Here is a 115343-nt window from a genome sequence, read left to right as displayed (position 1 = left end):
CTATAAAGCGGTCGCTGAAGCATGCGGCTCGCAGGCGGTTATCGTCCGTACCATGGACATTGGCGGCGACAAAGAGCTGCCGTACATGAACTTCCCGAAAGAAGAGAACCCGTTCCTGGGCTGGCGCGCCGTGCGTATTGCCATGGATCGCAAAGAGATCCTGCGTGACCAGGTTCGCGCGATTCTGCGTGCCTCCGCTTTCGGTAAATTGCGCATTATGTTCCCGATGATCATCTCTGTTGAAGAAGTTCGCGCGCTGCGCAAAGAGATTGAAATCTACAAACAGGAACTGCGTGACGAAGGTAAAGCATTTGACGAAAGCATTGAGATTGGCGTGATGGTGGAAACACCGGCTGCGGCGACAATTGCGCGTCATTTAGCCAAAGAAGTTGATTTCTTTAGTATCGGCACCAATGATTTAACGCAGTACACCCTGGCAGTTGACCGTGGTAATGATATGATTTCACACCTTTACCAGCCAATGTCACCGTCCGTACTGAACTTGATCAAGCAAGTTATTGATGCTTCTCATGCAGAAGGTAAATGGACTGGCATGTGTGGTGAGCTTGCAGGCGACGAACGTGCTACACTTCTGTTGCTGGGGATGGGTCTGGACGAATTCTCTATGAGCGCCATTTCTATCCCGCGCATTAAGAAGATTATCCGTAACACGAACTTCGAAGATGCGAAGGTGTTAGCAGAGCAGGCTCTTGCTCAACCGACAACGGACGAGTTAATGACGCTGGTTAACAAGTTCATTGAAGAAAAAACAATCTGCTAATCCACGAGATGCGGCCCAATTTACTGCTTAGGAGAAGATCATGGGTTTGTTCGATAAACTAAAATCTCTGGTTTCTGATGATAAGAAAGACACCGGAACTATTGAGATTGTTGCCCCGCTCTCTGGCGAGATCGTCAACATCGAAGACGTGCCGGATGTAGTTTTTGCTGAAAAAATCGTTGGTGATGGCATCGCTATCAAACCAACCGGTAACAAAATGGTCGCCCCTGTTGACGGTACCATCGGCAAAATCTTTGAAACCAACCATGCGTTCTCTATCGAATCCGATAGCGGCATTGAGCTGTTCGTTCACTTCGGTATCGACACCGTTGAGCTGAAAGGCGAAGGCTTCAAGCGTATTGCTGAAGAGGGTCAGCGCGTGAAAGTTGGCGATCCGGTCATCGAGTTCGATCTGCCGTTGCTGGAAGAAAAAGCCAAGTCTACCCTGACTCCGGTTGTTATCTCCAACATGGATGAAATCAAAGAACTGATCAAACTGTCCGGTAGCGTGACCGTGGGTGAAACTCCGGTTATCCGCATTAAGAAGTAATTCTTGCCGCAGTGAAGAATGGCGCCTTTGGGCGCCATTTTTTTTGCCTGTACTTGCGCCGCCATCCGGCGATGGTGCGGCGTACTGCCTGATGGCGCTACGCTTATCAGGCCTACAAGGTTGCGAACATTTCAGCGCCAATCCACGGGTTACAACTGCGAGGTCACCGGGCGAAAGCACTTCTCGCGCATCAGGATCTTCATCCCATCCGGGCCACTCTCCAGCATCCTGCGTTCGGAATCGGACACTTGCAACTCGCACTGATAGCCGCCAGTGATGCCAAACATCGCCCGCGCTACGCAAATATCTTCCAGCGCGTCCAGCCCGCTCGTTTCAAAATGCCCCACGATACGTCCCTGCTGGCGAACCACCAGCCGATAACTCTTCATCGCGCCTCCCCTGCCGGCGGCAGAATTAACTCATCACAGCCACACTGCTGTGTCCAGGTCATCACCTCCAGCACGCGCTGCGCCGCATCTTTTGCCGCGGTCGTCAGTTTTTTTCCCTGCACAATACCGCTGACCAGCTCGGCGCAGAAGAGATCTCCCGTCCCTTTTAACTCCGTCGCCACCCGCGGATGGGCAAAGACCTCCACGACCTGCGCGGTAACGACGGCAACCGTTATGGTCTCCAGAGATTCGCCCGGCGCGCTGGTGATAACCACCCATTTCAGCGTATCGGAAAGCAGCGATTGCGCCGCCGCCACCGCCTCTTCCAGCGTGCGACACGGTTTACCACTCAGCATCTCCAACTCAAATACGTTCGGCGTTAGCCCCTGCGCCTGCGGCAACAAATGTGTGCGATAAGCCTGCGGAATTTCCGCCTGCACATACATTCCACTGTCGGTATCGCCAATGACCGGATCAACAAGAATACACACCTCCGGATGCGAAGCCCGGATCGCCATTAGCCACTTCGAAAGCAAGACAATTTGGTCTGCGCTGCCCATGTAACCGGTGGTAATCGCTTTTAATTCACGTAGCGCATCGCGCTCATTCAACGCCGTAAGGTAGCCTGCAAACCACTCGGCGGGAATAATGCCGCCATAAAAGGTTTTATAGTGCGGCGTATTGCTGAACAGCACCGTCGGGACCGCCGTCACGCGTAGTCCCTGCGCTTTAATGGCCGGAACAGCGATACTGTTGCCTACGCTGCCGTACACGACCTGTGACTGGACGGCGACGATATCGGTCTGTAATGCCCGATGGTTGTCGTCGAAGAGCACTGACTGAATATCACTCTCTTGTCCCATAAAATTTTCCTCTCGCTGGACAGCGGGCTACCGCCTCATTATCATTGTCATATGCTAAAATTCATTTTGTCATAGGTCAATAATGATCGACGGAAAAACCGCTAACGAAATTTTTGACAGTATCCGTCAACACATTATCGCCGGCACGTTACGGGCGGAGGATTCGCTCCCGCCGGTACGGGAGCTGGCAAGCGAATTAAAGGTGAACCGCAATACCGTCGCAGCGGCGTATAAACGGCTGATAACGGCGGGGCTGGCGCAAAGTTTAGGCCGCAATGGGACGGTGATTAAAGGCAGTCCGTCTCCCGTAGCGCTGGAAGGCGGCGATCCACATACGCCTCTGCACGACCTTTCCGGCGGCAATCCCGATCCGCAGCGTCTGCCTGACCTTAGCCGTTATTTTGCTCGTCTCAGCCGCACGCCGCATCTCTACGGCGATGCGCCCGTTTCCCCTGAACTACACGCCTGGGCGGCGCGCTGGCTACGGGATGCCACCCCCGTCGCAGGCGAAATTGATATCACCAGCGGAGCTATCGACGCTATCGAAAGACTGCTTTGCGCGCATCTGCTGCCGGGCGACAGCGTCGCGGTGGAAGATCCCTGTTTTTTAAGCAGTATCAATATGCTGCGCTATGCCGGTTTTAGCGCCAGCCCGGTCAGCGTAGATAGCGAAGGAATGCAGCCTGAAAAGCTGGAGCAGGCGCTAAACCAGGGCGCGCGGGCAGTAATCTTAACGCCGCGCGCACACAACCCTACCGGCTGTAGCCTGAGCGCTCGCCGTGCCGCTGCGCTGCAAAATATACTGGCGCGTTACCCTCAGGTAGTGGTCATTATCGACGATCACTTCGCCCTGCTTTCTTCGTCGCCCTGGCAGCCGGTTATTGCGCAGACAACGCAACACTGGGCGGTGATACGCTCCGTTTCCAAAGCTCTCGGCCCCGATTTACGTCTTGCTATTGTCGCCAGCGACAGCGCGACCTCGGCAAAACTTCGGCTGCGGCTAAATGCCGGTAGTCAGTGGGTCAGCCATCTGTTACAGGATCTGGTCTACGCCTGCCTGACCGACCCTGAGTATCAGCACAAGCTGGCGCAAACGCGGCTGTTTTACGCCGCCCGGCAACAAAAACTGGCCCGCGCCCTACAGCAATATGGCATCGCCATTTCTCCCGGCGACGGCGTGAATGCCTGGCTCCCGCTGGACACCCATAGCCAGGCTACCGCGTTTACGCTGGCAAAATCCGGCTGGCTGGTACGTGAGGGAGAAGCCTTTGGCGTAAGCGCGCCGTCTCACGGTCTACGTATCACGCTGTCGACATTAAATGACAGCGAGATCAACACGCTGGCGGCTGATATCCATCAGGCGCTAAATCGCTAACAGGAGAAAATAACGTGCGAGTTCATTTTGTTGTCCATGAGTCGTTTGAATCCGCTGGCGCTTATCTGAAATGGGCTGAAGATCGCGGTTATACCATTTCATGGTCGCGCGTCTATGCCGGAGAAGCGCTACCGCCCAATGCCGATGAGTTCGATATGCTCGTGGTATTTGGCGGTCCGCAGTCGCCGCGCACCACCCGCGAAGAGTGCCCGTACTTTGACTCTCGCGCCGAACAGCACTTAATTAATCAGGCGATTACGGCCCGGCGAATGGTTATCGGCATTTGTCTTGGTTCGCAGCTCATTGGCGAGGCGCTGGGCGCCGCTGTGTGCCAAAGTCCGGAAAAAGAGATTGGCCACTACCCTATTACGCTCACTGAAGCCGGTCTGCGGCATCCGCTTATCGCCCACTTTGGCTCCCCGTTAACCGTCGGCCACTGGCACAACGATATGCCAGGACTCACCGATCAGGCGACCGTGCTGGCCGAAAGCGAAGGCTGTCCACGTCAGATAGTGCAGTACGGCAATTTTGTCTACGGCTTCCAGTGTCATATGGAATTTACCGTCGAGGCGGTTGAAGGATTAATCCAACATTCGCAGCAGGAGCTGGCCGACGCGCAAGGGAAGCGTTTTATCCGCTCGGTTGCCGAAATGCGCGCATGGGATTACCAGCAGATGAATGAAAAGCTGTGGCGTTTTCTGGATGAACTCACGCTGGCGCACTCACAGAAATAACCCCACCAGGAGTGCAACTTATTACCCGGCTAACGGTCTGAGGTGCAGTGATTCTCGCATGAAAAAGGATTTTACCATGAAGAAAATTGTCTGCGCCGTCGTTGCGCTCCTGCTGGCCCTACCCGCCTGGGCGAAGCTAAACGCCCACGAAGAAGCGCGCATTGACGCCATGCTTAATGCGCTGGCGCAGAAAAAGGATCTGACTTTCGTTCGTAACGGTGATGCGCATAACTGCGAGGAAGCCGTATCGCACCTGCGCTTAAAACTGGGTAACACGCGCAATCGTATCGACACCGCCGAACAGTTTATCGATAAAGTCGCGTCGTCGTCGTCCATCACCGGAAAACCCTATATCGTTAAAATTCCCGGTAAAGCGGATGAAAACGCGCAGCCTTATTTACATGCGCTTATTGCGGAAACGGATAAAACGCTATAACACACGGGTGCCATACGACGATGGCACCTCGTTTAAATCCCTGCCCCCTGGCTGAAATGCTCTTCACCAAACACGCCGGTCGAAAGGTAACGGTCGCCGCGATCGCAGATGATCGCCACCACTATCGCGCCGGGCGTGGCTCGTGCGACGCGTAACGCGCCCGCTACCGCGCCGCCGGAACTCACGCCGCAGAAAATGCCTTCACGAACGGCCAGTTCACGCATGGTGTTTTCGGCATCATTCTGGTGAATATCCAGCACCTCATCTACCAGCGAGGCGTTAAAAATGCCCGGCATATATTCCGCAGGCCAGCGGCGAATGCCCGGAATACTGCTGCCCTCTTCCGGCTGCAGGCCAACGATGGTGACCGGTTTTTCCTGCTCGCGCAGAAAACGCGACACGCCGGTAATGGTGCCGGTCGTGCCCATGCTGGAGACAAAATGCGTTACCCGCCCCTGCGTTTGCCGCCAGATTTCCGGGCCGGTGGTGGTGTAGTGAGCGTAGGGATTATCAGGATTATTAAACTGATCGAGCAGTTTGCCCTCGCCTCGTTCAGACATAGCGAGCGCTAAATCGCGCGCCCCTTCCATTCCCTGCTCTTTAGTGACCAGAATCAGTTCCGCGCCATAAGCCCGCATTGCCGCCCGACGCTCCTGGCTCATGTTGTCCGGCATCAACAGCTTCATGCGATAACCTTTTAGCGCGGCGATCATCGCCAGCGCAATGCCAGTGTTGCCGCTGGTCGCTTCAATCAGGACATCGCCCGGTTTAATTTCCCCGCGCTTTTCCGCCTCGACAATCATCGATAGCGCCGCGCGATCTTTCACCGATCCTGCCGGATTATTGCCTTCCAGCTTGACCCAGATTTCACTGCCGTTATCCGGCGCCAGACGTTGTAATTTGACCAGCGGCGTATTGCCGATGGTTTGTTCTAATGTATTCACGTTTTCAGCTCGTAAAAAAGCCCGGTATGCGTAGCGCCACCGGGCGATAACTATACAAATTAACCTATCAGGCCGATTGCGCCAGAGCAAGTTCCTCTTCACGCGTTTCAATACGCTGGTCGCCGTTATACAGACGCGCTTTTTGCAGTCCAACAAACAAACGCTCGCCGCGAACCGGAACATCCTCACCCGCCATCACCACCGTCAGCGGATCGTGATACCACCCCAGCGGCTGTACCACTAACTGTGTATAGTGACCTTTCGGGCTGGCCTCAATGACCTGTACTGGTAGCGGAGAATCCAGGCTGGTGCGGCGGCTAATATCCACCTCCCACGGACGCAGGAACAGATCGACCGGCCCCTGGTACGCGGGCGTATAACCCAGCGGCCAGCGATGCGCGCCAACGTGAAACTGCCCGCCGCGGATAGTGCCTGTCAGGCGGTTCACCTCGCCCATAAACTCCAGTACGAAGCGGGTTGCCGGTTCACGCCACACCCGATCCGGCGCATCAGCCTGTTCGATATTGCCCTGACTCATCACCACCACCCGATCCGCCACTTCCGTCGCTTCTTCCTGATCGTGGGTGACAAAGACGCTGGTGAATTTCAGTTCTTCATGTAGCTGGCGCAACCAGCGACGTAACTCTTTACGTACCTGGGCATCCAGCGCGCCAAACGGTTCATCCAGCAGTAGAATTTGCGGTTCTACGGCAAGCGCGCGCGCCAGCGCCACGCGCTGTTTTTGTCCGCCGGAAAGCTGGGCGGGGAAGCGATCCGCGAGGTGCGCCAGTTGCACCATCTCCAGCAATTGCGTCACTTTCGTTTTAATCGCCGCCGCAGTTGGGCGGTCGCGTCGCGGCAGCACCGTCAGACCAAAAGCAATGTTGTCAAACACCGTCATATGGCGAAACAGCGCATAGTGCTGAAACACAAAACCGACTTTACGCTCGCGCGCGTGCAGGCGGCTAACGTCCGTACCGTGGAAACGAATATGGCCGCTGGACTGATGTTCCAGCCCGGCAATAATGCGCAGCAGCGTCGTTTTGCCGGAACCTGACGGCCCCAACAAGGCAACCATCTGGCCGGAAGGAATATCCAGCGAGATATCATTCAGTACCTGAGTACGACCAAACGATTTCTTAATTCTGGCGATCTCAATGCTCATGATTTTCCTCCTGTTGCGCGCGTTTTTCCTGATTCTCCAGACGCCATTGCAACATGCTCTTCAAAAACAGGGTAATAATCGCCATTAGCGTCAACAATGCGGCGGCGGTAAAGGAGCCGACGGTGTTGTAGTCCTGCTCCAGTAATTCAATCTGTAACGGTAGCGATAACGTTTCGCCGCGAATCGAGCCGGACACCACCGACACCGCGCCAAACTCGCCAATCGCGCGGGCGTTGGTTAACACCACGCCGTAGAGTAGCGCCCAGCGAATATTCGGCAACGTCACGCGGCGAAACATTTGCCAGCCGGATGCGCCCAGTAAAATCGCCGCCTCATCTTCCTGACTGCCCTGGCTGAGCATCACTGGCACCAGTTCGCGCACCACAAACGGGCAGGTGACAAAAATAGTGACCAGTACCATCCCCGGCCAGGAGAACATCATTTGCAAATTATGCTCATCCAGCCAGCCGCCCAACGGGCCGTTGGAACCATAAAACAACAGATAAACCAGACCGGCCACCACCGGTGAGACGGCAAAGGGAATATCCAGCAGGGTCAGCAATAGCTGACGTCCGGGGAAGTTAAAGCGCGTCACCAGCCACGCCAGCAGAATACCGAACACCAGATTCACCGGCACTGCGATCAAGGCAATCAACACCGTCAGCCAGATAGCGTGCAGCATGTCCGGATCGGCCAGATTTTGCAGTACCGGCATTAACCCTTTGCTGAACGCCTGCACGAAGATGTAAATCATCGGCACCAGCAGGATAAACGCCGAAACCAGCATCCCGACGCCAATCAGAAACCATTTTCCCCAGTTAATGCGGGGGACGTCGTATCGCTTCAATTGAGTCACTTCCGCCATTAATGACCTACCACACGTCGACCAAAGCGACTTTGCAGAGTGTTAATTGAGAACAGCAGCAGCAGTGATGCCGCAAGGATCACCGAGGCAATGGCGCTGGCGGCGGGGTAATCAAACTCCTGCAAACGCACAAAAATCATCAGCGAGGTCACTTCTGTTTTCCAGGCAATATTTCCAGCGATAAAAATCACCGCGCCAAACTCACCCAGGCTACGGGTAAAAGAGAGCGCCACGCCGGCAATCAGCGCAGGCGACAGCTCAGGCAGCACGACTTTGCGAAAACTTTGCAGGCGGGTGGCCCCCAGCGTTTGTGCCGCTTCTTCATATTCCGGCCCCAGCTCTTCCAGTACCGGCTGGACGGTGCGCACCACAAATGGAATGCTGGTAAAGGCCATCGCCACCGCAATACCGAGCCAGGTATAGGTCACTTTGATATCAAACTGCGCAAGAAACTGACCGTAGAAACCGTTCACAGAGAACAGCGAGGCCAGCGTTAACCCCGCCACCGCCGTAGGCAGCGCAAACGGCAGATCCATCAGCGCATCCAGCAACGTGCGCCCTGGAAAACGGTAGCGGGTTAAAATCCACGCCATCAGCAGGCCAAACACGCCGTTAAAAATCGACGCCACAAATGCCGCCAGTAGCGTCACTTTATAGGCAGCCACCACCTGAGGGTTGGTCACGACATCCCAGTATTGCGACCAGCTCATCTGTGAGAGCTGCATCACCAGCGCGCTCAACGGCAACAGCAGGATCAGGCAGACAAACAGCAAACTGGTGCCGAGGCTTAACGTAAAGCCAGGCAGCACGCGTCGGGAAGAAACGGCAAGCATTACTTACGCCCCGCCGCCAACAGTTTGTCCAGCTCGCCGCCGCTGGCAAAGTGCGTTTTCATCACCTCAGGCCACGTGCCAAACTTGTCTTCCACGCGGAACAGTTCGGTCTGCGGGAATTTATCTGCTTGCTTGCCCATGATTTCCGGGTTATTCACGCGGTAGTAGTAATGGGTAATGATGGTCTGCGCCTGCGGGCTATACAGCCAGTTCAGGTAAGCTTTGGCGGCTTTTTCTGTGCCGTTGGCCTTCACGTTTTTATCCACCCAGGCAACCGGGAATTCAGCAAGAATGTTCGTTTTCGGGATCACCACTTCAAATCCCTGGGCTTCATATTGTTTGCGGATGTTGTTCACTTCCGATTCAAAACTAATCAGCACATCGCCCAGACCACGCTCGGCAAAGGTAGTCGTAGCGCCGCGACCGCCGGTATCAAACACTTCGACGTTTTTCAGGAACCGGGTCATAAACTGTTCGGTTTTGGCTTTATCGCCGCCGTCCGCGTTATCCGCTGCGCCCCATGCCGCCAGATACGTGTAACGGGCGTTGCCGGAGGTTTTCGGGTTAGGGAAAATCAGCTTCACGTCGGAACGTACAAGATCGCTCCAGTCGTGAATATTTTTCGGGTTCCCCTTGCGCACCAGGAAGCCCATCGTGGAATAGAATGGCGAACTGTTGTTCGGCAGACGGCTTTGCCAGTCGGCAGGGAGCAGTTTACCTTTATCATGGAGAATCTGTACGTCGGTCACCTGATTGTAGGTCACGACGTCTGCCTTCAGTCCCTGCAAAATCGCCAGCGCCTGTTTTGATGACCCGGCATGAGACTGCTTAATCGTCAGCTTATCGCCGCCGTTATCCTTCGCCCATTGTTGCTCAAACGGCGGGTTAAGGGCGGCAAACAGCTCGCGGGAGACATCGTATGAGCTGTTCAGCAGCTCCGTTGCCTGCGCCTGCCCTGCCAGTAACAGCATTGCTGCCAGCGTCAGGGGTCTCTTTTTCAGTAAGTTAACGGCCATTGCGCACCCTTATAAATTTAATGACTTTCTTATGGTCATCATATTTATAACCAGCGCTAAAGGAGTAACGGTTTTATATACCGTTTGATGATTTGAAAGTTGAAAAGGGAATAAGAGAATCCCTCCCCACGCGGCGCGGGGAGGAGACCGGCATCAATCAGACGCCTACGCTTACGCTTTCAGGCAGGGTACTGCCGCCATCAATGACGTTTTGCGTTCCGGTAAGATAGCTGGACTCATCGGAAGCCAGAAATGCCGCCAGTTCCCCTACTTCCAGCGGATCGGCAAGGCGGCGTAGCGGAATAGCTTTTGCCATTTCCGTTAATACCGATTCCGGATCGTCAGGGTTAGACTGACGGGCAATGCTTTCCGCCATCGGCGTTCTTACATAACCGGGGCAAATGGCATTCACGCGAATACCGGACTGCGCATACTCTACCGCCAGCGATTTGGTTAAACCGACAATGGCGGCTTTTGACAGCGCATAGGCCGTTTCACCCGGGTCCGCCACCATATCTCCCGTGACGGAAGACATCATCACAATGCGGCCATCTTTACGTTTAATCATCTCCGGCAGGACGGCTTTGGTGACGTTCCAGACACCTTTAATATTAATATCAATGTGGAAATCGCGATCTTCTTCACTCATATCGAGGAAGTTGCCCAGACGGCACACGCCAGCGTTATTCACCAAAATATCAATTCTACCTTCAGTCTCTTTGGCGCGCGCAACCGCCGCCTGCACCGAAGCAAAATCTCTGACGTCAGCCTTAACGGCAGTACAGCGATGCCCGCGCCCGCCCAGCTCATCCGCCAGCTTTTCAATCTCATCGGAGATATCCAGCAAGATTAAGTTCGCGCCGTGGCGTGCGAATACGCGAGCGATCCCTTCGCCAATCCCCTGCGATGCGCCCGTAATCAATGCTGTCTTGCCCGTGAGTTTACCCATTTTCAATGTCTCCTTTTGAATATGGAGTCTTACACTCCATTAACACTGAAAATACAGTAATAACAAATAAGTGCTGAGGAATAGCTCACTAATTCAGGTAAATATTAGGTAAAAAAATCCCCGCGGAGGCGGGGATGGGCATTTTTATGCTGTTCTGCCTGATGGCGCTGCGCTTATCAGGCCTACCAATCGTAGGTCGAATAAAGCGTTTGCGCTGCCATCCGACAGGGTTTTACCTTATAGCGCTAACAGGCGATCCAGCGACGGCGCAAAATAGTAGCCGCCAGTCACCGGCTTGGTGAAGCGCAGCATCGCGTCGCGTTTACCGTCGGTATCGCCGAACATACTCAGAAGCTGCTGTTCGATATTGTGCAGACGTGCGCAGTAAGCGCAGAAATAGAGACCATGAGTACCGCTGGCGGTACCGTATGGCAGGCTCTGGCGCACAATCTTCAGCCCTTTGCCATCTTCTTTGAGATCCACGCGGCTCAGGTGAGACGTTGCCGGACGCGCATCGCCGTCAATCTCTTCATTGGCTTCTTTGGTACGCCCGATCATCATCTCCTGATCGTGGATACTCATCCGGTTAAGTTGCTTGAGATTGTGTTCCCAACGTTGCACGAACACATAACTGCCGCCGGCATCCACGCCATCTTTGATCACCGCCACTTCACGACGCGTCTCTTCGCCTGCCGGGTTCTCTGTCCCGTCGACAAAGCCGCTCAGATCGCGTTCTTCCACCCAACGGAAGCCGTGAACTTCTTCTTTCACGTCGATACAGTCGCCGAAGGCTTCCATCGCCGCCTGGGCAACAGAAAAATTCACATCGTGGCGCAGGGAAAGGATATGGATCAGCACGTCATACTGCGTGGCCGGCGCCAGTCCTTTACCATAAGGAATAAAATCTTTCAGTTCTTCCGCCCCGACGCCGCCGCTCAGGGCGCGCCAGGTGTTGTTGCCAAACGCCACAACGGCCCCAAGATGGGCGTCCGGAAATTTGACTTCGAAGGTCGCCAGTTTATCGGCAAATGTTCTGCTGGCCGCGCGCAGGGCGTCCTGGTCGCCTTTCACATTGGCTTCAATCCAAATTGCCGCACGGCAATGTTCCGGCAAAATGCCACTTTGAACCTGAGACATGATTCCTCCTGAAAATGAGAATGCCACGCAGTCGTGGCATTAATGGAGGTTATTTTACCTTGTTTTTAAGCGAAGCGGTTTGTTCAGGCGCAAATTAACGACGCCAGATAATTTTGCGCACGTCCCAGTTTTTTAAGACGTCATCAGGAGGCATTAAGCCTTCCGGTCCGCTCCACTCGCCGGAGAAAACATAGCTAATATGCTGACTTCCCTCGGCTTTACATTCGACGCTGGTATGGCTATCGCTGGAAACCGGCTCGCAGTGACCAAACGCTTTGCTGTAAAGGTCGCTAAACGGCGTACCAATTTTGCCCCCCGCGGCGGTTGGGATATCGCTGTCCAGCACATCAATACGGCTCACGGTGCCCTGCTCGCCGTTGATCACCATCGCGACGTTGTCGCCCTTCATCGCTTCGAAAAAGCGCACCACGTTGCCGTTATCGGTTTTCATACCGCTACGCAGGCGATAATCGCCATCTAATGCCTCTGCAATCGCCGGCTCTTCCAGCGGCGTGGCGGCGGTCAGCGCTCCCACGCCTTGCTCAGTGACTTCTGTCGAGGAACCAAACCAGTTCCATGGATTTGCGGCAGACCAGTTGACCGAGGAGAGCGTCGAGCAGCCGGTCAGCGCCAGCGGCAGTGCGAGTAAAGTCAAACGCAGCGATTTCATCTCACTTCCTTTCTTTTATTAATTAACGTTGGTTGGAGTGCGGGTTCGCCAAAAAGTGCCGTTATTCTTTCTCAAAGGAAAAACAGGCACGCAAACGTTGATTGGTTAACAGCCAGATCAGCGCGACGATGTCCGCCAGCAGCAGCGCCAGCCCGACGCCGTTGACCGGGTCGCCACCCAGCCACATCACCGGCAGCCAGCACAACGACACCAGTTGAGCAAGGATCAGGAGTCCGCGCAGCCAGCGCCACACACCAGGAACCGCTTCACGCCGCCCGCTGAGTAAAAACGCCACTACCGCCGGAACGCCGGGCAACAGCCCCAGCCAAAAATTATCATGGTCGGGATAAAAAAAGTTTAACAAAGTATTACCCTGTCCACGGGATGAACCGGCAATGACAAAGAGTACCCAGGCGCGCGCCTGAAGTAGCAGTACGCACCAGAACAGAAACGGCAGGCGTAAACGTCCGTGTACATCATAATCGGCTGGATGAAACTCAGTACTCTTCATCTTCAATCAGGCGTTTACCCAAACTTAGGGCGTCAGAATGCTCATACCCCAGACGTTCATACATGCCCAGCACAACGTCGTTATCATCGCGCACCATAATTTGGATTTTCGGACACCCGCGAGCGATGAGTTTTTTTTCCAGCCGGTTAAGCAACGCATTCGCAATGCCGCGCCCGCGGAACTCCGGGTGAACGCCCAGGTAATACGCCGAGCCACGATGCCCGTCATAACCGCCCATTACCGTACCGACGACTTCGCCGCTAACTTCCGCAACGAGGAACAAGCTGACATCGTGATTCACCTTGCGTTCAATATCCATTTCAGGATCGTTCCATGGACGCAGCAGGTCGCAACGCTCCCAGAGGGTAATCACCTCTTCGAAATCTTCCTGGCGAAAAACGCGTATTTCCATGGTATTCGTTGCCTTTTCGGGTGGAAAAACCAAGATTATGGCGCAAACATCTGATTCAGCCAATATCTGACGCGATGTAGCGGAAAAAATGGCATAATGGCGATGTGTCACGTATTGAAATGAAAAGTAAAACAATTCTCATCACCAACCGTCGTAACGGATTACGCGATACGATATAACATCTTGAACTTAATTTTCACAACTCAGGCCGTATGAGCACTTTTAAACTCCTAAAAACTCTCACTTCGCGCCGCCAGGTACTCAAAACAGGTCTGGCGGCCCTGACGCTGTCAGGTATGTCGCACGCAATAGCCAAAGAAGAAACGCTAAAAACCAGTAATGGTCACAGCAAACCCAAAACCAAAAAAACCGGCAGTAAACGGCTGGTGATGCTCGACCCCGGACACGGCGGCATCGATACCGGCGCGATTGGCCGCAACGGTTCTCAGGAAAAACACGTCGTACTGGCAATTGCCAAAAACGTACGCGCTATTTTGCGAAATCACGGAATCGATGCGCGTTTAACCCGGACAGGGGATACCTTTATTCCGCTGTACGATCGGGTGGAAATCGCCCATAAGCACGGCGCGGATCTGTTTATGTCCATTCATGCCGATGGTTTTACCAACCCGAAAGCGGCGGGCGCTTCCGTTTTTGCGCTTTCCAACCGCGGGGCCAGTAGCGCCATGGCGAAGTATCTCTCCGAGCGTGAAAACCGCGCGGACGAAGTGGCGGGTAAAAAAGCCACTGACCGGGATCATCTATTACAACAAGTTTTGTTTGATCTGGTGCAAACCGATACGATTAAAAACAGTCTGACGCTGGGTTCGCATATTCTCAAGAAAATCAAACCCATACATAAATTACACAGCCGCACTACCGAACAAGCGGCTTTCGTGGTGCTAAAATCACCGTCAATTCCGTCGGTACTGGTCGAAACCTCGTTTATTACCAATCCGGAAGAAGAACGCCTGCTGGGCACGACGGCGTTTCGCCAGAAAATCGCTACGGCGATCGCCAACGGCATCATCAGTTATTTTCACTGGTTTGATAACCAGAAAGCGCACACGAAGAAACGGTAATCATGAAACCCGATGCACATCACGTAAAACAGTTTCTGCTACGCCTGCAGGATGATATTTGCCAAACGTTATCCGCTGTGGATGGCGCAAACTTTGTCGAAGATAGCTGGCGACGCGAAGCGGGCGGCGGCGGACGCAGCCGGGTATTACGCAACGGCGGAATTTTCGAACAGGCGGGCGTTAATTTCTCTCACGTTCACGGCGATGCAATGCCCGCGTCCGCCACCGCGCATCGGCCAGAACTGGCTGGGCGTAGCTTTGAAGCGATGGGCGTATCGCTGGTGGTGCATCCGCACAATCCGTATATTCCCACCAGCCATGCTAACGTGCGCTTTTTTATTGCCGAAAAACCGGGCGCCGATCCGGTGTGGTGGTTTGGCGGCGGGTTCGATTTAACGCCCTACTACGGCTTTGAAGAGGATGCCGTTCACTGGCACCGCACCGCCCGCGACCTGTGCCAGCCGTTTGGCGACGATGTGTATCCGCGCTATAAAAAGTGGTGCGATGACTACTTTTTCCTCAAGCATCGTAACGAGCAGCGCGGTATCGGCGGCCTGTTTTTTGACGATTTGAATACGCCGGATTTCGACCACTGTTTTGCTTTTATGCAGGCGGTCGGTAACGGCTACACCGAGGCGTATTTACCGATTGTCGAACGACGCAAAGCGATGGTCTGGGGAGAGCGGGAGCGTAATTTTCAACTTTATCGCCGCGGGCGCTACGTGGAGTTCAATCTGGTATGGGACAGAGGCACCCTGTTTGGTCTGCAAACCGGCGGGCGCACTGAATCTATCCTGATGTCGATGCCGCCGCTGGTGCGCTGGGAGTACGACTGGCAGCCAGAAGCGGGTAGCCCGGAAGCGGCGCTGAGCGAGTTTATTCAGGTACGCGACTGGATTTAACTTATTTATAAAGTAAAACAATGCAAACAAATACACGGAAAGTAGTAACCAGTGACGCCAAATGGCATCCCCATCTGGATATAAGTTTTATTGGCTGCCTGCTTGCCATTACGCTAGAAATATATTTTGAAGAAAGAATATTCATCCCTCATAGCGGAGGGGTGAGCTTCGGTCTGATCGTGCTTCTGGTTATCAATATGGTGACCATCCCTGTGGTCATGGCCCTGATAGCATTACTCTGCTTTATTATTCATATTCCGCGTAAAAGCGTTAACTGTATCTTGCTATGCCTACTGGCATGTATTTTGACGATAGCCGGTTTGTTTATCGCCTATCCGGTTGGCCGTTGAATAAAAGCAGGCTCGTAGAAATAAACGAGTTCATTGTAGATAAAGAATTCGGTAATTCGCATTCTGACCTGGTAGTGTTGTACGGCATATAACACCGTTTTCGCCACGGCCGTTCCTAATTCACCCACGACCGTCTCACAGCTCGGCGGCCACCCGGCCTGGGTTCAGGATGCGGAATACCCAACGTGCCCAACGTGCGCGCAAACGATAATGTTCCTCGCACAAATAAGTTATGAAGATATTGAGAAATATGCCAATGGGATGCTTTACGGGCTTATCAGCGGAGGCAAAATTGCGCGCGGTTCCCCGGAGGCGGCGCTGGCGCGCCTTGTCCGGGCTACCAACCACAGACAGCAGCGAATCCGTAGGCCCGGTAAGGCGCCAGCCGCCACCGGGCAATTCCCGACACGCGCACGTTATCAGCAACCGGAGAGCCTACCCATCAATATCAAGCCCATTGCCGCATCCGTTGATGCAGCGTCAACGACGGTTTTTCGGCAAATAATTGCTGATAATCGGTGGCAAATTGCCCCAGATGCCAGAATCCCCACTGCATCGCGGCATCTTTGACCGTGGTGCTCTGCGACCACGGGCTAATCAACTCCCGGCGTACCGCGTTTAAGCGAATACGTTTCAGCCACGCATTGGGGCCAATGCCCAAAATGGCGTGAAACGCATTTTGCAGCGTGCGGCGGCTAACGTGTAGCTGGTTACATAAGTCGAGCACTGTCAGCGGCTCCGACATATTTTCCAGCACATATTCCCGCGCCCGCGACAGTAGCCTACGATATCCCTGATGGCTGATGCTCTCGGCGCTATGAATCGGCTTCGCCTCTTCCAGCATCGTGCCCATCGCCAGCAACAAATTATCACTCAAGACCTTACGCACCGCAGGTTGATGCAGGGTTTCAGGACTCTCGCTAAAGGTGGCCAGCGCCTGCTGCACAAAGCCCCACAGCGCCGCTTTATGCTGCTCTTTTACCTCCAGCGCTAACTGGTTACGCAGCATATGCAGCACCCTTTCCGGGTTATGCAAAAACGTGGCCTGACGGGAAATAACATCTTCCGAGATAACGACGCCCAGAATGGTGTAATCATCCGGCGTGCTCAGTTCAAACTCGGTGCCTCCCGGTCGGGTGGCAATCTCGGCGCTGCCGAGCCCCTGCGCGCCGATAAATCCCTGTTCGCCGCGCGTCGCCGGAATACCAAACCAGAAAGAGTTTGGCCAAACCAGACACGACTGACGCAGCGCCAGGCCGGTGTATTCACGGAACACCTGAATCTCATCAAGCAGGATTTCCGTGAACTCGCCATGAAATTTACCCGGGTGTAACTGATCGTAGATCTGCTGCCAGGCGGTGATAGTCAGAGCATGTTCATAGACATCCGTCGTCCGTCGCTGATGAACATTGTCCACCTCGACTCTGGGCGTAAGTTTAACGTCTTCGGGTAACGCTTCATGATAAAGATGGTGCAAATTCGCTGTACGGGTCTTTTTCATGATCTTCTATGCCGGACGCCCGCCAGGACGCCCGGCCCTCCGACAGATTAATTTTTGATGCGATAGCGACTACTGCGTTTACGCAACGCTCCGTCAGAAAAGAGTTGTTCCAGCACGTTTCTGGCCTGCTCCAGCGGCCAGCCAAAATGCGCGGCCACCTCTCCCGCCGTCATTCCCTGGCGTACTGATGCCAGCAGCGCCAGTAACGCTTCGGCGAACTCAGGCGTTGCGGGTACCTGGGGCGCTTTCTCAGTCGGCGTTGTCGCACGCGCAAACCCGCCAATCAGCCACTGGGTGTCCTCTTCCGGACGACCAATTTCTTTGCGACTAATCACACGGCCTGTGCGCTGCGCGGCGGCGCTTCCGGCATCCAGCGCCGCACGACACGCCGCCAGATCGCCCTCCACCACCAGCGTTAACCTGCCAGGGTCGAGCACTTGATGACTAAGCAAACGCACGTTGGCCGCTTTCAGCATGGCATCCGCCGCATCGACGGCGGCGACCATTCCGTCCACTTCCAGTAATCCCAGGGCATTGATCATTGGCAGCCTCCGTTACGCACGCTGGACAGGGTTACGGGCGATATCCAGCACGGCGTCGGTAAAGGCGTTGCAGGCGGCTTTACACGCGGCCTGGCTTCCCGTTAAGAACGCGGCCGAATAGTTGGTTTCCGACGGCGGCGGCACGTAAGTCACCAGTTGAACGTCAGCGGATTTCATCGCCGCGTCAATGCCGAATGTCGCTTCCAGCGGCGGCGCCACCAGATAGGCCATCGGATCGCCCAGCGCGATACCTGCGGTAGACGAGAGGTACGAGCCAGTACGCGAAACCACATGCGCCAAGAACGCGGTATTTTCCGCATCGTTCGCCCACTGGAACGCCGCGCCGTTTTCAATGCTGGCGACCATTGCATCCAGACCGGCGCGCACTTCCGCCGGGTTCGGTCCGCCCAGCATAATCAACACCTCACCGGCGGTAGGCGACGGCCCGTGAGCCGCCCCGGCATAGAGGGAGCGGCCATAGACCACTTCCACCATCGCCTGTTTGGTCGCTTCGTCAGCGGCAATATAGGTCACATCATCAGAATCTGCCGTGATGAGTCCGAGGCTACGTATATGTGGCGGTAATTTAAGTTCCCGCGCAAAGCCGTCATTCACGGAGGCAATCACGCGCATGGCAGTCACTGAAGGTCGAATCAAATCTAATGCAGGCATGATGTCTCCTTAACGGGTCATGTTGATGCCGGACGCTTTCTGCTCCAGCATCCGTTTGGCCAAATCCACAATCACGGCGGCGGCTTCTACTGGCGGCGTCCCCCCCTGATGAATGTTTGAAATACAGGTTCTGTCGGCCTCGACGGTGGTCGCTACGCGCGGGGAATAGACGGCGTAGCAGGAGAGGCTTTCCGACTGCCCCAGCCCCGGACGTTCGCCCACCAGCAGGATGACGACCTTCGCGCCGAGAATTTCGCCAATCTGATCTTCAATCTTCACGCGGCCATAGCGCACAAAGAACGGCGTGCCGACGTTCAGCCCGGCCTGCTTCAGACCGGCAAGCAACGGCGGCAGGATCTCTTCATAGTTGGCGGTGATCGCATCCGTAGAGAGGCCATCGGAGACCACTACCTGCACATCCGGGTTCATCACGCACTGCGACTTCAGCGCGTCAATGGCTTCCGGGCTCAGGCGACGCCCCATATCCGGGCGCGTCAGGTACAGGTTTTTGTCGCTGATCTCCGAACGCACTTCCAGCAGCCCTTGCGCTTTTACCCACTCTTCCGGCACTTCTTTGAGCACGGTATCTTTCGAACGGGAGTGATCCGCCAGGAAGCGCAACAGCGCCTGGGTGCGCGGACGCGGCCCGGCACGCCCCGTACAGACGCGTGCCGCAGTACTGCGACGCAGTTCGGTCAGCACGTCCGCACGATGCGGATTCTCGACGCCAATCCAGGCTTTTGCCTCTGCGGAACCTAAATCCAGCGCGCAGCTTTCGGTCACCGTCGGCGCGGCGCACTGCGGCTTTGCGCCTTCCTGCGTTGACGGCGCGACGGGCTGCGGTACGTCCTGTCCCATTGACGCCATCACGCTACGTACAATTTCTTCAATCTGTTTTTGATCCATGGTGTTATCCCCGCGTCATCAGAAGAACAGTGACGGATCGCCCGCCCGTTTGGTCAGACGACCGTTTGCCATAATGCCCATCGTTTCCAGCCAGCGTTCAAACTCCGGCGATGGCCGTAAATTCAGCAACTGACGGACGGTGGCGGTATCGTGGAAAGCGGTGGTCTGGTAGTTGAGCATGATGTCGTCGCCGAGCGGCATCCCCATGATGTAGTTACAGCCGGCAGTGGCGAGCAGAATCATCAGGTTTTCGTTAAGGTTCTGGTCGGCGTCGGCATGGTTGGTATAGCAGCAGTCGCAGCCCATGGAGATGCCGCTCAGCTTGCCCATAAAGTGATCTTCGAGACCGGCGCGGATAATCTGCCTGTCGTTGTAGAGATACTCCGGCCCGATAAAGCCCACCACGGTGTTCACCAGGAACGGATCGTAGTGGCGAGCCAGCCCGTAGTTACGCGCTTCCATCGTCACCTGGTCGGCACCAAAGTTCGCGCCAGCCGACAGCGCAGACCCCTGCCCGGTTTCAAAGTACAGGCAGTTTTCCCCGGCGATGCGGTTGAACTCCGCCCCCACAGCCCGCGCTTCGTCGAGCATCGCCAGCTCGACGCCGAACTCTTTTAAGCCCTTCTCGCTGCCGCAAATGCTCTGGAAAATCAGTCCGCCCGGCGCGCCGCGACGAATCGCTTCGATCTGGGTGGTGACGTGCGCCAGCACGCAGCCCTGGGTCGGAATATTGAATTTATCGATAACGCCGTAAACGGTGTCGAGCACGCGGGTCAGGTTCTCCACGTCATCGGTCACCGGGTTAACGCCGATCACCGCATCGCCTGCGCCGAAAGAAAGCCCTTCGTAGATTTGCGCGGCGATACTCTGTACATCGTCACGGGTATCGTTCGGCTGCAAACGGCAGCTAAAGGTGCCCGGAATACCGATGGTGGTATTGGCTTTTTTGATCACCGGCATTTTCTTGCCGCCGTAGATCAGGTCGGCGTTGGAGCAGATTTTCGCCACTGCCGCCACCACTTCGGAGGTCAGGCCTTTGCGGGTAAACGCGATATCGTCCACGGAGGTTTCATCGCTCAGTACGTATTCGCGCAGTTCGCTGATGCTCCAGTTTTTAATCCGGTTATAGGCCGTTTCGTTGACGTCATCCTGAATCAGGCGCGTCACGCAGTCCTCTTCATAGGCAATCACCGGATTGTTGCGGATATCCGCCACCGTCATTTCCGACAGTACCTGTTTTGCCGCTACGCGCTCCTGCGAACTTGCCGCGGCAACCCCGGCCAGCACATCCCCCGAACGCAGTTCGTTGGCTTTAGCCAGTACCTCTTTTACATCCTTAAACTGATAAACATTGCCGAACAATGTGGTCTTTAGTTTCATAAGTCGTTCCCTCAGGAAGGAAATGCGAGTGATTTCACCGTCACCGGCACAACCGATCCGCCAAAAAGAGGCGTACCAATGTCGATATAGTCTCCCGCCCGCACGACCACCTCATCGATGACCGCCAGCGGAAGTTGCGGTAACTGTGGGCGCAATAACATGCCCAGCGCTTTACCAAAATCCTGCTCGGCCACCACCAGCAGGGGATGTGGATTGGGATAACGCGCGACAAAAGCCGTCAGCGCGTTGATGACCGTGAGTAATGCGGCGTAACGCACCGGGAGCGTGGCGGGAAGCGCCAGCACGTAAGCGTCGGTTTGCGGGTCGAGATCAAGCTGGAGAAGCGCCTGCCGCCAGGCGTTCACCAGATCGGCGTCATCCTGCGGGATCGCCACCGGCAGGTTGCGCAGCGGCAGTTGGACGTCTTCCAGCCAGATAGTACTGCCGGAAAGCGAGAGCGTATGGGCCCCCGCGCCAATCACCGTGGCGCGTACGGTTTGCGCCGGAAACTGCACGTTCATCTCGCGCAGACGCGGGTGCTCATGCAGCGCGGTCGCCAGCAGCGGCCCGATATCAGAAAAGCAGAACGGATCGGCAGGTTGGTTGCGGTAGCATTCACCTACCCCACCGGAAAGGGTGATCACCTCTGGCGTAATATCGGCGGGCAGCAGCCCGGTTTGCATCAGCGATTGCGCCAGCGGCGAGAGCGCGCCAGTGATAACCTCGACGATGAGATCCGCCATCCGCCGCGCCACCTGTCCCAACTGTGCGGCAGCTAAGGCGCGAGCATCAGTACCCGAACCGAACACCTCATCGATAATCATCTGCCCCGGCTGATGGGCATAAACCACGCGCCCCTGAGCGTCGGTTTCCAGCAGGCGACCACCGACGTTAAGGCAAGCGGTGCCGCTGACTTTTCCCGCGTCAAACAGCGCGTAGTTAGACGTGCCGCCGCCGATATCAATATTCAGCACCCGGCACATCCGCTGCTCAGACAAGCTTTGCGCTCCGGCGCCGTGACCGGCAATGACTGATTCCAGATGCGGCCCGGCGCTGGCGACCACAAAGTCGCCCAGCGACTGCGAGAGCGCCATGACCGCCGGACGGGCGTTGCGGGTTTTGGCGCTTTCGCCGGTGATAATGATAGCCCCGGAGTCCACCGATTCAGGCGCGATGCCTGCGGCCTGATACTGGGCCAGAATCAGCGCTTTAAGTTCGGCCTCTTTCAGACCGCCCTGCTTATCCACGGGCGTAAAGAAGACCGGGCTTTGCCAGCTAATGTCGCGTTTGATGAATTCGTAGCGCGGCACCTGCGACACCGCCGCACGGTTAACCAACTCCAGGCGCGAGAAGATCACCTGCGTGGTGGTGGTGCCGATATCGATACCGACGCTCAGTAGCTGGCGAGTGTTCACGATTGCGCCTCCGCTTCGGTTTTCACCTGGGCGGCGTCATCTTTCGGCACCAGCATCATCGCCACGCCAATCGCCGTCACGCCGCCGATCAGCTTGCCGACAATCATCGGGAAGATCATGGCGTTCATGTTGGCGGCGGCGAAGCCTAAATGGTCGCCCAGCGCGAACGCCGCAGAGACGGCAAATGCGCAGTTAATCACTTTGCCGCGGGTATCCATCTGCTTCATCATGCCGAACATGGGGATATTGTTCGCCAGGGTCGCCACCATGCCTGCCGCCGCAATATTATTTACGTTCAGCAGTTTACCGACATTCATCAACGGTTTTTCAAACCAGCGGGTCAGTAACAGCACCATCGGATACGCGCCGAGCAGCACGCAGGAGATAGAGCCGATCACTTCAATGGCGCGCATCACTTCGCCGGGTTTGTCGCCTGGCGCCATAAAGATCGGGTCGAGTCCCGGAATCAACTCCCAGCCCAACAGGAATTTAACCACCGCAGCCGCCAGACCGATGGTGATCAGCGCCACCAGAAATTTGGCGAAAATCTGGAAACCGTTGATCATTTTTTCCGGGATGAACTTCAGCCCCAGCGCTACCAGCACCGCGACAATCAATACCGGGATCATGTTCATCAGGATCAGCGCGAAGGTAAACTCCACTGGCTGACCATTGATCTGCACGCCTGAGTACATGGCGATCAGTCCCCCCGCAATGCAGCCAATGGGAATGGTGACGATACCCGCCAGTACGCCAAGCGCCAGGTAGCGGCGGTCAGACGGTTCGATAATGCCGAGCGCCACCGGAATGGAGAACACAATGGTCGGCCCCATCATCGACCCAAGGATTAACCCTGAGTATAGCCACGCCGCGACATCACCGCCGGCCAGCTCTTTGGCGAGGAAGAATCCGCCCATATCACAGGCCAGTAGCGTACCCGCAAACATGGATGGGTTCGCGCCCAGCATTTCGTATACCGGGATAATAACCGGCCCCAGTACATGCGCCAGCACCGGCGCCAGCGCGGTCATACCGACCATCGCCAGTCCCAGCGCGCCCATCGCCATAAAGCCCTCTTCAAACTGGCCGCCAGACCCCTCGATACTCTTGCCGAATTTACCGAGAAAGCGCGCCGACCCGCCGAACTGTGACAGGATTCTGTCCACGGCGGCAATCAGCATAAAGAACATCATGATGTACATGATGATTTCGTTAATTCCCATAGCCCTTACTCCCTGCCATTTATGATTTGTAGGCCGGATAAGACGTTTACGTCGCCTCCGGCATTAACGCCGTGTTATTGCCGGATGGCGGTGCGAGCACCTTATCCGGCCTACAGGCATTACCCGGCAGCCGCGTACAGGTCGATAATCTGTGCCTGTGTGGCGGTGCGTGGGTTACTGCGCAGACAAATATCCTCCAGCGCGGCTTGCGCCCATGCGCTGTAGTGTTCGGGTTTGGCGCCAGCGTCAGCCAGCCGTTTGCTCTGCCCCACTTCGGCAATCAGCTCGCTCACCGCCGCAATCGCATCGCGATCGTCCGATTTCTTATTGGTTAACGCCCGACCGATTTGACTGAAGCGTTCGCGGCATACCATCCGGTTAAAGCCCATGACCGTTGGCAGCAGCATGGCGTTGGCCTGGCCGTGCGGAATATGCAGCGCCGCCCCTGGCTGGTGCGCCATCGCATGACACAGCCCCAGACCAGCGCTGGAAAAGGCCATTCCCGCCATACAGGAGGCCAGCAACATATTTTCACGCGCCGCCAGATCGTGGCCGTAACCCACGGCTTTCGGCAGCGATTTGCCAATCATCGCTATCGCGCCAATCGCCAGGCTGTCGGTAAACGGCGTGGCGTTGAGCGCGCTGTAGGCCTCAATCGCATGAGTCAACGCATCGATACCGGTCATCGCCGTCACGTTTGGCGGAACGCCTTCGGTCACGGCAGCATCAAGAATCGCTACGTCCGGCATTAGTGACGCGTGTGCCAGCACCTGCTTGCGCCCGCTGACCGCGTCGATAATCACCGTTACGTTGGTGGTTTCAGAACCGGTTCCGGCGGTGGTCGGCACCGCAATCAGCGGCAGACGCGGGCGTAATGTACTGCGCTCGGTCATGGCGCTCAGCGTCTGGTCAGGGTTAGTCACCAGCAGGGCGACCGCTTTCGCCGCGTCCAGCACCGAACCGCCGCCAAAGGCCACTACGCCGTCGCACGTCGCCTCACGCAGTTGCGCCACCGCCGCGCAGACATCGGTGATGCACGGCTCGCCTGGCGGACACGGCCAGACCGTCATCGCCACGCCTTTCATCGCCAGGCTGCGTGCCAGCGGCGCGGTCATTCCCGCCTGATGCAGAAAGCTGTCGACCATCACAAACAAATGGCTTACGCCTCGCGCTTGCGCTTCCTGGCCGCAGGCGCCGAGCGCCCCAAGTCCGCACAGCGTGACCGGCGGTACGCTGAACGTTTTCACCCGTTGCAGATTCAGGGTGTCGAATGCCTGAAACAGCGCCGTCTGTAGTTCAGCTTGCATAGAGTCCCTCCGCTTTCGCTCTCCCGCTGTTGGCTATCGCCAGCGGGGTCATAAACAGGCTGTGCTGCGGCAAATGCACCTGTAACTCCGGGAAACGCTGACGAAATAACGCCTCCACGCCCGGCTGCATACAGGAACCGCCCGCCAGCCATAAATCTGTCACTCCCTGCCCGGCAATATGGCAAGCGACGATTTCCGCCATTTTTTCGTACACCGGCTTCACTACCGGCCAAATCTCCTGCGCATTGCTGCGCTTGTACTGTTCCGCCTCTTCCAGGGGAATACGGCGGTTGCCCGCCAGCGTCAGGGAGATATGGTACCCGCCAGTGGCTTCATCGGCGGAGTAAGTCACCTTGCCCTGTTTGACGATGGCAATGCCGGTAGTGCCGCCGCCAATATCCACCACGCCTGCATTATCAAGCGCCAGCAGATCCGCCACCGCCGTCGGCTCATCCAGTACGTGGCTGACTTCTAACCCGGCAGACTCCAGCACGTTGATCGAAATACGCGGGTCGGTGCCCGGCGGGAACGAGGTCGCCGCGTGGGTAAAGCGGCAGCCGAGCTGCTGTTCAAGGGTGTCGAGATGGCGGCGCACGAGGGTGACGGCGCCGAAGAAATCCCAGACGATGCCGTCACGCACAACGTCGGCCCAGTCAAGGCATACCGCCACCGGCTGGGCGTTGCCGTCGACCACCATCGACACCACGTCGCAGGTGCCCAAATCGACGCCCAGCCACAGCGGTGTATCGCTGGCGGCGGGCGTCTGGTTACACAGGGCCGCCGCTTTTTGCAGTCTTGGGGTGAGCCAGAGTTGTTCGTCGTGCGCCATGAGTCATCCCTTATACAATGCGAAACGCATCCACCAGCACGCATCGACGCAGCCGCACAAAGGTACGCGCGCTGGTCACGCCTTCGCCGGTTGGCGTGGTGATAGTCATGGTGGTCCAGCCTTCTCCGCCCAATCCAAGCCCGGCAATGCACGGCCCGTTTTTGACGAAAATGCTGGTGTCGATGGCGTTCGCCATCTGGTTCATGTTGTCGATATTGCGCGAGTGCATCGCCGCCGTATGGTGGCAACCGCCTTCAAGCTGAACCGCCAGGGCGATGGCTTCTTCGACGTTGGCGACCCGTACCACCGGCAGTACCGGCATCATCATTTCAGTGACGGCAAACGGATGGTTAGCGGGCGTTTCCACAAACAGCAGGCGCGTTTGATCCGGGACGTTCAGGCCAATGGCTGCGGCAATCTTGCCCGCGTCACGACCGACCCAGTCACGGCTGACGGTGCCTTTGCCGCGTTCATCGATATTCTTCAGCAGCACCGGCTGGAGCTGTTCGGCCTGAGCGGCGGTCAGTTTCACCGCGTGCTGACCTTCCATCAGACGCATCAGCTCGTCGGCGACGCTATCCACCACAATCAGCACTTTTTCGTCGGCACAGATGATGTTGTTATCAAAAGACGCGCCTTTGACGATGGATTGTGCAGCGCGCGGCAGGTCGGCGGTCTCATCCACCACCACCGGGGGATTGCCAGCACCGGCGGCAATCAGGCGTTTATTAGTATGTTTGCGCGCCGCGTCTACCACCGCTTCGCCGCCGGTCACCACCAGCAGGCCAATACCGGGGTACTTGAACAGCCGCTGGGCGGTTTCGATATCCGGGTTCGCCACGGTGACCAGCAGATTTTCCGGGCCGCCGGCGGCGACCACCGCCTGATTGAGGAGGGTGATTGCTCGCTGAGAGACCTTTTTCGCCGCCGGATGCGGGGCAAACACGACGCTGTTGCCTGCGGCAATCAGGCTGATGGCGTTATTAATCACCGTCGCCGCCGGATTGGTGGACGGCGTGACCGAGGCCACCACGCCCCACGGCGCATTTTCAATCAGCGTCAGGCCGTTATCGCCGGTCAGCACCTGCGGAGATAAACACTCGACGCCCGGCGTGCCGCGCGCCTGCGCCACGTTTTTGGCAAATTTATCGTCAACGCGTCCCATGCCGGTTTCGCTGACGGCAAGTTCCGCTAATTCTCGGGCGTGTTTTTCGCCCGCCTCGCGAATGGCATGAATGGCAAGCTGGCGCATCGCCACGCTCTTCAGCCCCTGCTGGGCACGTTTTGCTGCCGCCACTGCGTCATCCAGGGAGGCAAAAACGCCCATCTCATGAACAGTGCTGGCCGGCTGGCTGCTGTCTTTCATTTTCAGCAGTACCGCTTTCACCACCTGTTCAATATCCTGTTGATTCATGATGTTCAGTCCTATTTATGGAAAACCACTTTCCCGCCAGCCACCACTTCATCGACGATGCCAATGACGCACAGATCGACCGGTGATAATTCGCTGCGATGCGCCTGGCGTGCGGAACTGCCGCTGACCAGCAGTACCCACTCTCCGGTTCCCGCCCCGATACTGTCGATAGCGACGGCACACTGCCCGTCGGGGTTGCCCTGGGCATCGATCATTTCCACCATCAGCAATTTGTCATGCGCCAGTCCCTGATGGCGGACGGTACATACGATTTGTCCTGTGACGACTGCCAGTTTCATATCCGCCTCCATGGATTGCCCGTTGGGTCGTAGGCCTTGAATCTGCGCACCATCAGGCAATGGCGCGCATTCATGCCGGATGGCGACGCTGCGCGTCTTATCCGGCCTACCATCAAATGTTGCTGTCGCCTTTGAAGCTGATCGGGAACACTTCTTCCAGATCGCCGTGCGGGCGTGGAATCACGTGTACGGAGACCAGCTCGCCAATGCGCTGCGCCGCAGCGGCGCCAGCATCGGTTGCGGCTTTGCACGCCGCCACGTCGCCACGCACCATGGCCGTACACAGGCCACCGCCAATCTGCTTCACGCCGACCAGCTTCACGCGTGCGGCTTTTACCATCGCATCTGAGGCCTCAATAAGCGCAACCAGGCCCCGGGTTTCAATCATTCCTAATGCTTCCATCGTGTTTTCCTCTCATTAAAGGGGTCCAGAACGGGACCGTTCATTCAACCAGTGTGTGTAAGCTGCGTTCGCGGCTCACGTCAGCCTGGCGCGGCACGGCTGCCACCAACGCCAGTTCGATAATTTCCTGCACGCTACAGCCTCGGGAGAGGTCGTGAAGCGGCGCGGTAAGCCCCTGAATTAGCGGCCCAACAGCGCGATAGCCTCCCAGACGCTGAGCGATTTTGTAGCCAATATTGCCCGCCTCCAGCGACGGGAAAATCATCACGTTGGCGCGGCCTTGCAGCGGGCTGTCAGGCGCTTTTTGCGCGGCGACCTCCGGGACGAAAGCGGCGTCAAACTGCAATTCACCGTCCACAAGCAGTTGCGGCGCACGTTCGCGAACGAGCTCTGTCGCCTGCTGCACGTTGGCAACATTGGGGTGACGGGCGCTGCCGTTGCTTGAAAATGACAGCATCGCCACGCGCGGCTCTTCGCCGGTAATGGCCCGCCAGGTGTCGGCGCTGGCGATAGCGATATCCGCCAGCTGCGCCGCCGTCGGCTGCGGCACTACGCTGCAATCGGCGAACCCTAATGCCGGACCGGCATACTGCGGCAGCATCAGGAAAATAGACGACAATGTTTTGCACCCGGGTTGCAGGCCAATCACCCGCAGCCCTGCGCGCAGCACATTCGCCGTTGACGACAGGTTGCCTGCGATACACACATCAGCCTCACCGGCGCTCACCATGGCGGCAGCGAACATTAGCGGGTCGCTAAGCTTTTCCACTGCGTCCGGCGGCGTTTTTTCTCCGGCACGGGCGAGCCAGCGTTGCGCAAAACGCTGGCGCATACTCAGGTTGCTGTGTGGGTCGATGACCTGAATGCCATCCATCGCCATACGATGACTCAGGGCAAACTGACGCAGCGCAAACGGACTGGCGACCAGAACGGGGCGAGCCAGACCGCACTGTTGCAGGTAATGCGCCGCTTTCAGCACGCGTTCGTCCAGCGCATCGGGAAAGACGACTCTGGCGGGGGCGCGTACCGCCAGTTCGCGGGCGCGTTCAATGATCATGGCTTCTCTCCCAACCGTTGTTGAATTTGGGCGACCGTCAGCGGATGTTTCGCCACGCTCAAAATCATCATCACGTAAACCGTGCTGGAGAGACGGTTCAGCGCCTGTAAAATGTCCGGGCGCAAGACCTCAAAACTACGGGTAATAAACACTTGTGCGGCGAGGGTTTCCGTTTCGCGGACTTTGGTTCGCAGCAGATTAAGCAGCGCCGCATCGCGACCGTGGCTGGCCTCCGGCACCAGGTGATCGTGGTCGAGATAGCGCAGCGGCTGGTGGGAAAGCCGATGCAGCTCATCCTCGTTCAGCCCGACGATAGACTGAGCCGCCAGCGGTTCATCTATAGCGTCGGCGCGCATAATGTTGCCCAGCCGCGAGCGGATATCGAAAAGCCACGGCTGCCAGGGTTCCGCCAGTTCGATTTGTAGCCACACGGTCAGCGCGATGGCGCTGTCGAGCGCGGCGCGAAAGCCGAGGCGCGGGTCGCTTTTGGCGACCATTTTGTCCGCCGTCAGATGGGTCAGCGTATCGGGCTTTTTCACCACCGGCTGGCGGCACAGTTCACAGCAGGCCTGTGGGTGCGTATCGCTACTGGTTAAGCCATGTACCGGCTGCGGCTGCTGTTCGTCATCATCGACAAACAGCCGACCTTGCGGATCCAGAAACTTAATGCGCAGGCGGCGGCTTTCCAGCAGTTCCCGGGCCGAGGGCGTCAGTCGTGCATCAGCGGGCAGATGGATTTCCGATCCTTCGCTGAGCGTATGATTCGCTCTGAGCCACGTTTCGGTGATGAAATCGTTCATACGGATTACCAGTTTGCAGGCCAGGCGACGTACAGGAAGCGCACGGACGTTGGCGTGCCAAATTCAATGCTGGAGCCTTTAGGGATGAACATGACATCTCCGGCTTTGGCAATCATGGTTTCGCCTTCATGGCGTACATGCAGTTCGCCCTCCAGCACCATGTCGATTTCGTCGTAGTTCAGCGTCCACGGGAAAAAGGCGTTGTCCCACTGCATAAACCCGGCGGCCATGCTGCTGCCATCCTGCTCTGTAACCAGATCGGTTAAGCCGACGCAGTGCGGTTCGGCGCCGTCGAAGCGGCCAAATTTCACGCTGCTGCCGTCAATGACTTTCACGCCGCCTTTACCCGTGACGGAGGTAAAGCTCGGCTGCATCGTCCCCAGTTCCAGCGACTGCTTTTCCTTGAGCACTTTTTCCATCAACTGCGCCACCAGGCTTTCAGTAAACTGCCCTTCCGGGAGCTGCGCGATGATGGCTTCCCGAATGCGCTGGCTTTCGCTTTTACACGACTGCGCCGATGTGGATGCCGGGACGGGCTCGTCGCATTCGGTAATCGTGAAGCCCAGTAGTTCCGCCACTTCGCGAGCCTCCGGGGTAATAATGCTGGCGCGCAGCACTACCGACATCGCCTGTTCGCCGCGGGCGTGGGCCGCACGAATATCGTTAGCTGTGATAAGTTTTTTCACCTGCCTCTTCCTCCTGTTCACTGAGAGCCGCCAGATAATCCACCAACTGCCGCACGCTTTGCGGGTCGTGGCCGTTGAGCTCGAAAATCGGCTCCCGGAATCCAATCTCGCAAAGCAACTGCCGCGTAGCGGCGACGTCGGCATCCGGCATGTCCGTTTTGCTGATAACGGCGATATGTCGTTTACGGGTTCCAACATCCAATAACCCGGCAGGTAAGCGACTTTCTTTATCGTTTGCCGCGTGGACATAAATCAGCGTGTCCACATCCTGCAACGTGGTAATTAAGGCGTGATACCAACGGGGATGGCTAAAATATTCACCCGGCGTATCGATATCGCCATGATCGTTAAATTCCACGGCCTGCGTTTTTCTGGCGAGGGAATAATTTCCCCGTAACGCGTTAAAAAGCGTTGTCTTTCCGGCGCCGACCGCGCCGACAAAAGCAATACGTTTCATTACCGCCACCAATTAACTTTTTGTTAACTCACACAGGGTAAAGTTTAATAATCGCCCCAGCCCGCTGACCGTCTGTAATAGCGCTTCTTCTACTGCGCCGACGGTGCCATAAATCACCAGCGCGCCGCTAAATCTGTCGAGAAAACCGATGTGTACATCCGCAGCCTTCATCGCTAAATCGCCAGCGATCATCGCCGTTTCCCCCGGCGTTAAGGTCATAATGCCAATCGCGCCAGCATCGGGAACGCCGATCTTTTTCGCCAGTTCTTCACCAGGGTGCGCAATGAGATGCGCCAGCGTGACCTGTTTGCCCGGCACAAATTCCTGAATAATGCGTTCTTTATTCATTGCTCACCGTCTCCACTGAAACTGCCGTCATCGTGGCAATTTTTTGTCGGAGTAAATAACAAAATTCGGCAAGGTGATGTAAAAGGTGAGGTAGATCACTAAGAGAAAGAAAATAAAAGGGACTTCTGTCGAAGGTGTTAACGATAAATATCGTGGTGCATCACATTTTCAGGCGTCATTCTGAATTTAAGCCTGTTCCGCAATAAATACCCACCGACTATTCTTTATATTACTATTATTGATAAAAATAATGCGTATCACTCGATTTGTGCATAGTACAGATTCAGTGAAATAAGTAGGGGTAACGCAATAGGTTCCAGAATATCCCCACACGAGCCTTCCATGCCATGGCGAAGCCCAGCGGCGCATAAAAAAAGCGCAGGAGAACCTGCGCCAGAAGAGAGAGTAATGCGTTATTAAAGCGGCGTGGTTTGCGCTTCAACTACCGCTAACGCCACCATATTCACGATACGGCGTACAGAGGCGATCGGCGTTAATACATGTACCGGTTTAGACACGCCCATCAGGACCGGGCCGACCGTGACGCCTTCGGAACTGGAGACGCGGAGTAAGTTGTAACTAATGCGGGCGGCTTCCATATTCGGCATCACCAGAATATTGGCGGCTCCCTTCAGCGGACTATCCGGCATCCGGTCATTACGAATACTTTCCACCAACGCCGCATCACCGTGCATCTCACCGTCAATCATCAGATCGGGCGCTCGTTCGCGTACCCGCTCAAGGGTTTCGCGCATTTTGCTGGCGGACAGCGAATTTGAGGAACCAAAGTTAGAGTGCGACAACAGCGCGACTTTCGGCTCAATACCAAAGCGGCGAACGGTTTCCGCCGCCATTACGGCGATCTCCGCCAACTGTTCCGGCGTGGGATCTTCGTTAACATAAGTATCGGCGATAAAAGTGTTGCCGCTTGGCAGCAGTAAGGCGTTCATCGCCCCTGCCGTATGCACGCCGTCACGGTAGCCAAAGACGGCTTTCACGACGCTGAAATGCTCATGGTAGTCGCCGATGGTACCGCAGATCATCGCATCCGCTTCCCCACGCTGCACCATGATCGCGCCAATGGCCGTATGGTTGCCGATCATCGCACGCTGCGCCTGTTCCTGAGTTACCCCGCGACGCTTCATGATCTGGTAATACTCGCTCCAGTACTCTTTGAAGCGCGGATCGGATTCATTATTCACGATCTCGAAATCAACGCCCGCTTTGATCTGTAGCCCCAGTTTCTGGATACGCATTTCGATCACGCTCGGACGTCCGATCAGGATGGGCTTCGCCAGCCCCAGGGTGATCAACTCCTGGGTTGCGTGCAGCACGCGCGCCTCTTCCCCTTCCGGCAGCACTACACGCTTCGGATCTTTGCGTGCCTGCGAGAAGATCGGCTTCATGAACAGGTTGGTTTTGTAGACAAACTCGGTCAGTTTATCGATATAGGCATCAAAGTCAGCAATCGGGCGCGTCGCCACGCCGGAATCCATTGCCGCTTTCGCGACCGCCGGAGCGATTTTGACAATCAGACGCGGGTCAAACGGTTTCGGAATAATGTATTCCGGCCCAAAGCTCAGGTCCTGATCGCCATAGGCCGAGGCCACCACTTCGCTCTGTTCGGCGTGCGCCAGCTCGGCAATCGCACGGACCGCCGCCAGTTTCATCTCTTCGTTGATCGCCGTCGCGCCGACGTCCAGTGCGCCACGGAAGATAAACGGGAAGCACAATACGTTGTTCACCTGGTTCGGATAGTCGGAACGACCGGTACAGATGATGGCGTCCGGACGCACTTCTTTCGCCAGCGGCGGCAGAATTTCCGGTTCCGGGTTGGCCAGCGCCAGAATCATTGGCGCGCGGGCCATTTTCTTCACCATCTCCTGAGTCAGCACTTTCGGGCCTGAACAGCCGAGGAAAATATCCGCGCCGTCAATGACTTCATCCAGCGTGCGCTTGCCGCTGTCGTCTACCGCATAGGCCGCTTTGGTCTCCGCCATATTCGGCTCACGGCCTTTGTAAATAACGCCCTTAGAGTCGCACACCACGATGTTGTGCTTTTGCATCCCCAACGCGACCAGCAGGTTCATACAAGCGATTGCCGCCGCCCCTGCGCCGGAGACGACCATCCGCACGTCGGAAATATTTTTCTCTACGACTCGCAGGCCATTAAGAATGGCGGCAGTACTGATGATCGCCGTTCCGTGCTGATCGTCATGGAAAACCGGGATGTTCATGCGCTCGCGCAGTTTCTGTTCAATATAGAAACATTCCGGCGCTTTAATGTCTTCGAGGTTAATGCCGCCAAAGGTCGGCTCCAGCGCTGCGACCACATTGATAAATTTGTCCGGATCAAGCTCATCGACTTCAATGTCAAACACATCGATGCCGGCGAATTTTTTAAACAGAACGCCTTTGCCTTCCATGACCGGCTTGCCGGCCAGCGCGCCAATGTTGCCTAACCCCAGCACCGCTGTACCGTTGGAAATGACCGCGACAAGGTTGCCGCGCGCGGTGTATTTGTAGGCTGCCAGCGGATCTTTTTCGATTTCCAGGCAGGGCGCCGCCACGCCTGGCGAGTAAGCCAACGCCAGATCGCGTTGGGTGGCAAGGGGCTTAGTCGGAGAAACCTGAATTTTACCGGGTACCGGAAATTCGTGGAAATCAAGGGCGCTTTGTTTTAACTGCTCATCCATTTTGTTGTTCCTTTCACGTATCGTTCAAAAAGTGACGCGGCCTGGTGCGCCGCACATTATCACCGTACTGCGCAACACAAACTTTGAAGGTCTGCAAACTATCACGACGCGGCGCAAGAGTTTGTTATCAACTTATAACAGCCATGTTACCTGCTTATACCAGCAATACCATGCCTGTCTGCTATGCTTTTTGGTTATGTAGTGTATCAATCTTTCAGAAGTGTGAATCAACACACTCATCTAACACTTTACTTTTCAAGGAGTATTTCCTATGAACCAGCTAGACGGCATCAAACAATTCACTACCGTCGTCGCCGATAGCGGCGACATCGAGTCCATCCGCCACTACCAGCCGCAGGATGCCACGACAAATCCCTCTTTACTGCTGAAAGCCGCCGGGCTTGAGCAGTATGGTCATTTGATTGAGGATGCGATTGCCTGGGGGAAAAAACACGGCGGTACGCAGGAACAGCAGGTTGCAGCAGCCAGCGATAAACTGGCGGTTAATTTTGGCGCGGAAATACTGAAAAGTATTCCCGGTCGCGTCTCTACTGAAGTCGACGCGCGGTTATCGTTCGATAAAGAAAAAAGTATCGAGAAAGCGCGCCATCTGGTGGATCTCTACCAGCAGCAGGATATTGATAAATCGCGCATTCTGATCAAGCTCGCCGCGACCTGGGAAGGTATCCGCGCCGCCGGGCAGCTCGAAAAAGAAGGCATTAATTGCAACCTGACGCTGTTGTTCTCTTTTGCCCAGGCGCGCGCCTGCGCCGAAGCGGGCGTCTATTTAATCTCTCCGTTCGTGGGCCGAATTTACGACTGGTATCAGGCGCGTAGTCCGCTGGAGCCGTATGTCGTGGAGGAAGATCCCGGCGTGAAATCGGTACGCAATATCTACGATTACTTTAAACAGCATCGCTATGAAACCATCGTGATGGGCGCAAGTTTCCGCCGTACTGAGCAAATCCTCGCGCTAACCGGCTGCGATCGACTGACTATCTCCCCTAACCTGCTTAAAGAGCTGAAAGAAAAAGAAGAACCGGTGATCCGTAAACTGGTGCCTTCCTCGCAGATGTTCCACCGTCCTACGCCAATGACGGAAGCGGAGTTCCGCTGGGAACATAATCAGGACGCGATGGCCGTAGAGAAGCTGTCGGAAGGTATCCGTCTTTTTGCCGTTGACCAGCGCAAACTGGAAGACCTGCTTGCCGCCAAACTATAAACCTTGCATGGAGTGATTTATGTCCCGTAAAGACCTTGCCAATGCGATTCGTGCGCTGAGCATGGATGCCGTTCAAAAAGCCAATTCCGGGCACCCCGGCGCGCCGATGGGGATGGCGGATATCGCTGAAGTGCTATGGAACGATTTTCTTAAACATAACCCCACCGATCCGACCTGGTATGACCGTGATCGTTTTATCCTTTCCAACGGTCACGCCTCCATGCTGCTCTATAGTCTGCTGCATTTAACCGGTTATGACCTGCCGCTGGAGGAGTTAAAAAACTTCCGTCAACTGCACTCTAAAACGCCAGGTCACCCGGAGATTGGCTATACGCCCGGCGTTGAAACCACCACCGGACCGCTGGGCCAGGGGCTGGCGAATGCCGTCGGGCTGGCGATTGCCGAGCGTACGTTAGGCGCACAGTTCAATCGGCCGGACCATGAGATTGTCGACCACTACACCTATGTCTTTATGGGCGACGGCTGTCTGATGGAGGGGATCTCGCATGAGGTGTGTTCGCTGGCTGGTACGCTGGGGCTGGGCAAACTGATCGGCTTTTATGATCACAACGGCATCTCCATTGATGGCGAAACCGAAGGCTGGTTTACCGACGATACCGCCAAACGTTTTGAAGCCTACCACTGGCATGTCGTGCATGACATTGACGGGCACGATCCGGAGGCGGTGAAAAAAGCCATTCTGGAAGCGCAGAGCGTAAAAGATAAACCTTCGCTAATTATCTGTCGGACGGTGATAGGTTTTGGCTCGCCGAATAAAGCCGGGAAGGAGGAGTCGCACGGCGCGGCGCTGGGCGAAGAAGAGGTGGCGCTGACTCGCCAGAAGCTGGGATGGCATCATCCGGCGTTTGAGATCCCAAAAGAAATTTACCGCGCGTGGGATGGCCGTGAAAAAGGTGAGAAAGCGCAGCAGCAGTGGCAGGAAAAGTTTGCTGCTTATGAGAAGGCTTATCCTGAGCTGGCCGCGGAGTTTACCCGCCGGATGAGCGGCGGACTGCCGGAGACATGGGAATCCGCCACGCAAAAATTTATTAACGACTTGCAGGCTAATCCGGCCAAAATCGCCACCCGTAAAGCATCGCAAAATACGCTCAATGCCTACGGTCCCCTGTTGCCGGAACTGTTGGGCGGATCGGCAGATCTGGCGCCGAGCAACCTGACTATCTGGAAAGGTTCGACCTCGTTGAAAGAGGATCCGGCAGGTAATTACATCCACTATGGCGTGCGCGAATTCGGCATGACCGCCATTGCTAACGGCATCGCCTACCACGGCGGCTTTGTACCGTATACCGCCACGTTTCTGATGTTTGTCGAATATGCGCGTAACGCGGCGCGTATGGCGGCCTTAATGAAAGCCCGGCAGATTATGGTCTATACCCACGACTCCATCGGTTTAGGCGAAGATGGCCCGACGCACCAGGCCGTGGAACAACTGGCGAGCCTGCGCTTAACGCCAAACTTCAGCACCTGGCGTCCCTGCGATCAGGTTGAGGCGGCAGTCGGCTGGAAGCTGGCCATTGAACGTCAGCACGGGCCGACGGCGCTGATTCTCTCTCGGCAGAATCTGGCGCAGGTGGAACGCACGCCGGAACAGGTGAAAGCAATTGCCCGCGGCGGTTATATTCTGAAAGATAGCGGCGGCAAGCCGGATATCATTCTGATCGCTACCGGATCGGAAATGGAAATTACCCTCCAGGCGGCGGAAAAATTGACTGGCGAGGGGCATAACGTTCGCGTGGTGTCGTTGCCTTCAACGGATATTTTCGATGCGCAGGACGAGGCATATCGCGAATCAGTGCTACCGGCGCACGTGACCGCCCGCGTCGCGGTGGAAGCCGGTATAGCCGACTACTGGTATAAATATGTTGGCCTAAAAGGCGCAATTATCGGCATGACGGGATACGGTGAATCCGCTCCGGCTGACAAATTGTTCCCGTATTTTGGCTTTACCGTGGAAAATATTGTAGAAAAAGCCCGCCGGGTGCTAAACATCAAAGGCTAAGGCGAGCGTTAGCAACACAGACTTTGCACAGTCTGCAGACCTGTTCTGTAGGCTGTGCAAAATTACTTCGTAGACTCAGGCGCATCTGACTGCCCGATGACGACCTCATCAATGGATTTATGGCACATCAGGCAAAAGGCCTTTTTTTTATGCGCCTGTAATGTTGAATCCCATGCCGCTGATCCGCCTTCTTTATTCACTTTCTCTCTTATCGCCGCCAGCCGATCTATTTCATAATAAGCGCTCAGGCAGCCACAATGGGGGCATAATACGGGGCCATTATTTATTTTCATACTATTTCCTGCTGTGGTGAGGCTATCGGGTAAAGTAACAATCCTACCGTAACGTAGCAATCTCTATACCATAAATGAAACCTCAATAGGTGTATCCCTATTCTGAAAAGGGGATAACAACCAGGATTCAACGCGTGATCCACAGCGTAGGCCAGGCATCCGGCCCGTGCCAGTTATCGCAGCTCGGTTCTTCGGCATAACGTACCAGACGAAAACGATCGCCATCATAACGCCAGCGCGTCTGGATACCACAGTCGGTTAACCCCCGCCCTTTCGCCAACGTCACCAGCTCGCGCGTTTTCTCGTCAAAGAAGGCGTTCATCAACTCCATGTCATTACTTTCGACGCCGCGATTAAACGGCAGCCGCAAACGTACGGCGCGCGAGGCGAGCGTTTTTTTGCGTGAAACTACCCAGGCGAGATCAATAGTGTTATAGGCGCCGGCTTCGCAGTTAACAATCAATAACGCTTTATCATCCGTCAACGCGCTGACCTGCGTCTCGCGACGCAGCGGGTCAAGCGAACAGCGAATGCCGTTTACCCGCCATGCGGCGTAGTCCAGCAGATCGTCGCGTTCTTCCTCACTCAGCGGTACGGGCGTTGGATTAATAACGGCGATCCCCTTTAATGCCGGTGCCGGGGGCACGCTGAGCGGCGGTTCGTTTCCTTTTTCAATCCAGGCGGTTTCGCTGCCCACACGTTTTTGTTGCGCGTCGATAAACAGTAATGCCGCTTTTAATCCCGCCAGCGAAAGCGTCTGAACGCCGTTTTTTAAGGTGATAGCCTGCGCATCCTGAATAGTCTGTAAAAATGCGGTGATGGTGGCAGGATCGCCGGTCATGAGATGCCAGGGCGACACGCGCCAGTGTGGACTGTTGAACGAAAGCGGTTTGCCATCCAGCAATAAGCGAGGCGCAATTGCGGCTTCTTTAGCGTCGGGCGGCGCCAAACCGCCGCGGTCGATACGCAGTACCGCATCGGTACGCGCCCCGGCGCTGCGGCTTAATGTCATCACCAGCCCATGATGTTCGCCAGTATTGCGCGCTACGCAAAAATTTTGGTTATTGCAGGTGACCTGCCAGTCGGAAAAAGTCCGTTGCGCTGGCGCAGCCCACAGTAGCTGGACCGGCAACAGGCCAAACAGACAAAAAAGAATAACGCGGTAGCGCATGAACGGAACAACCCCAGATTCAGAACAACACAGCTAAGGCGGTATCTTCCTTGCGCGCATCAGGGTTCTCAATCAGATTTATCGGATTGGTCTTTTTTGTGTAAAGAAATATATTTCTTTTTTTTCAGTCCATTAGATGAGACGTCTGTAAATAGTTAAGCAATAACACGGTCTTACCGTCCCGAATCTCGCCTGAGCGCACCATTTCCAGCGCCCGGGAAAACGGCAGTTCAAGCACCTCAATCTCTTCGTCCTCCACGCCGCCGCCGATGCTGGCACGCTCGCTATCATGATATTCGGCAATGAAGAAATGAATCAGCTCCGTGACGCCGCCTGGCGACATATACAGCTCAAATATCTTGCGTACCTCACCAATGTCATACCCTGTCTCTTCAATGGCCTCTTTACGGATACAGACCTCCGGCTCGTCGTTATCAAGCAGGCCAGCGCAGGTTTCAATTAACATACCGTCTTGATTACCGTTGACCCATGTCGCCACGCGAAACTGGCGAACCAGAAGCACGGTTTTTTTAGTTGAGTTGTAAAGCAGAATGGTTGCGCCATTCCCGCGATCGTAAACCTCACGCTTGTGACGGATAACCTCGCCATTACGACGGGTCAGGTCATAGGTAATGTTGCGCAGAGTAAAATAATTATCAGAAAGAATTTTATCCTTAATAAGCGTAATGGTTTGCGACATGCTGGCTCCAGGGTGTAAAAAGAGCATTAATATTACGCCGTGAGGTCGGTTTTGTCTGCTGAAGGGTTAATCCTTAATGCCGACTGAACGGACGTACAGCCATATTTTTCTGTCACTGCCATGACCATATTCTGCTTCTCCGGGCCGCAGAGTCCATGCTCGCGATATGATTTGACGGCCGGAGTGAGACTGAGGGAATCATCATGAAATTTACTCTCGTTGCGACGGTTCTACTGACGTTTTCCCTTTCAGCTTTTGCCGTTGAGTATCCGGTATTGACCACCGCGAGCCCTGATCAGGTGGGATTTGATAGCCAAAAACTTCACCGACTTGATGGCTGGATTCAAAATCAAATTGATGCCGGATATCCCAGCATCAATCTTCTGGTGATAAAAGATAATCATATTGTTCTACAAAAAGCCTGGGGCTATGCCAAAAAATATGACGGTTCCACGCTGTTAGCCCATCCCATTCGGGCGACCACTAACACGATGTATGACCTGGCTTCAAACACAAAAATGTATGCCACTAACTTTGCATTGCAAAAACTAGTGTATGAAGGAAAAATAGATGTCAATGATTTGGTATCAAAATACATCCCCGGCTTTAAGGATATGCCTGGGGATAAAATAAAAGGCAAAGATAAACTCCGCATTATTGATATTCTTCATCACGTCGCGGGCTTTCCTGCCGACCCACAATATCCCAATAAAAACGTCGCCGGTAAATTATTTTCACAGAGTAAAAGCACTACTCTGGAGATGATTAAAAAGACACCGCTGGAATATCAACCTGGGTCGAAGCATATCTACAGCGACGTGGATTATATGATTCTTGGTTTTATCATTGAATCGATAACGGCAATGCCATTAGATTGCTACGTCGAAACCACCATTTATAAACCGCTCGGATTAAAACATACCGTCTTTAACCCGCTGATGAAAGGCTTCACGCCGCCGCAAATCGCCGCAACGGAACTACACGGCAATACGCGTGACGGCGTGATTCATTTCCCCAATATTCGCACCAATACACTATGGGGCCAGGTGCATGATGAAAAAGCCTGGTACTCAATGGGCGGCGTTTCAGGACACGCCGGACTGTTTTCTGACACCCATGATATAGCTGTGTTAATGCAAGTCATGCTCAATGGGGGCGGCTACGGTAACGTGAAGCTATTCGACGACAAAACGGTTGCGCAGTTTACTCGACGCTCGCCAGAAGACGCTACCTTTGGTCTGGGGTGGCGCGTTAACGGCAACGCCTCAATGACCCCCACGTTCGGGGTATTAGCCAGTCCACAAACATATGGACATACCGGATGGACCGGAACGCTGACGTCTATCGATCCGGTTAATCATATGGCGATTGTGATTTTAGGTAACAGGCCGCACTCGCCGGTAGCAAATCCTAAAGTAAATCCGAATGTTTTTGTCAGTGGATTATTACCTGCGGCGACGTATGGCTGGATTGTTGACCAGATATATGGTTCCTTAAAATAAAAATTAAGAGCCTGTCCCACCAGGCGTTATTGGCGCAGCCAGTTTGGACACGGACAGCGCGCAAAAACCGGAGCGTACACGTAGTACGTGAGGTTTGACTCGCTACGCTCGCCCTTCAGGCCGCCGCAAGCGGCGTTCAAAACGCTAACGCGTTTTGGCGAGCACTACCCAGGACCAAAATGGCAAGTAAAATAGCCCTAATGGGATAGGCTCTAAGAAGGGATTCTGATAGCGTCCCTTCCTTCAATTTACACTCTATTTTCAATACTAAGATTGGCCTCATCAGGCCTGTTAAACGTCGACCCGACGGAAAAATGTTTATCGCAGGGCGTCCAGCCCTGCGAGCGTCAACATTTCTGCAAACGGAGTAAGGTTAGCCAATAAGTTTAAGATTTTTTATCACTCAATCATTTAACCGTTCCAGGCCTTAACCGGCCTACAAATACGCTTATTTAGCTAACCAGTCGAGTATCCCCTGCGCAGCATGTCGGCCTTCTGCCATCGCCGTCACCACCAGATCGGCGCCGCGCACCGCATCGCCGCCGGCGAAAATTTTCGGGTTGGACGTCTGGTAACGAAACTCGCTCTCGACGCTGGCGGCAATACGTCCCCAGTTATCCACCTTCACGCCATGCGATTCCAGCCACGACATACCATGCGGATGAAAACCAAACGCCATAATGACCGCATCCGCCGGCATCACGAACTCGCTGTCCGGTACAGGTACCGGGCGGCGTCGCCCCTGACCATCCGGTTCGCCAAGCCGCGTACGCAAAAAGCGAATACCGCTGGCGCGCCCGTGCGTATCCAGCACCAACTCAACCGGCTGAACGTTAAATTCAAAGTTCGCGCCCTCTTCCCGCGCGTTTTTCACCTCTTTTTTCGACCCCGGCATATTGGTCTCATCGCGGCGATAAGCGCAGGTGACGTTGGCAGCGCCATGACGCAGCGCCGTACGTACGCAGTCCATTGCGGTGTCACCGCCGCCCAGCACAACCACGTTAAGACCCGCAGTATCAATAAACGGCTCGTCAGGCAACGCCGGAAGCCCCATCACCTGTTTGGTATTGGCGATGAGGAATGGTAACGCATCATATACCCCCGGCGCGTCTTCATTCGGTAAATCAGCCTTCATGGAACGATAGGTTCCTACCCCGACAAAGACGGCGTCATAACTCTCCAGCAGCGTCTCCAGAGAAATATCTTTCCCTACTTCGCAGTTAAGCTCGAAACGAATCCCCATCGCGCTGAAGATCTCCCGACGGCGCGCCAGCAGAGATTTATCCAGTTTGAAAGCCGGAATACCAAAGGTGAGCAAACCGCCGATTTCCGGATGGCGATCGTAGACGGTGGCGCTTACGCCATGGCGCGCCAGCACGTCAGCGCAGGCAAGACCTGCCGGCCCCGCGCCGATAATCGCCACGCGCTTATCGCTCTTCTGTACGTCCGACAGGTCGGGACGCCAGCCTTTGCTCAGAGCGCGATCGGAGATATAGCGCTCAATGTTGCCGATGGTAACCGCGCCATACTCATCGCGGAGTGTACACGCGCCTTCGCATAGCCGGTCCTGCGGACAGACGCGCCCGGTAATTTCCGGCAGGCAGTTGGTCTGGTGAGAAAGCTCTACCGCCGCATCAATATCGCCAGCTTTCACCAGTTCGATCCACTGGGGAATATGGTTATGCAGCGGACAGGTCCATTCGCAGATACTGTGTTCCCCGCATGTGAGGCAGCGGGCCGCTTCACGCTCCGCCTGCGCGGCGCGAAACGGCAGATAAATTTCCTCAAAGGTGGTTTTACGCGCTTCAATCGCCAGTTTATCCGGTTCGCCGCGTGGCGGCGTCGCCTGCATACGCTCGACTTTGCTGCTTGCTGTCCCACTGTGTTGTGTATCCACGGTATGCCAGGGGCGAATCTCCTGCCGGGCGGTACGAAGCCGTCGCGTTTTAGCCAGACGGGTCAACGAGTCTTCGGTGACCAGTTGCAGCGCATCCGCCGGGCAATTTTCCACGCAGGCCGGACCCTGTTCACGTCCCTGACACAGATCGCATTTATGCGCGCTGGCTTTGAACTGGTTTGGCGCGACAGGCGTCAATACCATCTGCATGGTGCCGAATGGGCAGGCGACGACGCAGGATTTACAGCCGATGCACTTCTGCGCATTGACCTGCACGCTGTCGTTAATATGCGCGATCGCGCCGTTCGGACAGCTACGGGCGCAGGGCGCATCTTCGCAATGGTGACATGTGACCGCGCTGCGCTGGTGCTGATGTTTAATGACAGTAATTCGGGGCTGATAGCGCTGTGACGTCAGGACATGTCGCTCATCATTGTGAGCCATTACGCAGGCGACCTCGCAGGCATGGCAGCCCAGACACTGCTGGCTATTGGCCATAATAAAACGATTCATGGCATCCTTCTGTTTTGGTTGTAAAAACCTTATTCTTTATATGAGCATTGTTATTAACTGACGAAGGCGGGGTCGGCAATGTTCATCTGCCCAGGAAGCACAACTATCTGTCCAGAACCTGTGGCAGATCAATTTATTTCAAAGCAAATGCAATTGCGATTCAGCTAAATGCGGGGAGTGCCAGCGTGACGGTTAAACGCCCGGTCTCAGCCAGTCTGGCTAAGGCTTTTTTCTATATTGTGCTGTTGTCTATTCTGTCCACCGGCAGCGCATTACTGACGCTGACCAGCAGTTTACGGGATGCCGAAGCGATCAATATCGCTGGTTCGCTACGAATGCAGAGCTATCGGCTGGGTTACGATCTGCAAAGCCGTAGCCCGCAGATTAATGCGCATCGTCAACTTTTCCAGCACGCGCTCAACTCGCCGGTACTGCAAAATCTCAACGCCTGGTATGTGCCGCAGGCGGTGAAAACTCGCTACGCGCGCCTGCACGCCAACTGGCTGGAGATGAATAGCCGCCTACAGGACGGCGACATTGCCTGGTATCAGACCAATATCAACAATTACGTCGATCAAATTGATCTCTTCGTTCTGGCGTTACAGCATTACGCCGAGCGTAAAGTCATGCTGGTCGTCGCCATATCGCTGGCGGGCGGTATCGGCATATTTACGCTGGTCTTTTTTACCCTACGGCGTATCCGCCAGCAGGTCGTTCGCCCGCTGAATCAACTGGTCACCGCCAGTCAGCGAATTGAACATGGTCAGTTCGCCCCGCTGCCGCTGGATACCAGCTTACCCAATGAGCTGGGATTGTTGGCGAAAACGTTTAGTCAGATGTCGAGCGAGCTGCATAAACTTTATCGTTCGCTGGAAGCCTCGGTGGAAGAAAAAACGCACGATCTGCACGAAGCGCACCGCCGCCTGGAGGTGTTATACCAGTGCTCCCAGGCGCTGAATACCAGCCAAATCGATGTCCACTGTTTTCGCCATATTTTGCAAATTGTCCGTGAACATGACGCCGCCTGGTATCTGGAGTTAACCGTGGGCGATAACTGGCGGATTAGCGAAGGCACGCAAAGCCCCGACCTGCCGATGCAAATGCTGCCAGTGACGATGCAGGACACGGTCTATGGCGAACTCCACTGGCAAAGCCCCAACGTTAATGCCTCTACGCCGCTGCTGAACAGCGTCTCCACGATGCTGGGGCGTGGTTTGTACTTTAATCAGGCGCAAAAACACTTCCAGCAACTTTTGTTAATGGAAGAGCGCGCGACGATTGCCCGTGAGCTACACGATTCGCTGGCGCAGGTACTTTCTTATTTACGTATTCAGTTAACGCTTTTGAAGCGCGCCATTCCAGAAGATAACGCCGGCGCGCAAAGTATCATGGCGGATTTTTCCAGAGCGCTGAACGACGCCTACCGTCAGCTTCGCGAGCTACTCACCACGTTCCGTCTGACGTTACAGCAGGCCGATTTACCCTCCGCATTGCATGAGATGCTGGAAGATTTACAGAGTCAGACCCCGGCCAAACTCACGTTGGATTGCCGTTTACCCACGCTGGCGCTGGATGCGCAAATGCAGGTGCATTTGTTGCAAATTGTGCGTGAAGCGGTCCTGAACGCCATTAAACACGCCAACGCGAGCGAAATCGCCGTGAGCTGCGTCACCGCGCCTGACGGCGATCATACTGTTTATATTCGCGATAATGGCATTGGTATCGGCGAACCGCATGAGCCTGCCGGACACTATGGTCTGAATATAATGCGTGAGCGCGCGGAGCGCCTTGGCGGCACGCTGAATTTTTCGCAACCCTCCGGCGGCGGCACGCTGGTCAGTATCAGTTTTCGCTCCTCCAACAAGGAAGAGAGTCAGTTAACGTAAAGAACGGCAAATCGCCGGAAGGCCAGATGTCAGGCTTTCCGGCGTTGGCACAAAAAGTATGCTGTAAAAGCGCATGATAATTTACATTATCTCCTTTATTTCTCCACGTTTGGCTCGTAGCTTGCCGCTACAGTGAAGCAGTTCAAATCTATAACGATATGTAGAAACACGAGGTTCCCCTTTAATGGCGAATTTTTTTATCGATCGCCCCATTTTTGCCTGGGTGCTGGCTATCCTGTTGTGTCTGACAGGGGCGTTAGCCATTTTTTCTTTACCTGTTGAACAATATCCCGATCTGGCGCCGCCCAACGTACGTATTACCGCGAATTATCCGGGAGCGTCGGCGCAAACGCTGGAAAATACCGTAACCCAGGTTATTGAGCAGAATATGACGGGCCTCGATAATCTGATGTACATGTCATCACAAAGCAGCGGAACCGGACAGGCGACCATCACCCTGAGCTTTATTGCGGGAACCGATCCTGATGAGGCGGTTCAGCAGGTGCAAAACCAGTTACAGTCCGCGATGCGTAAACTGCCGCAGGCGGTACAGGATCAAGGCGTCACGGTACGCAAAACGGGCGATACCAATATTTTGACCATCGCTTTCGTCTCTACCGACGGTTCTATGGACAAGCAGGATATCGCCGACTACGTCGCCAGTAATATTCAGGACCCGCTCAGCCGCGTCAACGGCGTCGGCGATATTGACGCTTATGGTTCACAGTACTCTATGCGTATCTGGCTCGATCCTGCCAAATTGAATAGTTTTCAGATGACCACGAAAGACGTGACCGATGCAATTGAGTCGCAGAATGCGCAAATCGCCGTCGGGCAGCTTGGCGGTACGCCTTCGGTCGACAAGCAGGCGCTGAACGCCACCATTAATGCGCAGTCATTGCTGCAAACGCCGCAACAATTTCGCGATATCACCCTGCGCGTTAATCAGGACGGTTCCGAGGTCAAACTGGGCGATGTCGCCACCGTGGAGCTGGGGGCGGAAAAGTATGACTACCTCAGCCGTTTTAACGGCAATCCGGCTTCCGGTCTTGGCGTTAAGCTGGCCTCCGGCGCGAATGAAATGGCGACCGCGAAGCTGGTGCTGGATCGCCTCAACGAGCTGGCGCAGTACTTTCCCCACGGCCTGGAATACAAGATCGCGTATGAAACCACCTCCTTTGTCAAAGCCTCGATTATCGATGTGGTCAAAACGTTGCTGGAGGCTATCGCTCTGGTTTTCCTGGTGATGTACCTGTTCCTGCAAAACTTTCGCGCCACGCTGATTCCGACGATCGCCGTGCCGGTAGTATTAATGGGCACCTTCTCTGTGCTTTACGCGTTTGGCTACAGTATTAACACATTAACCATGTTCGCGATGGTGCTGGCAATCGGGCTCCTGGTCGACGATGCCATCGTGGTGGTGGAAAACGTCGAACGTATCATGAGCGAAGAAGGACTCACGCCGCGTGAAGCGACGCGCAAATCCATGGGACAAATCCAGGGGGCGCTGGTCGGTATCGCGATGGTGCTGTCTGCGGTATTCGTGCCGATGGCGTTCTTTGGCGGTACCACCGGGGCGATTTATCGTCAGTTTTCTATCACCATTGTCTCGGCAATGGTGCTGTCGGTGCTGGTCGCCATGATTCTGACGCCAGCGCTGTGCGCAACGTTATTAAAACCGTTGCACAAAGGCGAACAGCACGGGCAACGCGGATTTTTCGGCTGGTTTAACCGTACCTTCAATCGTAATGCCGAACGTTATGAGAAAGGCGTAGCGAAAATTTTGCATCGCAGCCTGCGCTGGATTCTGATTTATGTTCTGTTGCTTGGCGGCATGGTGTTCCTGTTTTTGCGTCTCCCCACCTCCTTTCTGCCGCAAGAAGATCGGGGCATGTTCACTACGTCTATCCAGCTACCGAGCGGTTCTACGCAACAGCAAACCCTGAAAGTCGTTGAAAAGGTTGAAAACTATTATTTCACCCATGAGAAAGACAACATTATGTCGGTCTTTTCGACGGTCGGTTCCGGCCCTGGCGGGAACGGGCAAAACGTCGCGCGCATGTTTGTTCGCTTGAAAGACTGGGACGCGCGCGATCCCACCACCGGCTCCTCGTTCGCCATTATTGAGCGGGCGACAAAAGCGTTTAACCAGATTAAAGAAGCTCGCGTCTTCGCCAGCAGCCCGCCGGCAATTAGCGGTCTGGGCAGCTCTGCCGGTTTTGATATGGAATTACAGGATCACGCCGGAGCAGGCCATGACGCGCTGATGGCCGCACGAGATCAACTCATTGAGCTGGCCGGGAAAAACAGTTCCTTGACCCGCGTGCGCCACAACGGCCTGGACGACAGCCCGCAACTGCAAATTGATATTGACCAACGGAAAGCGCAGGCGCTGGGCGTATCGATTGACGATATCAACGACACCCTGCAAACAGCCTGGGGATCGAGCTACGTCAACGACTTTATGGACCGGGGCCGCGTGAAGAAGGTCTATGTTCAGGCCGCAGCGAAATATCGTATGTTGCCGGATGATATTAATCTTTGGTATGTCCGTAACAAAGAGGGCGGCATGGTCCCCTTCTCCGCCTTCGCCACCTCGCGCTGGGAAACCGGATCGCCGCGTCTGGAACGCTATAACGGCTATTCGGCGGTAGAAATTGTCGGAGAGGCCGCGCCGGGGGTCAGTACCGGGACGGCGATGGATGTCATGGAGTCGTTGGTGCATCAGCTACCGGGCGGTTTTGGCCTGGAATGGACAGCCATGTCTTACCAGGAACGGCTCTCCGGCGCGCAGGCGCCCGCGCTGTACGCTATTTCGCTATTAGTCGTCTTCCTGTGTCTGGCGGCATTGTATGAAAGCTGGTCGGTGCCCTTCTCGGTGATGCTGGTTGTGCCGCTCGGCGTCATTGGAGCGCTACTCGCTACCTGGATGCGCGGGCTGGAAAACGATGTTTACTTCCAGGTGGGGCTGTTGACCGTTATCGGCCTCTCGGCGAAAAACGCGATTCTGATTGTGGAATTCGCCAACGAAATGAATCAGAAGGGACACGCGCTGTTAGACGCCACGCTGTACGCCAGCCGCCAGCGCCTGCGACCGATACTGATGACTTCGCTGGCGTTTATCTTTGGCGTATTGCCGATGGCCACCAGCACCGGGGCAGGCTCGGGTAGCCAACATGCTGTCGGAACCGGCGTGATGGGAGGAATGATCTCAGCAACCATTCTGGCTATCTTCTTTGTACCCCTGTTTTTCGTGCTGATACGTCGCCGCTTCCCGCTGAAGCCGCGCCCGGAATAAGCTCCCGGCCAGCCTGATACGAGGTGTCGGGCACAAAAAAGGCGACTTTCGTTGAGTCGCCTTTTCTTATCCCCTATGGGAGCGCGGTGCCTTCCAGGCATTTATTTACGAAGCATGACTTCGATAAAATCTTTCCAGTTCCCCAGTTCACGTTCAATCATAATAGCCTCTCTTATTATTATGGGTATTCTACGTAGTTAGCGGTATAGAGAGAAGTTCATTTAACCGATTGTTGCGATATCCTCTGGTTACGCTGTCTATGATATTACTATGGCGCTGTAGCCGTAAATTTTATGTGACTTACTGCAATATTTAGCAACATTAATACCTTTTCTACTACTTTATCAAATCGGGTTAAAAAACAATCAATTGCATGTGCGCAAAATAGGATTTTCCTCGCGAATTATAAACAAGCCACATCTGGAACGTTTTGGAATCATTATTCACATTCACTCAACAATGTTATATTGATTGCCGATCAGCGCTGGATAAATAACCATTAACAGCCACACTTATTATCCCGCAGACGATACTATTGATTATTTATTCGAATTTCGCGTTAAAGGATTCAATATGATTACCCTCTATGGCATTAAGAATTGCGACACGATCAAAAAAGCGCGCCGTTGGCTGGAGGAGCATGGCATTGATTATCGTTTTCACGATTACCGTGTGGATGGCATAGACCTCCCTCTTCTTAATACCTTTATTGCCGAACTCGGCTGGCAGCCTTTACTGAATACGCGCGGCACAACATGGCGCAAACTGGATGAAGGCGACCGCAGCGGGATTACCGATGCCGACTCCGCCGCTGCTCTCATGGTTGAACAGCCGGCAATCATCAAACGCCCATTGCTCTGCGCGCCCGGGAAGCCTATGCTGCTTGGTTTCAGTGAATCCCGTTATCAGCAGTTTTTTGATGAGGTGTAGTCTATGTCGTGCCCGGTTATTGAGCTGACACAGCAACTTATTCGTCGCCCCTCCCTGAGTCCGGATGACGCAGGCTGTCAGGCATTAATGATTGAACGCCTGCGTAAAATCGGTTTTACCATTGAGCATATGGATTTTGGCGACACGCAAAATTTTTGGGCATGGCGTGGGCGTGGCGAAACGCTGGCGTTCGCCGGGCATACTGACGTCGTACCGGCTGGCGATGTCGATCGCTGGATCAATCCGCCGTTTGAGCCTACGATTCGCGACGGAATGTTGTTCGGTCGCGGCGCGGCGGATATGAAAGGTTCACTGGCGGCCATGGTGGTGGCTGCTGAACGTTTTGTTGCGCAGCATCCTCATCACCGGGGCCGCCTCGCGTTTTTGATTACCTCTGATGAGGAAGCCAGCGCAAAAAATGGCACCGTCAAGGTGGTTGAAGCGCTGATGGCCCGTCACGAGCGGCTGGATTACTGTCTGGTCGGCGAACCTTCCAGTACTGAAATTGTGGGTGATGTCGTCAAAAACGGGCGTCGCGGTTCCCTCACCTGTAACCTCACTATTCATGGCGTTCAGGGGCACGTCGCCTATCCGCATCTGGCGGATAACCCTGTTCATCGCGCCGCGCCTTTTCTTAATGAACTGGTCGCTATCGAGTGGGATCGGGGCAATGATTTTTTCCCGGCCACCAGTATGCAGGTAGCCAATATCCAGGCAGGCACCGGCAGCAATAATGTCATTCCCGGCGAACTGTTCGTGCAGTTTAACTTCCGTTTCAGCACGGAACTGACCGATGAGATGATCAAAGAGCGGGTACATGCGCTGCTTGAGAAGCATCAGCTACGTTATACCGTAGACTGGTGGCTTTCCGGCCAGCCGTTCCTGACCGCACGCGGCAAGCTGGTGGACGCGGTGGTAAACGCCATTGAGCACTATAATGAAATTAAACCGCAATTACTGACGACGGGCGGTACGTCCGACGGACGTTTTATCGCCCGTATGGGAGCGCAGGTGGTAGAACTGGGGCCGGTGAACGCCACCATTCATAAAATTAATGAATGTGTGAATGCCGCCGATCTCCAGCTACTGGCCCGTATGTATCAACGCATTATGGAACAGCTCGTCGCCTGATGAGCGTTCCGGTAAGAGGAAATAAGCATGGACTGGCTGGCAAAATATTGGTGGATTCTGGTATTGGTGTTTCTGGTAGGCGTACTGCTGAATGTGATCAAAGATCTCAAACGCATCGACCATAAGAAATTCCTTGCCAACAAACCTGAGCTGCCCCCGCATCGCGATTTTAACGATAAGTGGGACGATGAAGAAGACTGGCCGAAGAAAGATCAGCCGAAAAAGTAACCGGATAACATGCCGGACAGGTATCGCTATCCGGCATGGTCCCCACCGCCGGGCATTACGTCGCGCAAACGCTGCGTTCGTCCGGCATCCAGCGCAATCAGCGCCTGCGCCGCCTGCGCACGCTGCAACGCCAGCAGAGCTTTACGGCCTGAAATGCGTAGCCGGGCGCACAGTTCGGCATCGCTGGCTTTTTCCTCCAGCCGCCCTCTCAGCGCCGGTAATGGCAATGCGCTGCATTGCAGTAAACGATGCAGGCAACCTAGCGATGTCAGTAGCGGGCGGTGCGCGAAAGCAAAACCGACCAGCTCACGCCAGTCTTCATCATTAAGCGCCTGTTCATCTAACGCCGCCAGCGGTATCGCCTCGCCGTTCCACTGTGTCAGGATATCCGCATCGCGGCGCAAACGTCGGTGTTCCTGCTGCGCCAGCCGTTTTCCCGCGTCGCTCAGCGGCAATAACGCCATCGCCGTATAGCAACCGCTGCTCGCCTCCCGATGGTTGCCCATCCGTACCAGTACAAAGCCGCAGCGTTGCCAGAAACGCCACAGCTCCGGCGTATAGCCGAAGCTGACGGAAAGATAATCACACTGCGCCGCCTGCATGCACGCGCAGGCAATCAACTGCTGACCGATGCCTTCGCGCTGGCGGGCGGGGTGCACCGCGATACGGCTTACGCGACGCCCGACCAGCGTCGCGGCTAAAGGGTCGCTACCGTGCGCCGCCAGCGACTGCGCCACCAGATTTCCACGCGGACGCCGGAAACCGGCCCATACAGCCTGACTGAGTTCTGCGGATAACCCGCCCTCTTCGACCAGCCAGAGGGCGCCCGCCACACGGTTATTCGCCGTGGCCTGCAAGAAATGCTGTCCTGGCGCATCCATCATTCGGCGCAGATCCAGCGGCGAAGTACGATAGTGCGCCCCCGACAGTAACTGATACACAGCCCTCGGCAACGCGGGCGTCTCCCCCCAGGCCTGCTGGTAAAAAGCCGAGATTGCTATCGCACCATGTGGCGCCTGCGCAAACGCTTCATCGTCGAATATCAGCGCCTCGCTGACGATATTTTCCAGCGGGCATTCTGGCGCCCAGCGGACAGGCTGACGAAGCGTGAAGCGGTGAAGCTGCGGAAAACGGGCGCAAAACTTAAGTAAAAAACCGCGTCCGGTGCCTTCGTAGCCCTGAACGGTGGTGGTGAGTAGTATGCGGGGAAAGCGCGAAACCAGTTGCAGCAGCAGCGGCGCGGGGATTGCCGCCGCCTCGTCAACTACCAGCCAGTCGGCTCTTGCCCCGCTCGCCAGCAACGCATCCGGCGCCATAAAGCAGAACCGCTCACCGGCAAACGCTGCCAGGATATCCGTTGCCGTTTTCGCCGGTGCGGTCACGATAGCCGTGCCCGCCATCCGGGAGATGAATTGCCCGGCCAGCGCCGATTTGCCGCGCCCACGGGGGGCAATCACCGTCGCCACGCCGGGCGGCATTTCACGTAAACGCGATAAGATAGCCGCCTGCTCCGGCTGCGGCTCGCCGGTGGCGGGTCGCCAGCATTCACGGGAAGGATAAGATGGCCAGCAAAACGGCTGGCGCTGTCGCCAAAGCAGCGTTTGCGGATCGCGGGAGAGAGTCCGTTTAAGATGCTGTGCAAACTGCGGTGTGGGGATAGGCTGCGCGCAGTCGCTCCAGCGCAGTGAATCGGTATCAGGCCTGCTTTCCCACGTCTCGTACGGCGGCATCAGCAGAAGCAGCCAGCTTCCGGCCTGCAAGGTCCCGCTCAGGGCGGCAAACGCTGCGGCGTCAAAGCCCTGCCAGGCATCAAATATCGCATGACGGAATTCACGGCCCAGCAGCGTTTGTAACGCCTGTGGCGTACAGCGCGGCTGGGCGGGCGCGTCAGGCGCGACCCACAGCCAGTCACCGGGCAATGCAGCGCGTATCGCCTCGGCCCGCTCCCGGCACCACGCCGCATCGCCGCTGATGACCAGTAAACGGCGAATGCCTTCCTGTGTCATTTGCGACGTTAACGCCTGTAGCGCATCGATATCAGACATCCCTGCCCCGGTTTATCAAAAGTTTTTGCCAAACGTATTACATTGCGCCGGGTCACCGCTGTCAAATCCACGCTTAAACCAGCTGTAGCGCTGTTCTGAGGTGCCGTGGGTAAAACTATCCGGCACGACGCGCCCCTGCCCCTGTTGCTGTAAGCGATCGTCGCCGATAGCCTGTGCGGCATTGAGCGCCTCTTCCAGATCGCCCGCCTCCAGTACGCCTTGCTGCTGCATACTGTGTCCCCACACGCCGGCAAAGCAATCCGCCTGTAGCTCCATGCGCACCGAAAGGCGATTCACCTCCGTTTGCGACGCATTTTGCTGTAACTGGCGTACTTTCGGCTCAATACCTAACAGTTTTTGTACGTGGTGGCCGACTTCGTGGGCGATGACATAACCCTGAGCAAAATCACCGTCCGCGCCCAGCTTATTTTTCATATCATCGTAAAATGAGAGATCGATATAGACGGTGCCGTCCGCCGGGCAGTAAAACGGCCCCATCACGGACTGACCCGCACCACAGCCGGTGCGCGTCATACCACGGTACATCACCAGTTTTGGCTGCTGATAGCCGCGCCCCATTTTTTGAAAGAGTTGCCCCCAGGTATCTTCGGTCGTCGCCAGAATCACCGAGGTAAATTTTGCCGCTTCATCATCATTGGGGCTTATCGAACGCGTCGACTGCTGCTGCGAAACCGGCTGGCCGGTCAACAGACCGGTTAAATCCACCCCATAGTACCCTGCGACCAACACCACCACCAACAGAATGATGCCGCCTTTTCCGCGCGGAAGACGAAAGCCTGGGCCACCCAGCGAGGGGCCGCTTGGCCGATTACGTCTGTCCTCTACATTGTTGCTTTCACGACGCCCTTGCCAGCGCATAATCACCTCATTCTCTCTTTGTTATACAGATGATCGTAGGCGGTCAGGCGCAGGATTACCACAGGTAAACGCTATCAGAATGAGGAAAGGATGATACCGGAGAGCGGTTGCCCCCCGGTCAGAAGCGGAATTAATCTAATTTCACGCCCAGGCGATGCGCGACGGCTTCATAGGCTTCAATCAGACCGCCCAGGCTCTGGCGGAAGCGGTCTTTGTCCATTTTGTCCAGCGTCTCTTTATCCCACAGGCGGCTACCGTCCGGCGAAAACTCATCGCCCAGCACCACTTCGCCTTTATACAGGCCAAACTCCAGTTTGAAATCCACCAGGATAAGACCCGCGTCATCAAACAGTTTTTTCAGTACGTCGTTGGCTTTGTAGGTTAGCTCTTTCATACGCGCCAGATTTTCCTGACTTACCCAACCGAACGTTTCACAGTAGGAACTATTCACCATCGGGTCGTGCAGCGCGTCGTTTTTCAGGAACAGATCGAATATCGGCGGGTTAAGCTCCATGCCTTCTTCCACGCCCAGACGCTTGACCAGCGACCCTGCCGCACGGTTGCGCACCACACATTCAACCGGCACCATCTCCAGCTTCTTCACCAGACACTCGGTATCAGACAGCAAACGTTCCATCTGGGTCGGGATGCCCGCCTCGGCCAGTTTGGTCATAATGAAATGGTTGAATTTGTTATTTACCATGCCTTTGCGATCAAACTGTTCAATGCGCGCGCCATCCCCTGCTGACGTATCATTGCGGAATTCGAGCACCAACAGGTCCGGGTTTTCCGTGCTGTATACGGTTTTCGCTTTACCACGATACAACTCAGCTTGCTTTTGCATCTTTAACACTCCTGGGTGTGAATTAACGATAAGTATTCATTTCCTGCTACGCCTGCCGGAGACGTCGGCCTGTAATTGTGGTGCGAAATAGCGGTTAAATCGCGTTTTTGTACCGACGCACACGTTTGCGTATCTTATCAGAAAAAAGGGCCGGATTACTCCAGCCCTGTTAAATTACTTGTTGAACGCTGCCTGGAAGACGGCAACCAGCGCGTCGTTCTGGCTTTGCGTCAGAGTATGCCCCTTAGGATCGATAAACTGCAAGCTGCTGCGGTTATCTAAATCGCCGACCTGCAATTTATAGTCTCCGGATGCCAGGCCCGGGTCGCTAGCGCCCAGATCCCGCCAGTCGCTGTCAGACAACGGTTTGTACGTTACCGCCATGCTGCCCTGAGAGCGAGTGCTGTCGGTGACTTTCATGCCCACTTTTTCCAGCGCGGCCGGGAGGCGCTGCCACACGAGGTTGAACGGACCGCGAACGACCAGCATAGGTAAACCGGTATCATCAGCGGCGCTCTGCACATCCATCGTTGCGGCGGAACGGTTCTGCGCGGCATTTGCCGCATCCGTAGCGGTCTTATCCAGACCGGCGGAAATGACGTTCATCATTTCCGTGCTATAGCGCTGCAGCGACGCCGCGTCAGCGACCGGCTTGCCAGCCTGTTCCAGATTAACCAGTTTTACCGTTACCGCCTGCTGATAGCCCTGCGGCTTCACCGAGATTTGATAACGTCCACGATACTGTTCGTCTTCATCCAGGCGGTTCCAGTTCACCCAATCGGTCGTCAGGGTCTGGCTGGCATCGTCACGTTTTTCAATCGGATAATTTTTCGCCTGAATCACGCTGACGACTTGCGGCCACAGCGTGCTGCTACGACCATTTTCCACCAATAGCGTAGCGGTATCGCCAGAGAACTGGGTACGCGCGCCGCTCACTAACGCTAACGGCTGCGCTGGCGGACGGATATCCAACGCCTTACCAACCGCGCCGCTCCCCTTCGTGACCGGAATAACGTAGTCGCCGGTCGTTATCGGCAGGATCATTCCTGCCGGGGCGTGAAGTTCAGCAAGCGGCGCGGCATCCAGATAGGATTCATCGCCGCTTACCTGGCGCTTGTAGCGCGAATCGGAACTACAGGCAGCGAGCAGCAAAACAAGCGAAACACCCGCAACCTTCGCCAGGCGCGACTTTTGTACTGAGTAAGCCATCAAATCTCCCTAAACTTTACAGCAGGCCAGCATGCTGAAGCGCTGCTTTGACGATGTCACGACCATGGTCCGTGATAGGTGTCATTGGCAGGCGCAGCGTGTCGGTCGCCACAAGACCCAATGCCTTACATGCCCATTTCACCGGGATAGGATTGGGTTCGACAAATAGTTTGTTGTGTAACGGCATCAGACGCTGGTTGATAGCGCGCGCCTCGGCAAATTGCCCTTCCGCCGCCAGTTTGCACATGTCAGCCATCTCGCGCGCCGCTACGTTAGCCGTAACGGAAATCACGCCATGACCACCCAGTTGCATAAAGTCCAGCGCGGACGCGTCATCGCCGCTAAGCAGAATAAAATCGTCTGAAACCAGCTCTTTGATCTGGTGAACGCGGGTTAAGTTCCCTGTCGCCTCTTTGATAGCGATAATATTTTTTATTTCCGCCAGACGACCCACGGTTTCCGGCAACATGTCGCAGCCGGTACGGGACGGCACATTATACAGAATTTGCGGCAAGTCAGTGTGTTCCGCGATGGCTTTGAAATGCTGGAACAAACCTTCCTGCGTGGGGCGATTGTAGTACGGCGTCACCGTCAGGCAGCCAACAATGCCGCTATCGTTAAAACGCTGCGTCAGGCTAATCGCTTCCGCGGTCGCGTTTGCGCCCGTGCCGGCGATAACCGGAATACGTCCGTCAGCCAGTTCCAGCGTCATCATCACGACATCGCCATGTTCATCATGGCTTAGCGTGGCAGACTCGCCGGTGGTGCCAACCGAAACAATCGCCGAGGTACCGTTGGCGACATGATAATCAATGAGTTTTTTCAGGCAAGACCTACTGACGTTACCTTTCTCATCCATCGGCGTAACAAGCGCGACAATACTTCCCGTGAACATGGGCCATCCTCTGTGCAAACAAGTCTCTCAATGGTACGTTTGGTATGGCAATAAAAGCAAGCGACCAAAGCCGTTCTGATTGTTGTATGCAGGTTTTTTTTATGGTTTCCTTAAGATTACCTCACCGCTCAAAGGAATAACTGGTTTGACACCGTCATCACAACACTATTTGGTTATCACTGCGCTGGGCGCCGACAGGCCCGGTATTGTGAATACCATTACTCGCCATGTCAGCAGTTGCGGCTGTAATATCGAAGACAGCCGACTGGCGATGCTGGGCGATGAATTCACGTTTATTATGCTGTTGTCCGGCACGTGGAACGCGATTACCTTGATTGAATCGACATTGCCGTTAAAAGGCGCGGAGCTGGATCTGCTGATTGTGATGAAACGGACGTCCGACCGCCCCCGCCCGGCAATGCCCGCGACGGTATGGGTTCAGGTTGAGGTCGCCGACTCCCCGCATTTAATTGAGCGATTCACCGCGCTGTTTAATAGTCATGAAATGAATATTGCGGAGCTGGTCTCCCGCACGCAGCCGGCTGAAGGTGATAAAGCTGCGCAATTATTTATTCAAATCACCGCACATAGCCCGGCGTCGCAAAATTCCGCAAATATTGAGCAAGCCTTTAAAGCACTATGTACAGAACTCAATGCGCAAGGCAGTATAAACGTCGTCAATTACTCACAACATGATGAACAGGATGGAGTTAAGTAATGAATCCACTGAAAGCCGGTGATATCGCACCGAAATTTAGCTTGCCGGATCAAGACGGGGAACAAGTAAATTTGACCGACTTCCAGGGACAGCGCGTTCTGGTTTATTTCTACCCAAAAGCCATGACACCCGGCTGTACCGTGCAGGCCTGCGGCTTACGCGATAACATGGACGAGCTCAAAAAAGCAGGCGTGGACGTGCTGGGCATCAGCACCGATAAACCTGAAAAACTCTCCCGTTTCGCTGAAAAAGAGCTGCTGAACTTTACCCTTTTGTCCGATGAAAACCATCAGGTGTGTGAACAGTTCGGCGTCTGGGGCGAAAAGTCGTTTATGGGCAAAACGTATGACGGCATTCACCGCATCAGCTTTTTGATTGACGCTGATGGTAAGATTGAACACGTCTTTAATGATTTTAAAACCAGCAATCACCATGATGTGGTGTTGAACTGGCTGAAAGAAAACGCGTAAAAGCCTCAGGCCGCGCTGATGTGCGGCCTGGAAAGGGAATGCGCCGTCAGGCTTGCCGCGCCAGACGCCATATCGCCGCTACATTGCGCGCCGACAGGCTCAGGTTATATTCCGCCTCGTGTAAGGCTTCCGGCAGCGTAACGATATGCGACAAAATCGACAGCGCCGCATCGATACCCTGTTGATACACAACGTGATGATCGTGTTGCAGCCCACCGGCGAGCGCGATAACCGGTTTATGATACCGCTTCGCCACTCTGGCGACGCCAATCGGCGTCTTGCCGCAAATACTTTGGCTGTCCAGCCGCCCTTCTCCGGTAATCACCAGATCGGCATCTTTAACCGCCTGCTCAAGCTGTAGCGTTTCCACGACAATCTCTACGCCGGCGCGTAATTCCGCATTGAGCAATCCTAAAAGCGCGGCGCCCATTCCACCTGCCGCACCCGCGCCGGGAGCGTTAATCACCTCACGTCCCGTAGCCTGATAAATATGCCGGCCCCAGTTTTCCAGCGCCGCGTCCAGGGTATTCACCATTTCCGCTGTCGCCCCTTTTTGTGGGCCAAAAATGGCCGATGCGCCATGGGGACCACACAGCGGATTGTTGACATCGCACGCCACGGTTATCGATACCTTACGCAGCAATGGGTGACAACCGGACAGATCGATAGAGGCCAGCGCCGCCAGCGCCTCGCCGCCCGGAGAAAGCGAGCGCCCCTGTTTATCGCGCAATATAACGCCAAGCGCCTGCATCATCCCCGCGCCGCCGTCATTCGTCGCGCTGCCGCCAATTCCCAGAATAATACGCTTTACGCCACGCTCCAGCGCCGCGACGATTAACTCGCCGGTGCCGTAGCTGGTGGTATTAAGCGGGTTGCGCAATTCAGGCGAAACGTGATGCAGCCCGGATGCCGCCGCCATTTCAATCACGGCGGTATCGCTATCGCCCAGCATTCCCCAGCGCGCGGCCACCGGTTGCCCAAGCGGGCCTTGTACCCACTGGTCGACATAACGCCCGCCGCTGGCCTCCACCATTGATTGTACGGTTCCTTCCCCGCCATCCGCCATGGGCACTTTAACGTAGTCGGCGTCAGGATAAATTTCGCGGAACCCCTTTTCTATCGCCTCAGCGACCGCCATTGCGGACAAACTTTCTTTAAATGAATCAGGAGCAATAACAATTTTCATAGGGATTATCCTGCAAAACCAAAGAAACCGAACATCAGAGTAGAAATAAAGGTAATGGCTAACCCCACCAGCGTTTCATACGGCATTAGCTTTAAACGTTCATGAATTTGCATATTGACGCTGCCGCCCGTCGCGTGGAAAAAGCTGCCGTGCGGCAGATGGTCCAGCACCGTGGCGCCCGCATGGATCATAGCGGCTCCCGCCAGGGCGGAAACGCCAAGTTCAAGTAACGTGGGAGAGAAAACGCCGGACGCCACCGCCGTTCCCGCCGTGGTTGAGGCCGTCGCCATTGACATCATGGCGCCAGACACGGGCGCCAGCAGCCAGGACGGCAATCCCGAAGCGGTGAGGCCATGAATCAGGACATCTTTAAGTTCGGAATTAGCGATAATGCCGGCCAGCGTACCGGTTCCCAGCAACATAATAGCGACAGGCGCCATACGCATCAGACCAGCGACCATGTACTGGTTACAGTGGCGCGCGCGTCCCATCAACAACAGACCGACCAATCCCCCTACGGGCAGGGCAATTAACGGGTCAATGGAAATGCCGGCAAACGGACGGAGAGAAAGCAGGAAAATAGCGACCAGCGGCGCGCTAATCGCCACCAGAAAGCCGGGTCTGGCGACGGAGTCATCATGGTGAGTCACTTCATGATCGGCGACGCCCGCGCCTTTATTATTCAGCCGTTTCGCTAACAGATAGGCGATAATAAGCCCAACGATGCCCGGAACCACGCCCGCCAGCATAATAGAGGTAAGAGGAACATGAAACGCATCGGAGGCGGCAATAGCGTTCGGGTTAGGTGACATCACGTTACCCGCTTTGCCGCCGCCAACCATCGCCAGCAGAATAGCGCTTTTTGACAGGCCTGCATTACGCGCAATCGACAGCGCAATCGGCGCGACGGTAATCACCGCCACATCAATAAATACGCCGACGGCGGTCAAACATAGTGTGGCAATGGCTAATGCCAATAATGCCCGGGTTTCCCCCACTTTGCGGACAATCGTCTCAGCAATCGTATTCGCCGCCCCGGACTCAATTAATACGCCCGCCAGTACGCCTGCGGCCAGAATACGCAATACGGCATTAACGATGCCCTGCGCGCCTGACACCATCAGCGACACGGTTTGCAGAAGATCGGCGCCGCCAATCAAACCGCCGACCAGCGCGCCCGCCATCATGCCGTAGGCTGGCGACACTTTTCTTAAAATTAATACGATGGCCACAACCAATGCGGCAATGGCTCCCAGGGTGGATATCGACGTCATATACTGCGCCTCCTTTAACATGGAGCGCGCAGTATGGAAAAACCCGCCTAAAAATCCGCTGGAGCTTTCAACAAATTTCGATTCGACCTGGCAGCGGTAACTTGTCGGACGGTACAGATTCGGCCTGGAGCTCCATACCGATATAAAGCCAAAGCGTACTTTTTAACTCGTTGATTTTTATGTGCGTAATATCCTCACAGCGCTGTAAGCGATAGCGCAATGTATTCACATGAATATGCAATGCTTTGGCCGTTTGCGTCAGGTCACAATTATGTTCAAACCAGGTCCGCAGCGTCTGTTGCAATACGCCTTTCGCGTCATGTTGCGCCAGTTGCAGCCACAGACGCGATAACTCCTGCACTTGCCAACTTTCAGACAGCCCGCTTAGCAGCGCGGGAAGCGCATGGTCATGATAAAAAATGTACTGGCTGCGCAGCTTTTGTCTTTTCGCCATCGCCTGCGTGGCTCTCGCAGTGAGCAAAGATCGGTGCAATCCCGTCTCGCCGGCAAAATAACCCCCAACCAAAATACGGCTAACGCCCGATGATGCAGCCCATGATTTAAAAATCTGCAATTCGCCCATTTCCTGGCGGGTATTCCACTTTCCCTCTTTTAACGTGATAGGCTTAATAATGATTAATTCATTAAATTCGGTAAACGTCACCAAATGGTTGCGCGCGTGATTCTCGAAATAATCCATTACATTGCGCAGCGCTTCGCGATCCGGCTGGGAAAGTTCAATAATCAGCACCACTCTGGGAACCGCCAGATCAATGCCCAGATAGGCCGCCATAGAGCGCAACGACTCTGTTGAATTTTCTCGCAAAATCAATTGGTTGATCAGCTCTTCGCGATAGCGTTTATCCCACTGTCGCTGTTCGATCAGCACCATATGCTCGATCACCAGCTCCGCCGCCATTTTAACCAGCTCGGCATACGCGCGAACCTCCTCCGGTTCGCCGGTAATGCCGACCACGCCGATAAGCTGTTCATGAAAAGAGATGGGAAGATTAATGCCGGATCGCACGCCTTTTAGCTGATTGGCGGTAGCGGAATCAATTTCTACAATACGGTTTTCCTTCAGCGCCAGAATGGCCCCTTCGTGACGCTGGCGAAGCCGCGAAGGTTCGCCAGACGCGATAATGACGCCATGTTCATCCATGACGTTTACCGAGTAAGGAATAATTTTCATGGCTCGCTGTACAATTTGCCGCGCGGTATACCCTTTCAAGTAATGTTTTCTCAACACACTCATTCCCTGTTTCGTTATCGCTTCACATTAAAAAAACAATCTCGCATCAATGATGTCACTTATTAACGAATTTCTCAGAAGAATGCTTAGGCTAAGTCACCAAATTTTGGCGGCTTTACAGCGAGAATTTTGTAGGTTCCAACAATAAAAATGCCGCAACACGGTGCGGCATTAAAAAAAAGAGCGGCTTTCTAAGCGCTTGTCCCTCATCAGGCGTGCGCAAAATGGCGGCAGGGCACTATGATGTCGTTCACGCTTTACAACTTTTGTACAGGCCGCTCAGGATGAGGCATCTGTCACCTGACCATCCGGCCAGGCATGGACAACGGCTTTAATCAGCGTCGCCAATGGAATGGCGAAAAACACTCCCCAGAAACCCCACAGACCGCCGAAAATCACCACTGACAGAATAATCACCAGCGGATGCAAATTCACCGCTTCGGAGAAAAGTACCGGTACCAGCAGATTGCCATCCAGCGCCTGAATAATCAGATAAACGGCAAAACAGCTCCAGAATTCCGTCCCCAGGCCAAACTGAAACAGCGCGACGCCCACCACCGGAATTGTCACCACAAAGGCGCCGATATAGGGGATCAGAACCGAAAAGCCCACCAGTACCGCCAACAGTAGCGAATAGTTGAGGCCAAACAGCAAAAAGCCCAGCCAGGTCGCTACGCCCACCACCACCATCTCCAGCACTTTTCCGCGGATATAGTTGGTGATCTGCTGATTCATCTCATTCCACACCTGCCCCGCCAGCCCGCGATTACGCGGCAGCACGCGGCGCACGGCATTCAGCATCTGCTCTTTATCTTTTACCAGGAAAAAGACCATCAGCGGCACCAGCACCAGATATACAGCCAGCGTCAGTAGCCCGACTAACGAAGCCAGCGAATACTTCACCACCGAATCGCCCATGTTAAGCATCCGGGTACGCATGTTTTCCGCCATCGCATCAATAATGCCCGCATCCATCAGCGCCGGATAGCGTCGCGGCAAGGTCGCGGCAAAATCGGACAGTTTATTCAGCATACCGGGCATATCACGAATCAGGTAAATACCCTGCTGCCAGGCAATCGGCATCACCACAAACGCCATTAATAACAGAATGCCGACAAAGAGGATAAGGACAATGGAGGCTGCCCAGCGCCGGGAACAGCCAATCGCCTGCAGGCGCGCCGTCGGCCACTCCAGCAGGTAGGCCAGTACGATAGCGACCAGCAGCGGCGCTAACAGGCCGCTAAAGAAAAAGAGGATGCTAAAACCAGCCACCAGAATGACCAGCAAGGCAATCGCCTCCGGGTCGCTGAAGCGACGGCGATACCATTGCATTAACATTTCGAGCATAAAACCCTTCCCAGAACTCAACTGCGGGATTGTGATGCCGAATTGTATCGAAATGTCACAAAAAAGACTTCGCTTTTTATCGTTGATTCAGGAAACTAAAATAGTGAGTCTGTGCTCATCACAGTTACACTTATGAAGTGTCGGAGCGTGGAACGATATTTCACGACGTTGGTCAAAGGGCTATCTCAAAACAACAGGATAGAGGTTATGTTCAGGCAGTTGAAAAAAAACCTGGTGGCAACCCTCATTGCAGCATTGGCTCTCGGTCAGGTCGCGCCCGCATTTGCCGACCCTGCCGACACGCTGCCCGATATGGGAACCTCGGCAGGAAGCACGCTTTCTATCGGACAAGAGATGCAAATGGGCGACTTTTATGTGCGCCAGCTACGCGGCAGCGCGCCGTTAATCAACGATCCGCTGCTGGTGCAATACATTAACGCGCTGGGTATGCGTCTGGTCTCGCACGCCGACTCCGTCAAAACGCCCTTCCATTTTTTCTTGATCAATAATGACGAAATCAACGCGTTCGCGTTCTTTGGCGGCAATGTGGTGCTGCACTCGGCGCTTTTTCGCTACGCGGATAACGAAAGCCAGCTAGCTTCAGTCATGGCGCATGAAATCTCCCACGTGACGCAGCGCCACCTGGCGCGCGCGATGGAAGATCAAAAGCGCAGCGCGCCGCTTACCTGGGTGGGCGCGCTGGGTTCCATTTTGCTGGCCATGGCTAGCCCACAGGCCGGTATGGCGGCGCTAACCGGTACTCTGGCGGGAACGCGCCAGGGAATGATAAGTTTCACCCAGCAAAATGAGCAAGAAGCCGACCGTATTGGTATTCAGGTACTGCAACGCGCCGGATTTGACCCACAGGCGATGCCCTCTTTCCTCGAAAAACTGCTCGACCAGGCGCGTTACTCCACGCGTCCGCCTGAAATTTTGCTCACTCACCCCTTACCGGAAAGCCGCCTTGCGGATGCCCGCAACCGTGCCAACCAGATGCGCCCGGTCGTGGTGCAATCTTCCGCTGACTTCTATCTCGCCAAAGCGCGCGCCCTGGGAATGTACAATTCCGGACGTAACCAGCTTACCAGCGACCTGCTGGATCAGTGGTCTAAAGGCAACGTGCGTCAGCAACATGCGGCGCAATATGGCCGGGCGTTGCAGGCGATGGAAGCGAGCAAGTACGATGAAGCGCGCAAAACGTTGCAGCCGCTATTAAGCGCGGAACCGAACAATGCCTGGTATCTTGACCTCGCCACCGATATTGACCTCGGGCAGAAAAGAGCCAACGACGCGATTAATCGCCTGAAAAATGCCCGCGATCTGCGCGTTAATCCTGTGCTGCAGTTAAACCTCGCCAATGCGTACCTCCAGGGAGGCCAGCCGAAAGCGGCGGAAACCATTCTGAATCGCTACACCTTTAGCCATAAAGATGACGGTAACGGCTGGGATCTGCTTGCTCAGGCCGAAGCCGCGCTGAACAACCGCGATCAGGAGCTGGCGGCGCGCGCTGAAAGTTATGCGCTGGCGGGACGACTGGATCAGGCAATTTCACTGCTCAGTAGCGCCAGCGCCCAGGCAAAACTGGGTAGCCAGCAACAGGCGCGTTACGATGCGCGTATCGACCAGCTGCGCCAGTTACAGGAACGCTTCAAGCCATACACGAAAATGTAATCGCCGTTTATTAGCCGGATGGCGTCACAAGGAGAACTCATGACCGACACGATTAAAATCTACCATAACCCGCGCTGCTCGAAGAGCCGCGACACGCTGAACCTGCTGAAATCTAACGGCGTGGAACCGGAAGTGGTGCTTTATCTGGATACGCCCGCCGACGCCGCCACCGTGCGGGAACTGCTGCGTATGTTGGGCATGTCCAGCGCGCGCGAACTGATGCGCCAGAAAGAAGATCTCTATAAGACGCTTCACCTGGCGGATAGCCAGCTAAGTGAAGAGGCGTTAATCCAGGCGCTGGTTGAACACCCTAAACTGATGGAGCGCCCCATTGTGGTAGCAAATGGCCAGGCGCGCATTGGCCGACCGCCTGAGCAGGTGCTGGACATCCTCGGTTAACCGTTGAACGCCGCCGTCGCGGCGTATTACAGTTTCAGGATCTCTTTGACAAACGGGATCGTCAGTTTTCGCTGGGCAGTGATCGACGCATGATCGAGCTGATCCAGCGTCATAAACAGCGTGCGCATTTCGCGATCAAGACGTTTGAGTAAAAACCGCCCGACATCTTCCGGCAGTTCAAACCCCCGTAACCGGGCGCGCAACTGTAGCGCCTGAAGTTTGTCTTCATCGGAAAGAGGCTGGAGTTTATAGATTTGCCCCCAGTCCAGACGGGAAGCGAGATCGGGCAAGCCCAGATTTAACTGTCTTGGCGGACGATCGCCGGTGATCAATAACCGCGTCTTACCGGACTCCAGAATGCGGTTATAGAGATCAAAGATCGCCATCTCCCACAGTTCATCGCCAGCAACACACTCAATGTTATCAATACACACCAGCGAGAGGTGTTCCATACCGTCGAGCACTTCCGGCACGAACCAGGTGCGTTTATCGAGCGGGACGTAGCCTACCGCATCTCCACGCTGCGACAGTTCAGCGCAGGCGGCGTGCAGCAAATGGCTGCGGCCCGCGCCTTCACGCGCCCAAAGGTAGATATATCCACTATGTTCCTGGCGCAACACGTTTTGTAACGCGGCCAGTAGAGAGGCGTTATCCCCCGGCCAGAAACTTGCGAAAGTTTCGTCGTCAGGAAGATAAAGTGGCAAAGAGAGCTGTGCCGGTGTGTTCAGAGATACCTCAACCCAGGATGACATAAAATCGCGCTGAGTTTACCACATAATTCCCTTGAGATAGAACCGGGCAGCATCGCTGCCCGGCAACCCGTTACTGATGCGGAGGCTCCGCATCATTTGCCTCCAGTACCACTTCTTCCGGACGCAACAGGCTAATCAGTTTAAAAATCAGGCTCAGGCAAATCCCGACGATGGTCGCCAGCGCCATCCCTTTCAATTCTGCCGCGCCGATATGCACTTTCGCGCCGCTCACGCCGATGATCAAAATCACCGAGGTGAGGATCAGGTTTTGCGCTTTGTTGTAGTCGACTTTTGATTCGATCAATACGCGAATCCCCGACGCGCCGATAACGCCGTACAACAGCAGCGAGACGCCGCCCATCACGGGTAACGGGATAATCTGAATCGCCGCCGCCAGTTTGCCGACGCAGGAAAGCAGAATGGCGAAAATCGCCGCGCCGCCGATAACCCAGGTACTGTAAACGCGGGTGATCGCCATGACGCCAATATTTTCCCCATAGGTGGTATTCGGCGTGGAGCCGAAGAAACCGGAAACGATCGTCGATAGTCCGTTAGCGAACATCGAGCGGTGCAAACCGGGATCGCGCACTAAATCCTTTTTGACGATATTCGCCGTCACCACCAGATGACCGACATGCTCGGCGATCACGACCAACGCCGCGGGCAGAATCGTCAGGATCGCGAACCATTCAAAACGCGGCGTATAGAAAGTCGGTAGCGCAAACCAGTGTGCCTGGGCAATCGGCGTGGTATCGACCACTCCCAGCGCGAATGACAGCGCATAGCCCGCCAGCACGCCGATCAAAATCGGAATGATCGCCAGGAAACCGCGAAACAGTACGGAGCCGAACACCGTCACCGCCAGCGTGACCATGGAGATGATAATTGTTTTCGTGTCCGGCGACTGCCCTTGCGCAGGCAGCAATCCGGCCATCCCCGCCGCGACGCCAGCCAGCTCCAGACCGATGACGGCAACGATTGCGCCCATTGCCGCAGGCGGGAACATCACATCCAGCCAGCCGGTGCCCGCTTTTTTAACGATGAAAGAGACCAGACAGAACAGCACGCCGCACATAATAAAACCGCCCAGCGCCACTTCATAACCCAGCGGCAACAGCAGTAGTACCGGGGAAATAAAGGCAAAGCTCGATCCGAGGTAGGCCGGAATTTTACCTTTGCAGATAAAGAGATACAGCAACGTTCCGATACCGTTAAACAGCAGCACCGTCGCGGGGTTGATATGAAACAGAACTGGCACCAGCACGGTCGCGCCAAACATGGCGAAAAGGTGCTGTAAACTAAGCGGGATTGTCTGTAAAAGCGGCGGTCTTTCACTCACCCCGATAGCACGGCGCGTCATAGTGTTTTCCTCTAAGTGTGTTTGTTATGAGTTGTTTTATTCAAAAAAAAGCCGACTCTTAAAGTCGGCTTTTAATTATTTATTCACTTATTTGGTACCAAAAATCTTATCGCCGGCATCGCCAAGCCCCGGAATAATGTATCCGTGCTCGTTAAGCCCCTGATCGATAGAGGCGGTGTACAGTTCAACGTCCGGGTGCGCTTTTTCCAGCGCCGCAATGCCTTCCGGCGCGGCGACCAGCACCAGCACCTTAATGCTGCTACAGCCTGCTTTTTTCAGCAGGTCGATGGTCGCGATGACAGAACCGCCGGTCGCCAGCATCGGGTCGACGATCAGCGCCATGCGCTCATCAATGTTCGATACCAGTTTCTGGAAATAAGGTACTGGCTCAAGCGTCTCTTCGTTACGGTACATCCCGACTACGCTGATACGCGCGCTCGGTACATTTTCCAGAACGCCTTCCATCATGCCCAGACCCGCGCGCAGAATCGGCACAACGGTAATTTTTTTACCTTTGATCTGGTCGATTTCCACCGGGCCATTCCAGCCTTCGATGGTGACTTTTTCCGTTTCCAGGTCGGCTGTCGCTTCATACGTCAGCAGGCTGCCTACTTCTGAGGCGAGTTCACGAAAGCGTTTAGTGCTAATGTCGTTTTCACGCATCAGACCCAGCTTGTGTTTGACGAGTGGGTGTTTGACTTCCACGATCTTCATACTCTTCTCCTATCCTCAGATGACTGGCAACCACAAAAAAAATCGCCGGATTATACCGCTTTTCCTCTCTGACGCAACACAATGTATGCTTGACCTGGATCAACCAAAAGCGCAGATAGCGGAAAAGTGAGTATAAATCACTCACGTTGAAACAGGCGATAAAGGCTAACAACCGTTTGAATCTTAGCAATTTTAAGGATGAATGGCCTGTCCCGACCGCCTGTCGTAAACCAAGTGCTGGATATCCTTTTCTTTTTTACCAACAGAGAAATTTTCAAGCAGCGACCGAAACCATGCCAAAAAAATCGTCCGGATATCCAGGGCGCAGACCACGCTCGCAAACGTTTGCTTTCCCTGTTAGAATTGCGCCGAATTTAACTTTTACCGCAAGAAAAAACGTGGGGAACCAGGCAGTGACCGATAAGACCTCTCTTAGCTATAAAGATGCCGGCGTCGATATTGATGCGGGTAACGCTCTGGTTGATCGAATCAAAGGCGTAGTGAAGAAAACTCGCCGCCCGGAGGTTATGGGCGGTCTGGGCGGTTTCGGTGCGCTGTGCGCGTTGCCGCAAAAATATCGTGAACCGGTACTGGTTTCCGGCACTGACGGCGTAGGCACGAAACTTCGCCTGGCGATGGACTTAAAGCGTCACGACGCTATCGGTATTGATCTGGTGGCGATGTGCGTAAACGATCTGGTCGTTCAGGGCGCGGAACCGCTGTTTTTCCTCGATTACTATGCCACGGGTAAACTGGATGTCGATACCGCCGCCAGCGTGATCAACGGTATTGCCGAAGGCTGCCTGCAATCCGGCTGCGCGCTGGTCGGCGGCGAGACGGCGGAAATGCCGGGCATGTATCACGGCGAAGATTACGATGTGGCGGGTTTCTGCGTCGGCGTAGTCGAAAAATCAGAAATCATCGACGGCTCCCGGGTTGCCGAAGGCGACGTGCTGATTGCGCTCGGCTCCAGCGGCCCGCACTCGAATGGATATTCGCTGGTGCGGAAAATTATTGACGTTAGCGGCTGCGACCCACAAACCACTTTGCTGGAAGGGAAGCCGCTGGCCGATCATCTGCTTGAACCGACCCGTATCTACGTAAAATCGGTTCTGGAACTGATTGAAAACGTCGATGTACACGCTATCGCCCACCTCACCGGCGGCGGCTTTTGGGAAAATATTCCGCGCGTTCTGCCGGAGAATACCCAGGCGGTAATTAATGAGTCGTCATGGCAGTGGCCCGCCATCTTTACCTGGCTGCAAACCGCCGGTAATGTCAGCCGACATGAAATGTACCGTACCTTTAACTGCGGCGTCGGCATGGTGATTGCGCTCTCCGCTCCGGAAGCGGACAAAGCGCTTGCTCTGCTAAACGAGAAAGGTGAAAACGCATGGAAAATCGGTATCATCAAAGCCTCTGATTCCGAACAGCGTGTGGTTATTGAATAATGAATATTGTGGTGCTGATTTCCGGCAATGGAAGCAATTTACAGGCGATTATCGATGCCTGCGAAGCGAAGAAAATTAAAGGCACCCTCAGGGCAGTATTCAGCAATAAGGCCGACGCGTTCGGCCTTGAACGCGCCAGAGAAGCCGGTATTCCGGCGCAAGCGCTGACTGCCGATCGGTTTGACAGCCGCGACGCCTTCGATCGCGAGTTGATTCGCAAGATAGACGCGTATGCGCCCGATGTGGTCGTGCTGGCCGGTTTTATGCGTATTCTGAGTCCGATGTTTGTCGCGCATTACTACGGGCGTCTGCTGAACATTCACCCTTCCCTGCTGCCAAAATATCCAGGGTTGCATACCCATCGCCAGGCGCTGGAAAACGGCGATGAGGAGCACGGTACCTCGGTGCATTTCGTGACAGACGAACTCGACGGCGGCCCGGTCATTCTCCAGGCGAAGGTGCCGGTTTTTGCCGACGACAGCGAAGATGATATCACCGCACGCGTACAGACTCAGGAACATGCGATTTATCCGCTGGTGATTAGCTGGTTTGCGCAGGGGCGTCTAAAGATGCGCGATAACGCCGCCTGGCTGGACGGGCGTCGTCTGCCGCCGCAAGGTTATGCGTCTGACGAATAATACGTCATCGAACAGGACTGCGTCTGCTTGCCGGATGGCGGCATAAATGCCTATCCGGCCTACTCTTTTCCCTTCCTTTATGCTATCAGTTTATTGTCATATTTTTCTGGCGCAGTTGGACATTAACGCGTAATGCTCGCCATAATCATCAGGCAGTGTCCCGTGAATAAAACGGAGTATAGGTAGTAATGGGTCAGGAAAAGCTATATATCGAGAAAGAACTAAGCTGGTTAGCATTTAACGAACGCGTGTTACAGGAAGCGGCGGACAAATCCAACCCGTTGATTGAGCGGATGCGGTTCCTGGGAATCTATTCTAATAACCTCGACGAGTTCTACAAAGTGCGTTTCGCTGAACTGAAACGACGTATTATTATCAGCGAAGAACAGGGTTCAAATTCTCATTCACGCCATTTGTTAGGCAAAATTCAGTCCCGCGTGTTGAAAGCAGACCAGGAGTTCGACGGCCTGTACAACGAATTACTGCTGGAAATGGCGCGTAATCAAATCTTTCTGATCAACGAGCGTCAGCTCTCGGTGAACCAACAAAGCTGGTTGCGCCACTATTTTAAGCACTATTTGCGCCAGCATATTACCCCGATTCTCATTAACCGGGAGACGGATCTTGTTCAGTTTTTAAAAGATGATTACACCTATCTGGCGGTGGAGATTATCCGCGGCGACACCATCAACTATGCGCTGCTGGAGATACCGTCCGACAAAGTCCCACGCTTCGTTAATCTGCCGCCGGAAACACCACGCAGACGCAAACCGATGATCCTTCTGGATAATATTCTGCGCTACTGCCTGGATGACATTTTTAAAGGGTTCTTCGACTATGACGCGCTTAATGCCTATTCGATGAAAATGACCCGCGATGCCGAATATGACCTGGTGCATGAGATGGAATCCAGTCTGATGGAGCTGATGTCTTCCAGCCTGAAGCAGCGCCTGACCGCTGAACCTGTGCGCTTTGTCTATCAACGCGATATGCCCGCCGCGCTGGTCGACGTGCTGCGGGAAAAACTGACGATCTCCCGGTATGACTCAATCGTACCCGGCGGGCGCTACCACAATTTTAAAGACTTTATTAATTTTCCGAATGTCGGTAAAGCCAACCTGGTCAATAAGCCGTTACCGCGGTTACGCCATCTTTGGTTTGATAAAGAGAAGTTTCGTAACGGTTTCGACGCGATTCGCGAACGTGATGTGCTGCTCTATTATCCTTATCACACCTTTGAACATGTGCTGGAACTGCTGCGTCAGGCGTCGTTTGACCCAAGCGTGCTGGCGATCAAAATCAATATTTATCGCGTAGCGAAAGACTCGCGCATTATTGACTCGATGATCCATGCCGCCCATAACGGCAAAAAAGTTACCGTGGTGGTGGAGTTGCAGGCGCGCTTCGATGAAGAGGCGAATATTCACTGGGCCAAGCGGTTAACCGAAGCGGGCGTCCACGTTATTTTCTCTGCGCCCGGGCTGAAAATTCACGCCAAACTCTTCCTCATCTCACGAAAAGAGGGCGATGACGTGGTACGTTATGCGCATATCGGCACCGGTAACTTCAACGAAAAAACAGCGCGGCTGTATACCGATTATTCGCTGCTGACCGCCGATGCGCGCATTACCAATGAAGTGCGCCGGGTCTTTAATTTTATTGAAAACCCCTATCGCCCGGTCACTTTCGATTATTTGATGGTTTCTCCACAAAACTCACGGCGCCTGCTGTATGAGATGATCGATCGTGAAATCGCCAATGCCCAGCAAGGCTTACCGTCAGGGATTACCTTAAAGCTTAACAACCTGGTCGATAAAGGGTTGGTCGACAGGCTATACGCCGCGTCGGGTTCGGGCGTCCAGGTCAATCTACTGGTGCGCGGTATGTGCTCTCTTATTCCGCAACTGGAAGGCATTAGCGATAATATTCGTGCGATTAGCATCGTGGATCGCTATCTGGAACACGATCGGGTTTATATTTTCGAAAACGGCGGTGATAAGCAAGTTTGGCTCTCTTCAGCTGACTGGATGACGCGTAATATTGACTACCGTATCGAAGTCGCTACGCCTATCCTCGACCCGCGGCTTAAACAACGCGTCCTGGATATCATTGACATTCTGTTTAGCGACACGGTAAAAGCGCGTTTTATCGATAAAGAACTCAGCAACCGCTACGTACCGCGCGGCAATCGCCGTAAAGTCCAGGCGCAGCTGGCAATTTATGACTACATCAAATCACTCGAGCAACCAGACTAACGCTATGCCAATTTACGATAAATCCCCTCGTCCGCAGGAGTTCGCTGCGGTCGATCTCGGCTCAAACAGCTTTCATATGGTCATTGCCCGCGTGGTTGACGGCGCAATGCAGATTATCGGGCGCTTAAAACAGCGCGTCCATCTGGCGGACGGGCTGGGCGCAGATAACAACCTCAGCGAAGAAGCCATGGAACGGGGGCTTAGCTGTCTGTCGTTGTTTGCTGAACGCTTACAAGGTTTCTCCCCTTCCAGCGTCTGTATCGTAGGCACCCATACGTTACGTCAGGCGCAAAATGCCGCTGATTTTCTCAAACGCGCGGAAAAGGTTATTCCCTACCCGATAGAGATTATTTCCGGTAACGAAGAAGCACGCCTGATTTTTATGGGCGTAGAACATACGCAGCCGGAAAAAGGCCGCAAGCTGGTGATCGATATCGGCGGCGGGTCAACAGAGCTGGTCATTGGCGAAAACTTCGAACCCAGGCTGGTTGAAAGCCGTCGTATGGGCTGCGTGAGCTTCGCGCAGCTCTACTTTCCCGGCGGCGTTATCAATAAAGAAAACTTCCAGCGCGCCCGAATGGCGGCGGCGCAAAAACTGGAAACCTTAACCTGGCAGTATCGTATTCAGGGTTGGAACGTGGCGATGGGCGCTTCCGGTACGATTAAGGCCGCTCATGAAGTTCTCCTGGAGCTGGGTGAGAAAGATGGCTTCATTACGCCGGAGCGCCTCGATAAACTGAAGTCAGAAGTGTTGAAGCACCGCTCCTTTAATGCGCTCAGCCTGCCGGGTCTGTCTGAAGAACGAAAAGCGGTCTTTGTGCCGGGCCTGGCGATTCTGTGCGGCGTTTTTGATGCTCTGGCTATCCGCGAGCTTCGCCTTTCCGACGGCGCGTTGCGCGAAGGCGTACTGTATGAAATGGAAGGCCGCTTCCGCCATCAGGATGTTCGCAGCCGTACCGCAAAAAGTCTGGCCAATCAATACAACATTGACAGAGAACAGGCCAGACGCGTGCTGGAAACCACCATGCAGATGTACGAGCAGTGGCAGGCCCAGCAGCCAAAACTGGCGCATCCGCAGCTTGAAGCGTTGCTCCGCTGGGCGGCAATGCTGCATGAGGTTGGACTGAATATTAATCACAGCGGTTTACATCGCCATTCGGCTTATATTCTGCAACACAGCGATTTGCCCGGCTTTAATCAGGAGCAGCAAATGATGATGGCGACGCTGGTGCGTTACCATCGTAAAGCCATAAAACTGGATGATATGCCCCGCTTTACGCTGTTTAAGAAAAAACAGTATCTGCCGTTAATTCAGCTACTTCGGCTGGGCGTATTACTGAACAACCAGCGACAGGCGACCACCACGCCGCCGACGCTGCGGCTAACGACCGATGACAGCCACTGGACGTTATGTTTTCCGCATGACTGGTTCAGCCAGAATGCGCTGGTACTGCTTGATCTGGAAAAAGAACAGCAGTACTGGGAAGCGGTAACTGGCTGGCGTCTCAATATTGAGGAAGAAAGCTCGCCGGAGATCGCCGCGTAAATTGTGGGCCAGACGCCGCGCCGCGGCGTCTGCCTTTACTGAATCTCAGATAATAGCTGCGGCTCGCCAATTAAATATCCCTGAAGATAGTCGATTCCCAACGAGAGCACGACGCTTCGTATTTCTTCGCTCTCGACATACTCCGCGACGACCTGCATATTTTTCATTCGCGCTAAATGACAAATAGAAGCCACAATCTGATAATCGAGACTGTTTGACACTATATTGCGAATAAAACTGCCGTCAATTTTAAGAATATCGGCGTCAACGTTTTTCAGCCGCGCATAGCTGGCGTAGCCAGTACCGAAATCATCAATCGCTATCTGACAGCCAAACTGCTGTAGCTGTCCCAGCGTCAACTGCGCCTGCTCAGCATTGGTGAGAGAGTTGCTTTCCGTTACCTCAAAAACCAGTTGCCAGGGTTCAACCTGATATTGCGTAAGCAGTTGCTTAACTTCTGCAGGGAAACGAGCGCGGCATACTGATGTTGGCGACAGATTAATGGCAAAACGATGCGCGGGCATATATTCCCGGCTGGCCGCCATAAACCGCAGCGTGTTTTCAATCACCCAGAGATCGATAGCGGAAGACAAACCAAACTCATGCGCCACGGGTAAAAAATTGTCCGGGTTGATAACGTCGCCGTTGTCATCCCTGAGTCGCAGTAAAATTTCATGGTAAACGTCCCCACGAACGCCGAAAATAGGCTGCGCCATCAGGAAAAAATGATCGTGCTCCAACGCCTGTTGCAGCCGATTCATCATCGCAATTCTGCCCTTCAAATCGCGCTGCAGGTGCATTGCGCCGCGCCGCTGTAAATCCTCCGGCGCGTTAGTCGTCAACGAAAGATCGGAACTGGTGCTTAATTCGCCCAGCAGAAGATAAAGGTGGCTAACCGGAGAACGCACGCAGCAGTAGCTCACGCCGACAGGCGGCTGTAGCGGCAGTCCATCCCAGATAAACCGAAACTGCTTAATATGTTTATCCAGCGCTTCAATACGCTGCTGATGCGACTCTGTATTAAGACGCAGCACCAGGTCGTGCCCTGACATCTGGTAGACGCACTCATTTGAGGCCAGCATCGGCGTAATCCAGTGAGAGAGCTTTTGCTTATACTGGATGCGTAGCATGACGCCATAATTTTTACCCAATAGCTCCAGGCCCGGCACGTGTAAAAAACAGATCGTAGACCAGGGCGCATTTTGGAGCGCGCGGTTTAACGCACGTAAATTGGGAAGATGTACAACCGGGTCAAGATAGGCCAGCCGCCGTGCGCGACCACTCACTACGCGCTGACGCGTGGCCAGTACAGACATATAATTAACAATAAAAGAAAAAACCAGATAGCTCGAAGAGGTAATCGCTAATTGCGTATCATAACCTGAATACCAGGGCATATAACGCTGATAATAATGAATCGACGTAATTAGCACGACGGCCCAGATAATTGAAATAAACTTATAGCCATAGCGCATCGCGCCCCATAGCATGACCGGCAATAATAACGAAAGCGTATAGTTGGTACTAAATATTGAACTATTATCAGTCAATGGCATACACAGTATAAACATTAGTGTAGTCAATACGGCCAGCCAAATAACGATCTCTTTTTTAGTGGCCTTGCTATCAATCTGTAGCTTTAATTGCTGATAATACCCCCGCAGGTGCAGCGGATTGCGGAGAGTACGAATAATAAAATAGCACAATGGCACGCCGACAAGGTTACCGACCAGTAACGCCTGGTAATTAATCAGCGTGTTGATATTAAAGGGCATTACCCCCATCAGGCTGGCTTTGCTTTCGTACATGCCAACAAAAGCGGCAAACTGGTAGATGACCAGAAATAATGTTGCTGAACAAAATACCTGCCAGAATATTCGTTGAAACAACAGGTGGGCGTCGCCGTGGGAAACATTGTTTCGCCGGGGGGAAAAGACACGATAGCCGCCCCAGCTTAGCACGATAGTAATGATAAAGTGCATCGTCACAGAAAGGGTTTCATACAGCCCTGTCTGCGGGTATCTGCGCCAGAAGATAGCAAGCACAATGCCCGGCAGTGCTGCCCAGCCGAAAAAGAGCATCAGGCTAAGCATAAAAGCTAACGGCAGGTAAAAAAGAACCACATTTCCAGTGCTGGTAAGCGCATAAGTATTTGCGCTACTTAAAACAGGTAGTAAAATCGAAGGAAGGATGAGCGGTAGTCCCCACCATTTATCTCTGATATTTATATAAGTTTTATTTAGTTTCATAGATGCTCAGCAGAACCCCCCAATCCCAAAGGGGCGTTAACAGACAGGCATCCCACCTGACTTTAAATTGATGATGCGATATACATCACACGATAGTCATCGATTGTAATTATTAAACAAAAGTAACATTTGATTTAAGTCAATTATTACCTTTCTCCTGCAGCCTTTATTCGCCTTTTTATTCTTTGTTATCATTAATTTATTATTAATGTAAATACTAAAATTATCTTCCATAACAATATAAGATAAATCAACTGACGCAATTTTACATTAAGAGGAATTGACCATCGGTTCGCAGTATGCCTTAATGTAGAGTGAACGCAGGCTTGTTACGTTCTTCGCCTTGATAATACCCTTGAAGAACCCAGCCTGATCCCGCCCATACCGCTGGGCCAACGTTAAGGAACCCTTTGTGAGTCAGGCCAACAGTATGCGAAAACGACATCGATTTAACACTCGCATGACCCGTATCGTACTGCTTATCAGTTTTCTCTTCTTCTTTGGACGTTTCGTCTACTCTTCTATCGGCGCCTGGCAGCACCATCAGGATAAAAAAGAAGCGCAACAGTCATCGCTTTCTGTCACCACACCGGGACAACGTTAAGCTGTTATCCGTTAAAAAGCCCGCGCAAGAAAAAGAAGCTTTAGCGTTAACGCAAAAAGACAACCCACTCAATGGGTTCAGGCCATGATCAGACGCTTAAAGAGCAACCGCGGGATATCCTGCCTGGGTGATAAGATCACATGCGCGGTTACTAAGATTCCCTCGACCGAATACAAAACCCGATAGCCTTCAGCGTGCCCCTATCATGTACTGCAAAACAACCCCGATGATCTTTTTTTTCAAAGAGGTGAATCGCTTACTACCCCGTAATTATTAGTTAGAACAAAGAGATTAGGTGTTGTATAATTTTTGGTCATGGTTAGAAGGGGTGAGTAAATGGACACTACTGAAACATTGAATGGTACGTACTTCTACGGCGGGTTATCCAACCTGACACCACAACAACTATGGTGGGCTATCACCATCGCCGTTGTGAGCGATCATCTGGGGATCTCAGCGGTCGATGCTGCACTGGTTATCTCAGGGCAACCAGTTCTACCTACGAGGGGTAAACCTCGTGGGACAACTCCAGGAACATCAATTGCTTCTAAGTACATCAGTAATTGGTTGAACTATAAACTGCCACCTGGGATCAGATTACCAACGTTGACAGGCAAAACCATCAACTCATTACAGCTAAGCTCAACGAATAATTTAGGTCGTTTCGTTGGTCGTAATGTACCCTGGCTCGGTTGGGTTATGACATTCACTACGATTTATGATATCCAGCGTGATATTAAAGATACATTTAATCGTGTGGCGGTTCCTAAAGATCGCATTCAGTGGACGTACTTCTAATGAGAGATATTAAGAAAGAAATTATCGATTTTATCGATCAGGAATATAACACTAAAAAGTACTTTCTCTGTGGGCCAAAGCGAACCATCACGCTTGATACCAGTATTAGGGATGATCTTAAACTCGTTTTTGAAGATAGTGAAGAACTTCTACAAGAGTACTTCAAGCGTTGGAATGTAGATCCAGAAGGATTTGACATACTCAACTATCTGAATCCAGAGTACTTTGGAAGTAAAGAGCCTGATCCGCGTAAGCCACTAACGGTTGGTATGCTCGTTGAAAGTGCTAAAGCTGGACGTTGGTTATATAGTTGAAGAATAAAGTTATTATATTTTAAATACCCCTTATTTGGGCTGAATCGCCACGAATAACCTGGGCACTTCTGAGTCGTTGGTAGATCTTTTTCTTTATCCGTTCACGCTTCAGTAGCTGGAAAAAGCTTTCTGCAACCGCATTGTCATGACAGTTGCCACGACGGCTCATACTGCCCTCCAGTCCGTGCGATTTCAGCCATTCATAGCGGGTGTACTGACTATCCTGATCAGAATGAACCAGCACCTGTTTTTGGGATGACGTCGCCACACGGCCATCAGAAGCGCATTCAGGACAATATCTTTTGTCATTCGTGGTTGCATTGACCAGCCGATAACTTTGCGCGAGAACAAATCAACGACCACGGCAAGATACAGCCAACCTTCGTGGGTTCGTAATTACGTCAAATTTGCCGTCAGGAGCTGTGCGCTACACAGAAAACTCATCTATGCACATAAACAAAAACCCTCTGCAAAAACAGAGGGTTAAATTCATTTTTACCTGTTCATGTAAACACAGGAAGGATTATCGGCTTATCCACTCAATTATTAAAATCTATAAAAATTCCTTATACATCAATAGCTTAATTACTAGACGGTTTCACAATACCATGAATAATGCCATGTCGCGCATCTAAGATCAGTCAAGATTCCACGAGCCGCCGCGATATTGGTATGCACCATTGAGGATGCCTGACAGCCAAACAGGAACAGTCGCGCTCTTGAACCCGCCGAACTGAACCAGTTGCTCGCCCTCGGTGTCCAGCATCGCCACCGGCAGCTCGGGCAGCATGCCCGTACCAATTCCACTGGGCGGAAACACGTTGCCGAAATCACGCTTCAACAGCAGGCGCGACGTGGCCTTGCCTAAAGTCATGAATGTCTCCTTGCGGACCAGCCAGTAGCACTCAACGCCCGATGCAGTGTACCGCTCCTGACGACGTGTGAAGTCGCGTAGATGCTGGTAGGAGCGTTGCAGCTCGATTACGATGGTGCGACCGGAAACCGAAAAGAGAACATCAGCCTCCCACTTGTCGCCGCTTGGTGATCGGCCCGGCACCTCGTCGCGGTTCTCGATACCCATGCCGGTTAAGGCGGCCATCACTGCGGTCTTACCCGACTTATGCCATTTTGTCTCGGGCGCAGTACTGCACTCGTCCGACAGATGGGCGAAGAAAGGCAAGCCATTGATGCTTGTCTTGAGTACTGCCGGTGCCTTGCAGCAAGGCATCATGAAGTCACCTAACTGCGCCGCCGCCTTCAACGCCTCCCACTCGGCGCCGGGAATAGAAGCCGCATCCACCGGCCGACCATCGCGGGTCCAAGCTGCTTGCGTCATAGTTGCCTCGTTGCAGAGCCGGAACGCGTGCAATCGTCCCCGAACGCCTCATGCATCTGCCGCAACAGAATTGCCAGCTCGTCCGGGTTGCCGTCGCGACGGACTTCGGCAAGCAACTCCGCCGCATAAGTCGGATCGGCCCGGAATTGCTCGGCCATCGCCTCTCTATGTGGTCTGTCTTTCATTTGATGCCATTCTCCTAGCCAAGGTCATGATATCTGCACCATCCTTACCCCGATAATAGACGTCTATTCGTCCTCCATCACCTTTTCGTAGGTACAGCCCCGTCTGATAGAGGCCTCTTGGATTGTGAACTTCGGGCCTAATTCTATCTGTAGCGCATGCATACGCAGACCAAAGAAATCGAAATGTTGAAGGTCTGTCTTTAATTCATCAATAAATGTAGATTTATAGGCGTTTGCATCAAACCCTTGAAACGGCACTCCAGCCGTATCCAATGCAGCAAAAACTCTCGAAACCGCAGAATTAAATATCGGCAACAAGTCCAAATACACCTGCTTGGTAGGATAGCGATCTTTTTTTGCTTTGGCCCACACTCTCTCGAAGGCAAGGCCATTTTCCAGAGTGATAAATCTAGATAAAGCATTGCTCTTACCCATTGGATTTATGTGCACCGATTCACGACGTGGGTCGAGGCGACTGTATATATCTTCCAACTTGATCAAGTGCATCATCGGCGGGGGATTGCCACCCGTCGTTCGATGCCTAGCCATTAAATACTCCGCTCCAAGCAGACGCTCTGGCTCCCCGTCCAACCAAATAGTCTGAAGAAGACTATGGAACAAAGGATGGTCACGATGATGAAGAGCATTACGAATAGCAATTAGGAGACTGGTATCCGGATGAGCATGAAAGTCAAACATCCCTTGCGATACATCATATAACGTATGAAAACTCTCAAGATTTTGCTCAAATGCTCGGTCGAGGTTGTGGATAGCCTCTTCACGGTCGATTGCTGCCAGCCCTCGATATCTGATGAAGGCTTCACCATAGAGCCGCATGGCGTTGGCAAAACGCCCAATAGCATTGGTAATAATTGTTACATTGCCCATTTGCGTCCTCAGAACGGCAGTATTTATAGACTAATTATTATGAATGTTCGATTGGATTGCACAATCCAATCGAACATCTGACAAATGAAATCGCTGGATATACGGCCATCGACATAAAATATCGGGACACTCACGCTCTCAATTGGATTTGCATTGGGATAGATAAGAAGCGATATCATCCTTACTTACGTGTCGAGCATGTCCCACTCATCCCCCAAGACCCATCGCAGGGCAGAGAGCTTCCCATTGAGCATCCCCCATTCAAAGTCGCTCCAAGGCCCAGTATCTTCATATTTATCCCTGACCCGTTGAGCTGCAATTTCTGCTTGGCCGAGGATATCTTCGTGAATCACATCATTGCCGTAGCGTTTTGTGCCAGCGGGGACGATCTCTATGTCACCATTATCTAGGTGATACATCATGTTCATATGGCGGTTGTACCAAACTTTATCGAACAACTCGTCCATCGCAGACATGATTTCCTGAAGCCCACGAGTTTCGTCCTCCCAAGCAAAGCTATTCTCATAGTGAAATTCTTCAAGATCGAGCAAATCCTCGATGGCAGAGCTTGTGGCGTTAAAGAATAAAGAGCTGCTGCCGTCAAAAATATCTGCGAAATCGTCGTGTGGCTGCCTGTGGTCTTTGCCGGAAAAATCCGTGACATTATGAGTGACAAATCTAAAGGTTTCGTACTCACTTGCGTGTGACACCCGAAACTCTTGGAAAGTCTCTGCTAACACTGCGTCAGCAACACTATTCTTCTGCTTATGGAACGGTGCCTTCTTAGCGATAGCCCGCTCTGCTGCTCTGATTTTTGCGACATCAGAGATTACAACTTCGTGGGCCATGTCAAAAAGTTTGGTAACACGATTTACTGTGTTTTGATTTACTTCGGAAAGAATAGGCAGCCTGTGATTAACATCATCCAAGGTTTTGAGCGCAGTCTCTTTACCTTCACCGCCAAACGACTCAACCACCCCTTTAATTACTCGAAATTCACTGGCGAGCCGTTTTCGCGTAGCCTCAATCACCCTATCTTTATTTCGTTCGTACTCGGCACGTATCAGATCGGGCAGTAGTATTTTGATACTCCCATCCTGCACCAGATGTTCTATGGCAGTAAGCATCGGCAATTCAGCTTTTTGAGACGAAATATCAAGCCAAACACATGTATCGAGCATTATTAGATGCATTAAAGCTCCTACTAATTATTCTTTCCAAGATTCAACCCATACACTTTATGGGATAATGCCTCGTCAGCATAGAACAGTGCCAATAACGCAGGACAACCTACTTTCTGACGAGTCAGTGAACGATGTTTTCAGCTATATCAGTCCATTAGAGCGGTCCTTCGGTTGCATCTGCCTACGCTGTGGGGCCACGCCTGGCATATCGCTCGCCTCTCCCTTTTTGGTGTCCTTCGGAGCGTATACCTCGGTCTGAAAGGCCTTCTCCATTTCCTTATGCTCGGCCGTCTCGCGGCGCATACGCTCCATCGCCGGATCGGTGAACGTGACCTTAAGGCCGTGCATACCGGCGAGCTGGGCGACTTCAAGCCGGAACTCGTCTGTGCCTTCCACGATGAGGGCTTGGCCCTCGAACCGCTTGGACGCCAGTTCGAGCGCAACCAGTGCCGCGCCGGTCGTGGCTTTCTGCGCCTGAACGTGCGTCTTCCGGTCGATCACCATGCCGCCGTCGATGGTACTGTACGCCATCGTCCCGTCTTTCCGGGCCTTGGGCTTGAGCTTGTCGAGAACAACAGCCTTGGCCTTGTCGGCCCGGTCGGCGGTCAGTAGCTCCCCGTTCCAGCGGCGTGTCCGTTCCTCGCGGTCGCGCAGCACGGCCAGCGCCTCGGCGTTGCCGCGCTCGGCCTGCTGCGTCAGCCAGTCGGCCCAAGTGGGCATCGTCGTCTGTTTGAACAGCGCCTGACGGCGAGCGTCAGCGCTCTGCCGGTTCTTTTGGCGCGAGGCGTCGGCCTGCTGTTTGATAGTGCCGTACATCAGGCGTTTGGTCGGCCCCTTGCCCGCGACCTTCAAAAGCATTCGCTCTGTCTGGCTCCACTGCTTAACCTGCGCATTGAAAGCTGCACTCTCGCGCTTGATCTGGTCGAGGCCCTGACGGCGGGCCAGAATGGCCGCCTGTCGCTCGCGCTGGTACTGATTGAACAGGCCCGCTGTCGTCGGGTTATCCGGCCGCCGGGGTCGTGGCTCGTACCGCTTGCGGTTCGCCTTCGCCTCGGCCTGCCGTTCGGAAGGCTGGAACGGGCCAAGACGGTCAGTTAGGGCCTTCATGGAAAGGTCGCGGCCGACGTTGCTGGCCTTCGCCCAAATGCCTGAATCTGGCTCGCCGATGACAAGGCCAGCGCCGCGCTGGCGAATCTCTAGGCCGTGTTCGGCCGCTGCGCCGTGCAGCTCCTGCCAGCTCGTCGCCTGTCGCATCGCCGGGGCCAGCTCGCGGGCCGCGTACCCGGTCAGCGTCTCGATGCCGGACTGCGCCTCCACGCTGGCCACCTTCGCGCCGATGCGGACTGGCTCCGCTTTATCTGCTGACTGTCTCTGTAGACGGGTATCGGACAGCTTGCGCAACCCGTTCAGGGTTTTGGCTTCAGGAGGCTTCGATATGCTGAGGTCGTAAGCGTTTCTAAGGTGTTCACGGAATAGGCTGTCGCGCTGCTCTGGGGCTTTCGCTGGCAACAGCTCAATGTCGCGGTTCTGATGCCGCTGCTTTGCCTCCAGACCATGAAACGTTGTTTGCAAGCCGTGCTCTACCTCAAGACGCTCACAGGCCTCCATCAGGCGGAACTGATCGTAATAGGGTTCAATGTTCTGTAACCCGGTCGGGTGAACCTTGTTGATGGCCACATGCACATGCAGGTTATCGGTGTCGATATGAACCGCTGATACACGCTGGTGCTCATCGAGGCCGATGGCAGCGCATAGTTCGTCTTCGATGGCGTGCAGCGTCTCAAGGTCTGGCTGCTCGCCGGGCGGGAAGGAATAGACAAAGTGGTAGGTCTTTTCCGCCTTCGACCTGGTGTTAGCCGCTTGCGTGGCTTGGATCAAGATTGCGGCATCTGCCGGATCATCCGTGCCGCAGTTGGTAACGCGGTAGCTGGCGACCTTCTCGCCCTCGGTCGTGCCATTGGCGGAATCCAGAATGTAATCGGCCGTGCGCTCCCAGCTCGTCGGGTCAATGCCGCCCTTGGCCGCCACCATATACTTGATTAACCGGGCTGGGCTTGAGGCCTTGCGTTCACGGTTGATGCGATGTGCGATCATTTGGAAATCCTCCCCATGAGCGCCCGCATGTCCTCTTGGATTGCGCGGAAATCCATCATCATCGCTTCTACGTCAATCGGTCGCGCGCCCTGACCGCGTTTCTCAGCGAGCCACAATTTCAGCAATCCGGCCACCCGGCCGAGGTCGCCATTCACCTTTGCCAACTGGCGGACAGCTTCCAAATCGGCCCGTGAACCTATAGGCAGATTCAGCCCAACAGCGCGAAGGAAAGCGGCATTCGACAACCCCGCCTGATCGGCCCTTTCGGCTAACTCTTTTTTCTCATCAATGCTGACCCAAACCTCAATTCGCTCCCGCCGTGGACGTGTCCCACGCGAATGCGGCTTGATAGCCTCAATCGCATTTTCACCGGCCATAAGCCTTTCCTCTTTGGTGTAAATGTCGCGGAGCGACTGACAGCCTCGCAGAGCAAGATGCCGTCGAACCGCAGGTGAGTAAGGGGCGGTGTTGGACTGGTGCGGGCTTGCCCGTACCGGTACAACACACATCTTGCCGTACTGCTTCATGCGATTCTATGCGACTGGAGCAGAATGGCCAGTAAAATATGGCGTAATCGCGTACATTCGCGCTAATTCGCATACATTCGCGTAGCATCGCATTAATCAATTCTTCTAATCGCATAGAATCGCATACATTCGCATAAAAACGCGTTTCCGACTGAGTTCATGAGCATCAGGGACGGACTGACACCAAAAGGAGGGGGCTTTGAGAGGCCATCAGCTAGGCCAGCCAAATCTAAGTCTTGTAAATTGCTCGACTCGGGTGAGAACATAGCCTCCGTTTACGCGCTTTTTTTCGAAACTCGATCATCAAGAAACAACGGAGTAATCATGGCACGAAAAACCCTCGCAGAGCGCCGTTCTGATGCCCTTTCAGAGCTTGAAATGGCGAAAGCCAGATTGGCAAAACTCGACAATGAGGCAGCAGAAAGAATCGGAAGAATTGCAATAAAGTCAGGATTGGTTAATCTTGAGCTTACGGACGATCAGGTCCGGGAAGAATTCGACAGAATCGTGGAAAGGATCAGCAAGGGGAATTGATCATGAAGACAGCTCACCGCATCAGCGCATTGGCCAATCAACTCAACGAACTGCAAGCCTGCCTCGGTCGAGCCAGTGGGCGGCCTAGCAACAGCGTTATGGAAGCCCAGCGCATAGCGGCCGAGCTGGCTTCTTCACTCGAAGATTGGCACCTTGAAACGCTACACATTCCTGAACCGGAGCGTGACCTCTATCGCGCACAGAATCCCTATTACGCTGCCCACTGACGCCGCGCACTGCCCTATCAAAAGCTCACTTCGGTGGGCTTTTTTTTGTCCGCAAAACGTATCAAAACGGACAACCAAGCTCGTTCCGCTCGTCATGAAAAACGCGTTCAAAATCATAGTTTTGAACACCAATCGCGGGAAGCTTGACGGACAGTTACGGACATAAACCATTGAATTCTATGCGGATACGAGATTATCCGCATATTTAAAACTGCTCCATATCGGTCAATAATCAAATCTCGGACGATGACAAAACGAGGCATTCGGTATGGAACTAGAATCGCAAAAAATGTCGGCTTATGCCGCCCGAAAATTCGGTCGAGGCGCGGCGCTCGCTCTTGCAATCGCAAGCGCAGGCCTTGGTGTAAGTCTCTACATGGCACCGGCTCCGGCCTATGCCATCTACTGCTCGAACTGCTCGACGTTCTATCAGCAGATGTACGAGTACGCCGAAGCGGTCAACACGCAACTGAACACGGCCCAGCAGTTGCAGACGCAGATCCAGCAGTACGACAACATGATTAAGCAGGGCATGTCACTGCCCAGCCGCATGTTCAACACCATCACTGGCGACCTTCAGCGCGTGGTCAGCGTCTACAACTCGGCGCAGTCGCTCGGCCGCAACATCAGCAATCTGGGCGAACAGTTTCGCCAGCAGTTCAAGGGCTATGACAGCTATCTGAACTCGATTGGCCAAGGGCAAAACAACATGCCGCAGCGCTATCGGGACTGGGCACAATCCGGCTTCGATAACGCCCGCATGGCCATGCAGGCCGCTGGCGTAAATACGAGCACATTCGAGGATGAGAACGCGATGCTGGATCAGTTGGTGAGCCGTTCGCAGTCGGCCGTTGGCCGTCAGCAGGCCATTCAAGCCGGGAACGAGATTGCGGCGCAGAACGTGCAGCAGCTCCAGAAACTGCGCGATCTGGTGGCCACGCAAATCACCCTGCAAGGCAACTACATGGCCAAACAAACCGAACAGGAAGCCGTGAAGGACGCGGCCAGTGAAAGGTTCTGGGGAGGTACAGACACTCCCGGCCCATCCAAGGGGTTTTGATTATGACGATTTCTAAGATTCTTCTTTTGGTGTTGTGTCTCGGTTCTGCTGTGGGTGGGGCCGTAATGACTAGCGTCGTCATTTCTTCGGGCGAAGAATGTTCGGCTTCACAGAAGCAAAAAGCGGCGGCTACCAAAAAGTTCTGGGAAGGGAAAGACGAACCCGGCCCGTCGAAGGGGTTTTGATTATGAGTAGACCACTCTTTCTAAGTTGCGTCGGGATAGCCATGCTGTTGATGACCGGGAGTGCAATGGCCGCCGGTTTACAAAGTAATGTGGAGATGAACGGGCTGCTAACAGACATTCATAATGCGTCTGCTCAGTGGGGGCCAAAGTTGCAGGGCTATGCCAGAAACTTGCTGTTCCTGCTCGCTGGGATTCAGTTTGTTTGGACGTTCGGCAACCTGATTTGGCAAAGCGCCGATGTTGGCGAAATGTTCCGCGAGCTGATCAAGTTCGTCATGACGATAGGCTTTTTCCTTGCCTTGCTGACGTACTCCACAGAGTGGAGCACGGCTATCGTGAACAGCTTCCGCGAAGCGGGATCGCAAGCCTCCGGGTTTGCGCAGGAGTTGATGCCCGGTGACGTGTTCACCTTAGCTATCAAATTGGCACAAAAAGTCCTGTCGAACATTTCGTTGTTTGACCTCGAAACTGCGGTTGTGATTGCGCTATCCGGCGTCATCATTTTGCTGTGCTTCGCGTTCATCGCCGCGTTTATGTTCGTTACGCTTGTCGAGTCGTATGTGATTATCAATGCGGCCGTGCTGTTCATCGGTTTCGGCGGCTCACAATGGACACGGGAATTTGCAATAGCCCCGCTTCGCTATGCCGTTGCGGTAGGCGCTAAGCTGTTCGTCCTGACCTTGATTGTCGGCCTGATTATGTCCGTATCGGACAGGTGGTTCGCCAACTACGACGGCACTATTGGGCCAACATTGACACTATTGGGCCTGTCCTTGGTGTGCGCCTATCTGTCTCGGTCTATCCCGGAGCTGATTGCGGGCATGATCACCGGCTCATCATTTGGGGGAGGCAGTGCGATCGGCGGCATGGCAATGGCGGCCGCTGCGGCGGCTACTGGCTTGGCGGCAGGCACCATGATGGCGGGCGGCGCAAACGCGGCCGGTGGTGCTGCGGGTGCTTTGGGCGGCGGTTCTGGTGGTGGCGCTGGCAGTGGACTGGCCGACAGCATCAATGCCAGCATGGCCGGTGGCCAGCAGAACCCGGCAGCGTCCGCCATGCCGTCCATGAACAGTGCGGCGACCACAGGAACGGCAACGGGCGGTAGCGCAGCAGCTCAGTCAGCCGGTTCTCGCGTCGGTGGCTCGCAGGCGGGCAAATCGCCGTCAGGTAGCGGCATCAACAGCCAGAGCGACACTCCGCGCAGCAGTGGTCTGAGTGGGCCGCAGCAGGCGGCGCAAACACTGAAAAAAGCGGCCTCCGGCGCGAACAACTTGGCTAGTGTGGCCGCCCGCGGCCTCGGGACGCTCGCCGCTATCTCTGTGCCGGGTATGGAAGGCGCGGCGAGCATGGGCGGCGGCCCCCCACCGCAAATGCCTGACAGCGATGAGGGTGACGAAAAACGTCCAGCTAACAGCGGTGTATCCGCGGATGTTGCCGAAGAAACAAACGTTATTCGTCCCGCACAAGAACCGTCCGCCGCCCCGGCTCAGCCGAACGGCGTGGAGAAATCCAACAACCCGAAACAGGAAGGTGAGGCATGAACCCGTATAGCAAACCAATCCCCGGCACCCTTGCTCGCATGAAGGTGCCCGGCATGTCAGCGGAAGCGGTGGCTAAGGCTGACGCGCCAATAGCGGTTGGGAACCGCCAGAGCGATGAAACCCAATCAACTGCTGCCAAGGCGGCCAATGCACCGGAGACTGACCAATGATTGAATATCTGATTTTTTGCGTGGTGGCCTTCGCTGCCGCCTTCGGCATGTACTTGCTGCGCGAATACCTGCGCTCGCGGGGCTATGGGCCGCAACTCGATGCGTTTGCGCGGTGGCTGGAACCACGAGAGCAACGCATGAACCGTTATCGCTTTAAGGCTGCTAATGGCCTGTTTGGGGCGGCGCAGTCCATCAACCGCCTGCCCCTGTTCGGAAGCAAACATCAGGTGGTGATGATAGAGCAACTGCGCATGGCCATCATGTCCGAACAAGCACTAAGGGAGCGCCAGCAGCGCCGCAAATGATCTCGCCCGCCCTGCCAAGTGCAGGGCTTTTTTATGGGCACCAAAAGAAAGGCTCCGGCCGATCCGGCCCTACGTCTCGCAAATCGGCTGTAATGACAGCGTAAGCGCTTTTATGGTCCTCCCCGCCACCACAACTCTAGCCCCCTCTGAAAACGGCTCTCCGGGCCGCCTGCGAAGCCTGACACTCGTTTCAAAGTAGGGGCAGCCGCCCCTGTGAAGATAACCCCGATACACGGGGCACAGGGTCAGTGGGGGCAGCCGTCTATTACACACCGCAAAAACGGCGTGTATCGCGCTGTGAGAAGTTTTCACACATGATAGCCAAACCCCATTCCGACACTGAAAAAACGCCGCCACGACCCATACGGGAGGGATTCTGGAACGCTTTCGCAGGCCGTTAGAGGCCTTATGTGGGTTTTGGCCCTGCCCTTCCCTTTTTGGTGCCTGATGTCTTTTTGCCGGTTTCAACGGCTCGACCAGGTGCTGCGACCGGTGGGTAATCGACGGAACTAACCGCGTCGACGACGGCAGGCCCGCCCTACCTTTTTTTGGTGCCCAACGGCCGTAGGCCGACCAAGAGCAGCAAGCGATGAGCTGCGCCATCAAGGCGCGGCGCTTAGCGCGCATGCTGGAGATTCTTAGAGAATCTTGGATGGAATTTGCGAACGGCCCGCAAAGGCCCGCCGTTGCTGGGTTTTCAGAAACTGGCCGGGTGCCGTTAAGCAGGGGGTTGGGTACTGTTAAATAGGGGGTGAGGTGCCATTAAACAGGGGGAGCAGCGTTACGGTCGGATGCCTTGGGTCGCCCGTTTCCCATTTGCCCTTAGCGTACTCGTCCAGCCTCCAACCCACGGCAGCAAGCTCGGCCAGCGCCTTGGGGCGGAGCGAACGCCTTTCATGAGGGAGGGGAGCTGCCGCGAAGCGGTGGGAACCCCGCAGGGGCCACGCTTTTGGATCGTGGCGCGATTTCGCACCAATAGGAGTTCCGAACTAACGGATGGGGGCCATCGACTTATGCACAGGCAAAAGGGTTTTAAACAGTTTTATATATAGTTTTAAAAGATTTAGCGTAAAAAGAAGGAAATTTACTCTTTTAATTCAATGAATTACGCGCAATGCCGGTTCCTAATAGACGGATACCGGTTCCTAATAGACGGCGAAACGGTTCCTAATAGACGGTTTCAGGTTCCTAATAGACACTCTATCCACAGCGTGGCGGGTTGTTCCCACTTTGTCCGTAAACTGTCCGTCAATCAAAATGAAAAAAGCCCGCAACGGGGCTCTTTTGCGATCTCACTCACCGTCTATTAGGAACCGCCCAGCGGTTCCGACGAGGAATTGCGGTGCCTCATGACCAGTAGAGGGCCATCCTTCCCCGCTTCTTCGCACAAGGCATATTCAGGCAGGTCATCGGCTTTGATGATCCCGCGAAGGAAGAAACAGAATTTTTTGAACGAGCCACCGCTTCCACTGCGTTCGTAAAGGGTCTTGAAAGCCCATTTAGCGCTATCCCTGCCTGCGGCACGGCGAGCCAGTCGGTAGATAAAGCGTCCTATGCCCGGCTCGATCAGAAAGTAGTCCCGGTGTACTGTAAGTACCTCCGGCCGCTTGCCCTCGGTGACTTCTCGATAAATCCACTCCGGGGCTTCAATCTCGACAGAACTTATCTTCTTGGTGTCCGTGCGTGACAGAACACGATAGCGCGCGATCAGCCCCTCGGCTTCGGTTGTCCGGAACTTGCCGCTTTCGCGCACTGTCTTGATGGTAGTACCCCGCAACCGATCTAGCGCGGCTTCCACTCCCTTAACCTGACTACTACCGTTACCACGTCGGGCAAATCTGAGGATGTCGCTAACATGCAGCCGAAACACTCTCCCCGGCTTGCCACCCTTTCCTTCTCGATAGCGGTTCATAGCTTCGGTCAAGTGAGACACCATCATCAGCACAATGTCGTAGTCCCAAACGGAGGCCATTCCGTGCGCTCCTGCGGACACTTCCACGTATCCATCCGGCAGGTCGTAGCGGATCAGTTCTCCGGCTCGCTTGTCCTTCTTGGATAAACGGAACACGGCCACATCCATGACGCTGCGATTGTCGCGGCCGCCCACGTCATAAAGGCTGGGCGCAAAAAAATCTGGCTGAGCGTCGCCTTGTGGAGGCTTGCGGACAAGTGACAACGCTTTGTCCCGCTCTTTTGCCCTTTCCATCTGTTCATGCACGGTCGAGACGTTAGACGGTCTACCGCGTTCAGCAGCCGGAGTTCGGTCACTGTTCCGCTTCCTGATATTTTCAAGGCGTTCCAGTAGCCCGCCAGAGTCGCCTATTGCGCCTATGGGCTTAAGACCGCTGTTTCGGCTACTCATGCACGGCCCAACCGGAGCTGTATTAAGCCCAGTACAAGCGGTCTACTCGTAAATGTCGCCTGCAAGTTGGCCGCCACAATTCAGGCCCCCATTCCGGGACGAGGGGCCGAGCCGGAATGTTTGCACGCATCAATCCATGCCTCGACCTCGGCTAAATCCCACACGACCTTGCGACTACTAAGTGCGATGCGCTGAGGGAATTTTCCCTGCTTTTCAAAGTTGTAGATCGTGCGCTCGCACAGTGGAATCATCTCCAGCAGCTGCTTTTTGCTAATGAGAACTTTACTCACTCTCCTTAATTCTCTTTCCACACCGAATACCTCGTTTTGTCATCGCCCGAGGTTTAATTATTGCCCCACAATGCCGGTGATTTCCAGCAGTATAGAGAACTTTTTCTCAATAAAATCAATACCTTAGTGTCCGTAAATTGTCCGCCTTTCAAAACAAAAACCTTCGCAATTCTTTGTTTTTCTTGGCACTTTATTTGACGCAGATAGCGAAAATTGCCTGTCCATATGGAATACGTTTTACGGACAAAAAAAAGCCCACCGAAGTGGGCATTTCGCTACAAAATGCAGGTCTCAAGACTCCGAATCAGTCCTTGAGGCGGGGCTTCCTGATTGTCCACTCGTCAATCATGTCCGCCCAATCCTGTAGCATTGCCCGGCGCTGATCGCGGTACTCGGCCTTGTTGTAGATGGCTCGAACGCCCTTCTGTTCGTGCGCAAGGCACTTCTCGATCCAGTCAGTGTTATAGCCTGCCTCATGCAGCAGCGTGCTGGCTGTACGCCGCAAGTCGTGCGGTCCGAACTTGCCAAGCGACTGCCCTTCCTTCTGGGCCAGACGATAGGTCAGCGTGAGCACCTGATTGAGCGTGGCGCTGCTCATCGGCAAGTCCGAGTCATAGCGCGATGGCAGCACGTACTCCGAGCCGCCCGCGAAGGTTTTCAGAGCTATGAAAATGTCGAGCGCCTGCCTCGACAGGAACACCAGATGGGGATTGCGGCGCTTCATCCGCTCCTTGGGGATTGTCCAGAGCGCTTCGGTGAAATTGATTTCGCTCCACGTTGCGTTGGTCAGTTCGCTTTTGCGTACCATCGTCAGCAACAGCAACTTGGCGGCCGCGCGGATCGAAGGTGTGGTGCCAATGCGCTCCATGTACTGGTACATCAAGCCGATTTCATCGGGCGTAAGTGCTCGATCTCGCGGCTCAAACTTTGCAATAGTCGACGGGCGCACCAGATCGGCCGGGTTCTCAACCTTCTGGCCGCGTTCTATAGCCCAACGGAAGACCTGCATCACAATTTCGCGGCAAAGCACGGCCGTTGCCGGTGCCCCGCGCTCCACAATCGCATCAGTCAGCGCCCGTAAATCCTCATGGGTGATTTCTGTCAGCTTCTGGTTACCGAACTTCGGCTTAAGCTCGCGCTCGAAGGTAGCTCGACGCATATCGCGGGTAACGTCCGCCATTTGATATCCGCGTAGCCATTTTTCGCCCCAAGCACCAAAGTTTTCAGCGTCCTTAACGCGGGCTTTGTCCCGCGCCTTCTCTTTGGCTGGAGATTTCCCTGCGGCGATCATCTTCTTGGCTTCGCCCAGCCGTTCGCGGGCTTCCGCTAGCGTGATCCCTCCGACACCGTAGCGGCCGAAGGTGATGGTCTCCTGCCTACCGTGGATCGAGTAGTTGTAGCGGAATGAAATCGAACCCGCTGGCGTGATGGCCACGTAGAGGCCGTCACGGTCATTCACTTTGTAGAGCTTGTCCTTTGGCTTGAGGTTGCGCAGCTTGGTATCGGTCAGCATGGTCGGGTTAGGTTTCCTCTCAAAAATACCATGCTCAAAAAGCCCCACAAATTCTCAAAAAACATCTTTAAGAACAATGTGTTACCTAAATTCAATACCATGAACACCCCATCAGGGGCGGCATGGTATCGAGTGCCGAACATGGCATCAGGTTCAAATCGTACCATCTACCATGCCATAGAAACGGGGTGCTTGGCGATGCGAAAATTTGCCAGACATTGCTACGCCAAGAACGAAAAAAGCCCGCAATTATGCGGGCTTATGGGTGTTTTAATGCTCTTTGGTGCCAGTCTATGCCGGACGTGGGATCACTCCCACTCAATGGTAGCCGGTGGTTTACCGCTGATGTCATACACCACACGGGAAATCCCGTTGACTTCATTGATGATGCGGTTGGAAACACGACCGAGGAAGTCATACGGCAGATGTGCCCAGTGCGCGGTCATAAAGTCGATGGTTTCGACGGCACGCAGAGAGACAACCCAGTCATACTTACGACCATCGCCCATGACGCCAACGGAACGGACCGGCAGGAAGACGGTAAACGCCTGACTGACTTTGTCGTACAGATCCGCTTTGCGCAGCTCTTCAATGAAGATAGCGTCCGCGCGACGCAGCAGGTCGCAGTACTCTTTCTTCACTTCACCCAGAACACGAACGCCGAGGCCCGGCCCCGGGAACGGATGACGGTACAGCATGTCATACGGCAGGCCCAGCTCCAGACCAATCTTACGTACTTCGTCTTTGAACAGCTCTTTCAGCGGCTCAACCAGCCCCATCTTCATCTCTTTCGGCAAGCCGCCCACGTTGTGGTGAGATTTGATGACGTGTGCTTTACCGGTAGCGGAAGCGGCAGATTCAATTACGTCTGGGTAGATAGTCCCCTGCGCCAGCCACTTCACATCTTCCAGCTTCAGCGCTTCTTCGTCGAACACTTCCACGAACACACGACCAATGATCTTACGTTTGGCTTCCGGATCGTTCTCGCCTTTCAGCGCTTCCAGGAAGCGCTGCTCGCCTTCCACGTGAACAATGTTCAGGCCAAAGTGGTCGCCGAACATGTCCATCACCTGCTCGGCTTCGTTCAGACGCAGCAGACCGTTGTCTACGAACACGCAGGTCAGGTTTTTACCGATGGCGCGGTGCAGCAGCATCGCGGTGACGGAAGAATCCACGCCGCCGGAAAGGCCGAGGATCACTTTGTCGTCGCCCACCTGCTCGCGAATGCGCGCCACGGCGTCGTCGATGATCTTCGCCGGCGTCCACAGCGCTTCACACTGGCAGATATCACGCACAAAACGCTCCAGCATCCGCATACCCTGGCGGGTGTGGGTCACTTCCGGGTGGAACTGTACGCCGTAGAAGCGTTTTTCTTCGTTGGCCATAATGGCGAACGGGCAGCTCTCGGTGCTGGCGACGGTCACGAAGTCGGACGGAATCGCCGTCACTTTATCACCGTGGCTCATCCAGACATCAAGCAGCGGTTTGCCGTCGGCGGTCAGGGAATCTTCAATACCGCGAACCAACGCGCTGTCGGTCAACACTTCGACCTGCGCGTAACCAAATTCACGCTCATTAGAACCTTCTACATGACCGCCAAGCTGCATCGCCATGGTCTGCATACCATAGCAAACGCCAAATACCGGCACGCCTGCTTCAAAGACATACTGCGGCGCGCGCGGGCTGTTTTCTTCGGTGGTGCTTTCCGGGCCGCCGGAAAGAATAATGCCGCTTGGGTTGAAGTCACGAATTTGTGCTTCTGTCACATCCCACGCCCACAGTTCGCAGTAAACACCCAGCTCACGCACGCGGCGTGCAACCAGTTGAGTGTACTGAGAACCGAAGTCCAGAATGAGGATGCGATGCTTATGAATGTTTTCCGTCATTGACGCTTATTCCGAGGCAAGTGAAACAGATTAAATAAATCGCCCGACGCGAAGGTCGGGCGAAGAAAATCAGGAGCCCAGACGGTAGTTCGGGGACTCTTTGGTGATGGTCACGTCGTGAACGTGGCTTTCCTGGATACCCGCACCGCTGATACGCACAAACTCCGCTTTAGTACGCAGTTCGTCGATGGTAGCACAACCGGTCAGGCCCATACAGGAGCGCAGGCCGCCCATCTGCTGGTGAATGATCTCTTTCAGGCGACCTTTGTAGGCTACGCGGCCTTCAATACCTTCCGGCACCAGTTTGTCGGCGGCGTTGTCGCTCTGGAAGTAACGGTCGGAGGAACCTTTGGACATCGCGCCCAGAGAACCCATACCGCGGTAGGATTTGTACGAACGGCCCTGGTAGAGTTCGATTTCGCCCGGCGATTCTTCGGTACCGGCCAGCATAGAGCCCACCATGACAGCGCTCGCGCCTGCGGCGATGGCTTTGGCGATATCGCCGGAGAAACGGATACCGCCGTCAGCGATAACCGGAATCCCGGTGCCTTCCAGCGCTTCAACTGCGTCAGAAACAGCGGTGATCTGCGGAACGCCCACACCAGTCACGATACGAGTGGTACAGATGGAACCCGGGCCGATACCCACTTTCACCGCGCTGCAACCGGCTTCCGCCAGTGCGCGAGCGCCTGCGCCAGTGGCGACGTTGCCGCCGATGATTTGCAGGTCAGGATATTTAGCACGGGTTTCACGGATACGTTGCAGAACACCTTCCGAATGACCGTGAGAAGAGTCGATCAGCAGGACGTCAACGCCTGCCGCCACCAGCGCGTCAACGCGCTCTTCGTTGCCCGCGCCTGCGCCGACCGCCGCGCCGACACGTAAACGGCCCTGCTCATCTTTACAGGAGTTTGGTTTACGTTCCGCTTTCTGGAAATCTTTTACGGTAATCATGCCAAGCAGATGGAAGTTATCATCAACGACCAGCGCTTTTTCTACGCGTTTTTCGTGCATTTTTGCCAGCACGACTTCACGGGCTTCGCCTTCACGAACGGTCACCAGACGCTCTTTCGGCGTCATGTAAACGCTAACCGGCTGGTTCAGGTCAGTCACAAAACGCACGTCACGACCGGTGATGATCCCCACCAGCTCGTTATCTTCAGTCACCACCGGATAGCCCGCAAAACCGTTACGCTCGGTCAGGGCTTTCACTTCATGCAACGTGGTGGTTGGCAGGACGGTCTGCGGGTCGGTCACTACGCCGGACTCGTGTTTCTTCACGCGGCGAACTTCTTCCGCCTGGCGCTCAATAGACATGTTTTTGTGGATAAAACCAATGCCGCCTTCCTGGGCCAGGGCAATTGCCAGGCGCGCTTCCGTCACGGTGTCCATCGCCGCAGAAAGCATAGGAATATTCAGACGAATGGTTTTCGTCAACTGCGTGCTGAGATCGGCAGTATTCGGCAAAACGGTGGAGTGAGCGGGAACAAGGAGGACGTCGTCAAACGTCAGGGCTTCTTTAGCGATACGTAGCATGGGCAATATCTCACCTGGGAGGTTAATAAATATTGCCGCGGCATTATACAGAACGTAATCGGTTGCATCTACATTTTTTTGCAAATAGTGCTTGCGATCCCCCGTGAGCAGGTTACTATCGATTGAATAACCTGCTGATTTAGAATTTGATCCCGCTCACATGTTATCCTCTCAAACTTCCTCAATTTTTACCGTAAGCCGCCTTAACCAGACGGTTCGTCTGCTGTTGGAACAGGAGATGGGACAGGTATGGATCAGCGGCGAGATTTCTAATTTCACGCAGCCTGCGTCGGGCCACTGGTACTTTACGCTCAAAGACGATACCGCTCAGGTGCGCTGTGCGATGTTCCGTAACAGCAACCGCCGGGTGACGTTCCGTCCGCAGCACGGGCAGCAGGTGCTGGTACGCGCCAACATTACGCTGTACGAGCCGCGCGGCGATTATCAAATCATCGCCGAAAGTATGCAGCCCGCGGGCGAAGGCTTGTTGCAGCAGAAATATGAGCAGCTAAAAGCCAAACTGCAGGCCGAAGGCTTGTTCGATCAGCAGCATAAACAGCCGTTGCCCTCCCCGGCCCACTGCGTGGGGGTGATCACCTCGAAAACCGGCGCGGCGCTGCACGATATTCTCCACGTGCTAAAGCGTCGTGACCCATCCCTGCCCGTAATTATCTACCCGACGGCGGTCCAGGGCGACGACGCGCCGGGGCAGATCGTTCGTGCTATCGAACTGGCGAACGCGCGGGGCGAGTGTGATGTACTGATCGTCGGACGCGGCGGCGGTTCGCTGGAAGATTTGTGGAGTTTTAACGACGAACGCGTGGCGCGGGCGATTTTTGCCAGCCGCATTCCGGTAGTCAGCGCCGTCGGCCACGAAACCGACGTCACGATAGCTGATTTTGTCGCCGACCTGCGCGCGCCGACGCCATCAGCAGCGGCAGAAATTGTCAGCCGTAACCAGCAGGAGTTGTTGCGTCAGATCCAGTCCGCCCAGCAGCGTCTGGGCATGGCGATGGACTACTACCTCGCCAACCGCAGCCGTCGTTTCACGCAGATTTTTCACCGTCTGCAACAGCAACATCCGCAACTGCGTCTGGCCCGTCAGCAAACCGCGCTGGAACGTCTACGCCAACGGATGGGATTTGCGCTTGAGGCCAGGATTAAGCAGGCCACTCAGCGTCAGCAACGCGTAAGTCAACGCCTGAGCCAGCAAAATCCGCAGCCGCGCATTCACCGCGCGCAGTCGCGCATCCAACAGCTGGAATATCGTCTGACGGAGAATATCCGCTCACGGTTAAGCGAACAGCGCGAGCGTTTCGGCAACGCGGTCACGCATCTGGAGGCGGTCAGCCCGTTAGCCACGCTGGCGCGCGGCTATACGGTTTCGACGACAACGAACGGCAAGGTGCTGAAAAAGATCAAACAGGTCAAAGCAGGCGATATTATGACTACGCGGCTGGAGGACGGCTGGCTTGAAAGTGAAGTCAAATCCGTCACGCCGGGAACGTAATCCAACACCCCCCCACCCTTTGTAGCTCGATGTTGGGTTTCGACTTCGCCTCAGCCAACCTACGCGCCACGTCGGATAAGGTGTAGCCATAATCTGACGATCAACCGGTTTGTCATTCGCCTCAAAACCGGGCAGGGAACGCCCGCCCGGTTTTGTCTAACTTACCAGTTATAGCGCAGATTCAGGCTACCGTTCAGATCGCCAAAATCATTGCTACCAGTCTGCCCGGCAACCTGAGCGCGAACGCTCCACTGCTTATCGATATCTGCCTGCAGACCCACTTTCAGCTCCGCACGGTTAGCCGGAAGATCCTGTTTTACCGTGGCATCATCAAACGATACCGACACATCATCGCTGGTGTGCAGCCAGTTAGCTTCAGCAAACGGCTGGATAACCGTACGGCTGCCTTTGTACAGCTTGCCGTCAACACGCAGACCCAGACGCGTTGTCCAACTGTCGCCATCCTGACCATCGATCCGGGTGCCGTAGTTATCCTTCACGCTATCCGCTGAGTAATTCTGCCAGACAACCTGCGCCTGCGGCGTCAGACTGACAGTATTGCCGTTGCTAAGCGCAATATCGTAGCGATAACCGGTTTCCAGCGAGACGGCGTTAGCGGTTGAATCGTAAGATTCAGAACCCGCATCACCGCTCTCTACGCTGTTGTTGTAGAAACCATATTGGTACCAGCTGTCGACATACGCGCCGCTATGCGTTTGGGCATCGGCAAACCAGGTGGCATAGACGCCAAGGTTATAGCCGTCTACGTTGCCGCTACTGGTGAACTGGCTACCGTCTGCGCCACGGTTACCGGTGCTGTCGGTATCGGCGTTGATGTAGCTCGCCATGACGCCAACGGTAACGCTCTGCTGGCCGTTACCCCAGGCCAGAATGTCGCCGCCTAGCTGGAACTGGGAGTAGTTGCTGTCCATATCGATATTGCCGCTGACAGCCTCGGATTCCGCTTTACCCGCTTTGAAGCGCGCCCATACGCTGCCATCGGCATTACGATACTGGCTGCCCTCGCGGTCATAGAGGGTCTGCATTTGCAGGTTGCGCGCCATCCACTGGTTGCCCATGTACGCGCCGATATCCGCACGGTACTGCGGTGCGACATCGCCGCCATCGTCCGGAGGCGTGACATCGCCGCCGTCGTCCGGAGGCGTGACATTACCGCCATCGTCACCGCCATCCGAAGGCGTGTCATCACCGCCGCTGTCGTCATCATCAGACTGTGCTTTTGATGCCAGATACCAGTCGTTGTCACTTTCATTCCAGTACAGACGGTAGGTATACAGACTAGCGTTAACTTCATTTTTTAACACAAACGCATCGCTGGTCGATACGCCGCCAACATCCACCACTTCGATACCGTTAGTGGTCTGTGCTCCATCGCCGATGCCGTTGATGTACAGATCGGTGGTGCCGGAGGCATCGCCGGTAATGACTAACTTATCGGTCGCCGAATCATCGTCGCCCAGGACGGTATTCAGGTAAAGCGAGCCGCCGTTGCCGGTGTAATTGCCATCAACATAAAGCGTATTGCCAGGCGTGCTGGAGCTGCTACCGCTGGTCATTGTCCCCATGTTGATCAGATCGCCATTGAGGGTGAAGATAGCGCCTGTCTCCTCGCTGTCGCCAAAGACCAGCGTCCCTTCATTGGTCACCTTACCGTTAACGGTCGTACCGTTGCTGCCGCCGAAGGTCGCCCCGGAGGCAACGTTTACTGCCTGCTGGCTGCCCATTTCGCCAATCGTACCGTCCCCGGACAGCCACAGCGTGCCTTCCTGTACGTTGGTATCGCCGCTATAGGTGTTCGCGCCGCTCAGCGTCAGTTTACCCGCGCCCAGTTTGGTCAACGTTTTACCATCCCAGTCGCCGTTGCCGGTTTTATCGCCCAGTACGCTGGTGACTTCAAAACTGTCGCCTGCGCCCAGGGTAAACGAGCCGTGTGCTGGCGTCGCTGACGTGGCGGTCGCATTCCAGCTCAGCCCTTCGGTAAGCAAATATTCTGACGCATCTGCAGGATTGATTGTCCCGGTTACGGTCAGATAGTCCGGCTGGTCAGTGAGGTTCATCGTCAGGCTGGTAAAGTCGCCGCTGATATCGCTGTCCATATCCATCAGTTTAAAGGACTGGAACTCCGCATCGGAGGCGCGCGCTTGCAGGCTGGCGTCGCTGACGACCAAATCGCCGCCAAGCGTGGCGCTGCCGCCGGTAATCAGCGGTTGCACTGAGTCACTATTCAGCTCAACGTTCAGCGTACTGCCATCTTGCTGAATTAACGCGCTGTCGCCGAGATCCAACGAGGTGCCGAGCGCCAGTTGGGTCGTCGCGCCGCTATGAGTGGTGATGCCGCCCACCGCGCTGACTTCACCGTCTGCGTCCAGCACCAGCGTGGCGTTATTGTCTACCAGACCGGTGCCCAGCGCCGTCGTACTGGCGGCGACCAGCGTACCTTCATTGATGGTGGTGCCGCCGCTGTAGTCGTTGTCGCCGGAGAGGATCAGCGTGCCTGCGCCTTCTTTGGTCAGCGATTTACCGTCCCATCTGCTACCCGGATCCAGCGTGTCATCAACGTCTGTCAGTGTAGCCGCGACGTTAAAGCTGCCGTCAGGGTCGCTCAGGGTAAAGGTGCCGTGGGCGTCGGTAGTGGCGTTGTCTCTGTCCGCATACCAGGAGAGGGAGGCCGTCAGGTCATAGTTGGTGTTGTCCGTTTCATCGACTTTTCCGTCGATAGTCAGGAAGTCAACATCTTCTCTATTCATTCCCGCGACGGTCAGATCGTCGAAATCGGTCGTAATGGCGCTGTCGCTGCCAATCAGCGTGTAGGTGTATGCCTCAGGCGTCCAGCTGTCTGTAACGCTGCCAATGCCGGTAACATTCAGAGTGCCGCCCAGCGCGACGCTGTCGGCGGTAATCACGGCGTCGTCGGTGGCCGCGCCGAGGTCAATACTTAGCGTACTGCCGTCTTCCTGGGTGAACTGGCCCGCGTCAAGGGTGCTGCCCGCTGCCAGCGCGGTAGTGGCACCGCTATGGGTGGTGACGTTCGCAAGCTTAAATGCGCCGTTGGCATCCAGCATCAGCGTACCGCTGTTGTCGATATTGCCGCTGCCCAGCGCGTTGACGTTGGCGGCAATCAGCGTACCACCAGCGATGGTGGTATCGCCGAAGTAAGTGTTGTTGTCCCCGCTTAACGTCAGCTCGCCGGTACCGGTTTTGACCAGCGAACCGCTGCCGGAAAGCGTATTTTTCAGCTCGCCCTCGCCGACCTGAAGCACGCCGCTGTTGGCGATATCGCCGCTGCCCAACGAATCCGCATGGTCAGCCGTCAGCGTACCGCCGGTAATGGTGGTGCCGCCGGAGTAACTGTTGTCGCCGCTTAGCGTCAGCTCGCCGGTACCGGTTTTCACCAGCGAACCGGTGCCGGAAAGGGTGTTTTCCAGCTCGCCTTCGCCCACCTTAAGCACGCCGCTGTTGGCAATAGTCCCGGTCCCCAGCGAATCCGCATGGTCAGCAATCAGCGTGCCGTCGGAAATAGTGGTGCCGCCGGAGTAACTGTTGTCACCGCTTAGCGTCAGTTCGCCCGTACCGGTTTTGACCAGCGAACCGGCGCCGGAAAGGGTGTTTTCCAGCTCGCCTTCGCCCACCTGAAGCACGCCGCTGTTGTCGATATCGCCGCTGCCCAGCGAATCCGCATGGTCAGCCGTCAGCGTGCCGCCGGTAATGGTGGTGCCGCCGGAGTAAGTGTTATCGCCGCCTAACGTCAGCTCGCCGGTACCGGTTTTCACCAGCGAACCGCTGCCGGAAAGCGTATTTTTCAGCTCGCCCTCGCCCACCTTAAGCACGCCGCTGTTGTCGATATCGCCGCTGCCCAGCGAATCCGCATGGTCAGCCGTCAGCGTACCGCCGGAAATAGTGGTGCCGCCGGAGTAAGTGTTATCGCCGCTTAACGTCAGCTCGCCTGTGCCGGTTTTCACCAGCGAGCCGCTGCCGGAGAGCGTATTTTCCAGTTCGCCCTCGCCGACCTGAAGCACACCGCTGTTGGCAATAGTCCCGGTCCCCAGCGAATCCGCATGGTCAGCCGTCAGCGTACCGCCGGAAATAGTGGTGCCGCCGGAGTAACTGTTGTCGCCGGTCACGATCAGCTCATCGCTACCGCTTTTGACAATTTGGCCCTCGCCGGTCACGTTGTTATCCAGCGTGCCCTGGCTCAGCGCAAGCGTTGCGCTTTCTGCAATCGTCACATCGCCAGTGCCGATCGAGGCGGCGTCTTTGGCGGCCAGAATGCCGCCGACAATTTCAGTGTCGCCGTAGTCGTTGCCGGTGTTGCTGAGGATCAGCGTGCCGTCGCCTTGTTTGGTTAGCTTACTGCCATCCCAGTCGGAGGTAGCCGTGGTTTCGTCCAGTTCGCTGGTGACGGTAAAGGTACTGTCTGCATCAACGGTAAAAGTGCCATGCGCAGCGCGCGCAGAATTTGCGCCCGCGTACCAACTCAAGCCCGTAGACAACACGTAGTTGGTATTATCATTCGCATCAACGCCCGCGTTGATCGTAAGGTAATCCGGCATAGCGGAAATGTCGGCATCCAGCGTTACGCTGTCAAAATCGGTAGTGATCGCAGTTTGCGAATCAATCAGCGTGACCGATCCAAAGTGTTCGTCGGTTTCGGGCGCGACAAAGGTGGCCGTTGAGCTAAGGTTCAGCGTCCCGTCCAGCGTGACGTTGGCGGCTTTGATAATTGGCGAGCTGTTGGCGGTATCCAGCGTCGCGTTTATCTGGCTGCCGTCCTGCAAGGTCAGGGTATTATCCACCGTCAGCAGCGTACCTGTCGAACCGCTCGCGTTGCCCAGCGTAATGCCGCCGTCGTTGGTCAGGTTGCCGACGGTTGACGGGTCGGTCATGTTCCACAGGCTGGTGTCGTCGAGCGACAATGAACTGTTCAGGCCGTTGACGCTCCCTTGCAGTGAGGATTTTTCGGCCAGCGACAAGGCCGATACTGTGCTCCCCGCTTCAATGTTGCCATTCAGCGTTGTGTTTTTGGCCTCTACGGTTGCCGCATTATCCAGTTTAATAGCCGTTGGGCCGGTCAATGTGCTGTCGGTTAGTGTAATGGGCGTTTCTATCACCGTGTTTTTATCAACGTGCAGCGCGGCGGCGTCTGATGAAGTCACGTCCGCATTTTCGACCGTCAGTCCGGAGATATTGCTGTAAAAGGTGCTACCTCCCGTGGTCATCAAAATGCCATCGCCTTTGGCTTCGACGGTGGCACCGTCAATGTTGACGGAAGATCTCGCGCTTTTAATGCCTATGCCTTCGGATTTAATGAACATTGAGCTTTTATTGTCGCCGGAAATATTCACCGTTGAGGCGTTAGCGGCCTCAATGGCGGCGCCTTTGGCATTATCGTGCGTGACGGTAGAGTTCGTAATATCAAGAACGCCCTTGTTGGACGCAATAACAGTACTGTCTGTACCCGTGGAACTAACTGCACTACCGTCCACCTCCAGCCAGGAGTTGTATGTCGTATCGCCAACCACACGCACCTGGCCGTTTGTCAGCGTGATTGTGCTGCCGCCCTCAATTCTCAGCGTACTTCCTTCTTGCGATGTTAAGTCACTGGTATTTTCCGTTGTCGCCTTAACCTCAGTCCCTATCAAGGTTGCTTTTGACTCGCCATTGAGCGTCAGGACACCATAGTTCCCCCCGATCTGGATGATTCCCCCCGTTAGTGTCATGCTACTTTGTTCTTTGAGATCGATGCCGGCAGTGTAGATTCCTGTCGTAGTGATTTGTGCGTCGGTAAGGTTAAGCGTCGCCCCTTTGTTAAGCGAAACCGCCGTGCCGATCGCACGAATACTACCTGAGAGGATGTCTCCACCGCCGTCTGTTTCAATCACAACATCCGTGCCTGTACCCGACGTTGCCTGCCAGCCCCCCTTATCCGTTGGCAGACCTTCCAGAGACAGTGCTGTACCCTGGCCGGTACCTGAATAAGAGATTGGAGACGTTTCTGTGCTCAAGTCGTGAGATTTTCCATCGATATACGACACTTGATTATCGGCCATGGCCAGCGGGCTGAAAAATCCGAGCGCCGCAGCCACGGCGCAAGCCAGCGCCGCGCGCGTTGCTTTTATTATTTGTCCATATTCGGACTTTTTATTTGGGGAATGGGTTTCACTCGCGCATACTTGCGCTTTAACTTTGCTGTGGCCTCGCGCCAGTTCTGAAGCCACAACATACATATTTCGCACGGCGCTCCAGACAATACTGTAGGTCCTGTTCAATTTTTAAATTTCCTTTTAATAACGTTCACGAAGCAAACTGGATTTTGATTGGCTGTAAATAGCTTTTAAATGGTGTATATAAATGAGATAAATAATAAATGATAAAAATATGGTTTTATGAATGATTGCAATCACCTGTAACAATATATTATCAAAGCCAAATTATTAACCAATTTCAAGGCCTATTTCAATATCAGGTCAACTTTTGATTAATTTATAATTGATATAAATATATCCATCTCTTTTATATATATTTATATTGTGAATATCATTTAATGATTTCATATATTGAGATAAATAGATGCGCGAGGCAAAAAGGGGGAATTATCATGCGACACCTGGCGTTATTTTAAATATACTCGTCATATTTCAAGTTGCATGTGCTGCGGCTGCGTTCCCTCACCCCAGTCACTTACTTTAGTAAGCTCCCGGGGATTCGCTCGCTTGCCGCCTTCCTGCAACTCGAATTATTTAGAGTATATAGGTAGCGCCAGACGCGTAATACGTTAATACACACACGTCGCATAACCTGCTGTGCTTGCCGGCTTAATGGCGCAGTTTTGTTGCCTGGTATTCTCATCCACGCCGCAATACATGCCGCCGCTCGAGGTTGATTTAGATAAACAGGGATAGCCCTGCGTCGGCCAGCCTAACGAGCTACAGGATTCGCCGCATCAGAGCGCAACTGAACGCTGCCCTGATATACCGGGATCGTTACACTATCGGCCTGCGGCGGAGTGCCGTTAATAGCCGCAGTTTGCTCAGTGAGTTCCTGCCATGCGCCGCTGCTTCGCACGGCCTGCGCGAAGAAAGGCGTTAAACTGAGGGCGCATAGCAGCAGCCAGGATAAAAAACCGACATACTTTTTCGATTTCACTGACGTACCTGAGAAAGGTCCATTTCGTTGCAGTTCATTCCATGAATACAAAAACGTAAAAATGCATCGCTACCGGAACAACGCCAGCCGCAAGGGATACCCAGGTTGGGCGACGCGAAGCGTCACCCAACATTCAAAGGCGCTCCCGGCCCCATTCACTACGGCACCCGGCACGAGCCTAAGCCCGAGGTCGTCGATTTTTCACGAGTACAGGTTGTCTGGCCGGTCGTTTCGTTAAATGAACAGTAGTACTTATTGCTTTGACCTTCATCTTGCGACACATAATCCCAGGACGATGTCGTCGGCCATTGCAACGTGCCGATAACGCTCTGCAACGCTTTCAGATCGTCCAGCGAGGCCATATTTTCCTGCGATCCGCAAAGATGTGTCAGCGATGTTTCAACGTGCTCGGACTGATAATAATAGTTCGACGCCCAGTATTCGTTAGTCATCAGCCAGGTATACTGGGGCATGGCAGAGAGCTCGGCTTTCAGATACGGGCGGCGCAGCGTAACGCCGTTCACCTGCACGGTATCCGGCATATGACCCCAGTATGACGCATACGGCGTATCCGGGCTGGTTTGTACCGTAAAGATTGCATCCACGCTCGCCGCCTCATCAAATTGATTCGCAAGCGCCGCCGTGACAGACGTTTTTAACCCCGACGATTTATCCTGAGTTAACGTAAACCGCAACTTACCGTCATCGCCAGTGAAGCCAGACCATTTTGTGCTGAGGCCATTCTGGTTATTAAACACCACTGCCGTACCCGCAGGTGCAACCGGCGTCAGCATCATATTCGCTGGCGAAGTTGTAAACGGAACCGGCTCGCCAATCACGCCGGGATCAATGTATTGCTTATCCACCGCACCGCGCGAATAAGCGTATCCACGCGTCAACAGTACGGCCACCCCGGCCTGCGGCTGCCCGTCGTCGTTAGTCACCGTTACCGTCATCGGTATCGTTTCGCCTTTTTTCGCCACGGCCGCTGATTTATCGGCGTTCCATGCGTCGGAAGAGAGCGCGATATTCAGCCCGCTGCGCGATGTTGTCAGGCAGAGTTGTAAGTAGTAGTTACCCGGGTTTTCCGACATGCTGTAGTTTTTCCCCGTCTTGAGATCTTTATACTGCCAGTAAAGGGTTGAGCCTTTCAGCAGGCTATCGCCAGCCCACCACCGCTTCCCGACGGGCAATCCAATATCGGTCGCCACCTTGCCGCCTGGGTGATCGTTGTACAGCGCCGTGAAATCATCCATCGCAGCCATCTGGTTCATCGGGCACCCACCGTAATTACCGGTATTAAAATTATTCACCATGACCCAGTATTCATTGGTTTCGAAATAGGTATCCGTGTGCGCCGTTGATGAGGGCTCGCCTACCACCAGCGGGCGCTTAAACTCCGCACCGTTGCTGGCGGTGAAGGTCTCCGGCATATGGCCGTACATGTTGGCCTTGTCGCTGTCCGGGCTGGTGAGGACGGTGAACACCACCGGCAGCGATGAGGTCGCCGTCGGCGTATCGTACAGACTCGCGGTCAGCAGGTTTTTCAACCCTATGCCGCCGGGTTCGGCAAGTGTCAGAGTCAGCGTACCGTCCGCGCCGGTGGCGCCGGTCAGAGCCGATGTGGCATAGTAAAACTGTTGCTGCGCACCGGCTAGCGGCGTCACCGTCATGTTGGTGCCGTTAGTGGCTACAAATTTATTATAGTCAGTGTTGCGCGGCGTCCCGGCGTCGCGTTTAAGCGAAAAAGTCGTATAAGGCATCGGGTTGCCCATCGCATCGGTAGTGGTGATGAGCAGCGGGATCGACTCGCTGTTTTTCGCCTTCACCGCCTGAATAGCGTCATCCATCGCCTGCGGGGAGGTGAGGGTGATCTGCGTGGCCTGCGGTATCGGCGTCCTGGCGCAAATTTGGTACTGCCAGACAGAGTTGGGCGAGCTGTTTTCTGACCGACGCGAACCATCAGCCAGATCGACTACGTAATAGAAGTCAACTTTTGCCCCGCTGGAGAGTGACGTCGAGTTCGATCCGCTCCAGTAAGAATAGTAGACCGGCCAGCCCTGGGCAGTATTTATCGTTCGGTTCGGGTATTTGCTGTAGAGCGAATCCAGCGCCTCAACGGCAGGGTAATAGCCCGCCGCGCAGCGGGCCGAATTTGCCCCTGTATTGGCTGGCCCATGAAAAATCGCCCAGGTTTCGTTGGTTTCTTGCTTAGACGTAGTATTGTCCGTACTGGCCAGCTCAGCGTACAACAGCGGACGCTGGTACACCGCGCCATCTGCCGCCGTCAGCGACGGCGCCATATGCCCCCACATGCGGGCGACGCTGGCATCCGGGCTGGTGACGACGGTAAAGATGGTGTCAATGCTGGCGCTCACGGCGGCATTTTCATACAGCGTCGCGTTAATCGCGGTGCGGGTGCCGTGGGTGTCCGGGCGGGTAACACTAATAATGCGGGTGCCGTCAGGGCCGGTCTGTGCCCCCATTTTAGTGGTGGTCCAGGCCAGCGATTCGCCGTCGATCACCACGGGCGTCACGATGCCTTGCAGATCGTCGCCTTCCTGAGCGGTATACTTTTCGCCCCGGCGATCGTAACCGTCGCCGCGGGTGAGCACAAATGGCGCTTCCGGGATCGGGTTGCCGCTGGCGTCCTTCACCGTCACCTTGAGCTGTAGGGTATCGCCCTTTTTCACTTTGACTGCATGCACGTCGCTGCCGTCGTACCACAGCGATGGATCGACCGGTTCAATGGTGATGGCGGCTGGTACCGGGTTGTCGCTGGCCAGGCAGCTGGTGTAAATCGAGACGTTGCTGTTGGCAAATTCACTGCCGTTCGCCAGCGCGATCAGTTTCCACGTGTTGGCGCTCTGGTAGGTGGACGACCAGTAGTTAAGATAGATTGGCCAGCCCTGAATGCTGTGAATCTTGCCGCCGCTGTTGGCGTTGTACAGCGCCTCAAGCTGGTCGATGCGCGGCAGGCGGTTCGCCGCGCAGCCGCCCGCATCCGGGTTGCTCGCCGCGTCGGTGTGGGCCACACGCGTCCAGGTCTCATTGCTCTCGTCCTGGGTACGCAGCGGGTTGCTCACTTCACCCGCCAGTTTGGGCCGCTCAAAGGTCCAGTCACCCACGGTAATTGTGTCGGCCATATGGCCCCACATTTTGGCTTTTGCCGTATCCGGGCTGGTGGCGACGGTAAACTTCACACTGCGGGAAACCGGCGTATTGATGTATGAATCGACGGGCACGATGCCTAACTGCGTCAGCAGCCCCACGCCCTTATCCTGGGTGAGGATAATGGTCGCATCGCCGTTGGCGTCGGTGATCCCCTGATAAACCTGTCCGGCAATGTAGCCGACGCCGTCAAACTGCATCTCGCCGTTGCTGGTATCGGTAAAACCGGTCGTCAGCCCGTCGCGCCGCCTGCCGTTCGCCATGGTGACGGTGAAGTCGGTATTGGCGATCGCCATGCCGTTAAGAGCGTTGCGCGAATGGATGTTGAGCTTAATCTGTTCACCCACTTTGGCGCTCATATCGGCGTTTTTGGTCGCCGGGTCGTCGTTGAAATAGACGTCCAGCACCGCCACCATTTCATTGGCCGAGCAGGTCAGGTAGTTAGGCGTATCGGTAAATTTGCCGCTATCGCCGTTTTCGAGGTTGACGTGTACCGTCCCGGAGGCGTCGCTGTCGGCGGCGATGAAATAATCTTCAGTCGGCCAGCCGTGCTCGCTTTCCATCTGCCCGCCCGCATGTTCGCTGTACAAATGCGCCAGCGACGACTGATCCGGCACCTGGCCGGTACCGCACTGCGCGGTGGCCGACGCCACGGAGTTAAATGTCGCCCACTGTTCGTTGTTTTCGTCGAACTGGCCGTCTTTATGGCTGGCCTCCACCGCCAGCAGCGGGCGTTTGTACAGGTTGCCCGCGTCCACCACGCCGCGCATATGGCCCCACATGTTGGCGCCGTCCACGTCCGGGCTGGTGATTACGGTGAAAATCACGCTAAAGGGCAGCTCGACGTTGCCGCCTTCGTCGTCCGGCATCACGATGCGGATAGGCGTTTCGACCCCCATACCGCTGTCGTGTTTTAACGTCAGATGCGCCTGGCCGTTAACGTCAGTCACGCCGGTATAGTGCTCCGGCGACGAGGCTCTCATGCCTTCGGAATCGACGGTGACCCGCTGGTTATCCCACGCGTCCTGATGCTCCCCTTTGCGGTTTGTCGCCGGGTCGATAAACAGCTCCATATAACGGTAAGGCAGCGGTTTTTGCGTGTCCCGGTCGACTACGGTCATCGTCAGATCGATCTCGTCCCCCACCTGCGCTTTATACGGCCCTTGTGGGGAGAGAGTAATCTGCGGGTGCGCCGCAGGCTGGGCTTTATCCACACAGCTGACCAGCAGCGTGTCGCTGTCGGCGGCCCTGGCAACCGACGCGCTGTTCATATGTACGGCAGCGTGGTAGCCGCTCATCTGATCTCTGGTCGACGACCAGTATTCGGCATCGTCCGTCGCCGGCCAGCCGGTGTACGTTGCCAGCGTGCTGTGCTCATGTCGCATCTGCACCAGTTGTTCGGCGTCCGGCAGAATATTGCAATGGTTATCGGCGCCGTTCCAGTCGAACAGCGTCCAGGTTTCGTTGGTATCGACGACGCTTTTGTCAGCGCCGCTCGCTTCCGCCGCCAGCTTCGGGCGGGTGAAGGTGTAGGTTATACCGTTCAGCGTCGCGGTGGTGCTCTCCACCATATGGCCGTACATACTGGCCTTATCGCTGTCCGGACTGGTGATAGTGGTGAAAATGACGGCGGTTTCAGCCGTAAGCGCCGGGAAGTTGACCGAGCTGACAACCAGCGGCGTTTTGACGCCGGGGCCTTCCTTCTGGGTGACCACCACCGTGGCGTTGCCGTTGGCGTCAGTGACGCCGCGATATTCCGTTTGGGTGGTCGTAAGTTCGGTATCGCCAACGCGAACCGGGTTGGCATTGTTGACCACACCCTGGCGGTTTTCCGCATCTTTACGGCGGATGACAAACGGCGCGTTGCCTTCGGGCGTGCCGTCGCACGCTTTGGTGGTGATGGTGAGGGTGATGCTCTCCCCTACCTTCACTTTTGATGCCTCAAAAGCCGAATCAACGTGATCGCCGCTGACCGTAACCGGCGTGTCAGTGGCCGGTTTAATGTTGAGCGTCACTTTCGGGCTTAACAGCGGAATGGTCGCATAATTCGGCACCCCGGTATTCGTAAAGAGCCACAGCGCGGGAACGTTGGTTTCATCTTCCACCTGCGCCCAGGCCACCAGCTGTCGCCCGGCGAGGTTTTGGGCGCAAAAGGTCAGGTTCGGAACCGGCTGCGGCGAGAGCGGCGTATCGGGCGTGGCGGCATCGGCCCATACCAGACCCATGGCGGGCGGCTGGCGGTTTTCCCAGGCGATGGTGGGCGGATCGCTAAAGAGATCGCCTTCGGTATCGGTGGAATTGACCGCCTGCATCGAAGTTGAGGCAGCATCCGCGCTAAAATCGCGCGGCATGGCGCTGAATTCAATATCGTGGGTTTTGGTAGGGTCAAGCAGCGTACTGCCCTGATACAGGGGAATAATCGCGCCGTCGGCCAGCGGCGCGGTGCCGTTAACCGCGCCGGTCGTCGAGTTCAGCTCTTGCCAGGTTCCGCCCTTCAATAGCGCCTGCGCAGGCGCGATCGACGCTGCAAACATGACCAGTAATGTCAGTAAGAAATGTACAACTTTATTCACTTGCCGATTCCTGTCCATGAGCGATAGCCACCCGTTTTCATTCTCTGTCGTAATTCAACCCACTTTGCTTAGCGCGCGGCTAAGCAAAGTGCGCGGAAAATACCACTCCCCGCGAGGAGTGGTATGTTGAGGACAACTTATTTGCGTTTGTAGTCGATGGACAGACCAAAGCCCTGGACACCGTCGCTACCCACGGTAACGCCGCCTTCCGCACCCTCGAACGCTGCTTTCGCTTCGACGTTGGTGACAGGGATGACAAGGTCTTTATCGTTCCAGCTTTCGTTGACAATACCGCCGGTACCAGTACCTGCAATTTTACTGGTGCCGACGAATTTCCAGCGGTAGTCATACTGGTCGGTAACGTTTTCACCGGCATCATAGGTGCCGTTGCCGTTCTTATCGCTCCACAGCAATACCTGATAGGTGGTATTCGTTTTGAGTGTCGTCCCTGTATTCTTCAACAGGTTGGTATTCGAACCTTTCTCATGAATAACCACATGGACGTTGTCATCCACCACCGGACCTTCCGGAATATCGTCGTCATCCCCATCCGCACCACCGCCCGCATAGGTCGACAAGTCTTTCAACAACAGTTCGGTTGCTACGGCAGGGTCACCGGTGGTGGTGGTCGGCGTGATTTTGATACCGATATAATGGTCTGCGTCACTCGCCTGAATTTCATAGGTATCGCTACCTTTGGTGCCAATCTCTTCGGGATTGCTACCATTCTGGTCGCTGTATCTCATCCACTGCACCGTCTGTTTCGTGGCGGCGTTGTCGGTGTCGAGGTCGCCTTCCGTATCGCCAATCGCCCAGTTCACCGTGACCTTATCGCCAACGTGGAACTGCTTATCGCCTTCGGTCACAATTTTACGATCGCCGCGATCGATAGTTACCGTTACGTGATCTTTGTCGGTATCCGCGGTTTTATCCGCCGCACGGGTAATCCACGGCACCGTACCCTGAATGGTACCCGTCTGTTCAGAGACAATCTGCCACTGCCCCGATTTCAGATTACCGTTTGCCGCCACCGCTGGCGCGGCGCAATATCCGGCAACTACTAATGCTAAAGCGACCTTCGTCAGCCGCCGTTTTACTGTTGCTTGCATTCAGACTCTCCTTTTTCTCCAAATTCAGCGGCTGGCTGGTCAGCCATAACGCTGACGCTATTTCTGGCTATACGTAACGCGTATGCCGTAACCCTGAACGCCATCTTCCTCATTGGCGGCAAACTTCTGCGCCGCCTCTTTATTGGTTACTGGCAGGACAAGATCTTCATTCATGGTGTTGGCCAACGCGCCGGTATGTCCGTTTGTACTCTGCCCGGTAAACTCCCACTGGTAGTCGTACAGCGCCATCTCTTCTTCCGTGAGCTGCTCGGACATCTGAAAAACATTGTCTTTATTCTTGTCGCGCCACAGCAGGAAACGGTAGGTATTATTGACCGTAGGGTGCTTATCTTCTTTGCCGATAAGGTTGACAGGGTTGGCGGCTTTGACCTGATAAATCACCGCATTCAGCGCGCTCAGGTTGTCGCCGATAAAAGTGACATCAACGTAGTTACTGTCGCCATAGGCGTCTGCTTTCGCCTTCCAGCGGAAAGTGCCTGGCAGGGTGCTGGAAAGCGTCACCGTCCCCGCTTCTTTATCACGGCTGGCAATAAACACGCAGGGGGTTTCCGTGGTGCAGGGCGTCTGGGCCAGGGTGACTTTTTTATCATTGCTGTCGTACAACTCAGGCGTCATGGCATCGTCCACCAGTTCGTTACCATTGCGATCCGTGGAGTCGCCAAAGGAATCGGTGATCAGCAGATCCATCACCACGCCGTCTTCGCCATCGGCCAGCGCACTGGCTTCATGGCTGTGATCGCTGCGATCGGTATCGGCAATGTTGTCGACGATCAGCTCAATTTTGCGATCCTGCTGGACGGTGATTTCCACCACGCCGGAGTTCTGCTTATTGCCCTTTTCGTCTTCCAGCGTCATGCGTACTTTCCAGGTGTTCAGGGCGGTACGCTGCTCTTCGGTATCGGCGTTAACCCAGGCAGGAAGCACCAGATTCCAGCTGTTATTGTTGCCTTCGGTTAACGCATTAGCTTTTACTACCGGCATCACCAGCGTACGGGCGGCGTTGTTTTTCGCCTGCCAGGAAGCAGAAATAATTTTGTAATGGTGGTTAATCAGCGCGTTGACCGTCCACTTACATTTCTCCAGCCCCACCGCGGCCTCAGGCGTATCTTCAATCACGCATTCCGGGTGTTCGTTGGTGGCGTCAGCCTTCAGCCACAACGTGACGTCCAGCGGATCTTTCTCGCGATATTCGAGAATGATGAAATTGTTGCGATCGACAAAATCGGTGCGGCTGCCCATTAAGGAGTGCTGAATTTTAACGTTTTCCGGATCGAGTTGCGCCGCCAGCGGCGTGCCTATCTGGTAGTTCACGGTCGCGTTAACGCTAAAATCGTTACTATCGCCAGTACCGGCTTTGTAATCCGTACCAACCGTGACCAGCGGTACCGGCGTATATTCCAGCCCCAAAGTGACGGCATGAGGATCTTTTTGCAGATTATCGGTGCCAAACAGCGCTACTTCATCGCCGTAGTACTGTTCGTAAACTAATTTAGCGCCAAGCTGCGGATAAAACGGCAGCCAGCTTTCCATGCGGATATCCCAGCCGCGCGCGGGTCGTTCTTCATAAAAGTCGAAATCTTCGGAGTCTTTCCAGTCAGAAAGAGGATGGTAATAGTTGCCGGAGAATTTCAGGTAATCTGTCCAGGCTTCGGTTCCCAGACCTAATCGACGGTGACCGCGCGTAAAATCGTAGTCATAGAATGCGTTGCCGCCAAGCAGCCAGTTGCCGACGTTCTGGCGCACGCCAAGCCCAAAGTTACCAATGGTGCGGTCTTCCTTACGCTGAGCCGAAATCTGGCTAAAGAAAAGCGTGCTCTGATTGTCATACCAGGGAATAAAATAATCCAGCGAACTGCCGTCCAGATCGCCGCCTTCGCCTACGGTGAGGCTGGTACGGATCTTGCCATAAGGTGACATTACGCCTTCAAGATATGACTGTGCTGAGGAAGTAATTTGGTTTTGCAAATAGCTACGCGCCTGGGATTCCAGCGCTTCCGGGGTGAGATTATCAAAGCCCTGGGTGGCGGAATTAATAAAGTAGTCAGCGCCCTGTTCTTTAAAGGACTTTCCTTTATTTTCCTGTTCTTCTTTTTTCGCGGATTCGCTGGCTAAATCAGGCAAGGAGGAGTGGCTTTCATCATTTGCAGATACAGAGTTATCTGCGCCGGAAGCCGCAACCGATACTCCAGACACTAATAGCAAAACCAGAATGCGAATCCTTCGCACCATATGATATCCCTGTCGTTAAATAAACACGCCTCGATGAAAAGATATTATATGGATGATTCAGATGGAATCATAACTAACAGACCTAAATATATTCCTAAAAAGAAAAGTTTAATATGAAACAGACTTATAATATTGATATAATAAATAAAAACAAGGCTGTTATTTATTTCTAATATTAATTTTTGGGAATAATATTCTCTATAAATAATTGAATCAATAAAAAGAATAAAATAGCCGTCGGGCAGGAGACTATGCTGATATTACGGGAGTATCGAATAACGCTTTTGCCCTTAGCCGGATAAGACGTCGGCGCCTCTGCTCTGCGGCGCAACGTCGACAGCGGTTTTATTGATCGGAAATGACGAAGTTAACCCGTTTTTTTGAAATTAAACCATGACCGTTCTGGCAAAAATAGTCCACTGCGCCGCAGGCTTTCAACACCTGTAACGGCTGGCGGCAGTCAGGACACATTGCCTGTAACGAGAAATCTTTAGCGCATGTCTCGCAATGCGCTGTATCGCCATTGCGCTCCAGCGCGTGATGGCAAACGGGGCAGGTTATTTCCATAACATTCTCCTCAGGCGCGTGACTCACTTTTACTTGAAAGGCCTGATAGCGCAGCGCTTGTCAGGCCTGGAATATTACTGAAAAAGCATTACTTGCTTTTCTTGATATGTTTCATCAGACGCTTACGTTTGCGCATTTGCGTTGGCGTCAGTGTGTTACGCTTGTTCGCATACGGGTTCTCCCCTTCTTTAAACTGAATGCGAATCGGCGTTCCCATCACTTCCAACGACTTGCGGAAGTAGTTCATCAGATAGCGCTTATAGGAGTCTGGCAGATCTTTTACCTGGTTGCCGTGAATAACCACAATCGGCGGGTTATAGCCGCCAGCATGGGCATATTTCAGTTTCACACGGCGACCGCGCACCAGCGGCGGCTGATGATCTTCCACCGCCATCGTCATGATACGGGTCAGCATCGCAGTGCTCACCCGGCGAGTGGAACTGTCGTAAGCCTCACGTACGGACTCAAACAGGTTGCCGACGCCGCTGCCGTGTAACGCAGAGATAAAATGGACGCGGGCAAAATCAATAAAGCCCAGACGGAAATCCAGCGTCTCTTTCACCTGCTCTTTGACTTCCTGGCTCAGGCCATCCCATTTGTTGACTACGATAACGAGTGAGCGCCCACTATTGAGGATAAAGCCCAGCAGAGACAAGTCCTGGTCGGAGATCCCCTCGCGCGCATCGATAACCAACAGTACGACGTTAGCGTCTTCAATCGCCTGCAACGTTTTAATCACCGAGAACTTTTCTACCGCATCGGTGATTTTTCCGCGCTTACGCACTCCCGCCGTGTCAATCAGCACATATTCCCGTTCGTCGCGTTCCATCGGGATATAAATGCTGTCGCGAGTGGTGCCCGGCATGTCGTATACCACCACGCGCTCTTCGCCGAGAATACGGTTAGTGAGTGTGGACTTACCTACGTTCGGGCGACCGACAATCGCCAGCTTTATCGGCAGGCTTTGCGGGTCAAAATCATCTTCCGGCGCTTCTTCGCCATTTTGTTCCGCCTCGAACTGCGCCCAGTATTCCGCGTCTTCATCCACCTCTTCCTGCGGCGCGACATCATCCATCCACGGCAGAAGCACATGTTCCAGCAGGCTCAATACGCCGCGACCATGTGAGGCGGCGATAGGGTAAATTTCGCCTAATCCCAGCGAGTAAAAATCGACAACCGCCTGATCGGGATCGAGACCATCTGTTTTATTCGCCACCAGGAAGGTCGGTTTTTCACGGGAACGCAGATGTTTGGCAATCGCTTCATCCGCCGGCATCAGGCCAGCGCGCGCATCTACCATGAATAACACTACATCCGCTTCTTCAATCGCCAGCAGCGACTGTTCCGCCATCCGCGTTTCGACGCCGTCTTCGGTGCCGTCAATACCGCCGGTGTCGATACAGATAAACTCGCGGCCTTCAACTTCCGCACGACCGTACTTACGGTCACGAGTCAGACCCGGGAAATCCGCAACCAGCGCATCTCGGGTGCGGGTCAGACGGTTAAATAGCGTGGATTTTCCGACGTTAGGGCGCCCGACAAGCGCGACCACAGGTACCATGTTTAAAGCCTCATTAAAAAAATCATCAGACAACGCGCGCATTTTGCGCCATTGT

General features: G+C 54.6%; 101 protein-coding genes and 4 pseudogenes (1 of these 105 running past the window's edge). 35 read left to right on the top strand and 70 right to left on the bottom strand.

From position 1 onward, the window contains the following. Positions 1–781 carry the end of a phosphoenolpyruvate-protein phosphotransferase PtsI gene (gene ptsI / locus ABVM99_RS13705; protein ID WP_000623118.1) on the top strand. Its footprint begins 947 nt before the window's first position, so 781 of the gene's 1728 nt are visible here — the last part of the coding sequence; its start codon lies off the left edge, out of view; its stop codon occupies positions 779–781. 40 nt (positions 782–821) lie between these two features. Beyond that, positions 822–1331, top strand: coding sequence for a PTS glucose transporter subunit IIA (gene crr, locus ABVM99_RS13700; protein WP_000522253.1), 510 nt, complete (start codon positions 822–824; stop codon positions 1329–1331). Positions 1332–1480: 149 nt separating this feature from the next. Here crr and ABVM99_RS13695 read toward each other — a convergent pair whose 3' ends face one another. Next, positions 1481–1720 (bottom strand): hypothetical protein, encoded by a 240-nt coding sequence (locus tag ABVM99_RS13695; protein ID WP_000844541.1) that lies wholly within the window; start codon positions 1718–1720, stop codon positions 1481–1483. Continuing rightward, entirely contained in the window at positions 1717–2583 is an 867-nt protein-coding gene (pdxK, locus tag ABVM99_RS13690) for a pyridoxine/pyridoxal/pyridoxamine kinase (protein ID WP_000529613.1), read from the bottom strand. Before pdxK ends, ABVM99_RS13695 begins: the two co-directional genes overlap by 4 nt. 82 nt (positions 2584–2665) lie before the next feature. Here pdxK and ptsJ point away from each other — a divergent pair, with 82 nt between their 5' ends. The 3 genes from ptsJ to ABVM99_RS13675 are packed head-to-tail and all read left to right on the top strand — an operon-like array spanning position 2666 to position 5128. Next, positions 2666–3958, top strand: a complete 1293-nt coding sequence (gene ptsJ / locus ABVM99_RS13685; RefSeq protein ID WP_023195469.1) for a transcriptional regulator PtsJ — start codon at positions 2666–2668, stop codon at positions 3956–3958. 14 nt (positions 3959–3972) lie between these two features. Then, entirely contained in the window at positions 3973–4692 is a 720-nt protein-coding gene (locus tag ABVM99_RS13680; protein WP_001263752.1) for a GMP synthase, read from the top strand. A 58-nt stretch (positions 4693–4750) separates the two neighbouring features. Next, positions 4751–5128 carry a YfeK family protein gene (locus tag ABVM99_RS13675; protein ID WP_072101816.1) on the top strand — a complete coding sequence of 126 codons (378 nt, stop codon included), beginning with the start codon at positions 4751–4753 and terminating at the stop codon, positions 5126–5128. Between the two features lie 32 nt (positions 5129–5160). On the opposite strand, the gene cysM is transcribed toward ABVM99_RS13675, so the two are convergent. The 10 genes from cysM to ABVM99_RS13625 all read right to left on the bottom strand — a co-directional run bounded on the left by cysM (position 5161) and on the right by ABVM99_RS13625 (position 13630). Next, positions 5161–6072 carry a cysteine synthase CysM gene (gene cysM, locus ABVM99_RS13670; RefSeq protein WP_001093873.1) on the bottom strand — a complete coding sequence of 304 codons (912 nt, stop codon included), beginning with the start codon at positions 6070–6072 and terminating at the stop codon, positions 5161–5163. Between the two features lie 67 nt (positions 6073–6139). Next, complete coding sequence (gene cysA / locus ABVM99_RS13665; RefSeq protein ID WP_023195467.1) at positions 6140–7237, bottom strand: sulfate/thiosulfate ABC transporter ATP-binding protein CysA; 1098 nt, start codon at positions 7235–7237, stop codon at positions 6140–6142. Continuing rightward, a complete protein-coding gene (gene cysW, locus ABVM99_RS13660; RefSeq protein WP_000852705.1) occupies positions 7227–8102 on the bottom strand; it encodes a sulfate/thiosulfate ABC transporter permease CysW in 876 nt (291 codons plus the stop codon). Before cysW ends, cysA begins: the two co-directional genes overlap by 11 nt. Continuing rightward, on the bottom strand, positions 8102–8935 hold the full coding sequence (gene cysT / locus ABVM99_RS13655; protein ID WP_000881746.1) for a sulfate/thiosulfate ABC transporter permease CysT: 834 nt from the start codon (positions 8933–8935) through the stop codon (positions 8102–8104). Before cysT ends, cysW begins: the two co-directional genes overlap by 1 nt. Continuing rightward, complete coding sequence (gene cysP, locus ABVM99_RS13650) at positions 8935–9951, bottom strand: thiosulfate/sulfate ABC transporter substrate-binding protein CysP (protein WP_023195466.1); 1017 nt, start codon at positions 9949–9951, stop codon at positions 8935–8937. The genes cysT and cysP overlap by 1 nt, the downstream gene beginning before the upstream one ends. Positions 9952–10108: 157 nt before the next feature. After that, entirely contained in the window at positions 10109–10900 is a 792-nt protein-coding gene (gene ucpA, locus ABVM99_RS13645; protein WP_000517460.1) for an SDR family oxidoreductase UcpA, read from the bottom strand. Positions 10901–11137: 237 nt separating this feature from the next. Continuing rightward, positions 11138–12037, bottom strand: coding sequence for a porphyrinogen peroxidase (gene yfeX, locus ABVM99_RS13640; protein WP_023195465.1), 900 nt, complete (start codon positions 12035–12037; stop codon positions 11138–11140). Positions 12038–12131: 94 nt separating this feature from the next. Beyond that, positions 12132–12707 (bottom strand): RpoE-regulated lipoprotein, encoded by a 576-nt coding sequence (locus tag ABVM99_RS13635; protein ID WP_000838968.1) that lies wholly within the window; start codon positions 12705–12707, stop codon positions 12132–12134. A 61-nt stretch (positions 12708–12768) separates the two neighbouring features. Next, a complete protein-coding gene (locus ABVM99_RS13630; protein WP_017441396.1) occupies positions 12769–13218 on the bottom strand; it encodes a DUF2919 domain-containing protein in 450 nt (149 codons plus the stop codon). After that, complete coding sequence (locus ABVM99_RS13625) at positions 13205–13630, bottom strand: GNAT family acetyltransferase (RefSeq protein WP_000406008.1); 426 nt, start codon at positions 13628–13630, stop codon at positions 13205–13207. Before ABVM99_RS13625 ends, ABVM99_RS13630 begins: the two co-directional genes overlap by 14 nt. A 212-nt stretch (positions 13631–13842) precedes the next feature. Here ABVM99_RS13625 and amiA point away from each other — a divergent pair, with 212 nt between their 5' ends. The 4 genes and pseudogenes from amiA to ABVM99_RS13605 form a co-directional block, all read left to right on the top strand. Beyond that, positions 13843–14712: an N-acetylmuramoyl-L-alanine amidase AmiA gene (gene amiA / locus ABVM99_RS13620; protein WP_000102880.1), complete on the top strand. Its 870-nt coding sequence runs from the start codon at positions 13843–13845 to the stop codon at positions 14710–14712. Between the two features lie 2 nt (positions 14713–14714). Beyond that, the gene (gene hemF / locus ABVM99_RS13615; RefSeq protein WP_000801339.1) at positions 14715–15614 is read left to right on the top strand and encodes an oxygen-dependent coproporphyrinogen oxidase; all 900 of its coding nucleotides are present in this window, start codon (positions 14715–14717) and stop codon (positions 15612–15614) included. A 20-nt stretch (positions 15615–15634) separates the two neighbouring features. Further along, the gene (locus ABVM99_RS13610) at positions 15635–15964 is read left to right on the top strand and encodes a hypothetical protein (RefSeq protein WP_023195168.1); all 330 of its coding nucleotides are present in this window, start codon (positions 15635–15637) and stop codon (positions 15962–15964) included. Positions 15965–16039: 75 nt separating this feature from the next. Beyond that, positions 16040–16243, top strand: a pseudogene (locus ABVM99_RS13605) (DUF1963 domain-containing protein); the annotation flags it as partial. Between the two features lie 169 nt (positions 16244–16412). On the opposite strand, the gene eutR reads toward ABVM99_RS13605, so the two are convergent. From eutR to maeB, 18 genes are all read right to left on the bottom strand, one after another. Further along, positions 16413–17465 (bottom strand): HTH-type transcriptional regulator EutR, encoded by a 1053-nt coding sequence (gene eutR, locus ABVM99_RS13600; RefSeq protein ID WP_000753666.1) that lies wholly within the window; start codon positions 17463–17465, stop codon positions 16413–16415. A 47-nt stretch (positions 17466–17512) separates the two neighbouring features. Then, positions 17513–18007: an ethanolamine utilization microcompartment protein EutK gene (gene eutK / locus ABVM99_RS13595; RefSeq protein ID WP_000606266.1), complete on the bottom strand. Its 495-nt coding sequence runs from the start codon at positions 18005–18007 to the stop codon at positions 17513–17515. Between the two features lie 12 nt (positions 18008–18019). Beyond that, positions 18020–18679 carry an ethanolamine utilization microcompartment protein EutL gene (gene eutL / locus ABVM99_RS13590; protein ID WP_001111056.1) on the bottom strand — a complete coding sequence of 220 codons (660 nt, stop codon included), beginning with the start codon at positions 18677–18679 and terminating at the stop codon, positions 18020–18022. Between the two features lie 9 nt (positions 18680–18688). Beyond that, entirely contained in the window at positions 18689–19585 is an 897-nt protein-coding gene (gene eutC, locus ABVM99_RS13585; protein ID WP_000372354.1) for an ethanolamine ammonia-lyase subunit EutC, read from the bottom strand. A gap of 18 nt (positions 19586–19603) precedes the next feature. Beyond that, a complete protein-coding gene (gene eutB, locus ABVM99_RS13580; RefSeq protein WP_000769990.1) occupies positions 19604–20965 on the bottom strand; it encodes an ethanolamine ammonia-lyase subunit alpha in 1362 nt (453 codons plus the stop codon). Positions 20966–20976: 11 nt separating this feature from the next. Next, positions 20977–22380, bottom strand: a complete 1404-nt coding sequence (eutA, locus tag ABVM99_RS13575) for an ethanolamine ammonia-lyase reactivating factor EutA (protein WP_001097518.1) — start codon at positions 22378–22380, stop codon at positions 20977–20979. Further along, the gene (gene eutH / locus ABVM99_RS13570; protein WP_000512359.1) at positions 22377–23603 is read right to left on the bottom strand and encodes an ethanolamine utilization protein EutH; all 1227 of its coding nucleotides are present in this window, start codon (positions 23601–23603) and stop codon (positions 22377–22379) included. Before eutH ends, eutA begins: the two co-directional genes overlap by 4 nt. A 119-nt stretch (positions 23604–23722) precedes the next feature. After that, complete coding sequence (gene eutG / locus ABVM99_RS13565; protein WP_023195167.1) at positions 23723–24910, bottom strand: ethanolamine utilization ethanol dehydrogenase EutG; 1188 nt, start codon at positions 24908–24910, stop codon at positions 23723–23725. Further along, a complete protein-coding gene (gene eutJ, locus ABVM99_RS13560) occupies positions 24900–25739 on the bottom strand; it encodes an ethanolamine utilization protein EutJ (RefSeq protein ID WP_001650294.1) in 840 nt (279 codons plus the stop codon). Before eutJ ends, eutG begins: the two co-directional genes overlap by 11 nt. A 10-nt stretch (positions 25740–25749) precedes the next feature. Beyond that, entirely contained in the window at positions 25750–27153 is a 1404-nt protein-coding gene (locus tag ABVM99_RS13555; RefSeq protein WP_001075640.1) for an aldehyde dehydrogenase family protein, read from the bottom strand. A gap of 11 nt (positions 27154–27164) precedes the next feature. Further along, positions 27165–27452 (bottom strand): ethanolamine utilization microcompartment protein EutN, encoded by a 288-nt coding sequence (gene eutN / locus ABVM99_RS13550; RefSeq protein WP_001522340.1) that lies wholly within the window; start codon positions 27450–27452, stop codon positions 27165–27167. A 112-nt stretch (positions 27453–27564) separates the two neighbouring features. Then, on the bottom strand, positions 27565–27855 hold the full coding sequence (gene eutM / locus ABVM99_RS13545) for an ethanolamine utilization microcompartment protein EutM (protein WP_000387716.1): 291 nt from the start codon (positions 27853–27855) through the stop codon (positions 27565–27567). Between the two features lie 40 nt (positions 27856–27895). After that, on the bottom strand, positions 27896–28912 hold the full coding sequence (gene pta / locus ABVM99_RS13540; protein WP_023195166.1) for a phosphate acetyltransferase: 1017 nt from the start codon (positions 28910–28912) through the stop codon (positions 27896–27898). Then, entirely contained in the window at positions 28909–29712 is an 804-nt protein-coding gene (gene eutT / locus ABVM99_RS13535) for an ethanolamine utilization cob(I)yrinic acid a,c-diamide adenosyltransferase EutT (RefSeq protein ID WP_000997656.1), read from the bottom strand. Before eutT ends, pta begins: the two co-directional genes overlap by 4 nt. Before the next feature lie 5 nt (positions 29713–29717). After that, the gene (eutQ, locus tag ABVM99_RS13530) at positions 29718–30398 is read right to left on the bottom strand and encodes an ethanolamine utilization acetate kinase EutQ (RefSeq protein ID WP_393927010.1); all 681 of its coding nucleotides are present in this window, start codon (positions 30396–30398) and stop codon (positions 29718–29720) included. Then, complete coding sequence (gene eutP, locus ABVM99_RS13525) at positions 30376–30855, bottom strand: ethanolamine utilization acetate kinase EutP (RefSeq protein ID WP_000820751.1); 480 nt, start codon at positions 30853–30855, stop codon at positions 30376–30378. The genes eutQ and eutP overlap by 23 nt, the downstream gene beginning before the upstream one ends. A 12-nt stretch (positions 30856–30867) precedes the next feature. Next, positions 30868–31203, bottom strand: coding sequence for an ethanolamine utilization microcompartment protein EutS (gene eutS / locus ABVM99_RS13520; protein WP_001031445.1), 336 nt, complete (start codon positions 31201–31203; stop codon positions 30868–30870). 416 nt (positions 31204–31619) lie between these two features. Then, the gene (gene maeB / locus ABVM99_RS13515) at positions 31620–33899 is read right to left on the bottom strand and encodes an NADP-dependent oxaloacetate-decarboxylating malate dehydrogenase (RefSeq protein WP_000344299.1); all 2280 of its coding nucleotides are present in this window, start codon (positions 33897–33899) and stop codon (positions 31620–31622) included. A 271-nt stretch (positions 33900–34170) separates the two neighbouring features. Between maeB and tal the strand changes: the two genes are divergently transcribed. Both tal and tkt read left to right on the top strand, forming a co-directional pair. Further along, positions 34171–35121: a transaldolase gene (tal, locus tag ABVM99_RS13510; RefSeq protein WP_023195315.1), complete on the top strand. Its 951-nt coding sequence runs from the start codon at positions 34171–34173 to the stop codon at positions 35119–35121. A 19-nt stretch (positions 35122–35140) separates the two neighbouring features. Further along, on the top strand, positions 35141–37141 hold the full coding sequence (gene tkt, locus ABVM99_RS13505) for a transketolase (protein WP_052938308.1): 2001 nt from the start codon (positions 35141–35143) through the stop codon (positions 37139–37141). Positions 37142–37203: 62 nt separating this feature from the next. Here the strand turns inward: tkt and ABVM99_RS13500 are convergent, their stop codons facing one another. The 3 genes from ABVM99_RS13500 to nudK all read right to left on the bottom strand — a co-directional run bounded on the left by ABVM99_RS13500 (position 37204) and on the right by nudK (position 39305). After that, positions 37204–37434: a hypothetical protein gene (locus tag ABVM99_RS13500; RefSeq protein ID WP_000700635.1), complete on the bottom strand. Its 231-nt coding sequence runs from the start codon at positions 37432–37434 to the stop codon at positions 37204–37206. 127 nt (positions 37435–37561) lie between these two features. Next, positions 37562–38605 carry a DUF1176 domain-containing protein gene (locus ABVM99_RS13495; RefSeq protein ID WP_001270668.1) on the bottom strand — a complete coding sequence of 348 codons (1044 nt, stop codon included), beginning with the start codon at positions 38603–38605 and terminating at the stop codon, positions 37562–37564. Positions 38606–38729: 124 nt separating this feature from the next. Then, positions 38730–39305 (bottom strand): GDP-mannose pyrophosphatase NudK, encoded by a 576-nt coding sequence (gene nudK, locus ABVM99_RS13490; protein ID WP_023195314.1) that lies wholly within the window; start codon positions 39303–39305, stop codon positions 38730–38732. 203 nt (positions 39306–39508) lie between these two features. Between nudK and pbp4b the strand changes: the two genes are divergently transcribed. After that, positions 39509–40807 (top strand): penicillin binding protein PBP4B, encoded by a 1299-nt coding sequence (gene pbp4b, locus ABVM99_RS13485; RefSeq protein WP_023195313.1) that lies wholly within the window; start codon positions 39509–39511, stop codon positions 40805–40807. Positions 40808–41255: 448 nt separating this feature from the next. Here the strand turns inward: pbp4b and aegA are convergent, their stop codons facing one another. Beyond that, the gene (aegA, locus tag ABVM99_RS13480; protein ID WP_001078943.1) at positions 41256–43217 is read right to left on the bottom strand and encodes a formate-dependent uric acid utilization protein AegA; all 1962 of its coding nucleotides are present in this window, start codon (positions 43215–43217) and stop codon (positions 41256–41258) included. Between the two features lie 185 nt (positions 43218–43402). Between aegA and narQ the strand changes: the two genes are divergently transcribed. Continuing rightward, a complete protein-coding gene (gene narQ, locus ABVM99_RS13475; protein WP_000216814.1) occupies positions 43403–45103 on the top strand; it encodes a nitrate/nitrite two-component system sensor histidine kinase NarQ in 1701 nt (566 codons plus the stop codon). Between the two features lie 184 nt (positions 45104–45287). Continuing rightward, complete coding sequence (gene acrD, locus ABVM99_RS13470; RefSeq protein ID WP_001263079.1) at positions 45288–48401, top strand: multidrug efflux RND transporter permease AcrD; 3114 nt, start codon at positions 45288–45290, stop codon at positions 48399–48401. Positions 48402–48502: 101 nt separating this feature from the next. Here acrD and ypfM read toward each other — a convergent pair whose 3' ends face one another. After that, positions 48503–48562 carry a protein YpfM gene (gene ypfM / locus ABVM99_RS13465; protein ID WP_001386977.1) on the bottom strand — a complete coding sequence of 20 codons (60 nt, stop codon included), beginning with the start codon at positions 48560–48562 and terminating at the stop codon, positions 48503–48505. Between the two features lie 412 nt (positions 48563–48974). Between ypfM and ABVM99_RS13460 the strand changes: the two genes are divergently transcribed. Genes ABVM99_RS13460 through ABVM99_RS13450 form a run of 3 tightly spaced genes read left to right on the top strand, consistent with a single transcriptional unit; the run spans position 48975 to position 50690 of the window. Further along, positions 48975–49331: an ArsC family reductase gene (locus ABVM99_RS13460; protein WP_000631923.1), complete on the top strand. Its 357-nt coding sequence runs from the start codon at positions 48975–48977 to the stop codon at positions 49329–49331. Between the two features lie 3 nt (positions 49332–49334). Beyond that, a complete protein-coding gene (gene dapE / locus ABVM99_RS13455; RefSeq protein WP_001277822.1) occupies positions 49335–50462 on the top strand; it encodes a succinyl-diaminopimelate desuccinylase in 1128 nt (375 codons plus the stop codon). A 27-nt stretch (positions 50463–50489) separates the two neighbouring features. Then, entirely contained in the window at positions 50490–50690 is a 201-nt protein-coding gene (locus ABVM99_RS13450; RefSeq protein WP_000383842.1) for a YpfN family protein, read from the top strand. A 26-nt stretch (positions 50691–50716) separates the two neighbouring features. Here the strand turns inward: ABVM99_RS13450 and tmcA are convergent, their stop codons facing one another. The 5 genes from tmcA to dapA form a co-directional block, all read right to left on the bottom strand. Then, positions 50717–52735 carry a tRNA cytosine(34) acetyltransferase TmcA gene (gene tmcA / locus ABVM99_RS13445; RefSeq protein WP_023181773.1) on the bottom strand — a complete coding sequence of 673 codons (2019 nt, stop codon included), beginning with the start codon at positions 52733–52735 and terminating at the stop codon, positions 50717–50719. Between the two features lie 15 nt (positions 52736–52750). Then, complete coding sequence (locus ABVM99_RS13440) at positions 52751–53614, bottom strand: neutral zinc metallopeptidase (protein ID WP_023195312.1); 864 nt, start codon at positions 53612–53614, stop codon at positions 52751–52753. A 130-nt stretch (positions 53615–53744) separates the two neighbouring features. Next, on the bottom strand, positions 53745–54458 hold the full coding sequence (gene purC / locus ABVM99_RS13435) for a phosphoribosylaminoimidazolesuccinocarboxamide synthase (protein WP_001171630.1): 714 nt from the start codon (positions 54456–54458) through the stop codon (positions 53745–53747). Positions 54459–54632: 174 nt separating this feature from the next. Next, complete coding sequence (gene bamC / locus ABVM99_RS13430) at positions 54633–55667, bottom strand: outer membrane protein assembly factor BamC (protein WP_000331877.1); 1035 nt, start codon at positions 55665–55667, stop codon at positions 54633–54635. A 16-nt stretch (positions 55668–55683) separates the two neighbouring features. After that, positions 55684–56562 carry a 4-hydroxy-tetrahydrodipicolinate synthase gene (gene dapA, locus ABVM99_RS13425; protein ID WP_000494020.1) on the bottom strand — a complete coding sequence of 293 codons (879 nt, stop codon included), beginning with the start codon at positions 56560–56562 and terminating at the stop codon, positions 55684–55686. 145 nt (positions 56563–56707) lie between these two features. Between dapA and ABVM99_RS13420 the strand changes: the two genes are divergently transcribed. Both ABVM99_RS13420 and bcp read left to right on the top strand, forming a co-directional pair. Then, a complete protein-coding gene (locus ABVM99_RS13420) occupies positions 56708–57280 on the top strand; it encodes a glycine cleavage system transcriptional repressor (RefSeq protein WP_000189061.1) in 573 nt (190 codons plus the stop codon). Beyond that, entirely contained in the window at positions 57280–57750 is a 471-nt protein-coding gene (gene bcp, locus ABVM99_RS13415) for a thioredoxin-dependent thiol peroxidase (RefSeq protein WP_001068686.1), read from the top strand. The genes ABVM99_RS13420 and bcp overlap by 1 nt, the downstream gene beginning before the upstream one ends. Before the next feature lie 46 nt (positions 57751–57796). Here the strand turns inward: bcp and ABVM99_RS13410 are convergent, their stop codons facing one another. The 4 genes from ABVM99_RS13410 to ABVM99_RS13395 all read right to left on the bottom strand — a co-directional run bounded on the left by ABVM99_RS13410 (position 57797) and on the right by ABVM99_RS13395 (position 62809). Beyond that, positions 57797–58936 carry a glycerate kinase gene (locus ABVM99_RS13410; RefSeq protein ID WP_023195311.1) on the bottom strand — a complete coding sequence of 380 codons (1140 nt, stop codon included), beginning with the start codon at positions 58934–58936 and terminating at the stop codon, positions 57797–57799. A 5-nt stretch (positions 58937–58941) separates the two neighbouring features. After that, positions 58942–60210 carry a GntP family permease gene (locus tag ABVM99_RS13405; RefSeq protein ID WP_000200859.1) on the bottom strand — a complete coding sequence of 423 codons (1269 nt, stop codon included), beginning with the start codon at positions 60208–60210 and terminating at the stop codon, positions 58942–58944. A gap of 67 nt (positions 60211–60277) precedes the next feature. Then, positions 60278–61465, bottom strand: coding sequence for a sugar diacid recognition domain-containing protein (locus tag ABVM99_RS13400; RefSeq protein ID WP_023205179.1), 1188 nt, complete (start codon positions 61463–61465; stop codon positions 60278–60280). Between the two features lie 276 nt (positions 61466–61741). Beyond that, positions 61742–62809 carry an AI-2E family transporter gene (locus tag ABVM99_RS13395; protein ID WP_000892056.1) on the bottom strand — a complete coding sequence of 356 codons (1068 nt, stop codon included), beginning with the start codon at positions 62807–62809 and terminating at the stop codon, positions 61742–61744. A gap of 207 nt (positions 62810–63016) precedes the next feature. On the opposite strand from ABVM99_RS13395, the gene bepA reads away from it, so the two are divergent. Both bepA and arsC read left to right on the top strand, forming a co-directional pair. Further along, positions 63017–64480, top strand: coding sequence for a beta-barrel assembly-enhancing protease (gene bepA / locus ABVM99_RS13390; protein WP_000489631.1), 1464 nt, complete (start codon positions 63017–63019; stop codon positions 64478–64480). A gap of 39 nt (positions 64481–64519) precedes the next feature. After that, positions 64520–64879, top strand: coding sequence for an arsenate reductase (glutaredoxin) (gene arsC / locus ABVM99_RS13385; protein ID WP_000132650.1), 360 nt, complete (start codon positions 64520–64522; stop codon positions 64877–64879). A gap of 26 nt (positions 64880–64905) precedes the next feature. Here arsC and ABVM99_RS13380 read toward each other — a convergent pair whose 3' ends face one another. The 3 genes from ABVM99_RS13380 to upp form a co-directional block, all read right to left on the bottom strand. Next, the gene (locus ABVM99_RS13380; protein ID WP_061835882.1) at positions 64906–65607 is read right to left on the bottom strand and encodes a DnaA inactivator Hda; all 702 of its coding nucleotides are present in this window, start codon (positions 65605–65607) and stop codon (positions 64906–64908) included. A 94-nt stretch (positions 65608–65701) separates the two neighbouring features. After that, positions 65702–66991, bottom strand: a complete 1290-nt coding sequence (gene uraA / locus ABVM99_RS13375) for a uracil permease (protein ID WP_000198343.1) — start codon at positions 66989–66991, stop codon at positions 65702–65704. Between the two features lie 87 nt (positions 66992–67078). Further along, positions 67079–67705, bottom strand: coding sequence for a uracil phosphoribosyltransferase (gene upp / locus ABVM99_RS13370; protein WP_000706208.1), 627 nt, complete (start codon positions 67703–67705; stop codon positions 67079–67081). A gap of 413 nt (positions 67706–68118) precedes the next feature. Between upp and purM the strand changes: the two genes are divergently transcribed. The 4 genes from purM to ppx all read left to right on the top strand — a co-directional run bounded on the left by purM (position 68119) and on the right by ppx (position 73595). Next, positions 68119–69156: a phosphoribosylformylglycinamidine cyclo-ligase gene (gene purM / locus ABVM99_RS13365; protein WP_000130477.1), complete on the top strand. Its 1038-nt coding sequence runs from the start codon at positions 68119–68121 to the stop codon at positions 69154–69156. Then, the gene (gene purN / locus ABVM99_RS13360; RefSeq protein WP_001028589.1) at positions 69156–69794 is read left to right on the top strand and encodes a phosphoribosylglycinamide formyltransferase; all 639 of its coding nucleotides are present in this window, start codon (positions 69156–69158) and stop codon (positions 69792–69794) included. The genes purM and purN overlap by 1 nt, the downstream gene beginning before the upstream one ends. Positions 69795–69982: 188 nt before the next feature. After that, the gene (ppk1, locus tag ABVM99_RS13355) at positions 69983–72049 is read left to right on the top strand and encodes a polyphosphate kinase 1 (RefSeq protein ID WP_000529555.1); all 2067 of its coding nucleotides are present in this window, start codon (positions 69983–69985) and stop codon (positions 72047–72049) included. 4 nt (positions 72050–72053) lie between these two features. Further along, positions 72054–73595 (top strand): exopolyphosphatase, encoded by a 1542-nt coding sequence (ppx, locus tag ABVM99_RS13350; RefSeq protein WP_023195872.1) that lies wholly within the window; start codon positions 72054–72056, stop codon positions 73593–73595. 35 nt (positions 73596–73630) lie between these two features. Here the strand turns inward: ppx and ABVM99_RS13345 are convergent, their stop codons facing one another. Beyond that, complete coding sequence (locus tag ABVM99_RS13345; protein WP_000773648.1) at positions 73631–75844, bottom strand: sensor domain-containing phosphodiesterase; 2214 nt, start codon at positions 75842–75844, stop codon at positions 73631–73633. A 96-nt stretch (positions 75845–75940) separates the two neighbouring features. Continuing rightward, complete coding sequence (locus ABVM99_RS13340; protein ID WP_001540598.1) at positions 75941–76078, bottom strand: hypothetical protein; 138 nt, start codon at positions 76076–76078, stop codon at positions 75941–75943. 178 nt (positions 76079–76256) lie between these two features. Between ABVM99_RS13340 and ABVM99_RS13335 the strand changes: the two genes are divergently transcribed. Then, the gene (locus ABVM99_RS13335; protein ID WP_000075924.1) at positions 76257–76448 is read left to right on the top strand and encodes a YfgG family protein; all 192 of its coding nucleotides are present in this window, start codon (positions 76257–76259) and stop codon (positions 76446–76448) included. 77 nt (positions 76449–76525) lie between these two features. Here ABVM99_RS13335 and ABVM99_RS13330 read toward each other — a convergent pair. Continuing rightward, a pseudogene (locus ABVM99_RS13330) lies at positions 76526–76645 on the bottom strand (hypothetical protein); the annotation flags it as partial. Positions 76646–76784: 139 nt separating this feature from the next. Here ABVM99_RS13330 and ABVM99_RS13325 point away from each other — a divergent pair. Both ABVM99_RS13325 and ABVM99_RS13320 read left to right on the top strand, forming a co-directional pair. Continuing rightward, entirely contained in the window at positions 76785–77246 is a 462-nt protein-coding gene (locus tag ABVM99_RS13325; protein WP_000381628.1) for an STM2901 family protein, read from the top strand. Further along, complete coding sequence (locus tag ABVM99_RS13320; protein ID WP_023994424.1) at positions 77231–77560, top strand: DUF1493 family protein; 330 nt, start codon at positions 77231–77233, stop codon at positions 77558–77560. The genes ABVM99_RS13325 and ABVM99_RS13320 overlap by 16 nt, the downstream gene beginning before the upstream one ends. 76 nt (positions 77561–77636) lie before the next feature. Here the strand turns inward: ABVM99_RS13320 and ABVM99_RS13315 are convergent. The 7 genes and pseudogenes from ABVM99_RS13315 to ABVM99_RS13285 all read right to left on the bottom strand — a co-directional run. After that, positions 77637–77956 (bottom strand): annotated as a pseudogene (locus ABVM99_RS13315) (DDE-type integrase/transposase/recombinase); the annotation flags it as partial. A 241-nt stretch (positions 77957–78197) separates the two neighbouring features. Further along, complete coding sequence (locus tag ABVM99_RS13310) at positions 78198–78896, bottom strand: competence protein CoiA (RefSeq protein WP_001565715.1); 699 nt, start codon at positions 78894–78896, stop codon at positions 78198–78200. After that, positions 78893–79081, bottom strand: a complete 189-nt coding sequence (locus ABVM99_RS13305) for a hypothetical protein (protein ID WP_001565716.1) — start codon at positions 79079–79081, stop codon at positions 78893–78895. Before ABVM99_RS13305 ends, ABVM99_RS13310 begins: the two co-directional genes overlap by 4 nt. A gap of 63 nt (positions 79082–79144) precedes the next feature. After that, positions 79145–79969, bottom strand: coding sequence for a hypothetical protein (locus ABVM99_RS13300; protein ID WP_001565717.1), 825 nt, complete (start codon positions 79967–79969; stop codon positions 79145–79147). A gap of 185 nt (positions 79970–80154) precedes the next feature. After that, positions 80155–81162, bottom strand: coding sequence for a PIN domain-containing protein (locus ABVM99_RS13295; RefSeq protein ID WP_001565718.1), 1008 nt, complete (start codon positions 81160–81162; stop codon positions 80155–80157). A 132-nt stretch (positions 81163–81294) separates the two neighbouring features. After that, the gene (gene traI, locus ABVM99_RS13290) at positions 81295–83247 is read right to left on the bottom strand and encodes a TraI/MobA(P) family conjugative relaxase (RefSeq protein WP_052938309.1); all 1953 of its coding nucleotides are present in this window, start codon (positions 83245–83247) and stop codon (positions 81295–81297) included. Continuing rightward, positions 83244–83624, bottom strand: a complete 381-nt coding sequence (locus ABVM99_RS13285; protein ID WP_000896705.1) for a plasmid mobilization protein — start codon at positions 83622–83624, stop codon at positions 83244–83246. The genes traI and ABVM99_RS13285 overlap by 4 nt, the downstream gene beginning before the upstream one ends. 474 nt (positions 83625–84098) lie before the next feature. On the opposite strand from ABVM99_RS13285, the gene ABVM99_RS13280 reads away from it, so the two are divergent. The 6 genes from ABVM99_RS13280 (at position 84099) to ABVM99_RS13255 (ending at position 87796) form a co-directional block, all read left to right on the top strand. Then, entirely contained in the window at positions 84099–84308 is a 210-nt protein-coding gene (locus ABVM99_RS13280; protein WP_000101768.1) for a TraC family protein, read from the top strand. 2 nt (positions 84309–84310) lie between these two features. Beyond that, a complete protein-coding gene (locus ABVM99_RS13275; RefSeq protein WP_001565720.1) occupies positions 84311–84535 on the top strand; it encodes a hypothetical protein in 225 nt (74 codons plus the stop codon). Between the two features lie 268 nt (positions 84536–84803). Further along, a complete protein-coding gene (gene trbJ / locus ABVM99_RS13270) occupies positions 84804–85595 on the top strand; it encodes a P-type conjugative transfer protein TrbJ (RefSeq protein WP_052938310.1) in 792 nt (263 codons plus the stop codon). Positions 85596–85597: 2 nt separating this feature from the next. Continuing rightward, positions 85598–85780: a hypothetical protein gene (locus ABVM99_RS13265; protein WP_001565722.1), complete on the top strand. Its 183-nt coding sequence runs from the start codon at positions 85598–85600 to the stop codon at positions 85778–85780. Positions 85781–85821: 41 nt separating this feature from the next. Beyond that, the gene (gene trbL / locus ABVM99_RS13260; protein ID WP_001565724.1) at positions 85822–87321 is read left to right on the top strand and encodes a P-type conjugative transfer protein TrbL; all 1500 of its coding nucleotides are present in this window, start codon (positions 85822–85824) and stop codon (positions 87319–87321) included. A 166-nt stretch (positions 87322–87487) separates the two neighbouring features. After that, entirely contained in the window at positions 87488–87796 is a 309-nt protein-coding gene (locus ABVM99_RS13255) for a hypothetical protein (protein ID WP_001297325.1), read from the top strand. 740 nt (positions 87797–88536) lie between these two features. Here the strand turns inward: ABVM99_RS13255 and ABVM99_RS13250 are convergent. The 6 genes from ABVM99_RS13250 to guaB all read right to left on the bottom strand — a co-directional run bounded on the left by ABVM99_RS13250 (position 88537) and on the right by guaB (position 95383). Then, the gene (locus ABVM99_RS13250; RefSeq protein ID WP_229583742.1) at positions 88537–88647 is read right to left on the bottom strand and encodes a hypothetical protein; all 111 of its coding nucleotides are present in this window, start codon (positions 88645–88647) and stop codon (positions 88537–88539) included. A 455-nt stretch (positions 88648–89102) separates the two neighbouring features. Next, entirely contained in the window at positions 89103–90158 is a 1056-nt protein-coding gene (locus ABVM99_RS13245) for a replication initiator protein A (protein ID WP_001565728.1), read from the bottom strand. 80 nt (positions 90159–90238) lie between these two features. After that, positions 90239–90469, bottom strand: a complete 231-nt coding sequence (locus ABVM99_RS13240; RefSeq protein WP_001565729.1) for an AlpA family transcriptional regulator — start codon at positions 90467–90469, stop codon at positions 90239–90241. Positions 90470–90752: 283 nt separating this feature from the next. After that, the gene (locus tag ABVM99_RS13235) at positions 90753–91961 is read right to left on the bottom strand and encodes a site-specific integrase (protein ID WP_001297323.1); all 1209 of its coding nucleotides are present in this window, start codon (positions 91959–91961) and stop codon (positions 90753–90755) included. A gap of 308 nt (positions 91962–92269) precedes the next feature. Beyond that, the gene (guaA, locus tag ABVM99_RS13230) at positions 92270–93847 is read right to left on the bottom strand and encodes a glutamine-hydrolyzing GMP synthase (protein WP_023195870.1); all 1578 of its coding nucleotides are present in this window, start codon (positions 93845–93847) and stop codon (positions 92270–92272) included. Positions 93848–93916: 69 nt separating this feature from the next. Continuing rightward, positions 93917–95383: an IMP dehydrogenase gene (guaB, locus tag ABVM99_RS13225; protein ID WP_000944174.1), complete on the bottom strand. Its 1467-nt coding sequence runs from the start codon at positions 95381–95383 to the stop codon at positions 93917–93919. A 160-nt stretch (positions 95384–95543) separates the two neighbouring features. Between guaB and xseA the strand changes: the two genes are divergently transcribed. Further along, positions 95544–96893, top strand: a complete 1350-nt coding sequence (gene xseA / locus ABVM99_RS13220) for an exodeoxyribonuclease VII large subunit (protein ID WP_020899077.1) — start codon at positions 95544–95546, stop codon at positions 96891–96893. Positions 96894–97054: 161 nt separating this feature from the next. On the opposite strand, the gene shdA is transcribed toward xseA, so the two are convergent. From shdA to der, 7 genes and pseudogenes are all read right to left on the bottom strand, one after another. Beyond that, complete coding sequence (shdA, locus tag ABVM99_RS13215) at positions 97055–103180, bottom strand: fibronectin-binding autotransporter adhesin ShdA (protein ID WP_052938552.1); 6126 nt, start codon at positions 103178–103180, stop codon at positions 97055–97057. 658 nt (positions 103181–103838) lie between these two features. After that, positions 103839–104057: pseudogene (locus ABVM99_RS13210) on the bottom strand (hypothetical protein); the annotation flags it as partial. A gap of 158 nt (positions 104058–104215) precedes the next feature. After that, a complete protein-coding gene (ratA, locus tag ABVM99_RS13205; protein ID WP_072210509.1) occupies positions 104216–109819 on the bottom strand; it encodes a DUF823/DUF824 repeat adhesin RatA in 5604 nt (1867 codons plus the stop codon). 119 nt (positions 109820–109938) lie between these two features. Further along, the gene (locus tag ABVM99_RS13200) at positions 109939–110910 is read right to left on the bottom strand and encodes a SinI family autotransporter-associated protein (protein WP_023195325.1); all 972 of its coding nucleotides are present in this window, start codon (positions 110908–110910) and stop codon (positions 109939–109941) included. A 57-nt stretch (positions 110911–110967) separates the two neighbouring features. Next, positions 110968–113160, bottom strand: coding sequence for an intimin-like inverse autotransporter SinH (gene sinH, locus ABVM99_RS13195; protein ID WP_001529524.1), 2193 nt, complete (start codon positions 113158–113160; stop codon positions 110968–110970). 345 nt (positions 113161–113505) lie between these two features. Then, entirely contained in the window at positions 113506–113727 is a 222-nt protein-coding gene (locus tag ABVM99_RS13190) for a zinc ribbon domain-containing protein (protein WP_000406469.1), read from the bottom strand. A gap of 88 nt (positions 113728–113815) precedes the next feature. After that, on the bottom strand, positions 113816–115288 hold the full coding sequence (der, locus tag ABVM99_RS13185; RefSeq protein WP_000249411.1) for a ribosome biogenesis GTPase Der: 1473 nt from the start codon (positions 115286–115288) through the stop codon (positions 113816–113818). Positions 115289–115343: the final 55 nt, after the last annotated feature.

Origin of the sequence: Salmonella sp. SJTUF15591, assembly GCF_043356435.1 — a bacterium.
Taxonomy (GTDB): domain Bacteria; phylum Pseudomonadota; class Gammaproteobacteria; order Enterobacterales; family Enterobacteriaceae; genus Salmonella; species Salmonella enterica.
The sequence above is the reverse complement of the archived record's forward strand: the minus strand, read 5'-3'. Positions and strand labels throughout refer to the sequence as shown.

Coding starts and splice junctions, on each gene's coding strand:
- cysP (WP_023195466.1), bottom strand. CDS start 9,951: ATGGCCGTTAACTTACTGAAAAAGAGACCCCTGACGCTGGCAGCAATG.
- ABVM99_RS13450 (WP_000383842.1), top strand. CDS start 50,490: ATGGACTGGCTGGCAAAATATTGGTGGATTCTGGTATTGGTGTTTCTG.
- ABVM99_RS13190 (WP_000406469.1), bottom strand. CDS start 113,727: ATGGAAATAACCTGCCCCGTTTGCCATCACGCGCTGGAGCGCAATGGC.
- pbp4b (WP_023195313.1), top strand. CDS start 39,509: ATGAAATTTACTCTCGTTGCGACGGTTCTACTGACGTTTTCCCTTTCA.
- dapE (WP_001277822.1), top strand. CDS start 49,335: ATGTCGTGCCCGGTTATTGAGCTGACACAGCAACTTATTCGTCGCCCC.
- eutG (WP_023195167.1), bottom strand. CDS start 24,910: ATGCAAGCTGAACTACAGACGGCGCTGTTTCAGGCATTCGACACCCTG.
- ABVM99_RS13345 (WP_000773648.1), bottom strand. CDS start 75,844: ATGAAACTAAATAAAACTTATATAAATATCAGAGATAAATGGTGGGGA.
- ABVM99_RS13395 (WP_000892056.1), bottom strand. CDS start 62,809: ATGCTCGAAATGTTAATGCAATGGTATCGCCGTCGCTTCAGCGACCCG.
- eutK (WP_000606266.1), bottom strand. CDS start 18,007: ATGATCAATGCCCTGGGATTACTGGAAGTGGACGGAATGGTCGCCGCC.
- tmcA (WP_023181773.1), bottom strand. CDS start 52,735: ATGTCTGATATCGATGCGCTACAGGCGTTAACGTCGCAAATGACACAG.
- ABVM99_RS13200 (WP_023195325.1), bottom strand. CDS start 110,910: ATGCAAGCAACAGTAAAACGGCGGCTGACGAAGGTCGCTTTAGCATTA.
- ppk1 (WP_000529555.1), top strand. CDS start 69,983: ATGGGTCAGGAAAAGCTATATATCGAGAAAGAACTAAGCTGGTTAGCA.
- bcp (WP_001068686.1), top strand. CDS start 57,280: ATGAATCCACTGAAAGCCGGTGATATCGCACCGAAATTTAGCTTGCCG.
- crr (WP_000522253.1), top strand. CDS start 822: ATGGGTTTGTTCGATAAACTAAAATCTCTGGTTTCTGATGATAAGAAA.
- eutP (WP_000820751.1), bottom strand. CDS start 30,855: ATGAAACGTATTGCTTTTGTCGGCGCGGTCGGCGCCGGAAAGACAACG.
- ABVM99_RS13340 (WP_001540598.1), bottom strand. CDS start 76,078: ATGGAAGATAATTTTAGTATTTACATTAATAATAAATTAATGATAACA.
- eutC (WP_000372354.1), bottom strand. CDS start 19,585: ATGGATCAAAAACAGATTGAAGAAATTGTACGTAGCGTGATGGCGTCA.
- ABVM99_RS13280 (WP_000101768.1), top strand. CDS start 84,099: ATGGCACGAAAAACCCTCGCAGAGCGCCGTTCTGATGCCCTTTCAGAG.
- bepA (WP_000489631.1), top strand. CDS start 63,017: ATGTTCAGGCAGTTGAAAAAAAACCTGGTGGCAACCCTCATTGCAGCA.
- ABVM99_RS13695 (WP_000844541.1), bottom strand. CDS start 1,720: ATGAAGAGTTATCGGCTGGTGGTTCGCCAGCAGGGACGTATCGTGGGG.
- ABVM99_RS13635 (WP_000838968.1), bottom strand. CDS start 12,707: ATGAAATCGCTGCGTTTGACTTTACTCGCACTGCCGCTGGCGCTGACC.
- amiA (WP_000102880.1), top strand. CDS start 13,843: ATGAGCACTTTTAAACTCCTAAAAACTCTCACTTCGCGCCGCCAGGTA.
- ABVM99_RS13630 (WP_017441396.1), bottom strand. CDS start 13,218: ATGAAGAGTACTGAGTTTCATCCAGCCGATTATGATGTACACGGACGT.
- ABVM99_RS13400 (WP_023205179.1), bottom strand. CDS start 61,465: ATGAGTGTGTTGAGAAAACATTACTTGAAAGGGTATACCGCGCGGCAA.
- ABVM99_RS13460 (WP_000631923.1), top strand. CDS start 48,975: ATGATTACCCTCTATGGCATTAAGAATTGCGACACGATCAAAAAAGCG.
- eutB (WP_000769990.1), bottom strand. CDS start 20,965: ATGAAACTAAAGACCACATTGTTCGGCAATGTTTATCAGTTTAAGGAT.
- ABVM99_RS13610 (WP_023195168.1), top strand. CDS start 15,635: ATGCAAACAAATACACGGAAAGTAGTAACCAGTGACGCCAAATGGCAT.
- uraA (WP_000198343.1), bottom strand. CDS start 66,991: ATGACGCGCCGTGCTATCGGGGTGAGTGAAAGACCGCCGCTTTTACAG.
- ptsJ (WP_023195469.1), top strand. CDS start 2,666: ATGATCGACGGAAAAACCGCTAACGAAATTTTTGACAGTATCCGTCAA.
- yfeX (WP_023195465.1), bottom strand. CDS start 12,037: ATGTCTCAGGTTCAAAGTGGCATTTTGCCGGAACATTGCCGTGCGGCA.
- pdxK (WP_000529613.1), bottom strand. CDS start 2,583: ATGGGACAAGAGAGTGATATTCAGTCAGTGCTCTTCGACGACAACCAT.
- aegA (WP_001078943.1), bottom strand. CDS start 43,217: ATGAATCGTTTTATTATGGCCAATAGCCAGCAGTGTCTGGGCTGCCAT.
- nudK (WP_023195314.1), bottom strand. CDS start 39,305: ATGTCGCAAACCATTACGCTTATTAAGGATAAAATTCTTTCTGATAAT.
- bamC (WP_000331877.1), bottom strand. CDS start 55,667: ATGGCTTACTCAGTACAAAAGTCGCGCCTGGCGAAGGTTGCGGGTGTT.
- eutL (WP_001111056.1), bottom strand. CDS start 18,679: ATGCCTGCATTAGATTTGATTCGACCTTCAGTGACTGCCATGCGCGTG.
- eutN (WP_001522340.1), bottom strand. CDS start 27,452: ATGAAACTGGCAGTCGTCACAGGACAAATCGTATGTACCGTCCGCCAT.
- ABVM99_RS13235 (WP_001297323.1), bottom strand. CDS start 91,961: ATGCTGACCGATACCAAGCTGCGCAACCTCAAGCCAAAGGACAAGCTC.
- traI (WP_052938309.1), bottom strand. CDS start 83,247: ATGATCGCACATCGCATCAACCGTGAACGCAAGGCCTCAAGCCCAGCC.
- sinH (WP_001529524.1), bottom strand. CDS start 113,160: ATGGTGCGAAGGATTCGCATTCTGGTTTTGCTATTAGTGTCTGGAGTA.
- acrD (WP_001263079.1), top strand. CDS start 45,288: ATGGCGAATTTTTTTATCGATCGCCCCATTTTTGCCTGGGTGCTGGCT.
- purC (WP_001171630.1), bottom strand. CDS start 54,458: ATGCAAAAGCAAGCTGAGTTGTATCGTGGTAAAGCGAAAACCGTATAC.
- maeB (WP_000344299.1), bottom strand. CDS start 33,899: ATGGATGAGCAGTTAAAACAAAGCGCCCTTGATTTCCACGAATTTCCG.
- ABVM99_RS13675 (WP_072101816.1), top strand. CDS start 4,751: ATGAAAAAGGATTTTACCATGAAGAAAATTGTCTGCGCCGTCGTTGCG.
- upp (WP_000706208.1), bottom strand. CDS start 67,705: ATGAAGATCGTGGAAGTCAAACACCCACTCGTCAAACACAAGCTGGGT.
- trbJ (WP_052938310.1), top strand. CDS start 84,804: ATGGAACTAGAATCGCAAAAAATGTCGGCTTATGCCGCCCGAAAATTC.
- cysW (WP_000852705.1), bottom strand. CDS start 8,102: ATGGCGGAAGTGACTCAATTGAAGCGATACGACGTCCCCCGCATTAAC.
- guaB (WP_000944174.1), bottom strand. CDS start 95,383: ATGCTACGTATCGCTAAAGAAGCCCTGACGTTTGACGACGTCCTCCTT.
- arsC (WP_000132650.1), top strand. CDS start 64,520: ATGACCGACACGATTAAAATCTACCATAACCCGCGCTGCTCGAAGAGC.
- eutT (WP_000997656.1), bottom strand. CDS start 29,712: ATGAACGATTTCATCACCGAAACGTGGCTCAGAGCGAATCATACGCTC.
- eutM (WP_000387716.1), bottom strand. CDS start 27,855: ATGGAAGCATTAGGAATGATTGAAACCCGGGGCCTGGTTGCGCTTATT.
- ABVM99_RS13500 (WP_000700635.1), bottom strand. CDS start 37,434: ATGAAAATAAATAATGGCCCCGTATTATGCCCCCATTGTGGCTGCCTG.
- dapA (WP_000494020.1), bottom strand. CDS start 56,562: ATGTTCACGGGAAGTATTGTCGCGCTTGTTACGCCGATGGATGAGAAA.
- ucpA (WP_000517460.1), bottom strand. CDS start 10,900: ATGGGTAAACTCACGGGCAAGACAGCATTGATTACGGGCGCATCGCAG.
- eutS (WP_001031445.1), bottom strand. CDS start 31,203: ATGAATAAAGAACGCATTATTCAGGAATTTGTGCCGGGCAAACAGGTC.
- tkt (WP_052938308.1), top strand. CDS start 35,141: ATGTCCCGTAAAGACCTTGCCAATGCGATTCGTGCGCTGAGCATGGAT.
- trbL (WP_001565724.1), top strand. CDS start 85,822: ATGCTGTTGATGACCGGGAGTGCAATGGCCGCCGGTTTACAAAGTAAT.
- ABVM99_RS13440 (WP_023195312.1), bottom strand. CDS start 53,614: ATGCGCTGGCAAGGGCGTCGTGAAAGCAACAATGTAGAGGACAGACGT.
- ppx (WP_023195872.1), top strand. CDS start 72,054: ATGCCAATTTACGATAAATCCCCTCGTCCGCAGGAGTTCGCTGCGGTC.
- der (WP_000249411.1), bottom strand. CDS start 115,288: ATGGTACCTGTGGTCGCGCTTGTCGGGCGCCCTAACGTCGGAAAATCC.
- eutJ (WP_001650294.1), bottom strand. CDS start 25,739: ATGGCGCACGACGAACAACTCTGGCTCACCCCAAGACTGCAAAAAGCG.
- ABVM99_RS13245 (WP_001565728.1), bottom strand. CDS start 90,158: ATGAGTAGCCGAAACAGCGGTCTTAAGCCCATAGGCGCAATAGGCGAC.
- tal (WP_023195315.1), top strand. CDS start 34,171: ATGAACCAGCTAGACGGCATCAAACAATTCACTACCGTCGTCGCCGAT.
- ABVM99_RS13625 (WP_000406008.1), bottom strand. CDS start 13,630: ATGGAAATACGCGTTTTTCGCCAGGAAGATTTCGAAGAGGTGATTACC.
- cysA (WP_023195467.1), bottom strand. CDS start 7,237: ATGAGCATTGAGATCGCCAGAATTAAGAAATCGTTTGGTCGTACTCAG.
- pta (WP_023195166.1), bottom strand. CDS start 28,912: ATGATCATTGAACGCGCCCGCGAACTGGCGGTACGCGCCCCCGCCAGA.
- ABVM99_RS13285 (WP_000896705.1), bottom strand. CDS start 83,624: ATGGCCGGTGAAAATGCGATTGAGGCTATCAAGCCGCATTCGCGTGGG.
- ABVM99_RS13310 (WP_001565715.1), bottom strand. CDS start 78,896: ATGACGCAAGCAGCTTGGACCCGCGATGGTCGGCCGGTGGATGCGGCT.
- guaA (WP_023195870.1), bottom strand. CDS start 93,847: ATGACGGAAAACATTCATAAGCATCGCATCCTCATTCTGGACTTCGGT.
- purN (WP_001028589.1), top strand. CDS start 69,156: ATGAATATTGTGGTGCTGATTTCCGGCAATGGAAGCAATTTACAGGCG.
- ABVM99_RS13275 (WP_001565720.1), top strand. CDS start 84,311: ATGAAGACAGCTCACCGCATCAGCGCATTGGCCAATCAACTCAACGAA.
- ABVM99_RS13495 (WP_001270668.1), bottom strand. CDS start 38,605: ATGCGCTACCGCGTTATTCTTTTTTGTCTGTTTGGCCTGTTGCCGGTC.
- xseA (WP_020899077.1), top strand. CDS start 95,544: ATGTTATCCTCTCAAACTTCCTCAATTTTTACCGTAAGCCGCCTTAAC.
- eutR (WP_000753666.1), bottom strand. CDS start 17,465: ATGAAAAAGACCCGTACAGCGAATTTGCACCATCTTTATCATGAAGCG.
- ABVM99_RS13555 (WP_001075640.1), bottom strand. CDS start 27,153: ATGAATCAACAGGATATTGAACAGGTGGTGAAAGCGGTACTGCTGAAA.
- hemF (WP_000801339.1), top strand. CDS start 14,715: ATGAAACCCGATGCACATCACGTAAAACAGTTTCTGCTACGCCTGCAG.
- ABVM99_RS13300 (WP_001565717.1), bottom strand. CDS start 79,969: ATGGGCAATGTAACAATTATTACCAATGCTATTGGGCGTTTTGCCAAC.
- ratA (WP_072210509.1), bottom strand. CDS start 109,819: ATGGACAGGAATCGGCAAGTGAATAAAGTTGTACATTTCTTACTGACA.
- cysT (WP_000881746.1), bottom strand. CDS start 8,935: ATGCTTGCCGTTTCTTCCCGACGCGTGCTGCCTGGCTTTACGTTAAGC.
- ABVM99_RS13325 (WP_000381628.1), top strand. CDS start 76,785: ATGGACACTACTGAAACATTGAATGGTACGTACTTCTACGGCGGGTTA.
- ABVM99_RS13295 (WP_001565718.1), bottom strand. CDS start 81,162: ATGCATCTAATAATGCTCGATACATGTGTTTGGCTTGATATTTCGTCT.
- ABVM99_RS13305 (WP_001565716.1), bottom strand. CDS start 79,081: ATGAAAGACAGACCACATAGAGAGGCGATGGCCGAGCAATTCCGGGCC.
- eutH (WP_000512359.1), bottom strand. CDS start 23,603: ATGGGAATTAACGAAATCATCATGTACATCATGATGTTCTTTATGCTG.
- ABVM99_RS13410 (WP_023195311.1), bottom strand. CDS start 58,936: ATGAAAATTGTTATTGCTCCTGATTCATTTAAAGAAAGTTTGTCCGCA.
- ABVM99_RS13265 (WP_001565722.1), top strand. CDS start 85,598: ATGACGATTTCTAAGATTCTTCTTTTGGTGTTGTGTCTCGGTTCTGCT.
- ABVM99_RS13255 (WP_001297325.1), top strand. CDS start 87,488: ATGATTGAATATCTGATTTTTTGCGTGGTGGCCTTCGCTGCCGCCTTC.
- ABVM99_RS13405 (WP_000200859.1), bottom strand. CDS start 60,210: ATGACGTCGATATCCACCCTGGGAGCCATTGCCGCATTGGTTGTGGCC.